Below are 115,343 nucleotides of genomic sequence, written 5' to 3'. Positions count from 1 at the left end.
TTCATCCACATCAATGAGGGCAGTATCCCCTTCACGAATACGGCCAGAGAGCATTTCCTCAGCCAAGGTGTCCTCTAAGAGGCGCATAATGGCCCGCCGCAGGGGTCGCGCACCGTAGCTGGGATTGTAGCCTTCTTCAATGAGTCGCTCCTTGAAGCGATCCGTCACTTCTAGGGTGATTCCTTTCTCGGTCAGGCGTGAGAAGACCTCCTTCAAGAGGATGTCAGCAATTTGCTTGACCTCGTCTTTGGTCAGCTGGCGGAAGACAATAATCTCATCCACGCGGTTGAGGAACTCTGGACGGAAGTACTGCTTCAGTTCCTCATTCACCAAGGAGCGAATGCGATTGTATTGCGATTCAGCAGCATCCTCAGTGCCAAACTCAAAGCCAAGACCGCCAGCGCCTTTCTCAATCACCTTCGAGCCAATGTTCGAGGTCATGATCAAGAGGGTGTTCTTGAAGTCAACGGTACGCCCCTTAGAGTCAGTGAGGCGACCATCCTCAAGGATTTGCAGCAGCAGGTTAAAGACATCGGGATGGGCTTTCTCGATTTCGTCAAAGAGCACCACCGTGTAGGGACGCCGCCGCACGGCTTCGGTCAGTTGACCGCCCTCGTTGTAGCCGACATAGCCGGGGGGCGAACCAATGAGCTTGGAGACGGTATGCCGCTCCATGTACTCGGACATATCCAAGCGGATCATCGCCTCTTCAGAACCAAAGAAGTAGGCGGCCAAGGCTTTCGTTAGCTCGGTTTTACCCACACCGGTTGGCCCAGAGAAGATAAAGCTAGCAATGGGACGGTTGGGATTTTTTAGACCGACACGGGCACGGCGAATGGCACGGGAGATGGCTTTCACCGCTTCATCTTGGCCAATGACCCGCTGGTGCAGGGTCTCCTCCATGTGCAGCAGTTTTTCCGATTCGCTTTCGGTGAGCTTGCTGACAGGCACACCTGTCCAAGAGGCAACAATGTGGGCAATGTCCTCTTCGGTAACGACGGGGGTTTCCTCTTCACCATTGGCGCTTTCGGATTTTTTCTGCTGGGCAATGGCACGGATTTGCGCTTTCAGTTCCATCTCGCGATCGCGCAATTCACCCGCTTTGTCAAAGTTTTGGGCACGCACGGCATCGTCTTTTTCTTTGAGCACTTGCCGCAATTCGCGATCCAGTTCCTTGGCCGCAGGCGGTAGTTGCGAGTTAATCAGGCGCACCCGTGAGCCAGCTTCGTCAATGAGGTCAATGGCTTTGTCGGGCAGGTAGCGATCGCTAATGTAGCGATCAGACAGCTTCGCTGCCGCCTCAAGGGCTTCATCGGAAATTTTCAGCTTGTGGTGCTTCTCGTAGCGTTCCCGCAGGCCGTAGAGGATCTCAATGGTTTCCTCAACGGAGGGTTCACCCACCATCACCGGTTGGAAGCGGCGCTCCAAGGCAGCATCCCGCTCAATGTGTTTGCGGTACTCATCCAACGTGGTGGCACCAATGCACTGCAACTCACCACGAGCTAGGGCGGGTTTGAGGATATTCGCCGCATCAATGGCACCCTCAGCGGCCCCAGCCCCAATCAACGTGTGTACCTCGTCAATCACCAAGATCACGTTACCGGCTTGGCGGATCTCATCCATGATCTTCTTCAGCCGCTCTTCAAACTCACCGCGGTACTTCGTGCCCGCCACCAACAGGCCAATATCGAGGGTGACCACCCGCTTGTCTTCCAGAATATCGGGGACATCTTTATTGGCAATGCGTTGGGCAAGGCCTTCAGCAATAGCGGTTTTACCTACCCCCGGTTCACCGATCAGCACAGGATTATTTTTGGTGCGGCGGCCAAGGATTTGAATCACCCGCTCAATTTCTTTTTGCCGACCCACCACGGGATCTAGCTTGCCATCAATGGCCATCTGGGTGAGGTTGGCACCAAATTCGTCTAGCGTCGGTGTTTTGGTACGCCCTTGGCTGGCACCGGCAGCCACTTCTGCGGTTTCACCCAGCATGCGAATCACTTGGGTGCGCACTTTCGACAGGTCAACGCCGAGATTTTCAAGGACCCGTGCTGCTACCCCTTCCCCTTCGCGAATCAGACCTAAAAGAAGGTGCTCAGTACCAATATAGTTGTGTCCCAGTTGGCGGGCTTCTTCGAGGGAGAGTTCCAACACTCGCTTGGCACGGGGGGTAAAGGGAATCTCCACCGCTACAAAACCAGACCCACGGCCAATAATTTTTTCCACTTCGATGCGGGCATCCTTGAGGTTCACCCCCATGGAACGTAGCACCTTTGCCGCCACACCGGTACCTTCGCCAATTAGTCCGAGGAGAATTTGTTCAGTACCGACAAAGTTGTGGCCGAGGCGGCGAGCCTCTTCCTGTGCCAGCATGATGACTTTAATGGCTTTTTCTGTAAACCGTTCAAACATGACCCTTCCCCTAATGGCTCCTGCGTGCTGGTAACACCCATCTTAACATGTTCACTTTGGCGTGTTTTTGTATGCCAATTTACTATTACTGTAGATGTTGACTCATTTTTGTGCAGGTGCGGTTGCCCGTATTTTAGTTGAAATTTCCTTGGCTGTGCCGTGACCACTTTCGATAGACTGGTCAGCGGTTCCTAAAAAACTTCCTAGCACCCTTTGGGAGAAAAAACGATACACTACACTTGCTGGCTGCTGGCTTTTCTTCAATGGCTGATTTATCCAATTTCTTGGCGGTTGAACCCTCACAACGTGCCCTGATTTTCGATATGGATGGCGTCGTCTGCCATACCATGCCCTACCATCTTGAAGCTTGGCGGGTCTATGTCGATCGCACCCCTGAACTGCGGCAGCAGATCAATTTGGAACAGTTGCGGCAAATGGGGGGTAAACGCAATGCCGAACTCCTGCCAGAACTCCTGGGGCGATCGGTCACTGAAGCAGAAGTCGAACGCTGGGGCGCCGGCAAAGAGGCAGTGTTTCGCGAACTCTTGGCACCCCATTTGGAACTGTTGCCGGGGCTGTTGCCCTTTCTCAAAAGTGCTAAGGAAAAGGGCTATCGCTTGGGCCTAGGCACCTCGGCCTGTGCTGCCAATGTGGAATTGGTGCTCTCCTGTGAGGGGGTGGGCAACTGTTTCGATACGGTGGTGATGGAGCAGGATGTGCAGCGGGGCAAGCCCGATCCAGAATGCTATCTCCTAGTGGCGGAGCGGTTGCAGGTGTTGCCGCAGCATTGTCTTGTCTTTGAGGATGCCGTGGCAGGGGTGATGGCAGCGGTGCGGGCAGGGATGCTCTGCTGGGGAGTCCTGACCACCCAATCGGAAACGGCACTGCAAGCCGCAGGAGCAGAGGTCTGCATTGAGGACTTTACGGATCCACGCCTTCAATGGCTATTGTCCTAGGGCATTTTCGGCGATCATGGGTACTGGCGCGTTAGGAATCCACCACCTTGGGCGTTGATCTGCGCAGTTATGTCTATCTCGACTCGATTCAACCGCAACACGCGGCCTACTTGGGAACCGTGGCTCAAGGGTTTTTGCCTTTGCCGGGGGATTGCTCCCTCTGGGTGGAGATTTCACCGGGGATTGATGTCAATCGCCTTTTGGATATTGCCTTGAAGTCTGCGGTGGTGCGGCCGGGAGTTTTGTTTATCGAGCGACTCTACGGACTATTGGAGGTGCATTCGGGCAATCAGGGGGAAGTACGCGCAGCAGGGCAAGCAATTTTAGATGCCATTGGCGCTCGGGTACAGGATTGCTTGCGGCCACGGGTGATTTCGAGTCAAGTCATTCGCAATATTGATGCCCACCACACCCAACTAATTAACCGTTCGCGGCGGGGCAATATGATTTTGGCGGGGCAAACCCTCTATGTGTTTGAAGTGGAACCTGCCGCCTATGCCGCACTGGCCGCCAATGAAGCGGAAAAGGCAGCACTCATTAATATCTTGCAGATTTCAGCCGTGGGCAGCTTTGGCCGACTCTTTTTGGGGGGCGCGGAGCGGGATATTCTGGCAGCAGAACGGGCCGTCTTGGCAGCCATGGAACGCTTGCCGGGGCGTGATAGCCTTAGCGATCGCCGCGAGTAGCCTTGGCATGTTTCTTTAGCTTCTGCTCTAGGGCAGGTAAGAAAGGACAAGGGTCACTGTCTTGCAGTTGATAAAACCCTCGCCAGTCAAAGGTCTGCCAGTTAAAGGGGGCTTGGTGGGCGGCGGCGAGCCACAGTAAACGCTTAGCACGGGTCATGGCCACGTAAAGCAGGCGGTATTCCTCAGCAACTTTGGCCTCTTTGGCTTTTTGATAGGCGGTTTGCCAGTCAGGAAGGGGTTGCTGATGGCCGTAGGCACGCAGTTGCGATCGCACCACATCCGTAAAATCCACCTCTGGACTGAGGAACTTGGCATTGGCCGCCACCCAGCTCTCACCGGGGAGGGTTCTTGCCTCTAAAAAGGGAACAAAAACGGCATCCCAATCCAGACCCTTGGCGCGATGCATCGTCATAATCGTCACTTGCCCCGATCGCACTAAGCGGCTATGGAGGTCTTCCATCTCAACAGCGTCAAAGCGATCCGCTGCCACCAACTCCTGCCAACGGGGATGGATACGCTCCCACAGTTGCGTTGGTTCCTGCTGTGCCAAGTGGCAGATCAGGCGATCGCTGGTGGCCAATTCAGCGGCATCATAGCCCAATTCCTGAGCGCAGTACGTGATCAAAGGAAATAGAGATAGCTCTAGGCGGGCTTTGAGGAGACGTTGACAGTAGTGCCGTGCCTTGAGTACCGGTTCCTCGGCAGGGGGGTCTAAAGGACCAGGATAGAGAAACACCTCTGGCTGGGCGGCTAAGCGATCCAAATTTTGGACAGAAATGCGTTTGCGCTCCTGAAGAACAGTCAGAGCTGCTTTGACCGCTTCGGGAGAATAGGGACAGTGGAGAAAATAAAGAATGTCCAGCAATTCCTTGGGCACCTGCGATCGCCGTTCAATGCCCGATACATCGAGAATCGGAATCCCCTGAGCGGCAAGGTCGGTATTAATGCTGAAGCTAGCGGGCGATCGCAACAGATCCGCGACAAATTCCCCTTGGCGGTTGGTACGCACCAGTACCGCAATTGAGGCCTCAGGATACTCTGCTAAAACCTCAGAAATACGTGCTGCCAGCTCGCGCACGGTCTCGAAAATAGTAGCTGGTCGAGCAATTTCTACCCCTTCTCCCCAGGGGGGTGGGTTCGCCCCCGGTTGCGGATCCGTCGAGACGGGCTGAATGGCTTGCTCTCGAAAGGGGAGTTCCTGATCCTTTAGCGCACGATTGACCCATCGCACCAAATAGTTAGCAGCTCGAATCACCAACTCAGTGGATCGCCCCGCTTGGGTCATTTTATAGAAGGCCTGCTGCCGGGCACATTCGTCACAGAATTCATTGAAAAAGAGCGGGTCTGCCGCCGTAAATGTGGAGTTAATGGCTTGATTGGGATCCCCCACCCGCACAAAATTCACTTGCCCTGTGGTGTTGTCCTCGGCGAGAAGTCGCAGTAACCGCGATTGCAAGGGGGTCGAGTCCTGCGCCTCATCTTCAAAGACGGCATACACCCGCTGTTGCCATTCTTGGCGGCACTGGCGATCGCCCTCTAGGAGTTGTACCGCTGCCAAAATCATCTCATCATAGTCAATTTGCTCTCGCTGCGCTAAATGGTGCTGGTATAGTTCCAAAAGGTCCGCACCAATTTCTAAAAAGGGGTAGGGTTCTGCTGCGGCTGCACTTTGGGAGCGCAACTGCTGGGACAACTGCCGCAGATCATGGGGCGTCAACGCCATACTGCGGGCACTGCTAATAACGGTTTGTGCCAACTTCACCAAGATGTCAGTCAAAAGCGCACTTCTGCGACCATCGTGTTCAACGTCACTCAGGGGACTGGTATCGCAGCCTTGGATCAGTTGCTCGAGAATATCGGGGTGCGATCGCGCCCATTCCTTAACACAGGTAACACACAGGCGTCGCTGCTCATGCTCACTCATTAAATTCTCGCCACTCCAACGCAGACCCGCTGTGGGGTGACTGGTGGCAATTTTCAAGGCCAAACTGTGGAGCGTCTGCACACTAAAACCATTGCGGGGCAAGCCCATTTCCCGCAGGTACTGGCGAATCCGCACCTTGATATTGGCCGCTGCCGAACGACTATAGGTGACTACGACCAGTTGCCGCTGCTGATGGAGTTTTTCGCGAGCGATGGCGATCGCTGCTCCTACGGCCATGCCATGGGATTTGCCTGCTCCGGGCACTGCCGATACCGCCAAGAGACCCCCTTGCCATTCACTGATTTCCCGTTGACCTGGACGCAACGTCCTTAGAAGGTGACTGGCATTGGCAGGGAGTGACAACACGTTCATAGGAGGACTGTGGGAGGGCTAAAGATTTGTTAAAAAAACCGGCTTCTACCCAATGAAGATCGAAAAATCGTATAATAGAATACAGAAAGTTAGAAGCAAGTTGTTTCCTAACGCAGATCACCTAAAGCTTGATAACGAGTCAATAGTATTCACCTAGAAGCCTTGATTTAATTATGCAAGTAATCTATCGCGGCGTTAAATACGAAACTTCTGAGCAGCACATTCCCCTTGTTGAATCGGGTGCCAAGGGTTTCTACCGGGGGGTGCAATGGGTAGGGCACAAAGCGGCTGAACCGGTTCCTCAACCCAATCATGTCCTCTGCTGGCGGGGGGTGACCTACCAAACGAACGGTACACCAGTTACCACAACCGCTCCGACGACGAGTACTGCCCCTTCAGTACTTCCCCAGCGTAAGCGTGACTCCTTGGCCGAAGCCCATCGCCATGCAATTCTGAAAACTCTTGAGCGGCGGCTGCAAGTGGCTCGGAGTCAGGGCAATGAAGATCTCATCAGTCTGCTGGAAGAAGAGTGGCAGCAATTTGCCTAAGGTTGGATCACCGAAACCCAAACTGCGGTGCCGTTGCTAACAGCGGCACTTTTTTTATTTTCTATTGGTGATTGCCCCTTTCTTGGCGAAAAGCTGTTGCTTGGGCAAAGGCCGCCGCCGCCCGCTCGCGATCGCCCAAGGTTTCATAGGCACGCCCTAGTTGTTCGGCTGCAATCTCCCGCACATAGCCCAAGGGAAAAATCATCTGCTTGCTGTAGCCATTGGTGCGCCCCAGTTCAAGACAATACTCAAAGTAGGCCGTTGCTCCCAAAGGAAATCCTAAAGCCATCAGCCAGCGCCCGGCCAAATCATTGAGGGGAGGATAGGTGGGAAACCACACCAGACTTTGCTGACAGAGGAGTTGCAATGTTTCGTGATCCCCCATAGCCAGCAGACGCCGCCCCAGTTGATTCAGAATTTCGGGCAGGGCGCCAGGGGCATTCTCAGGCAGTTGGCTGATGAGGAGATGGGGCAAGAGCCGCTCAAAAAGTTCTTGGTAGCAGTCATCCGCAGCCGTGGGGTTATTCACAGCGTGGTACATATCCGCCAAGGCAAAGAGGAGATTCAAAGGCAGACCTTCACTAGCGCGGATGCGTTCCAAAATCGGGATGTTGCGATCGCGCATCTTGGCTTGAATTTGTGCGGGTTGATAGCCATAGTGGTCAATGCGCAGCGTTTCCAGAGTACCAATGGTCAGCGGTTCTGCGGCTGTCGAAACCAACTGCTCATGGAAGCGTCCCTGATAGCGCAGCGTCGGCAGGTTGCGAAAGAGTCGCACAATGGCAAAGTCAGAAAATTGCTGCCCCGTGCCGATTTCCCGTCGTAGGAGTTGATAAGCACTGAAAGTGCTGCCCTCAAGTTGTTGGCCGAGGGGCACAGGCGGCTCCTGCACTGCCACAAGCACCTCATCAGCATCAATGACCAAAATCCAATCGCCCGTGGCCTGCTCTAGAGAGTAATTGCGGGCAGCGGCAAAATCATCCTGCCAAGGGAAGGTAAAAATGCGCTCTGTAAACTGGCGGGCGATCGCGATCGTCTCATCCGTTGACCCAGTATCTACCACAACGATCTCATCTACCCAAAGCTGGACACTGCCCAGACAGCGTGCCAAATGGGCTGCCTCATTTTTGACAATTAGACAGGCACAGACCCGCACCATCTACAGCAGCTTTTCAAGTTGTTGGCGCAACTGATTCAGTTCACTTTCGGAGAACTCACTCTCAGCAGCGGGGGGCACGCGATTTTCTAGTTCCCAGTCGGTTTCTTCGACATTGCGTTCAGGGGGTGCCAAGAAAAGACGCTCAGCATCGTTTGTCGGCACAAATCCTTCGGGAACCAAGTGACAGGTGTAGCCTGAGGATTCGCAAAATTCTTCAATTTCCTTGGCATCAATGGGGACAACGCTGGGGGGATGAAAATCCTGTGCCTCTAAAAGCATGGCATAGCGACTGGCATCGTCTTCGCTTTCAAACATCAGAATCAGGTTGCGATCGCCCAGTTGCAGAGAATGAATGCCCTCATTTTCAGTCCCCGGGTTGTAGAGCAACACGTAAACGCGCATGATGCCTCGCTAATGAAATCTCAACAGCGATTATAACGATTTTGGTTCCCCCTACCCGTAGGATTTTCCCCTTCAGAACTGTCAAAGGGGCAAAAATAGCTTGAGTTAGAACAATGTTTTTTCAGGTTCCCCTTTGATCCGCTGCTCTAGCCATGCTTGGCGATAGGTGAGTTCTAATTCATTGCCGGTGCGGCGAAAAATTTGTGCCTGCTGCAAGAGAAACGCTTGAAAGAGCCGCTGAAAGGCAAGGGCAATGATTGCCACCACCAGGCCAGAGGCGGTACTAATCAAGGCCTCACTAATCCCGAGACCCACGCCCATGGTTGCAGGTGTGCCAATATCCCCCAAGCGAATAGAACTGAGGGCACTAATCAGACCTAACACCGTTCCCAACAAACCCAGTAGAGGTGCCATCGTAATCGTTGCTTCCAAGACCTTTTCTCCCCGCCGCATGGCACTCAGCTCCTCATCAGCCGCAGCTTCTAGGGCTAGGCGAAAGATTTCTGGGTTGGTGTCAATCAGTTGTAAAGGGGTATAGAGGAAGCGACCAATCGGTTGGTCACAGGCATTGGCTGCTAATTCAATGGCTTCTTGCCAATCGTGGCGAGCGGCATCCAGAATCTGCTCGGCCAGTTTCGTCTCTCCTCGGAGAACAATGCTCCAAAACCAAAGCCGCTCAAAAATGGTGCCTAAGGTCAAGATCGAGAGAATCAGTAGTGGCCACATGGCCAAGCCACCACGGTTAAAAATTTCGGCGATATTCACGATCAGTTCCCTGTCAGAGCATCCGACGTTTAGTATAGTCCAGCCAGTAGCCGCAATTGTTTACCAAATTCTAGCGAACCGTGGTGCCAAGGGTCTTGAACCGCTCTTTTCGATGCCCCGTCTAAATAGATAATTACGTTAATGGAGTGATACCTCGCATGAGTGTATCTTTACCCCTATCAGCGGCAACGGCATCAACGGCTATCGTGACCCGACCCCAAGTGATCGATCCCGATCGGCGGATTATTGAGCAGTGCCTTTCCGGACATCCAAATGGGTTTCGGGAACTCTATCAACGGCATCAGCAACGGGTGCGATCGCTCCTGTTTCAGTTGTGCGGTGCGGTTGCCCTTGATGATTTAGTGCAGGAGGTTTTCTTGCGGGCATGGAAGGGGCTAAAGGGTCTCAAACATGAGGCAAAGTTTTCAACATGGCTCTATCGGATTGCCTGGAATGTGGCTTGCGACTATCGCCGTCAACTGGCAACGCGCAAATCACGACATCAGCAATACCTGTCTCAAAGTGAGCCGCTCACTCCTGGACTGGATCTACGACAATTGCATTACGAAGATTTAGTTCAGCGCGGTTTAGCCACACTGCCCTTGGAGTACCGCAGTGTTTTGGTCATGCATGATCTGCAGGGCTTGCCCCAAAAAGAAATTGCTGAAATTCTGCGGATTCCCGTGGGTACAGTGAAATCCCGCCTCTTTCGTGCCCGAGGCACATTGCGGACTTACTTTACGGAGGCTGGAATCACTTTATGAAACGTGAACCCCCACCTGTGGAGGATACAAATTTGGTTAAGTTTTTACAAGCCTATGCAGGGACGCCCCCGCCCCCCCACCCCCATTTGGAGCAGCGCATTGTCCAAGCGGCTCTGCATCAACATCAACTGAGTAAGCGACGCTGGCAAATCGTGTCTCTTTTGGGGGCTGGGGTGATCGCCACCGCCACCAGTGTGTGGTTCCTCAAACCCTCAACTCAAGTGGCAAAGCAGACGTCCCCGGATGCAGTGGCTATCTTCATCACCACCAATTGGCAAGCAATGTTTCAGGACGCAGAACCCGCCATCTTCGACTAAATTCTGTCCACCCTACTTTTACTCTTTGTTGAGTTTTGACAAGTTAAGTTTTGACAAAGGAGAACACAGCTATGTTGAAAAAATCTATAGCCACGCTTCTTATATGTGGTAGCCTCAGCCCCCTACTGGCGATCGCTCCCCCGAGCGTCGCTGACCCCGGTTATGGCGGACCTCGCTGGAGAGCCAATCTGGACAACCTAAACCTCACACCTGAACAGCGGCAACGTTTACAAGCCGTGCAGCAACAATACCAAGGCCAAATGGAACAAACTCGCAACCAACTGCGCACCGCCAAGACAGAACTGCGGCAGATGATGAGTGGCAATGCCTCGGAGGATCAAATCCGCAGCAAGCACCAACAGGTGCGCCAACTGGAAAACCAACTCGCCTCTCTCCGCTTTGAAAGCATGCTGGCCATGCGGGGCATTCTCACACCGCAGCAACGGCAAGCCTTGGCCGCCCAAATGCAGCAGCGGCGGCCGGGCAATCGCCCCATGAAACCCCAGCAGTAACCCATTAAACTTGGCAACGCTCTAAAGCTCTAAAGGAGTTCATGACTTCCCTAAGTGCGGGACAGCGGATCCTGCACTTTTTTGTTGCTCAGCAGATCAAGAATCTCGGTGGCAGCGCGATCGACCACGCCGGGAGTCCCCATCGCAGCTCGCATTTTGGCATAGCCTGCCTGCATGGCTAGGCGTTTTTCAGGATGATCCAATAGCGCAAGGGCAGCAGCGGTAATGTTGGCAACAGTGGCTCGTTCCTGAAGGAGTTCGGGGACGATGTCTCTATTCACGAGTAAATTGGGGGGAGAGACAAATTTGAGGTCAAACTTCAGGAAACGCCGATAAAGCCACAAACTGAGGGGATGAACGCGGTAGATCACGACTTGAGGCACATTCAACAGCGCGGTTTCTAAATTCACCGTGCCGGATTTAGCGATCGCCAGATCTGCGGCCGCTAGAACTTGCAGGGAGTCTTCCGCCAATGTGACGCGAATGGGATATTCCTTGAGAACTGCTTCAATGGCTGAGCGATACTGCCGCAGCGAAAGGGGTAACCAAAAGCGGGCGTGGGGATAGGCTTTGGCGATATTTGTGGCAGCCCCCAAAATTAGAGGCAAGAGGGACTTGATTTCCTGTTTGCGGGACAAGGGCAACAGGGCGATCGCCAGCTCATCGGCAGCAATGCCCAAACTTTGGCGTGCCACTTCGCGACTGGGAGCCGCAGCAATGCGATCCAAGAGGGGATGCCCCACCCAGACCACATTGGCACCATGACGGCGGTAATAGGTGGCTTCTTCTGGAAAAATGGCAATCAGGCGATCGCTGAGGGCAACAATTTGCCGAGTGGCCTTGAGACTATGGGACCAGACCCACTCTTGGGGAGCGATGTAGTAAACCATGGGAATAGAAAAATGTTTGCGGATAAACCGCCCCATGGCGACATTGCCACCAATGTAGTCAATTAAAACCACTAAATCAGGGGGATGCTGCCGTAAATAGCGGCGAGCCTTGAGTTGGAGCGCGATCGTTGGCTTGATCAATGGCAGGGCTTCTAGTAGCCCCACGGAGCCAATTCCTCCGGTATTAAAGAGTAGCTTTGCCCCCGCAGCGGCCATGCGATCGCCCCCAAGGGCAGAAATTTCTAAGGGAATCCCCCGCTCTGCTGCGAGGCGATAGAGTGCCTTGACCAACAGGGCCCCCTGCAAATCCCCAGAGACTTCGCCGGTGCTAATGAACAAATGCGCCATGCCTAGCCCCGCACTGCCGCCACTGGTTGACAGAGTTGATCGGCAAATTCCTGTTCGCTAGCGGCCATTTCTTGTACGGCGGTGGCCATAATCTCAGGGATCGATTGCCCCGCTGCATAGTGAGCCAGCCATTGCTGGGCGGTGTTTCCCTGTCGCAGGATTTTCTTAATCGGTGCCAGAAAGCAGCTAAAGCCCTGTGCCTTGGCGATCGGCCAAACCTCTTCGTAGAGTTCGGCTACCCAAGCGGCTGCCGTTAGTTGCCGGCGATCGCGCCAGTGGGTCAGCACGGCCTCTAGGCTGTTTTTTGCAGCAATCTGCTCGTTTTCATCGGCTAGTTGTGCCAACATCTCGCCATCCCCCCACCGCAGGGGGTCAAGATCAGGGGTATCCAGCAATTGCAGGAGCCGCGCCTCTAGAAGAGCGGTCATCGCCAGTAGGGAAATGGCATCCGTAACTAGATCACAAATTCGCAGTTCAAGGCGGTTGAGATCATAGGGTCGGCGATCGCCATTGGGGCGCACAGCACTCCACAAGTGCCGCACATTTTGCATCGTGCCGCGTTGGAGTTGCTGCTCTGTCCACTCAATGAAGTGGGCATGGCTAGTAAATAGGGGCACTTGGGGTGGGGTCTTCGGAAAGATTGCCCAACGGGTGGAGTGATAGCCCGTTACCTTGCCATCAAGAAACGGCGACGCAGCACTGAGCGCCAGAAACAGGGACGCCTCCAGCCGCACTAGCCGACAGGCACGGATCAACTCTTCTGGATCCCGCAGGCCAATGTTGATGTGGACACTGGCGGTGACAACCCTTGTGCCATAGGTTTGCTCGATGTAGGTGTGATAGGGATTCTGGGGGTCAGAGCGATAAAAGCGTTGACTGTCCCCTAGACTCAGGGTGCTACCGGGAACCAGCGTTAAATCCCCTAGGGATTGCAAATAAGCGCGCAGCCGAAAGCGGGGGCGCAGCAAGTCACAGAGGGCTTGGTCATATAGAAAGACCGGCGGGGTTGTAAATTCAACATTGCGGCTATCGGGTTCACGCACAAACCCCGGTAAGTCCCTCACAATGCGATCCGACAGTCCCACAATCTCGCCCGTGGGCTTACCCGTGTAGAGTTCAACCTCAAAGCCCTTTGACAACATGGCATCCCTTTGGCTAACTTGGGTCAGCGAGCCCCCTCGCAGAAAGTGGGAATTTTGAGCTACTTAGCCACAATACCATGCCCGCGTCCCTGCCGCACATATGAACATTCGTAAAACCCTCCCTGTGGCGATCAAAACCTGATCAGTTAACCTGTATTATCAATGACACAAATCACCCCTATAGTGAGAATCTCAAGATGTTTGGTCAGCGGCGAGTCGAAGCAGATGTCCGTGTCAGTCGCGTTTTGGATCGCCTGGGAATCCGCTATCAAGTGGATGAGGATGGTGATTACCGCGTTGTCTTTGAGCTATCCAACGGTCGAACGCAACAGGCCTTTATTGACTCCAAAACCCAGCAGCTGGGAAGCTATGAAATTCGGGATGTCTGGTCTGTGGGCTACAGTTGCGAGGGCTTTCTTGACCAAGAGATAGCCAATTATCTGTTAATTGAAAATGCCAATAAGAAAATTGGCGCTTGGGAGTTGCGTCCCCTTGCTGACAATAGGTATATCGCTGTATTTTGTACGAAGGTTGCTGCTGACTGTGACCCCGAAGCCCTTTACACCAGTATCCGCGTGGTTCTTGAGGTGGCAGACGAACTTGAAAAAGTTCTTGAGGCGGGCGATCGCTTCTAGGTTAGTTTGCAGTGAGTCCCCTTAAAATCAGGGTTTGAGGCCAGTGGGGAGCTTCTGAATGCCCCGCCCCTAGGTAGGGATTGTCATTTTCATCTGAAATACTAGAAAATACTCAAACCCGCTTCCTGAGAAACGCTAAGGGATTCAACGAAAGCATCAGGGTTGGAGGCAACTTGGCAGATCTCTCGGAAGCAAGACCCAAATGTTTCAATTCTTATAGCTAGTAGAAAAAACTGTTAAATATTACAAAAGAATTTTTATTTTGCTTCCACTGCATATCCCAACTCACGACACTGGATAAAACATTAGCTGCGATCGCCCAAGGCGCACGGTCGCCGATTCGCAGTGGAGTCAATTGTTCTAGGAAGGCCATCCATGTACTACGAACGCAAACTCTTTGCCCTCCTCCACGACCCCTACCTCAAGGCGTTGTACGGCAACAAAGCTCTCAAAGGCCCATGGCAACAGGTGTCTTGCCTGAATCAACATGCCCAGGATTTGGAAAATTGGTGGAAGCATCACGGCGGTATTACCGCAGACCATATTGCCTCGGCCAGCGATCGCCTGAGCTTTCAGCGCGGCATGAGCACCCCCCCAACAACCACTGCAAATATCACCCAAGTGGAAATTCGTCACCCGATTACTGGTGCCAAAAGTGATTTGAACTTTGCCTTTGCAGCGAGTCTCAGCGATGAGAATTTAGCTGAAATTGAGGCGCAGTCCATCTGGAGCAAGATTCGCCAAGAAACCGATGCTGAAAAGGTCTTCTGGTGGTTTTGGCGATTTTATGGCGAAGCCATTGCTGGCGATCGCCGCATCAAAGATCAAGCGGTCTATGCCAAAGATGTCTTGCTGTTACCCTCAGACACGCGCATTCCCGACTGCCCCCTCGAAGCCCACACCTCGATTACCGCTGCCCTTGCCGGTACCCTCTTTCCCCGAAACGCCAGCAATGGGGATAAACCGCAGCACCCATGGCTGTTGATGTTTTCCTTTTCCCCCGTGCAGGAATTCATTAAATCCTCACGCAAGCTGCTGGACTTTTGGTCAGGTTCCTATCTACTCCACTACCTAAGTGCCAAGGCCTGCTGGTTCCTTGCTGAACGCTATGGCCCTGATGTTGTGATTACCCCCAATCTCTACAACCAAACGATCATTGATGCCTTTCTGCTGCAAAAATACCCAGACTTTGAACCCTACTTTGCGGAATTTGGTATCCCCAAACCAGTTGAGGCACAAGGGCAGCCGTCCTCCAGCTTGGTGACAGCGGGTTTTCCCAACGTGATTACAGCACTCATTCCTGAACAAGACAAAGACACGATTGGCAAAGAGCTTCAAGACCATTTGCGGGAAACATGGCTCAACCTTGGCAAAAATGTGCGCCAAGCCATCAAAACCAAGGTACGGAGTGGCTATGAAGATTGTCACTGGATTGCTCACATTGAAGCGTGGATTGATACACAGTTTCCTGCAGCAGAACAAGAGGAGTTAAAGAAAGAGTTTCTCAGTTGGCAGCAGGGAGGACGCTGGGAGTGGAATGCCCTTTGGCAAGCCCAACTGGAAAACTTTTGGGAAAGCTACTGGATCGCTTTGCCCCTTGGGGAGCCAACCCAACCTCTAACCTGCCAGCGTGGAGCATCTACCTACCCAACTTGGAAAACCGCCCAAACCACGTTAGCAAAAGCCGAGGATCCCCTGCCCACTCAGGTTGAGGAAAAGGTGTATGCCACGATTAACGTGGGTACATGGTGGCCATTGCTGCAACAACGCCTTGGTTCGGCTCTCTCCGCTGTCAAAAACACTCGCAGCTGGCAGTTTCCCGCTTCGCCGGGTGAGCGCTCCTCGATTTCTGGGGCCTACAGTGCCCTGCACCCCAATCTCCTGTACCGCGATCCCTTTCGCGAGGGGCATGGCCTGCCAGTGAGTTCCCTGCGCCTGTTTTGGTATGTGATGAGCCAAGCCTTTCCGGGGCTATTTAATGGCAGTGAGCGCTTGAATGCGATTGAAGTCACCAAGCGAATGGCATGGAAACATGGCGGTGTCGCTGAGTCTTTGGGAGTTGCGTGCCCTGAGGAGGACTATGAAAACTTGGTGCGCTTTCCCAATGCCAGCAGTATCGCTGCCGCTCGCTTTATGGTGAAGTATCCCGATCAGGTCAAGCGGTATTGGCAAGAATTGAAGCAAGAATTTACTGCCGCTCACGCTCGCTTTAACAGCACCACTTGCCGCCCAACCCAGATTCCCCAAGTAGATGCCGGGCTAGGGAATTACAACGGTGTCATGTTCTCGGCCAAGTGGTTGGCAGAAGCCTTAGGTCTTGACAGTAAACAGGAGCTGGCCGAACTTCGGAGGGCGGTGAATCAGACACAAAAACGAGTGGGTTGGGGCGATCGCTCCCCTGCTGACTGGTGGTGTATCCTCTTGGCCGATGGCGACAGCATGGGCAACTACGTCCGCGGTCGCAACCTGAAGAAGTATCGTGAGTATGTTGCTACGAACATTATTCAAGACATTCAGCAAAGAAAGAGCTACATCAAAAACCCTGATGAGTGGCAAACACTGCTCAACCAGACCCCCAAACGCATGGGACCTGCCACCCATGTGGGACTCAACCGTGCCCTGCTAGATTTCTCGAATCGCCTTGTGCCCTACTTAGTGGAGCAACGTCACTGTGGCCGTGTGGTCTATAGCGGTGGCGATGATGTCATGGCCGTCTTGCCCCTAGAGGATGCCCTCTCGGCGATTCATCTCCTACGTCAAGCATGGTGTGGCGGTACGGATCCAGCCGGCGAATTTGAACCCCACGGCGACTACTGGCAAACGGTTCAGGGCAAGACAGCGGCTAAGGTCTTGGACATGCGTCGCCTGTTTACGATGGGCAAAGGGGCAACAATGAGTATGGGCGTGGTCATTGCCTACAAGAGTGTTCCTCTGCCCACGGTTCTAGAAAACCTCTGGCAAGCCGAAAAGGAACGGGCGAAAAAACTCCCCGGCAAAGATGGCCTCTGTTTCCGGGTGCTCTATGGGTCTGGCAATGTCCTCGAAGCAGTGTTGAAGGGTGAACTGCTAGAGGCCTGGGGCCGACTACTTGAGCAAGCAAATGACGATGTGAGTCCGCTGCTGTACCGACTCGTGACAGAGTTGCCCCAACATTGTTGGTTGAGCAAAGAGCGGGTCATTGAGAAGGCGATCGCTAGCATTGCCAATCGCCGCGAAAAAGACATCCCTTCAGAACTGATTGAGCAGCTTTGTCGGTGTTGCAATCAATGGGAAGACTGGGCGCTCCAGCATGAAGGTCAGCTAGGAACGGATCTGCAAGACCTGCTCAACCTGTTGCGGCTCATGGCCTTCTTCATTGATAAACGGTTTGTACCCCTAGGGAGTAATCAGGATGGCGATCGATGAAAGCAGAGAGTTCTAAAACTCATTTGGGCAAAACTATTCTGCTTCAAGGATAACGAAAGACACATGAGGTTGATTATCATGACTGAATTAAGTTGGTATCGTCTAGATCCCCTAGATGTCCTCCTTTTTCGTGACTCCCGACCCTTTCAACCGGGAGAAGGCTCTTGGGCAAAAAGTCTCTTTCCGCCCCTGCCAATTACGGTCTTTCAAGCCTTACGCTCTCTGTGTGACTCCTACGCGCAAAATCTGGAGTTTCTTGGGCCTTTCCTCATTGATGCCAAAAACCAAGTCTGGGTAGACACGCCCAAGGATTTGGTGTGCATTGGCAACAAAAGCAACGAGGAAGTCGACATCAATGATCGTGCCGACCTCAGTAAAGTCAAGGGCTTTGCCCGCACTCAACCCGCTGCCACCGACGACCCTGCTTGGAAAGATGTCTGCCATCCGTTGCCGGGAAAGTTACGCCCTATTGTGGAACCGACCCTCAGGGAGAATGAGCAAGCCCAAGGCCGACCGGCTCCCCTGATGCGCTTGGATGCTCTTGTCCTCTATCTCCAAGGAAAGCTGGATCAGCTCAACGCCAAAGAGCACTTCCATGATTTGCCGTGGTCAACCCAAGTCCTCCCCCACATCAAAATGCAAACCGAAAGTCGCAATGTGGAGGACGAAGCCGGCTACTTTACGGAAGTGGCCAACCGGATGCATCCGGGCTGGGGCTTTGTGGCCGGCATCAGTGTTGCCAATCTAGAGGGAGTCGTGCGCATTGGGGGTGAGGGGCATCAGGCACAGGTGCATGCCCTAAAGAAACCTCCCTTTGCAGACCTAGAGCGGTTTCAAGGCACCGGTCAAGAAACCCTAGCCTACGTGCTGACTCCCGGCTTGGCGCCCGTGGTGGCTGACGCACCTGTTTATGGACTGTATCCCCATGATTGGCAAGAGCATCTGATTGGTGTGGTGGGCGATCGCCCCCTTTTAGCCGGTGGTCTCAGTACCTTTACCCGTCGCAATGGGCAACCCCAATTGGGCTATTCCGCACAGCGTGCCTATGTCAGGCCGGGAACTATCTATCGCTTTGCTCAGCCTCCCTCTCCCCAGCCCCAACAACTCCTCGGCGGTGTAGCCCCCAAAGCTCGCACCACCTTTGAAAAACTTCACTACGGCCAATTGCTCTGGGGCACTGCATAACCACCCGAATACGAATGGATAAATAGGTGAGCACCGATACACGTTGACCTCAAAGAGACTGGATGATCAACAATGTTTAACCTTGCCTACCTCTACCTTCTCTCCCCCCTCCACACGGGTGGCACCACCCAAGAGGGCAACCTTCTCGGCATTGCGCGGGAGTCCCACACAGAGTTGCCCTACATTCCCTCCAGCACGATTCGGGGTCGCTTGCGTGCCAGTACCCCCGACAAAGACCGCAACCGCCTTTGGGGCAACACCATTGAAGATGTCATGGGCGGCGAAAACACCAACCTTACCCAAGGGCAAGTGTGGGTCGGCGATGGTTCACTCCTGTGGGTACCGGTTCCCTCCCTCAGCCATGGCGTGATCTGGATTAGCTGCCCCATGCTGCTGCATCGTTGGCAACGCCTCACTGGTCAGTCCTTAGAAACAGTCGCTGCCTACAGCACCAGTTTAGACACCAGCAAACCTGTTTATCTCAAGGACGCGATCCTCAAAGGCGATCAGCTCAAGCCTTGGGAGAAATGGCAAGAGTGGATTCCGATCCGCGAGCAAACCCAAATTCAACAGGTCTTGGTTCTACCCGATCAGCACTGCAAAACCCTCATTGAAACCAGCCTGTGGCGACAGGTCAAGGTGAAACTCGATCAGCATAAAACCGTTGAAGGCGGTTTTCGCTACGAGGAAGCCATTCCCCCCGATACATTGATGTACTTCCCGTGGGGGACGGTTGCCCAACTCAATGGCGCCGCAGAAAAAGTGGAAAGCGATCTGCGGGATGTTTTCGATAGCCACCCAATTCTCCAAATTGGTGGTCAAGAAAGCCTTGGTCGCGGCTTTGTCCAACTTGTAACCCTTGGGAGTTAGCTATGGCCTTTGATCCACGCACAATGGCACAGCCAGTCTATGAAGCCTTGAGTAAACTGCGGAATGATACAAAAGACGACACTCGGCTGCGGGAGCAAAAAAGCCAAGCCGTTGAACTCTACACCTATTTGGCCACTTGGGGACTGATGCGCCTAAAAGCGGAGGAAGCCGCTCTCAGTCAAGAGGGGAAGAAGGAGGTTGTCAAAGCTTTTTTCCGTGCCCTTGAAGAAACAGCACATGTTCAGAATTTGGCGGATGACAAAGGCTTGGAGACCCTCAAGAACCTTGACACAGAATCCTACCTTGGCTTAACCGGCTTAGGGTTACAAATTGCCCGTGAATTTAGCTTCTGGACAACCGCCCTTTACGTTGACATCGGCAATGCAGACTAGGAGGAGGACAACATGACAAATAACCCTGCATTACAGCGACCTCAAACTCATAAAGCAACACAGCGTCCCAATTCAAGAAACGCTGGCAATAGCGGTAGTGGCAAAGGTGGCAGAGGCAATAGTGGTGGTTCCCAAAAGGGCGGGAACAGTGGGAACACTCCACCCCCCCCATGGCTCGAACATCCCCTTGATCCAAATCCCACCCCCCATCGAAGTGCAGGGTTTGTCGAGTATCTGCGCTGGATGCGATCGCCCGCTAGCCCCGCCAAAGATGGTACGAAAGTGGAACTAATGACAATGGCAGAGCAGGGTGACTATCGCCAACGTTTGCAGGTCTTAACAGAGCGCACTCGCCAAATTGCCGGCAAAAACAATTGTTTTGAAGTCACCTGCCCATGGCGCATCCGTGTTGGTGGCCACCGTGGTCCTGAAAGTATCCTTCTGCCTGCCTTTGATAACCTAGGCATTCCCTATATTCCCTCCAGTACCTTACGAGGTGTTGCTCGTGCCCAAGCCATTCGGGAGGTGATGCAAAACGAAGGTGTACCTTGGGCTGAAGCAGACAAACTCGTCGGCCAGCGTTACTTTGGTTATCTCGACAGCAGGGACTCTAGCGAAAAAGCTGGCAAAATTATTTTCCTCGACGCCTACCCCTTGCCTGAACAAAAGAACGGGGGACTAGCAGTGGACATGGCCAACAACCTTTGGTCATGGAATAATGGCAACCTCAAGTATGCTGCCAACCCAAACGTGTTCTTTTCCCTGCGAGAAGCTTCATTTCTTATTGGTATTAAACCTACCAATCATTGCTCTCCTCAAATGCTTAAACAGGTCAAGAACTGGTTGATTCGCGGCCTGACCCAAGGAATTGGTTCGCAAGTGAATGCAGGCTACGGCATTTTAGTCGAATCCCTAAAACAGGTGGGGCGTGGCTTCTTTAGTGTGGATTTTACCGTTCAAGGCCAACTCATCCACGGTTGCCAAAAGTGTACGTCTACGTCATGGCAATGGAACGTTAGAAATCAAGCGTGGCAGATGCGCGGGCAACCAGAGGCCGAGGTGCGAGCTACAGCCTTTAAGTCCCTGCTGCGATACTGGTTTCGTGCCTTTGCGCGGGGGGTGTTGCCCCCAGCAGAAGTCCAAAGCCTTGAAGGAATGATTTTTGGCGCAATTCAGCCGCAACCCAAACATGGCTACCTGCGGGTACGGGTGATTAATGGGAGGGTGACCCAACCTGAGGCACGCCCTAATCAGCAAGGTAAAAACGATCCCTGTGGAGAAGAAGAGGGGACACTGGTATTAGACTATTCTTCTGAAGTTCCTGATGCCCACAAAGAAACGCTAAAAGAGCTGGCAAGCAACTTGATGTGGCTCATGTTTCACTTGGGTGGCATTGGTCAAGGGGCACGTCGCCCTTGCTACTCTCGTAAAACCCGTAACCAAGCACCCTGGTGGCGTGGTTCTAATCTGATTCCTAAAAACAATAATCCCTTTTGGAAACTCCCCAGCAGTGCCAAGGAATTCAAAGAAATTTTTCAACAGCGACTGCAAAGGTTTTATGAAGCTTTAGGGCAGCTTAGTAATCACCCAATCAACCCGACTCAACCATTATCCATTGGCACTGTTACTACCAACCAATGGGCAGAAGCAATTGATGCAAACTGCCGTATCGTCGTTTGCAGTGGTGATTCCAAAGGAGAAAAGCCCTACGGCCTTGCCCTTCTTCATGACCCTAACCTTAAGGTGAATGGTAACTACGACAAAAACCTCTGTGGTTCCACTGGCAAACCCTCGCCAGTTTGGGTGGCTGACTTAGGGAACTATCAAGTTATTACGATTTTTGGGGTCACCAAAAATCCACGACTCAAGTTTACGTCTGAAGTTATTACGATTTTTGGGGTCACCAAAAATCCACGACTCAAGTTTACGTCTGGAAGATGTTTGCAACTATTTCCTTTCTAATCTTCTTGACCTTTTGAGCTTGAATAAATACCTAAGGAGCCATGACCGACTACTACGACATTCTTGGCTTGCAGCCGGGTGCTTCCAAAGAGCAGATCAAAGCAGCCTATCGCCGCCTCTGCCAAGAGTGCCACCCTGATAAACTGCCTCCTGAGACCCCCAAAAAGGCGCGGCAAATCGTCGAGGAGCACTTCAAGCAAATCAACGAAGCCTATGCCTACCTCATGGAGCAGGGCGATCGCCCGCCCCCACCTACCCAACCAGCAACAGATGTTAGAACTGCCCGCTCCATTTTCGATCCCGCTCGTATGGAAGCCGTAGCTCGGAAACTGGAGACAGAGCGGCAGGCCATTCAACGGCAGTATCAGCAATCAATCAATGCTATTGACCAACAACAGCGGCAAAAGCTAGCTTGCCACGGCCTCAAGATTGACGACTTGGATACAGTCGATCCAGCAACCAAATGGGGCAACGTTATTCAGGGGGGGATTCTCTTGTTGGTTGGCCTATTGGTAGGGAGTGTAGGCGGTCTTTTGGGCTTTCTGGGATACCTGTGGGCTTTCTTCTGCTTTTGGGGAACCTTGGGGGCAATGCTGACAAAAACAGTGAGTCCCCGAAAATATAAAATTATTTGTGAGATTAAAAAGGAAACTGAAGCAGCAAAGGCCGCTGCTGCGCAGAAAAAAGAACGACGATTACAGGAGCAATCTAGTTACATTCGTCGTCAGATTGACTATTTCAAAACTCTACCCTTGGAAATGCTTTCAGAATCCTTTGTTCAAAATTTAAGTGATGAAGATCAGTTTTTCCTGCTCTTGGCCATCAAAGAAAAAGAGGATGATGAGCAGTGGGCGCGCACAGTTGCAGCCGGTGTAGAGATTGCTGCAGCAGCGGGTGTGGTTCTACTGCTGTCGCAACTCTTTCTGGGTGAGCCATTCTAATCTGAGCGCAACCAAGAAAAACAGGAAGGGAGGAACGATCGCCCCCCTATTAGGAAGAGTTTTGCTGAAACGCATTCTACCCCTACCCTTAGCGAAATAAAATGTGATAGCATAACTGTTCTGGCATTATACCTAGTGTTTACCTATGCCCAAAGTTCTGGTTTCCGATCCCATTGAACAGGTGGGGCTTGATTTACTTGCCCAAGTGGCACAAGTCGATGTCAAACTTGGCCTCTCAGAGGCAGAACTGATCAAAATCATTCCCGAGTACGATGCCCTGATGATTCGATCGGGAACCAAGGTCACAAAGGAGGTCATTGAGGCCGCCAACCAACTGAAGATTATTGGTCGGGCAGGGGTTGGTGTAGATAACATCGATGTGCCTGCGGCCACCCGTAAAGGGATCATGGTGGTCAACTCCCCAGAGGGCAACACCATTGCTGCTGCGGAGCACACCTTGGCGATGATGCTCTCCCTTGCCCGTCATATTCCCGATGCGAATGCTGCGGTGAAAGCAGGTCAATGGGATCGCAAACGCTTTACGGGCGTAGAGATTTATAAGAAAACCTTGGGCATTATTGGCCTAGGAAAAATCGGCTCCCACGTGGCCACCGTTGCCCGTGCTATGGGCATGAAGCTTCTTGCTTACGATCCCTATCTATCTACGGAACGCGCCGAACAACTGGGCTGCCGCCTCGTGGAGTTGGATGTTCTCTTTGCGGAATCCGACTTTATTACGCTGCACTTGCCGAAGACCCCAGAAACGCAGCATCTGATTAACGCCAAAACCATTGCCAAGATGAAGCCCACAGCCCGCATCATTAACTGTGCGCGGGGGGGCATTATTGATGAGGCAGCGCTTGTGGAGGCGCTCAAGACGGGTAAGCTGGCGGGGGCTGCCCTCGATGTCTTTGAAACTGAACCCCTTGAGGCGGAGTCTCCGCTGCGTGCCTTGGGGATGGAAGCCATCTTGACTCCCCACCTGGGGGCTTCCACGGAAGAAGCACAGGTGAATGTGGCCATTGATGTTGCCGAGCAGATTCGCGATGTGCTCCTAGGGTTGCCGGCGCGATCGGCGGTAAATATTCCGGGTCTGCGTCCGGAGGTTCTTGAGAAACTGGCGCCCTACATGCAGTTGGCGGAAACTCTTGGTAATCTTGTGGGGCAATTGGCGGGTGGTCGGGTCGAGTCTCTGGAAGTCCGTTTGCAAGGGGAATTGGCCACCAATGACAGTCAACCGATTGTGATTGCCGCTTTGAAGGGGCTACTCTCACCAGCGCTGCGGGAACGGGTGAACTACGTGAATGCTGGGTTAGAAGCTAAAGAACGGGGAATTCGCGTGGTCGAAACCCGCGATGAATCACAGCGTGACTATGCGGGATCCCTAGCGTTGATTGCTAAAAGCCCCTCGGAAACCCGCTCGGTGTCTGGTGCCTTGCTGGCTCACAGTGAATTGCGCATCACCAGTATTGATGACTTTCCCATTAGTGTGGCGCCAACCCGTTATATGTTGCTGACGCTACACCGCGATATGCCAGGCATTATTGGTAAAATTGGCACCCAGTTAGGGAGCTTTAATGTCAACATTGCCAGTATGCAAGTGGGACGCAAGATGGTACGCGGTAACGCGGTGATGGTGATTAGCTTGGACGATCCCCTACCCGAAGGCCTCTTGGAGGAAATCTTGAAAGTCCCCGGTATTCGTGATGCCTATATCGTGAATCTGTAGGCACGGTTGTGGTACAGCGTTGGTGGGAAATTACCGTCACTTGTCAAGCTGAGGCGGAAGAGCTGGTCTATTGGCGCCTTCAATCCTTTGGCTGTCAAGGTACGGCAACCCAGCAACAGCAGGGGCGGGTGTTGATCCAAGGCTATGTGCCGCAGCAGCAGGTGACCCTACTGGACATTGCTGCCCTAGGGGTTTGGATTGAGCAAGATGTGGTGGCGCAGGGCTACCTCTCGCCAAAACTCCACTGGCAGTTGGTGAATGAACAGGATTGGGCCCATAGTTGGCAAGCCTATTGGCATCCAATACCGGTGGGCGATCGCCTGCTGATTTGTCCGGCTTGGGAAACCCCACCCCTTGACAACACCCGCTTGGTGATCAAACTGGATCCTGGCATGGCCTTTGGCACCGGCACCCATGAAACCACGCAGCTTTGCCTTGAGGCTCTAGAGATGCAATTGGATCAAACCTTTGAGCCGCTGCCACCCACGGTGATGGCTGATATTGGCTGTGGTAGCGGCATTCTGGCGATCGCCAGCCTCTTGCTAGGGGCAAACAAAGCCTATGCCGTGGACACCTCGGATCTGGCGGTGACTGCGACTCAACGCAATGCTGAACTCAATGGCATCAGAGCCGACCAGTTGATTGTCAAGCAAGGGAGTTGGGAACAAGTCCTCGAACTGGTGGATGGCCTTGTCTGCAACATTTTGGCACCCGTGATTATCGAGATTCTGCCCCACTTGCCAGCAATTGTGAAACCCAAGGGCTGGGGCATCTTTAGTGGCATTCTTTTGGATCAAGCGGATCGCGTAGCGGCGCAACTGGAACAACAGGGCTGGAGCTTGGGCAGTGTCTGGCGACGGCACGAATGGTGTTGTCTCAATGCTCGCTTTGAGCGTTTGCCAGACTAGAGGGAGCTAGCTTTTCACCTTGGCCGCCGGGCGCGCCAAAGAATACGAAGCCATTAGTTCTTGGTAGCAGGCCTCTAGGCGATCCAAGTTGTGACTGAGGCTATAGTGCTCCAGCACCCGTTTGCGGGCTTTGTCCCCTAGGAGGCGAATCATTTCCGGGTGTTGATAAAAAATGGGCAGCAGCGTTTGCAACTGGGTTTTCACATACTGGGGATTCAAGACAATGCCTGCCCCAGTGAGCACTTCACCATCGGCACCCACATCGGTAGCCAAGCAGGCCAAGCCACAGGCCATTGCCTCTAGGAGCGACAGGGATAACCCCTCAATTTGCGAGGGCAAAATGAACACATCACAGCCGCGTAAAATTTGTAGCCGCTCTTGATCATTAACGATCGAGCCAAGCCAGAGAATATTTTGATCTGGACCATAATTGGCCATCAAGGAGGGCATCAGGGCACCGCCACCCACCATTAGCAACTTACAATCCGCCGGCATTTCCGCTGCACACCAAGAGCGCAGCAGCGCTTCAACATTCTTCTCAATAGCCATCCGGCCTTGATAGATATAGAGGTAGCGTGCCTTAAAGTCCTCTTTGGTCGTAGAAGGTCCCGGTGTATATTTTCGCGTATCGACGCCATTGGGAATCACCCGCAGCGTCTCAGCACCAACCCCAAGACGAATCAGTAGTTCCTTTTGCGATTGGGAAAAGACAATCACGCGGTCATAGCGAGCCAAAAAGGGGGCATACAGTTGGTAAGTCATCAAGGCGGTGCCCGTCGTTAGGGTACGATACTTTTCGCTGTAGGCAGGATGAAACGTGGCAACCAAGGGAATGTTTAACTCTTCACAAATGTCGGGCAGAAAGAAATCGAGGGGGGAGAGGGTCAATGAGGCGTGGACAATATCGGGTTTGAGTTTTTTAAGGGACTCAACCAGAACTTTGTTGGCTCGCAGGGAGGGCAGGGTATAGACTTGCGATTTATACAGGCAAGGGAGCGTCACATCTGGCATCTCCCCTTCGTTCTCAGCTTCCTGTTCATCCTCTTGGGCAAAATGCAGAAAGCTCACTTGGTACCCGCGATCCAATAGCCCATTGGTAATTTCACGACTATAGGTGACATTGCCGCAGGGGGGAGATTTTTTGCCAAGCCATGCGATGTGTAAAGCCACGATTATTGATTCCTTGATTTATTACGTTATTTATAGAGCAGCGGTACCCACTTGATCAATGATCCGAATGGGGCCATTGACATCGCCGCTGAGAAACTGCCGCAGGTAGGGATTATCGGTCGTGCGGGCTTCGGCATGGGTGCCCTGCCAGCAAATGCGCCCTTGATAGAGGAGAATCAGGCGATCGCCCGTGCGCTCAATGGTACTGTTTTGGTGGGTAACGACAACGTAGGCATGCCCCGTCTTCTCCCGTAATTCGCGAATCAAATCCTCAATCACTGTTGAGGCAATGGGATCTAGCCCTGCCGTTGGCTCATCGTAAAGCAGCAGGTAGGGGTTGTCATTGGGATCTTCGGGATTATCCACAATGGCGCGGGCAAAGCTGACTCGCTTGCGCATCCCCCCAGACAACTGCGCTGGGTAGAGGTCTTCCATGCCAGCGAGGCCGACCATCGCTAGTTTTTCACTGACAATTTCGCGAATGCGTGCCTCCGGCAAACGCGTATGCTGGTACAGGTAAAAGCCGACATTCTCAGCAACCGTGAGGGAGTCAAAAAGGGCAGATTGCTGAAAGACCATGCTCATCCGCATCCGACAGAGACCTTCTTGCCGTAATCCTTGACGGCGCTCTCCTGCAACATACACTTCGCCTTTATCGGGAGCGACTAAGCCAGCAATAATCCGCAAAAGGGTTGACTTACCGGTTCCCGAAGGCCCCAGAATCACTAAGGCATCATCGGGATAGATGGCCAAATCCACATCATTCAGCACCTGCTGATGGCCAAAGGCTTTGCAGACACCGCGTAATTCCACCAATGGTTCGGCCATCGTGTCAGCCTCTCCTAGCTAAAGGCTTCTACTTGAAGGTCTGCGATCGCTTGCAGGCCGCGGGCATCTCCTAACTTAAAAAGAGCCGCCTTGGCATCTTCTTGAACCCCCATATCACTGTCTTGGAGAGCGGCAATGAGTTGATCAATCGCTTGGGTGTAAAGAGGCCCAAGGGGAATTTTGCGGCAGGCATGACCTAAGGCCCAAGCACAGTTACTGCGCACAGCGGCAATTGCATCCTGAGCCAAGGCAAGGGCAAGGGCAGGAATGGCAACCGTCGCCGCCTCTTCACTAGCTTCTGCCACCTGACCCAAGGAACTCGCCGCCCAGAGACGCACGGCAGAAATATCCGTTTGCAGGGCACGAATCAAGGGATCAAGGGTGCGCCGATAAATTTCTGGCAGGGGAAAGCGGACGCCACAGTTACCCAGCGCCCAAACAATGCCTTTGCGGACATAGCCATTCCAGTCCCGCTCCAATTGCTGAATGAGGGCATCCACCGCTGCCAAACTGGGGTTACGGCCAAGGGCATAGGCGGCACTGACACGGACAAGGGGACAGGGTTCTTGCAGGAGATTGATGAGATAGGGTGTGGCGCGTTCATCCTGCAATTCGCAAAAGGCGCGAGCCGCCAACATCCGCTCCGTCACATCGGCGGAGGTCAGCAGGGGCAACATGGCTTCGGGATCGGGGCGATCGCTCTCCTCACTCGGCAGCGCCGCTAGTGCATCTTCTGAAGTGTCGAGAAGGGGGAAATCATTGTCATCCATACTGTTTAATCTACAGGATGCTTGGAATCCCGACTAGAGCGCACCGTTGACTTCGCCGCGAAAGCCATAGATTTGGCGACTGCCACCAAAGGCCACCAGTTGCACCACCCGCTCATCCCCTGGCTCAAAACGAATGGCGGTGCCAGCGGCAATATCTAAGCGCATTCCTCGTGCCTGTTCACGATCAAATTGGAGGGCTGGATTGACTTCGTAAAAGTGGTAGTGAGATCCCCCCTGAATTGGGCGATCGCCCGTATTGGCCACCGTTAACGTCACCGTTGGCCGGCCAGCATTGAGTTCAATGGTTCCCTCTGCGGGGATAAGTTCACCGGCAATCATGGGCATCTCAGCCAATCTCTAAAGATATCCCTATCCTAGGGGTAGAGGCGCACCCGCTGCCAGTGGTCTCCTTGGCGCCGATAGCACAGGCGATCGTGGAGGCGATTGGGTCGCCCTTGCCAAAATTCAATCAGGGTCGGTAGAACACGATAGCCCCCCCAATGCTCTGGCCGAGGGACATTTTCGCCATAGCGGGCTTCCACTTCCGCAAGGCGGGCTTCCAAATCGGCGTAGGATTCTAAAACCTCACTCTGCTGGGATGCCCATGCCCCCCAACGGCTACCCAAAGGACGACTCTGGAAGTAGGCATCGGACTCCGCTGCACTAATTTGCTCAACAGTGCCTTCAATGCGCACCTGCCGTTCTAGCTCTGCCCACCAAAAGACAAGGGCAGCCTTGGGATGGGCGGCTAATTCTAGACCTTTGCGACTGCGATAGTTCGTAAAAAAGACAAACCCGCGATCGTCCACATCCTTGAGCAAGACCAGTCGTGCTGCGGGCATCCCATCTAAGCCAACGGTGGCCAGCGTCATCGCATTGGGTTCCGGTAATTCAGCGTTGACCGCATCCGTAAACCAGAGGCGAAACTGTTCGATCGCATCCTCAGCCGCCTCACTTTCGAGGAGACGTTGACGACGGTAATCACGGCGCAGATCAGCAATGCGGGTCATGGGGTTTCTTCGGACTCATTTGTTGGGGTTTCTTCACTGATCCTAGAGGATTCCACGGGCGATCGCCGCCACAGGGCGCGGAAAAAATAGCTCAGCAGCAAAAAAATCAAACCAAACCCCATAAACAGGAGTACTCGCCACACCGGCGCAAGATGGATGAGATCAACAAAGAAAAGCCGCACCAAAGTAATGATCAGCGTGATTAAAGCCACCGTGCGCACCGCTGAGGTGTCCCGTCGCAACCCATAGATCAGCAGTCCGACGCCAAAGAGTCCCCAGACAAGGGTGGCTGCCCCCGTACCAAAGGGCGCCAGTTCGTGCTGCATCCAGATCATCGTCACCCCATAGCCCAATATCCAGTAGAGGGGGCGGGTGGGTGGGGGCAAAAAACGGATACTGACTGCTGCGGCGCCAAGCACCACCAAATGGGAGAAAAAAGCCAGATTCAACAGCGGGGGGCGATCGGCGGCAGTAAACAGCAGTTGCCCAACAAAACCAAGGCTGAGCAGTCCCCACCAAAGATGGGCAATAACCCGCAGGGTGCGCGAGGCATAGTGTTGGCTCAAATAATGCAAAATCAGCCCCTCGATCGCCAGCGGTGCGAGGATAAAGCGATTGCTGTAGTAACGAACAACAATGCCAAGGGCAATGAGCACGAGTCCCGTCAAGCTATAGACCCAGCGCCAAGGTTGGGGAATGCGTTGCCACAGTACACTAGTCACTAGGTAAAGGCCGCCAAATAGGATCAAGACCCGACCCGTTAGCGTTGCCGACCAATCCCAGAGGAAGGCACTTAAGCCCAAAGCAATCAGCGGATTAAAGAGGGCGATCGTCTGACCATAGGGCGGTGGGGAGGTCTCCTGAGGGCGATACAGCTCCCCTGCCCTGTCGCGATCGCGTCCCTGATACCAAGGGGGTAATACCGTAAAGCCCAGCCAAGTCAACGCCAGAATGATCTGTAATGCCACGACCCGATCAAGCCGTTGAGCAGTAATAGACACCGTTAACATCAGCCATCCCAACCAAAAAGCTGACAGCAGGAGCGATCGCCAGCCCTTCACTGCGTAAATTGCCCAACTGCCCAAGAGAATTAAAAAGGTATAACTGGCCAAGGCCAAGGGACGACTCATCTCTGTGTTGTAGAGCAGCAAAGGGGTTGCTAAGCCGCCAACCACGCCAATCACCGCAAAAATGGCTCGATTTTGGCGCAACGAGATGAAAAATGCTCCTAGGGTCACTAACACCATCAACGGGAAGGCCACACCCCAAGGCATGACGGTCAAAAACTGATAGGCCGCAAAGATCGTCAGGTAATAGGTCGCCAGACCGCCCCCCTGCAAAAACTGGCTAAAGATGGCTCGCTGCTGCAACCGCCAGCCCAACCCCATCAGCACTGTACCGATGATAAAGCCCATGGCCACAAGAACTGCATCGGTAATCCAGCCCAATTCAACGGCGTACCGAAAGAGGAAGCCAATCCCCAACAGCAGCAGGCCGATGCCGAGACGGTTGAGCCACAGTTCCCAATTTTGTAGCCAGTCAGCTTGGGAAGGCCTCACTGGGCGTAACGGTGGCACCGCTGGAGATTCAGGCGCTGGGGGTTGTAATTCAGTCGCAGGGGCAGGAGCGATCGCCGTCGGTTCCTCAGGTGGCGTTGATGGTGTTGCAGGTTCTGGAACTCCAGAAGAGGAGAGGTCTTCACGGAGAATGGCTCTTTGCAGAATCTCGAGCGATCGCTGCAGGGCAGCCACAGCGGCTTCTAAGTTTTCAAGACGACGCCGCAAGTCATCCCTATCTTCCATGGTTCGGCTCCCTACGGACTATATCCCCGTTTTATGCGCTAGAGGAGAGAGCCATTCCTTGGGCAATGCACTTTATGAAGTGGCTAGAGGCGCATCCCAAAAGGGGTAAAACGGGAAACAAAATTGGGTGAGAAATCGTCCTATGGCACACAGAAAAGGTCGCAAAAAGCAAATTTTCTCTTTTAGATAAATTTTTATTTTTGGTGATCTGAGTCACAGAAATCTTCAGAAATTAAAAACGATTTGTTAAAAGTTTATAAAATTTTCTTATTTTCTTTCGTCAACTGTAAATTCCGTTAATATGCCAGTCTGCGTAGGTTTCACCGCCTTCAGCGCTTTTTTATTCTTTTTCAAAATGTTTACCATGAACAAAATGCCCCTGATGCTTGATTCTAGGCCTTCGTGGTAGGTTGAAACAGTTCCGCGATGAGAGCGAACACGGCACCAGTAGGGGTAACCCCTGTGTGATGTTGGTGCCCTACTGTCCAGCCGTATGGATGCCCTTTTTAACGGACGCCTATGAAAAAAACGCTTTATGTGGGTCTGACAACAAGCACGTTGGCTGTGTTGGGAATCCTTTCCAGTAGCCGTGCAACCACAACCACACCAGCCATAGAGTCAGGTTCAGCCCCCTCTTCCGCTGTCGTTGCCACCAAAGTGGGGGAACGTCAATCCACGACCCCAACAGCAACGCGGGCGATCGCCAGTCTGCATCGTCACCAACAGCAAGGCCGCGAAGCCGTAACCGTCTATTTGCGGGGGATTCCCGTACTCACCTTCTTGGGTCAACGGGTAGCAGCTACAGAGGGCGTCAAAGTCGCTGCCGCCAACAGCGCCGGGATACCAGAGCAAACCACCCTCTCAGAAGCAGCCCAACAGGCAACCATTCTCACCGCTCGCCTCAATCAGCTCCACGAACAGGGCTTTGATGCCAACCTTGTGCGCGTGGGTTGGGATGCCCAACAACAGCAATACCGCATCTACGCCGACAAAGAACCTCTCCTGACTCTGAACCATCAAGTCACGCTTCCCAATAGTTCACAACGCAATGATGAAAACGCCCTGCGCATTGCTAACCTGATCCGCCGCCAACTGGGGAATGCCCCTGCCCTAACCAGCGTAGAGGGTAGCCCAAATACCGTTGTGGCCATGGGACCAATTCGGATGCAGTTGACGGGTATTGCCTCGTGGTATGGCCCCGGCTTCCATGGTGCCCGCACTGCCAATGGCGAGCGATTTGATCAGGACGCCCTGACGGCGGCTCATCGCACACTGCCCTTTGGGACACGGGTACGGGTGACAAATCTCCAGAATGGCCGCTCAGTAGTGGTGCGCATTAACGATCGCGGGCCTTTTACGGGGGGACGGGAAATTGACCTCTCGCGGGGGGCTGCGGCTGCCATTGGCCTCATTGGTGCCGGTGTCGGGCCTGTACGCATTGACGTTTTAGACTGATCCCCACCCCCCCAAGGGCAAAGTGGTAGAATGAACGACATGCTAGGGGTGTCTGCGGTCAGAGCAGGCTGAGAGCAAACCCTTAGAACCTGAACCAGATCATGCTGGCGCAGGGAAGCTGTCTAGAGAGGATTCTATCAATGGTGCGTAGCGAATGGATTGCTGCCCGTAAGGGGCACGACAATGTCACCCAAATGCATTATGCCCGCCAAGGGATTATCACCGAAGAAATGCACTATGTGGCACGGCGGGAAAACCTACCTGCGGAATTGATTCGCGATGAGGTCGCCCGTGGACGGATGATTATTCCCGCCAATATCAATCACCCCAACCTCGAGCCGATGGCGATCGGGATTGCTGCCAAGTGCAAAGTCAATGCCAACATTGGTGCCTCTCCTAACTCCTCAAACCTCGAGGAAGAATTGGCCAAACTGCGTCTCGCAGTGAAGTATGGTGCCGATACGGTGATGGATCTCTCCACCGGGGGGGGTGACCTTGATGCCATTCGCACCGCCATTATTAATGCCTCACCCGTGCCCATTGGAACGGTGCCCGTCTATCAAGCCCTTGAAAGCGTCCACGGTAGCGTTGAGCGGCTTACCCCCGATGACTTTCTCCATGTCATTGAAAAGCACGCCCAGCAGGGGGTGGACTACATGACGATCCATGCGGGGATTCTCATTGAATATCTGCCTTTGGTGAAAAACCGCATCACTGGGATTGTGTCGCGCGGCGGCGGCATTCTCGCCAAGTGGATGCTGTATCACCACAAGCAAAATCCCCTCTACACCCACTTCCGCGACATTATTGAGATCTTCAAAAAATACGATGTTTCCTTCTCCCTTGGGGACTCGCTGCGGCCAGGGTGTCTCCATGATGCCTCTGATGAGGCTCAATTGGCAGAATTGAAAACCCTCGGTCAACTCACCCGCAAGGCTTGGGAACACGATGTCCAAGTGATGGTGGAAGGCCCTGGCCACGTGCCCATGGATCAAATTGAATTCAATGTGCGCAAGCAGATGGAAGAATGCTCTGAGGCTCCTTTCTATGTCCTTGGGCCCTTGGTCACGGATATTGCCCCCGGCTATGACCACATTACCAGTGCCATTGGCGCGGCGATGGCGGGTTGGTACGGCACGGCCATGCTTTGCTATGTGACCCCCAAAGAGCACCTTGGCTTACCCAATGCTGAAGATGTGCGCAATGGCTTGATTGCCTACAAAATTGCGGCTCACGCAGCGGATATTGCCCGTCATCGTCCGGGGGCGCGCGATCGCGATGATGAACTGTCGCGGGCACGGTATAACTTTGACTGGAACCGCCAATTTGAACTGGCTCTCGATCCGGATCGGGCACGGGAATACCACGACGAAACCCTACCGGCAGATATCTATAAAACGGCTGAGTTTTGCTCCATGTGCGGGCCGAAGTTCTGCCCCATGCAAACGAAGGTAGATGCCGATGCCCTTGCCGAACTGGAGAAATTCCTCGCCAAGGACAAAGATCAAGTGAGTGCCTCTGCCTAGGGCATGGCCATTGATTTCAAGGGGGGGTTGATTGCGATCGCCCTCCTTTTTGATGTCACCAATGGCTTCCATGATGCCGCCAATGCCATTGCAACGGTGGTGGCCACCCGTGCCCTTTCCCTGAGATCGGCGCTCATCCTTGCTGCTGCGGCTAATTTTGGTGGTGCCTTCTTGAGTACGCGGGTGGCGCTAACAATTGAAGCCGGCATTCTCAACAGCAGTGCCTTGGGTGCCCATTGGTTTGGCGTGATTAGTGCCGCACTCCTCGGCGCGATGGGCTGGAATTTGCTCACTTGGTATTGGGGTTTACCCAGTAGTTCTTCCCATGCCCTCATTGGTGGCTTGGTGGGGGCAGCCCTCTTTCAAGTGTCACCACAAATCATCTATTGGCAGGGGATTGTTGAGGCGGTGGTGATTCCCATGGTCGTGTCCCCCTTGGTGGCGATCGCCATCGGCCTTGGTTTGATGACCCTAGTCGAAAAGTGGTTGCAATGGCAAGGAGAACTCCCCCCAGAGCACTGGCAACGGTTGCAGATTCTCTCCGGAACATTGATGGCCGTTGCCCACGGTGCCAACGATGCCCAGAAAACAATGGGGGTGATCACCCTTGCCCTTGTGAGTTGGGGACAACTGTCACCGGAGGCGGGTGTGCCCTTCTGGGTGATGGCTGCCTGTGCCTTGGCGATCGCGATCGGTACCTATGGCGGCGGCGAACGCATTATCCGCACTACGGGGGAGAAAATTACACCCCTTGACCCTGTGAGTGGCTGCTTAGCGAATCTCAGTGCCGCCTTGACTGTGGGAGCCGCAAGTCTGGTGGGCTTTCCCGTCAGTACGACACAAGTCGTGGTGGGTGCGATTACGGGTGCTGGCTATCGCCATCAAGGGGAAGTGAACTGGCAAGTGTGGGCGCAAATTTTCATGGCATGGGTACTCACGTTTCCCGGTGCAGCCCTGCTGGCGATCGCGATCTCTTTTGGTCTATCCCAACTTTGAGTCAACCTCAGGAAACCTGTGTGGGCTGCATTTGTTGGGCATATTCACGAAAGCGTTCGAGATCTGCTTGCAATGTACTTTCAACTACGCGGCCAAGGAAAAGGCGATCCATCATTTGTCCCAAAATTCCCGGAATGGCATAGGACACCGACAGCTTCACAATGGTGCTGCCATGGCGATCGTAAAAGCGAATTGCACCCCGATTGGGCAGCCCATCCACGGACTCCCACTGAATCATTTGGTGCTTCACTTGGCGGCAAATGCGCGATCGCCAGCTAAAGTGCCAGTTGCCCGTGGTCAATGTCCAGCGCGATAGGGTAGGGTCTTCTTCAGTGATGACCACAGATTCAATCCACTTCATCCACAGGGGCATTTTCTCCAGATCCGACCACAGTGCCCAGACGCGATCGACATCGGCTGCCACTTCAATCTGAACCGTATGCTCTAACCAACTCATCCATGACCTCCTGCCAAAATCGCTTGGGCGGCTTGTCGTCCGGACATTGTCGCGCCCTCCATGCTGTCAATGTAGTCCTGCTGCGTATAGCTGCCCGCCAAGTAAAAGTTAGGAACGGGTGTTTTTTGGGGCGGACGATAGGGATCCATGCCGGGGGCTTCGCGATAGAGGGACTGCGCTAATTTGACGACACTGTACCATGTCATGTTCAGATGGCGCGACGAGGGGAAAAGTTCATGGACTTGGCGCAGCACATGTTGGGCAATTTCTTCATTGCTGGCTTTGATGAAGGGATCACCGGGAGTAAGCACCACTTGCAGTAAGGAGCCTTGACCTTCGCGATAGTAGTCCGCTGGACTAGTGAGGGCCAGATCCGCAAAGCAGGAAAAGTCAGCATCGGCAGTGTAGAGCAGGTTATCAATACCCGTTGCCGCCACCTGTTTTTGCTTACTGGGGTCTTGCAGTTCCGTAACCCAGCCATCAAATCGCAGTTGTACCGTGGCCACAGGCACGGCCTCGAGCTTAAAGATGTTGTCAAAGGTTGGGTGCGATCGCCACGCCGCCGGAATCAGGCGCTGAATCCCCGGCACATCACAGGCACATAGATAGGCATCCGCTGTAACTGTTTCTAGTTTTTCGCCTAGGGGAATCACCAACCCTTCCACCTGCCAAGTGCTCGGATCATCGCCGCGAAAGCGAATTTCCTTCACCCGTCGCCGCAGATGAATCTTAGCCCCCCGCGCTTCAAGGTAGTTCACCAAGGGTTTGAGCAGGTACTCTGCCGGTGACCCCTTGAGCATATTGAGCCGTGAGGCAGTGGTTTTGGCGGCAAACATCATAAAGATCGTCAGCATACAGCGAGCAGACATGTGCTCGGTATCAATGAAGCCAAGGGCATAGGAAATGGGATTCCAAAGGCGCTTGAGACTGTTTTCTGAGCCCCCATGGCGGCGAAACCACTCCGCAAAACTGACCCGATCTAAGGCGCGAATTTGGCGCATTGCCCCTTCATAATCCACCAGACCCCGCACCACAGGACTGGTGCCAAGGGCAATGGCATTAAAGAATTTATCGGCAGCAGAGAGTTGATTGGTGGTAAAGAAGGCCTTGAGACCGTTGAAGGGGGCACCCAAGGGAAAGCGAAAATCCAGTTCTCCCACCTGACCACCGCGATTAATAAAGGTGTGGGTATGTTCCTTAGGTAGTAGGTTGGCGATCGCCCCCACCTTGGTCATCAGTTCGAAGAGATTGGCGTAGTTGTAAAAGAAGACATGCAGCCCCATCTCAATGTGGTTTCCATCGGCATCTTGCCAACTGCTGACTTTGCCCCCCACAAAGGGACGGGATTCATAGATTTCAACACTGTGACCGGCATCCACCAAATCCACTGCGGCGGCTAAGCCGGCTAATCCTGCACCAACAATGACAACCCGCATCGGTGATCCCAGAAAACTTTACAGATTTTAACATTTTCCGCCCCTCGGACGGTTTCTCGCGCGTTAAGAAACTTGGCAGAGACCCTTGCCCCCCAGAACCCTCGTCTATGATCAAGGTAAGTTGAAGTTTTTGAATCGCTCACGCTCACGGTGTGCTTATGGCTACGCGTCGTGTCCTCGCCTTTCCCCTCTGGCAGTATTTGAACCAACGGCTATTTAGTCCGGGCTTTACCCTCAATCCCAAACGGTTCTGGCGGCAGTATTACGATGCTTACCTCGAACGCTGCTGGCAAAAGGACTGTGCCTCCAAGGAAGAACCCTCCTGTTAATCGTTCCACAGGTTCGCTAAAATGAGATAGCTCACTTTCCCGATCAAGATTAGGGACTTTTGGCTGTCGTCATTTTAGTTACTTTCACCTGCTGGAAAAAAGAACACTATGGTTGCTTCGCCCCCCTCTGCTGATGCTGCCCTGAAACGCTCAAAAATTGAGGCTCTCAAGGAACAAAGCCAACATCTGCGGGAACCCCTAGCCACAGAACTGCTAGAACCAACGAATCGTTTTAGCGAAGAGGGGGTGCAGATCCTCAAGTTCCACGGCTCCTATCAGCAGGACAACCGCGATAACCGCGTCAAGGGTCAGGAGAAAGACTACCAGTTCATGCTGCGTACCCGCAGTCCAGGAGGGTATATTCCGCCGCAGCTCTATTTAACCTTGGATCGCTTGGCGGATGAGTATGGCAACCACACCCTGCGGGCAACAACGCGGCAAGGATTCCAGTTGCACGGCATTCTCAAGAAGAATCTGAAAGCAGCGATCGCAGCCATTATTCGCAGCATGGGATCCACATTGGGCGCCTGCGGTGATTTGAACCGCAATGTCATGGCGCCACCCGCCCCCTTTCGCGATCGCCCGGAATATGCCCTTGCCTATGAGTATGCCCACCGCATTGCCGATCTGCTGACCCCACAAACCGGTGCCTACTACGAGATTTGGCTCGATGGTGAAAAGGTGATCTCCGCCGAAGAGCACCCCGATGTAAAGGCGGCACGGCAGCGCAATGGCAATGGCACGATCTTTCCCAATAACGAAGAGCCGATCTACGGCGATCACTATATGCCCCGCAAATTTAAGTGCTGTGTCACGGTGCCGGGGGATAACTCCGTAGATCTCTTCTCCCAAGATTTGACACTGGTGGTGATTACAGATGCCCAAGGCCATCTTGAGGGCTTCAATATCTATGCTGGTGGTGGTTTGGGGCGCACCCACAACAAAGAAGAAACCTTTGCCCGCATGGCTGATGAAATTGGCTTTGTCCGAGCGGCAGATGTCTATGAGGCGGTGAAGGCGATCGTGGCCACCCAGCGGGACTATGGCGATCGCTATAATCGGCGCCACGCCCGTTTGAAATACCTGATCCACGATTGGGGAGTCGAAAAATTCAAGGCCAAGGTGGAAGAATACTTTGGCAAACCCCTCGAACCCTTTCGCCCGCTGCCGCCGTGGCGCTATCAGGACTTTTTGGGCTGGCACCCCCAAGGAGATGGCAAATTCTTCTATGGCCTCTCCATTGCCAATGGCCGCATCCTTGATCAGGGGAACTTCAAACTCAAGTCGGCCCTCAAGAAAATCGTCAAAGACTTTCAGCTCCCCCTGCGGGTCACGCCTCACCAAAATCTGCTCCTGTGTGATGTCTCTCCCGATCAACAGGATGTAATTCAGCACATCCTTGAGCAGCACGGGGTGCGTGATGTCAATGCCATTGATCCCCTCGAACGCTATAGCATGGCCTGCCCGGCGTTGCCTACCTGTGGCTTGGCCATTACTGAGTCGGAACGGGCAATTCCGGGGGTACTGGAGCGGATTCGTCGCCTCATGGATCGGCTGGGACTCCAAGAAGAGCACTTTGTGATTCGGATGACGGGGTGCCCCAATGGCTGTGCCCGCCCCTACTTGGCGGAATTGGGCTTTGTTGGCATTGTCCCCGGCGCCTATCAGACTTGGTTGGGGGGGAGTCCCGATCAAACCCGCTTAGCAGAGGTCTATATTGAGCGGTTACCGATTGCCGAACTGGAAACAGCCCTAGAGCCATTGCTAGTTTTTTATCGCGATCGCCGGCACAAGGGCGAATCCTTTGGGGACTTTTGCCACCGCGTCGGCTTGGCTGCCTTGCGGGAATTTGCCGCTACCTATATTCCAGCTACCGCGACAAAGCGCTACCGCGTGGATGTGCGTGCCGATCAATACCAGCAGCTTAAGGAATTAGCAGCGGCCAAGGGCATGTCTCTGGCGGCAGTGACCCGTGAAGCCATCCAGCGTTACCTTGAGCAATCTGGTCAGTAAGCTAAAACAATCAAGGATGGGAAGAGCGCTATCGGCTATAATGAGAAATCGCCAAATAGGGCGGCATAGCCAAGTGGTAAGGCAGAGGTCTGCAAAACCTTTATCCCCCGGTTCGAATCCGGGTGCCGCCTTTGGTCATTTAGCTTCTGGTGTAACTCTGCTGTGCTAGCCAATCCAAGAGCCGATGAATCCCCCAGCAGTAGTCGGGATCGCCCCAGAGGTGTTGACACTTGCGATCGCTGGTAAAGCCCACGTGACCCCCTTGCTCTGTCATCAGCAGGGTGAGGGCAGGGTTCGCCTTGGCAATGGCTAGGAGTTCTGGCACCAGATTGGGATCAAATAGGGGATCATCGGCGGCATAGAGAATCCATAGGGGTATTGTCAGTTGCGGCAGCAGCGGCAAGGGACTGCTGGCAGCGTAATACTCGGCCACACTGCCAAAGCCAAGGCGGTCAATGACGAGGGCGGCATCAAAACCGGCAATGGTGTCAATCTGGGCAACGGTGTTGAGATCAAAGATTTGAGGATGAAGGCGATGCAGGTGGCGAGCTAAGTGTTGGAGTTGACGGCTGATGGCGCGTTCAAATTGCCGTCCCCAAAAAGTCGTGCCGAGGTGGGCAAGGGAGCGGTTGGAGTCAAGGTTGGGGCAAATCACAGCCGCCCCCCCAATCTCTTTTGTCCCTTGCTGTTGGGCATACCACGCCCCCCAAAGGGCTAACTGCCCCCCCAAGGAATAGCCAACAAACCAGTAGGGCGGCCTATAGCCCAGTTCTTGGCACTGTTGGGCGATCGCGACAAAGTCTTGGCCTTCGTAAAGCCCATCACTGGTCAACGCCGGAGAAAGTTCAGCACTGCGGCCATGGGCACGCCAGTCGAAGAGCACCACATCAAAGCGGCGGGCGATCGCCCAATGGGCAAGGGTATGCAAGTACCATTGATTCTTGAGATCACCCGTAATGCCGTAGGTGGCAATGATGGTTCCGCGTGCTTGGCCAAGCCGATACCCCTCACCGTACAGGGGCACGCCCGCCGCCCCATGGAAAACATGGCTGGTTTGCGGTTGCCAAGGGTAGAGGCACCCCCAGCGTTGGACATAGGCAGTAAAGACCGTGTGGATCACGCCAGAGTGCAGCGGCAGTGGTGGCCAATAGGAGAGGGATTGCATAGAATTTAGTCATCCATCGTAAAAGAAATAGGCAAGGTTGGGCGTTTTTGGTGATTATTGTGAGGCATGGGTGATGACACGGAGCGATGATCCGCAGAGGACAGACCCCTATACCATGGAAACCTGTCTGACAGATGTCCAAGCCAACCGCTTGCTGGATGAAGTCTTTGCCGCTGTGGAGGCCGACCTCAATGAGCCAGAATCCCTAGCAGCGGTTTTAGAACCGGAACCTTCCCTCCTCGTCCCCTTTGAAGCGACAACTCCTCCTCCGCCCCCACCACCGGCGGAACCTTCTCGCTGGCTGCACCGATCGGAACCAGAGCAGACCTTTTCTTGGGGCGATCGCTTTTTGATGGGGGTTGGCATTGCCTCCTTTGTCCTAGGAGTTGGCCTTTGGATCAGTCTGAATCGCCAACCAGTTGCAGTTGCCCCTGACGCTACGGTGACCACAACCACCAGCCCTGCGGACATTGCCTTCGCTGAGTATCTGCAAACCTCCCTTCAGCTGCTCAGCCAACGGGCCGCCCCCCCAACCCCTGCATCGCCAGCGATCGCCAGCAATTCGGTTCCCACCCCCTCAACCCCCACCCCGACGGTTGAACGCATTTACGTTCCCGTCTACCAAGCCCCCAGCGCGCCAACGGTGACCCTGCCCAATTTACCAACGGTGACAGCTCCTACGCCGGCAGCCACACCGGTACCCCCTGCCCCTACACCGGCGCCCCCCCAACATACCTTAGTTGGCATCCTCGAACTGGGCGATCGCTCAGTGGCTCTTTTTCAAAGCAATGGCCAAACACTGCGCTTGAGTGTGGGCGATACAATTGGCAACGACGGCTGGCAACTGGTACAGATTCAAAATCAGCGGGCGGTGCTACGGCGTCAAGGGGAAGTGCGCTCCCTCACTGTTGGCCAAAGTTTTTAAAAAAAGGGGCACTCATGAGCTTTTTCCGCGACTTGAATGCATTCCTAGAGCAAAAACTCGAGGACTTTATTCGTGCCAATCCGCAGCTTGAACTCAATCTACTGCTCCTTGAGCTAGAGGATCAAGAACGGGAAACCCAAGAGCGGCTACTGCGGCTGCAACAGGAAGTCAATACCTGCGAACAGCAAATTTTAGGCCTTGTTTCCGAGATTCGCCGCTGGCGCGATCGTACCCACACCGCTATGGCCGCTCAGCGTCCTGATCTGGCCGAATTGGCACGACAACGGGAGGCCGAATTGCGCCAACGGGGGGAACAATTGTGGACGCAACGCCTCGACGCCCTCAATCAAATCCCCGTTACCCAGCAGCTGCTGCAAAAGATTCGCGATCGCCGGCGAGAAATCATGAACCGTGTGCCTACCGCCAGTGCGCCCCCACCACCGCCCCCACCGCCACCACGCATGACCAGTGACCTGAATGACCCAATTGAAGCTGAGTTTCGCCGCTTGGAACTGCAAACTGCCCTTGAGGAACTGAAGCGCTCAATGGGGCTATAGCGCAACAGACGTGGGACAATCGAGAACGCGGTTTTATCCAAATATCCCATGGCGGTTATTCAGATTACATCCGACGACACTTGGCAAATTCAGGCCGATGGCCATCCCCTGCAGGGCACCCTCCAAGTACCGGGAGATAAATCCATTTCCCACCGTGCCCTGATGTTGGGAGCAATGGCAGAGGGCACTACCCATATTGAAGGCCTGCTCGTGGGTGAAGATACCTGTAGTACCGCCGCCTGTTTTCGTGCCCTTGGTGCCGAGATTTCAGATCTCAATGCCACAGCAGTCACAGTTCAAGGCTTGGGAATTGGCCATCTCCAAGAACCCGTGGATGTCCTGAATGCCGGCAACTCTGGTACAACGATGCGGTTGTTGTTGGGGGTATTGGCAGCGCAAACAGGTCGCTTTTTTACGATGACTGGGGATGCCTCATTGCGATCGCGCCCCATGGCACGGGTCGTCACACCCTTGATGCAGATGGGTGCCCAGATTTGGGGGCGTCAACACCACAGCCGTGCCCCCTTGGCCGTTTTGGGGCAGCCCTTAGAGCCAATCACCTACTACAGTCCCATTGCCTCCGCTCAGGTGAAATCAGCGCTATTGCTCGCCGCCCTCCACACCGAAGGCACCACCATTATTCGCGAACCCCACCGCTCACGGGATCACAGTGAACGTATGCTTCAGGCCTTTGGTGCCTGTTTGAGCGTGGATGAGGCCACCTGTACGGTGAGTCTTGAAGGACCTGCGGTCTTAAAGGGTCAGAAGGTGATTGTGCCCGGCGACATCAGTTCAGCCGCCTTTTGGTTGGTGGCAGCCTCCATTACCCCTGATTCAGAACTAGTACTGACCAATGTGGGAGTTAACCCCACCCGCACCGGCATTCTCGACGTGCTTTGGGCAATGGGGGCCGAGATTACCCTTGAAAATGAGCGGCTCGTCACAGGCGAACCAGTGGCAGATCTGCGGGTGCGATCGGCAGCCCTCAAGGGAACCCGTATTGGCGGTGAATTGATTCCCCGCTTGATTGATGAGATTCCGATTTTGGCTGTAGCTGCTGCCTTTGCCGAGGGGATCACCGAAATTCGGGATGCAGCAGAACTGCGGGTGAAGGAGAGCGATCGCCTCAAGGCCGTAGCCACAGAATTGCAAAAAATGGGCGCTAAGGTCACTGAACTCAGTGATGGCCTCGATATTCAGGGGGGCGTACCCTTGCAAGGCACCCATGTGGAAACCTACGGCGATCATCGCATGGCCATGAGTCTGGCGATCGCTGCCCTCAATGCCACAGGAACCAGCCACATTCACAACGCCAGTGCGGCAGCCGTCTCCTATCCTGAATTTGTAACAACTCTGCAACAAATTGCTTGACAACACAAAAATCCCAGTAATTTTTGGGACAACTTCACTCAACACCAAACGCTGTATGCTAGCATCAAATAAATTGTTTTGGTGTCACAATGCAGCTTCGCGTTGCGTTGAACTCTCTGTAGCGTTGTAATATTCAGGTGTTTACTTTCCTTGATAATTGTAAGACTAAATTAGACCCAAAATGATACAGAACCAAAAAAATACGATAATATAGTTTCACTCCTGCTCTAGGGGCGCCCTTGCGCTCTATCTGGGACAGGAAAACCCCTCTCTAACTGACTTCTTTGTTTTTTCGTTCAAAAAAGGCTGTGTTTGTTCATCATGGCAACAATTCAAGATTTCATCCACGTTCAGGATCAATGGTCATTAGATGAGTTGGTGGAAATCGCCAACGAACTCTTACCCCAGCACCTCCCCCAGGAGGATTCCAAAAACCGTGTTTTGGAAGAGGTCAACCCGCGTCTGGTGCGCCATTACACCTCCTGCAAATTGATTGACCGTCCCGCTCGCATTGGCCGCGAAGGGCGCTACGGCTATCGCCACCTAGTGCAATTGCTGGTGGTGCGGCGGCTGTTGATGGAGGGCTATACCGCAGGTGCCATTTACAAGCTGGTGTATCGCATGAGCACCCCAGAACTGCGGGCACTCCTTGAGCAAGGGGTTCATCTGCAATTGAATCCACCCCCGATCAACCCAGCTTTGGCCTTTTTGCAACAGGTACAAGACCGCTCTGAGCATCGCTATGGGGAACCCATGCGCGTCAGTCCCAGTGTCAGCCGCCGCGAGGTACCGCCCCCGAGCCATTCACCGCAACCAGAATCTTGGAAGCGCATTGAGGTGGTGCCGGGCTTTGAGGTTCATATTCGCGATGACTTTAACTTTCCCCAGATCAATCGCGATCAGGAAGCCCTTGTGAAGCAACTGGTGCAATTGCTCTCTAGCTATACCCAGCGCTAACTGAGACTGAACTATCCGGTGTCGCGGTCAGCCCGCTGGCGATCGCTATAATAGCGCCATGGAAGGATGCCTCAACGATACGGATATTTACACGCTGTGCCAAACCCTTGCCCTTGGCCAGCGCACCGGGGAACTCTACCTCGAAGATGATGCCGGTCATACGTGGCTTCTCTTTTTGAGTCATGGCCACCTAGTGTATATTGCCGATCGCCACAGCCACAGTTTAGAGCGGTTGCAGGATCTGCTCTATGGGCAGGGCATTCCTTGGCCGAGTCCCGATAGCTTCATCGAAAGCAAAGCCGGTGCCAGTTGGGTGGAATACGAATGCCTGTGGTGGCTCCTCGATCACTGCAAGCTCAATCAAATCCATAGCGTGTGGCGGGCGCTGCTGCGGGAGAGTCTCTTTGACGTTGTTAGCCTCAATCGCGCTTGGTTCAAGTTTTATAGTGCGAGTCCCCTCACCCCCCAATGGCACAATCTCTCCCTGACAATGCTGCTCAATGACAGCCTGAGTCATCTGCGGGAATGGAAAAAACTGCATCCAGAGTTGCGTTCCCTTGATCAATCCCTCGAACTGACGGATATTAAACCCACAGGCAACGATCCAGCGGATCAGTGGTTTCGCCAACTGGAACCCTTCGTGCGCGAGCGGATCACCTTGCGCCGTCTGAGTCGGCAACTGGGACGAGATGGCGTGACGGTGGGCAAACTCCTGCTGCCCTATCTCCATCAAGGGTACTTACAAGTCAGTTCTTGGGGAACCAATGGCCACACCCGTACATTTCCCCCCCTCTCTTGGCGGCGATCGCCCCGGGTCGTGTGTGTGGATGATGCCGCCACTGTCCGTCAAGTGGTTGAATCCACCCTGCAAGCCGCAGGTTATGAAGCCACGGCGATCGCCCACCCCTTAACGGCCTTGAGTCTCATTTTCCAACTCAACCCCGACCTGATTTTCCTCGATATTGCCATGCCCGAATTGGATGGCTACGAATTTTGCACCCTTCTACGGCACACCCCTCGCTTCCGTTATACGCCGATTATTATGCTGACTAGCCTCGTTGGTTGGAGCGATCGCCTGCGCGCCAAAGTGGCCGGTGCCACTGATTACCTCAGCAAGCCCTTTTCAACTCAAGAATTGTTAACAATTACGCACCATTACATTGGTGCAGCGCCACCTGTGACCTCCTTAACAGACGAGTCCTTTGGCGACGTGCTAGAACCAAAATCAGGCCTTGAGACGCCCCGTTAGCAGGTTAGCTATCATCAACCTGTCAACCTCTTAGGCTTTTAGAATATAAAGCAAACCCTGAATTCTACGTGTAACCCCCTATGAGTAAAGTCTTAGTTGTCGAAGATAGTCCACCCCAGCGGGAAATGATCAGCGAATTGCTGGCGAAAACAGGCTTTGAAGTAACCGTTGCCACCGATGGTGTCGAGGCAATGGAGCAATTGCAGCAGAGCACGCCCGATGTGGTTGTCCTCGACATTGTCATGCCCCGCATGAATGGGTATGAAGTCTGTCGCCAAATTAAGTCCGACCCCCGCACCCAATCCATTCCCGTGGTGATCTGTAGCTCCAAAGGTGAGGAGTTTGATCGCTATTGGGGCATGAAACAGGGGGCTGATGCGTATATTACGAAGCCCTTTGACCCCAAAGAATTGGTTGGCACCATCAAGCAACTCTTGCGAGGCTAAAAAAATGTTTAGTAGCTCAGACTTACTCGCAACCAATGCCCCCATCGAAAGTGGCAATATCGATGACCTCAGAACCCCAGAGGGGGATTTACATATCCTCTTTACCATCCCTAGCGGTGATACCCTAGCCCTACCGGCTATTGGGGTACGCGAAGTTGTGGCCGTGACTCCCGATCGCATTACGCCAGTGCCCAATACCTCCAATCTGCTACTGGGGATTTTGAACTTGCGGGGGCAGGTGATTTGGGTCGCGGATACCGGTAAGTTTCTTGGCGATGACACCCCCTTGAATACCGATCGCTCTGAGCTATCGATTATTGCCATTGAAGATGATGAGTTAATGGTAGGGCTAGCAGTTCATCAAGTCCGAGGCATGGAGTGGCTCAACAATGACACCATTAAGCCCGCGACCCATGTCAGCGATCAGATGGCTCCCTTTGTCCGTGGCGAATGGGTTTTTGATGCCGAGCAACAGGACATTGTTAAGCTCTTGGATCCCCTCGCCATTTTACGCAGTGCTCGTTGGGGACTCTAAACTAGAAAAAGTAGAATCTCAATGACACTCGCCCGCAAGTGTCACGATGGAACCCATCAACACCAGTCACTTTAGGAAAATTAACACCCCCGTGCTATCTTTCCCAAGGATTGGCGCATACTTTAGTAATTAAAGCTTCCTTGATGTAGTCCCTAAGAATTCTCTGCCCCTCGTCATCGTCCATTCTGGGAGTAAGCCCATGGCATCCAGCAGCACCCAACACACCCAAGAATATCAAAAAGCGGTTGCCGCTTATGTGCAAGGCAACTATGAAGAAGCAGCCAAAATCACTGACCAGTTGGTGGGCACCCGACCGGGCGATCCAAACCTGCGGCTGCTGCGGGGGCACATTTACTGCTGTCAACAACGCTACAGCGAGGCTCAAGAGCAGTACCATGCGGTTCTCAATGCCACAACGGATCCAGAATTGATCAACTTGGCCAACGAGAGCCTTGCCAAGATTAAGGATTTGATTCCCGCTGCTGAACCTGCCAAAAACGGCGGCGAACACCACCCCCCCCTGCAAGGAGATCACACCCAACTGCAGGGGGACAATACCTTTTTGCAAACCACGCCACCCATTGTGGAACCCCAAGCCGCAAACCCTTCAGAGGAATTGAGTCTTGATCACTTTGATGACTTTGGTAGCGATTTAGGGACAAGTAACCCCTTTGACGATCTTGAGGTGGGCGGCATTGAGGAAGAATTTGGCGCCAGTTTAGAACAGGGTGCCTTTAATCCCTTCGACGAAGATGCGGCGGTTCAGGATCCCTTTGCCTTTTCGGCCAATTCTTTGGAGGAGCCAGTCGCGGACATTCCAGAAATTCCCATCGGCGAATCCGTGCAGCCCCTAGGTACAGAGTCCATCAGTGATGATGATGTCACAATGCTCATGGGAAGTTCTCCTTTGACCCCGTCCGAACCGGCCAGACCTATTTTTGATGGTGAGACATCAGAAAGTACTGCGGCTCCGTTTCAAGAAATGACACCCCCCGCCCTCGAAACATTTGATGATGCCTTTGCTGCTGAAGTAGCTGTATCTGAAGAGAGTCTCTTTGGGGGGCTTACAGAATCGGGAGAAGCCAACGCTTCTGAAGAGAGCCTTTTTCCCGGTCTTGAGGAATCCCCAGCGGCAAATATGTCGGCAGAAAGTCTCTTTGGCGATATTGAGGAAGCCCCAGCAGCCAGCATTTCTGAAGAGAGCCTCTTGCCAAATCTGACGGAATCCGTTGAGACCAATGTTCCTGAAGTCTCTACCTCTGCCGCTGGTATCAGTGATTTGTTGACCAATGAGGCGGCAGATGCCATTGAATTGTTGCCGCAGCCGGAATTAAGTTCCTCTGATGCAGCCGAGGAGGAAGACGATCTCTTTGGCGACTTTTCAGCTTCCCTTGAGGCTTTTGAAGCCCCAGATATTGTGGCAGAACCCCTGTCTCCTGAGGCCTTTGACCCCGCTACCTTTGAGGATGAGCAAACGATCGCCATGTCTGAGTTTCCCGCAGGTGAAACCGTTAGGGAGCCAGAGGCACCAGCGATCGCGCAAGGGGAAGCGAGCTCTGGTGGTGCTGAACCCTTTGAATCCATTGCCGACTTTAACCTAGAGGATCTCTCCTTTGGCAATGCAGATCTCTCCGGTGCGGGATTTGATGATGAAATGACCATTGCCAATCCTCAAGTGCATGGTATGGGGGCTGTTGGCTCAGATGCCACCGTGATGGCCGATGCCGGCACCGAGACCTTTGCAGTTTTACCGGATGAATTTGATCTCAGCCAGCAAAGTCTTGAGGACTTGGCCGATTTTAGCCTCGACCTGAGTCAAAGCACTGCTAGCCGCGCTGAAACCCCACCCCCTGCAGCAAGTCAGGATCTGTCAGCCTTTACCGAGCAAGTACCCGTTGCAGCACCAGCAGCTACTGCGCCAACACCTTCCCGTAGTCCTAGTCCTGTGGCTAGAACAGTCCCAGCAACCTCAACGGCCACGAGTTCCTTTGGCCAGCAAAACATTACCTCAGCCGTAACCAGTGGTGTCCTTTCCGCCTTGGCTGCGGGTGCCGTTAGTTTAGGCTTTAGTGCCTCCGGCCCTGCGCCTTTAGTGAGTGGTACTGCTGCTGGTCTCACCGCCGGGGTGGCCGTCTATGCCATGGGGCAGCGCAGTGTCAGCCGCATCAAGCGCTTCTGTACGGATTTGCAGGCACAGTGTAATGCCGTGATTGCCGGTGATATGACGGCGCGGGTGCCGGTCACCAGTAACGATGAACTGGGACTCTTGGCACAAAGCTTTAACCAAATGACGGATACCATCCAGCAAATTACTGCTGATGCCCAGAAAAAAGCAGAGGAAAACGAACGGCAGCGGGATGATTTACAGCGCCAAGTGATCCGACTCCTCGATGATGTGGAGGGGGCTGCCCGCGGTGACCTGACCGTACAAGCGGAAGTGACAGCGGACGTGCTCGGCGCAGTGGCCGACTCCTTTAACCTGACAATTCACAACCTGCGGACGATTGTGCAACAGGTGAAAATTGCCGCCCAGCAGGTGAGTCGCGGTGCGGCAGAAAACGAAACTTTTGCCCGTAGTCTCTCAGCAGATGCTCTGCGGCAAGCGGAGGAGCTAGCCGTCACCCTGAACTCGGTGCAGATGATGACCAATGCGATTCAGCGGGTGGCCGAAAGTGCCCAAGAAGCTAATGAGGTGGCACGCAATGCTTCAGAAACAGCCCTCCGTGGTGGTGAGGCGGTGGAACGCACAGTGGCGGGTATTTTGCAAATTCGGGAAACGGTGGCCGAGACCACCCGCAAGGTGAAGCGCCTAGCGGAATCTTCCCAAGAGATTGCCAAGATTGTCGGTGTGATCTCGTCGATCGCCAACCGCACGAACCTGTTGGCCTTGAACGCCAGTATTGAGGCCGCACGAGCTGGGGAAGCAGGTCGGGGGTTTGCGGTGGTCGCCGATGAGGTACGCCAACTGGCAGACCGCGCAGCCAAAGCCTCGAAAGAAATTGAGCAGATCGTGTTGCAAATTCAAAGCGAGACCGGTGCGGTGATGACCGCCATGGAAGAAGGGACACAGCAGGTGATTGAGGGGACGAAGCGGGCTGAACAGGCCAAGCACTCCCTTGAGGACATCATCCAAGTGTCGTCGCAAATTGATACCCTTGTGCGCTCGATTACCAACGCTACGGTCGAGCAAACAGAATCGGCGCGAGCCATGGCTCAGGTGATGCAATCCATTGAGTTGACAGCGCAGGCCACCTCTCAGGAGGCACAGCGGGTGTCTGACTCGTTGCAAGGTCTAGTGAGTGTGGCGCGCAACTTGCAGGCATCGGTGGAACGGTTCCGCGTTGAAAATACTGAAGATCAAGCCTAAGCAATCCGGGAGGGGGCTATGCAAAGCGATCAACAAAAGCGCATTCTTGGCTACTTCATTGAGGAGGCGCAGGAACACCTGACCACCATTGAAGACAGTTTGATGAATCTCCAGCAGGTGGTCAATGACCCCGAGGCGATGAGTGAAATGTTTCGGGCAGCCCACTCCGTCAAAGGGGGAGCGGCTATGCTCGGACTCCATAGCATTCAGCACACCGCCCACAAGCTGGAGGACTACTTCAAAATTCTGCGGGAACACCCCGTAACGGTGGATGAAACCCTAGAGCAACTCTTTTTGCAAGCCTTTGATGCGCTGCGGGAACTCCTCGATGAATTGCAAGGCCCCTTTGGTTTGACGGAGGAGACAGCAACGGCAACGCTGAATCGGGTGGAGCCAGTCTTCAATCAACTGCAAGCCCACTTGAGCCACCTGACCCAAGGAGCAGAGGTGGCGCCCCCTGTAGCTGCGCCTTCTCCCCCTGTGGCCGAACCCGTTAAGCCGCCGGTGCAACCCGTTGCTGACTCCAGCTACCGCTTAGTCTTTCAAACGGAGGTGCCCGATCGCTTGCGGGCAATGTTGCAACTCTTTAAGCAACCCGATTCGCCCCAAGTGCGGCAAGAATTGGCGGAGGCCTGTTCTAATTTGGGTCAATTGGGGGAAACCTTTGCGCTGCCCCAGTGGGTTGAACTGCTGGCGATCGCCCAACAGGCGGTGAGTAACACAGCTCAGCCCCTCACGGCCTTGGCACCCGTGGTGATTAAAGAGATTATGGCGGCTCGCGACTTGGTGCTCAATGGTCAAGGCAGTGCGATTCGTCCCAGTGACAGTTTAGTGGCGCTTCAGCCCCCTGTGATTGAGGAAGCGCCGGCTGTTGTTCCAGAAGCGCCAGAGCCTGTGGTCTTAGAATCAGCTCCCGTCACCCTTGAGGAACCACTGCAACCCCTTGAAATGGCCTCTGAGGTTGCTCCGCTAGAGGTGAGGGTGCCTGAAGAAGAGATTTCCGAGCCAATGGAGCCAATGAGCAGCGGTGGCGATGGTGTCACTGTTTTTGGTGAGAAGAGTGGGACTGATTTCCAAGAATTGAGTGACATTTTTAGTGATGCCACAGCGCTGCCGACGGCCTGGCTGGAGGACACCCTTGAGGAGGATTTGGCCAGTTTAGAGCTGGGGGATGAAGCGGCCTTTGATGAGGAGATTTCCGACTTTTTGAACATAACCGCTGCTGAGGAGTTGCCTGAGGCAGAACCCCGCCTTGATGCCATTCTCGATGAAATTGAAGAACTCTCGGGTGAGCTGGTCTCTGCGGAGGTGGAGGAAGCCTCCCTCGATGACCTCACACCGCCAGCGATCGCCGAAAGTATGGCTGAGGCCCTTGAGGCGCCCTTGACACTTGACCGTCCTCTTGAGGAGAGTGCAGCCGCAGAACCCGCCGAACTTGGTCTGGATGCATTTCTTGAACAATTCGCCGAGGAAGCCCCCTCAGAGATGGCCGCTCTTGATGAGGCAGTTGCTTCCCTAGAAGACTTTTTGGGTGAGGTGGAAACCACTGAGGCTCCCGATCTGCTTCCCTTAGAAGAGGACTTTGAGATCCCTGCTCTCAGTGATGTTGCTGAGGATGTGGCTGAGTTCCTCGAAGAGGTGCCGGGTCTCAACGATGTCCTAGAAAACTTGGTTGTGGATAATGCGGCGGAAGAAGCCCTCGCGGAATTTATTGCTCCGCCAAGCCCTGATGATCCTTGGGCAGAAACGCTATCCGAGGCACCGGCGATCGCTGAGCCAAGTATGCCTGAAGTCACAGCGGCAAATATTGCTGAACCCGAACCCCTAGTGGAGGAGATTGTACCCGCTCCTGAGACTGCTAGTAGCATTACCGAGCGAGAATCCCTCATGGAAGCCTCCTTCACCTCTCCTGAAGCTGCAGGCATGACGGAACCCGAAGCGGTGGTGGAGGAATCCATTCCCTCCCCTGAAGCTGCCAGCATGGCTGAACTGGAGGCACTGATGAATGATGCCACTGTGCCTGCCACCCCCGAAAGCGTCCTAGAGGAATTGGAGGGGTTGATTGAGCAAAGTGCAACGAGTACAACCCCAGCTGAGGCTGCCACGTTCAACGAATTGGATCAGCTTTTAGAGACGGTGGCGCCACCGGCCTTTGAGGATCTCGAGCAACTCTTGGGTCAAGCCACCCCTACGGCACCCACCCCACCGCCGGCCACAACAGCCCCCTCGACTGCGGATGATAGTTTTGCCGATTTAGAGAAATTAATTCCCCAACCCGCAGGGAGTAGTGCGAAGGCGGCCACTCCTCGCCGAGCCGGGGCAGGGCCAAAAGGTAGCGCCTTGGTGGAGCAAACCATGCGGGTACCCGTACGCCACCTCGATACCTTGAGTAACCTCGTTGGGGAGTTGGTGGTCAACCGCAATAGCCTCGAAGACACCCAAGAACGCCTGCGGCAGTTTCTTGATAACTTGCTCTACCAAGTCCAACAACTTGGGGATGTCAGCCAACAAATGCAAGACCTCTACGAGCGATCGCTCCTTGAGAGTTCACTGTTGGGCGTAACGACAGCACGGGCAGCCAATGGCCAAGGGGAACGGGGAACCCACGCCACGGGGGTCGAGTTTGATGCCTTGGAAATGGATCGCTTTACCGGTTTCCACACCCTCTCTCAGGAGGTGATTGAGCGGATCGTGCGGGTGCGGGAGGCAGCGGATGACATCCAGTACGTGATTGATGAAGTGGAGCAGGTGGCACGGCAGTTTCGTCAAGTCACTACCCAAGTTCAAGAGGGGTTGAGCCGCTCACGAATGGTGCCCTTCCGTGAAATGTCTGTCCGCTTGCCGGGTGCCGTGCGCCGCGTTGCCAGTACCATTGGCAAACAGGTGGAACTGAAGATTGAAGGGGAAGATACCCTCATTGACAAGGGCATTCTCGAAAAGCTCTTTGACCCGATGACCCACCTGATCAATAACGCCGTCTATCACGGTATTGAACCCCCCGAAGAGCGGCGGCGATTGGGCAAACCTGAAAAAGGCCTGATTCGCGTGCGAGCCTTCTATCAAGGCAGTCAAGCGATTATCTCCGTCAGTGACGATGGGGCGGGGATTGACCCAGAACGGGTAAAACGCAAGGCAATCGAGAAGGGTCTCCTGAAGGAGGCGGATGCCCCCAACCTGTCGCGCCAAGAGGTCTATGCCTTCCTCTTCCAGTCGGGATTTAGCACCAAAGATCAAGCCGATGCCCTTGCCGGTCGCGGTGTGGGGATGGATGTGGTGCGCAAAAATCTTGAGGACATTCGCGGCACGATTAACATTGACTCTACGGTGGGCAAAGGCACCACCTTTACGATCCGCTTGCCGCTGACGCTGAGCATTACCAAAGCCCTCTGCTGCATTGATAACCACTGCCGCATTGCTTTCCCCATTGACGGTGTGGAGGATATGCTGGATATTCCCCAAGAGCGCATCCAAACCCTAGAAGATGGTCAACGTGTCCTCTCGTGGCACGATCGCCTGCTGCCAGTGCGTAAACTGGGGGACTTGCTCAAGTACAGCCGCAATATTAGCCGCAGCAATGTCTATGGCGGCAGCAGCCAAGACGATGGCATGGTCTCAATTGTTGTGCTGCGCAGCGGCGATGATCTCGTGGCCATGGAGGTGGATCAGGTCATCGGCGAACAGGAAATCGTGATTAAGCAGTTGTCTGGACCGGTGCCGAAGCCGGTGGGGGTAGCGGGAGTCACAGTTCAAGGGGATGGTCGCGCGATGGCGATCGCCGACGTGCTGGAAATTATTGACCTGTCCCTAGGACGCATGGATCGCGACTGGCGTGGCTTTGGTCACACCATGGATGTTGCGGAACCCGAGGAAGCCTCCGAACCCTTGGTGCTGATTATCGACGACTCGATTACAGTGCGGGAGTTGCTCTCAATGACCTTTACGCGGGCAGGCTACCGCGTTGAGCAGGCACGGGATGGTCAAGATGCGTGGGAAAAACTGCGCTCTGGCTTGCCCTGTGACTTAGTCTTTTGTGACATTGAGATGCCACGCATGGATGGCTTGGAGTTGCTCTCGCGGATTCAAAAAGATCCCAAACTCAACCATCTGCCGATCGCCATGCTGACCTCACGGGGCGCCGATCGCCACCGCAAGATGGCCGCACAACTGGGGGCACGGGGCTACTTTACCAAGCCCTATCTCGAGGAGCAATTACTGGATGCGGCGGCACGGCTCCTCAGGGGTGAAGTTCTGGTGCAGCAGGAGCCGACACCTACCCCATGAGTGAGCGATTGCCGGCCCTAGCAGACTTCCTTGCCCAACTCCCCTTTGAACTGGATGCCTTTCAAGAAGCGGCGATCGCTGCCCTTGATGCCGGTCGCTCTGTGGTGGTCTGTGCTCCTACGGGGTCAGGTAAAACCCTCATTGGTGAGTATGCGATTCACCGTGCCCTGACGCGGCAGCAGCGGGTTTTTTACACCACCCCCCTCAAGGCACTCTCCAACCAGAAGTGGCGTGACTTTCAGCAGCAGTTTGGTGCAGAGCAGGTCGGCCTCTTGACCGGGGATGTCTCGATTAACCGCGATGCCCCGATTCTGGTGATGACGACGGAAATTTTCCGCAATATGCTCTACGGCACTCCCATTGGCGAAGTGGGTACCTCCCTTGCGGGGGTTGAAGTGGTGGTGCTCGATGAATGCCACTACATGAACGATCGCCAGCGGGGCACCGTTTGGGAAGAATCGATCATCTACTGCCCCAAGGAAATTCAACTAGTCGCCCTCTCCGCCACGATCGCCAACGGCGAACAACTCACCGACTGGATTCAATCCGTCCATGGGGATGCTGAACTGATCTACTCCGACTGGCGACCGATACCGCTGCACTTTTACTTTTGCAACGGCAAGGGACTCTTCCCCCTCTTGGACGGCCAACGCAAACGCCTCAACCCGAAGCTCCACGGCCAGCCCGAACTGCGGCGACGCGGCGGCAAGCGGGACTTTTTGAGCATCCGCTACGTGGTCAGCCAACTGCAACAGCGGGAGATGCTGCCGGCCATTTACTTTATCTTTAGTCGGCGCGGCTGTGACCAAGCGGTTCAAGAGGTCCTGGGCATGAATCTCCTCACCAAGGCAGAACAGCAAGCACTAGCGGAGCGGGTCGAGGCCTTTTTGGCACAACATCAGGACATTGTTGCCCCGCAAATGATTGCCCCCCTCTACCAAGGGATTGCCGCTCACCATGCCGGGGTGCTACCCGTGGTGAAAACCCTTGTGGAAACCCTCTTTCAAGAAGGCCTGATCAAACTCGTCTTTGCCACGGAAACGCTGGCCGCAGGGATCAATATGCCCGCGCGCACCACCGTCATTTCCACCCTTTCGAAGCGCACCGACAGTGGTCATCGCCTCCTGACGGCCTCTGAATTTTTGCAAATGGCAGGGCGAGCCGGCCGCCGCGGTATGGATACCGTGGGTCATGTGGTGACGCTGCAAACCCCCTTTGAGGGCGCCCATGAAGCGGCATTTTTGGCCACCGCCGCCCCGGATCCCCTCATTAGCCAATTTACCCCCAGCTATGGCATGGTCTTGAACCTGCTCCAACGCCACACCCTTGAAGAAGCGCGGGAATTGGTGGAGCGCAGTTTTGGGCAGTATTTGGCCACATTGCAACTCACGCCCCAACGGCAGGCGATCGCCCAACTGGAAACGGAATTGCAAACCGTGCAACAACGCCTCACAGGCATTGATCGGCAGCAACTAGCGCAGTATCAAAAGCTGCGGGAACGGCTACGACAGGATCAACGCCTCCTGAAAATCCTCGAACAGCAGGCGGAGCAGGAACGTGCCCAAGAACTCCTCCCCTTTATGATGGCGGTGCCGCCGGGGACATGGCTCCATATCAAATCCCCCCTGCGAGACCATCCCCCCTTAGCCGCCGTCCTCTGTCAACCCGTTGCTGGTTCCGGGCAGTTGCCCCACTGGCTGTGCCTTGCGGCTGATGGTCGCTTTCGGGTCGTTGGCATTGATGACATTTTGGCTGTCTATCCCGATCGCCCCCCCTGTAGCAATCTCCCCCCGCCCCCAGAGGCAATGAAACTGCGCCTAGGGGAAAGTTATCCCTGCAATGAGGCGAATCACTACCTCGGTACCCTCCCGGATCTGCCACCTGTCTTAGCCGCGCCGGAAGTGGCGGCTCAAGCCGCTAAAATCGCTGACCTTGAGGCCAAACTCACGCAACTCCAAGCCAGTCTGCCGCAAAATGTCCATTCGCTGCTACGCTTAGTTCGTCGCGAAGAACGGCTACAAACGGAACTGCGCGATCGCCAGCACAAGCTCCAGCAACAGTCCCAACGCCACTGGGAGCAATTTCTTGCCCTCATTGCTGCCCTGCAGGACTTTGGTGGCCTCAACGACCTAACCCCCACCCCCCTTGGGGAAATGGCCGCTGCTCTGCGCGGCGAAAATGAACTGTGGTTGGCTCTGGCCTTGGCCTCTGGTGAACTCGATGACTTGCCCCCCCACCTCTTGGCGGCAGCGATCGCAGCTCTAGTGACTGAAACGCCCCGTTCCGACAGTTGGTGCAACTACCCCATTCCCAGTGAAGTGGAAGAACGCCTTGCCGCCCTTAGTCCGATTCGCCGCCGACTGTTTCAGGTGCAGCGTCGCCATCACATCATCTTTCCCCTCTGGTACGAGTGGGATCTCATTGGCTTGGTAGAGCAGTGGGCCTTGGGCACGCCGTGGCATGAATTGTGCACTGAAACCAATCTCGATGCCGGCGATATTGTGCGGTTGCTGCGGCGCACCCTCGATTTTCTTTCCCAGATTCCCCATGCGCCCCACACCAGTCCCCAACTCCGCCAAAGCGCCCAGCAGGCACGCTACCTCCTCGATCGCTTCCCCGTGAATGACTTGCTAGAAGGAGTCGAGCTAGAGGCAGCAACCGTATAGTTTGAATCGTCATAAGAAGTGGCTCAGGCGGGATTTGAACCTGCGACCTTGGGCTTATGAGTCCCCTGCTCTAACCACTGAGCTACTGAGCCGAAATTTTTGCGCAATTCTCATTATAACGCGAATGTCCCAAAACTCAAGGCTCGGCCCGCAGATTCCAGTCGAGTTCGCCGTACAATAATAGAGTGGATCCATTAGAGGAAAGATAGGCGTTGAGCAAAGCAGAACGCACGGCGCTTGACAACAAGCTATCGCAGCGATTTATTCATCTCGATCCGGCAGGGTATTTCATTATCTACATTGACCCTGCGCAAGAACTGATCTGGATGAAACACTATCCCAATGACATCAATGAGAAGGGCTTAGCGGTGGATCCCGATACGGGAGAACCCATTCCCACCAAAGGGAAAGTAACGCGGGAACCCGATCTAGTACTTAGCGGTCGAACAGCCAAGGAGTTGTGCATTGAACTCTTTGAAAAGGATCGCCAACTGGTGACGATGTTTGACCATGCGGCCTATCTCGGCCGAGAACTGATGCGGGCACAGTTTTGTTTGGATGAAGGGCTTGAGTATATCCAAGATTAGACAACACTGGCGCTGGGGGGTAGGGGCAGTTCTTTTGATGCTCTGTGCCCTAGTGGGTACAGCCTTAGCAGCGATCGCCACCCCCGACTGGAGCGGTACCGTCGATGTTTTGCCCTTGAATGCCCAGTTGGGAGCGCAAATCTATCTGCGGCGCTGTGGCAGTTGTCACCTCGCAGTCCCCCCGGAAACATTGCCCACTCCGGCATGGCAGGTACTGATTCAAGATACCAATCACTACGGCGCAACCCTCGAACCCATTCCCCGCCCAGAGCTGGTTCCCCTGTGGAACTATTTGCGCACCTATTCGCGACCCCTGCCCAACGATGCCCAAATTCCCTTTCGCGTCGGGCGATCGCCCTTCTTTCGTATCCTCCATCCCCGTGTTGCGGTGCCGCAGCCCGTCACCCTCGATGGTTGTGCCCAATGTCATCCCAAGGCCACCCTCTTTAACTTTCGTGAGCTAAGCCCGCAGTGGCAGGATTCCCCCTAGAATGTTTAGGGATGGCGAATTTTCCACCGCCCGATGTTTTCTAGCTCCTCCAATCACTATTCTCCGCGTGTCCAACGCATGATGATGCGCCGTCGCTGGCTACAGCAAGAGTGGTGGACGGTTGGGGCACTTCTCCTCTGGGGAATGTTGTTTCTTCGATATTGGTGGCAGGGGCGACTGGGGTTACTAATTCACCCCAACTATTTTGCGCTGGCGATCGCCGCTGGGTTTCTTTTAGTTGCTGTGAGTGGTTGGCAAGGGTGGCGGTTATGGCGGGGGCGAGTGACACCTGTGCAGCATGTTGCCCTCTTACCGGCTCGTTGGACGCTCAGTATTCTGATTTTCGCGGCAGTCGTGGGTTTGGTGATGACGCCCCGTCCTTTCAATAGTGCCACGGCCATTCATCGCGGTCTCGAGGATGGCTTGACAGTGACCCGCAATAGTCCAGTGGCCTTTCGCCTCAATCAACGGCCTGAGGAGCGGACGCTCATTGACTGGATTCGCACCCTTGATGTCTATCCCGAACCCGATGCCTATAGGGGGTTGCCCGCTCGCATTGAGGGATTTGCGGTTCATAGTCCCCAACTGCCAGAGACTTATCTCACGCTCACCCGTTTTGTCATTACCTGTTGTGCAGCGGATGCCTATCCTGTGGGACTGCCCGTGAAATTGGGGCGATCGCGCCAAGCCTATCCCCAAGATCAGTGGTTTCGCGTTGAAGGTCGGATGACCACAGAAACCCTCAACGACCGCCGCCAATTGGTATTGGTTGCTGAGACGATAACGCCGATTCCTGAGCCTGAAAATCCCTTTATGTACTAAGGCAATGCTATTTCACTTGATTCACACTCCCTACTGGATTGTCTTGGGCATGGGGGTCTTGCTCTTTTTGACGGTGATCTTTGGCGATGTGGGCGCTGAAGAGGTCGAGCTAGAGGGAGATGCCGATCCCTTGGAAGTGGAGGTCGATCTAGAGGAGGGCATCTCATTTCTGACAATTTTGCATTGGTTGGGGGTGGGGAGAGCGCCCCTCATTCTCTTGCTCGCCTTAGACTTTAGCCTTTTGGGCGTGCTGGGCTGGTTTTTTAATGTTCTCTTTTACACCCTGAGTGGCAGTTGGCCGGGGGTGGTGTGGTCTGGGGTGATTGCGATCGCGGCACTGCTGTTGGCGCTAACAATTGGGGGGCTGTGTTCACGGCCTTTGGGGCAAATTTTTGCGCAGTTTAGTGAAGATACCAGTCGCGATCGCCTGCTGGGGTGCAGTGGCCACGTCAGTTCTGCCCATATTCCCCACAGTGGTACTGGTATTGGCCAAGTGAGTGTTTTGGATGCCAATCGCAATCGGCTGATTCTGCCGGCAGTGCTCCCCCCTTGGGCAACGGTCACCCCCCAGCATGGTCAGGAGATTTTAATTATTGATCACCAAGAGAATGAGTACATCGTCGTGGCCAAAGACAGCTTGGATGAAGCCACATGGTTACGCCAGCAGCGGCAATCTCAGATCAAAGATAGCGAAGATTCCTGAGGCATTGATTTTAGGATGGGCGGTGAGGGACTCGAACCCCCGACAGCCTCGGTGTAAACGAGATACTCTACCAACTGAGTTAACCGCCCAAGTTCCAGAATATCTATCATAGCAAAGGTATAGCCTGTTTCTAAAAAACGGTACACAAAGCGGATAGGAGCTTGTTCTATGACTCTGTGAACGGGGAATCTCCTGCTATACGCCTAGCGTTAGCGGGATGAGTGTCAAAGAAGTTTGAACCTTTCAAAGCCGTTCAATCCCTGTGAAAAGCGCTGTGTTACGTCAACATGGGGCAACTCTTGGGAAGAAAATCCGCTAGGATCAACGTGTTAAGACGTGCAAGGAATGCCCTATGGGAGCAGCAACGGCAGCCAGTGGTCAACGGTTACGGAATTTTGTGATTGCTGTTGTCGCCATTCTCATTAGTCTTGCCCTATTGGCGGGTCTGCGCAGTAGCAATCAACCCCTCACCCTCGCCGAGCAAGCCCGCCAAGCCACCCCTTGGGAGGAGGCTCAAGTCAATGGCAAGCCGACACTTTTGGAGTTTTACGCCAACTGGTGTAGCACCTGTCGCGCCATGGCCAAGGATTTGGCGGAATTAAAGGCGCAATATCGCGATCGCCTGAACTTCGTCATGCTGAATGTGGACAACACCAAGTGGCTACCGGAAATTGAGCGCTTTAATGTGGATGGCATTCCCCATTTTGTCTTTCTGAATCGGCACTTGGAACCCCAAGCAGTGGCGATCGGCCTGCAACCCAAGGAAGTGATGGCCAAAAATCTTGAAGCCCTCAGCAATAACCTCCCCTTGCCCTACGGTCAACTGACGGGTGAAATGTCCCAACTCACGAGTCCCCTCGCCCGCCAACGCAGTGATGATCCCCGCAGTCATGGGGGCTAGGTTGTGGAACCCCAAGATGAGGTGCGTCAGGTTTATGAAGAGACGCAAACACGGATGGCAGAGCTTTACCGTGAGTACGAGCAGATCAAAGCCACCCAAGCACGGTTAAAAGGACGTAATCAGGCTGCCCTAGATCAAGAGCGCGATCGCCTCGTCCAAGAGCTGCGGCAACTAGAGGCGGAGTTTGGCCTGACCCTCCTGTTCCATTTAGGGGAAGCAGCGCGGGAATGCTGGCAGGACATTCTGGCTCAAGAAAACTTTTGGCACTTTGTCCGCTTTGCTGGTTTGGGATTTGTCCTTGGCCTCCTCGTTAAGAGCCTGACGGGTTAGTCAACTGCCCAAGGTTTAAGGCCGTTTGCCAGAGTCCGGGCCGCGAATTGGGAATCGGCATGGCACCAACGGTCTTTGCATAAAAGTCCTCTGAGGAAACCCAGCCAATCACGGCATAGGCATAGCCCGCTGCCTGCATCTGAGCCAAGGTTAACTGCAACAGCAGGCGACCAATCCCCCGCCCGCGATAGGGTTCGGCCACAGCCATTGGCCCAAACAGTCCCAGGGCGGCTGCATCGTAGCAGGCAAAGCCTAGAAGTTCGCCATTTTCAACGGCAATCAGTCCCCGTGGCGGACGCTGACTCAAGGCAAGAGCCACTTCACTGCGCCAACCGGCACTAAAGCGATCGCCCACCCACTGGACAATCCAGTCTACTTCTGACCCCAAAGGCTGGCGGTAGTGAATCCCCTGCTGCTGATGCGCCATGACGGCGGGCCAATCCACCGCTAGCTCGTAGAGCTTGACCAGCATATCGGTCATCTCGGCAGCCTATCGACTGAGACTCACAAGGGGACGTTGCAAGGCCTGCATCAACTCATCAAACTGATCCGGCGTGAGGGATTGGGCACCATCGGAGAGGGCTTTTGCTGGGTTGGGGTGCACTTCAATCATCAGGGCATCGGCGCCTGCGGCCACGGCGGCTTTGGCCATGGCAGGTACAAATTCTGCCCAGCCGGTGCCATGACTGGGGTCAATCATAATCGGCAGATGGGTGAGCTTGCGCAGCACCGGAATCGCTGCTAAATCCAAGGTATTGCGGGTATATTCACGGTCAAAGGTGCGAATGCCCCGTTCACAGAGAATCACATTGGGGTTCCCTGCCGCCAAAATGTACTCAGCAGCCATCAGCCATTCCTCGATGGTGGCAGACATCCCCCGTTTCAAAAGCACGGGTTTGGGTTGGGCACCCACCCGCTTGAGAAGCGAAAAGTTTTGCATGTTACGGGCACCAATTTGCAGCACATCGGCCACTTCAGCAATTTTGTCTAGATCCGCTGCGTCCATGACTTCGGTAATGATGCCCAAGCCCGTTTTTTCTTTTGCTGCTGCCAACAGATCAAGGGCACTTTCACCATGGCCTTGGAAGGCATAGGGGGAGGTACGGGGTTTATAGGCGCCACCGCGGAGAAACTTGGCACCCGCCGCTTTCACCCGCTGCGCCGTTTCAAGGATCATCGCTTCATTTTCAACGGAGCAAGGCCCTGCCACCACCACCACATCATGACCTTCGCCGAAAATAACTTCGCCGTTGGGCGTTGGCACCACCACTTCACTGGGTTCACCGTGGCGATACTCGCGACTGGCTCGCTTGAAGGGCTGCTCAACTCGCAGAACGTGTTCAATCCAAGGGCTAATTTCCTGAATTCGCAGGGGATCGAGTTCCGCAGTTTCGCCGACAAGACCAATAACGACTTTGTGCTTGCCCACAATTTTTTCGGGGGTGAGTCCCCAAGTGCGCATCTCAGCGCTAACCCGCTCAATCTCTTCACCGGGGGTGCCACTTTTTAGAACAATAATCATCCGCTTGCTGATCCCAAATTTTTGGCTTAGGGTTTGATTGTATTGTGCCAAATTGGTTCCGTTCTGCCTATGCTGCGTCGTTTCCGAGGCCTGCGGTTGATGATTTCGCTGGCGATCGCTACCGTGGTTGTGCTGTCCCTGTGGAGTGTGATGATTGGCTCTATCCCCAGTGGCGATCGCCCCCTTGATTTGAGTCAAGCGGTCTCCATTGATGATCCCCAATTTGATCCGCCAACGGACTCATCGCCCTCACCCCCGCTGCCAGAGAATACCCTGCTGCCTCTACAACGCAGTGATGGCGCCCCCTATGAACGCCTTTTTGCTCAAGTCCGCCAAGTTCATCAACAGTGTTTATTTACGCCCCCTTGGTACAGTGTCCCCATCGACCGCACCAATTTTGGCGATCGCTACCGTACCGATGTCCGGGGTCAAGTGGTGGACAATGCACCGCTGATTGTTTTGCATGAAACTGTGGCCTCTGCCCAATCTACGCTGGATTTTTTCCAAACACCGCATCCCCGCGATGAAGATCAAGCCAGCTACCATGAACTGATTACCCTCAGGGGTTGGCTGCTGCACTTAGTGCCTTGGTCCAAGCGTGCCTATGGTGCGGGCAACTCTGTCTTTGGCAGGGAAACGGTGCAGACCAACCTCCGCCTTGCCCCTTCGGTGAACAATTTTGCCCTCCACTTTTCCCTAGAAACCCCTCCTGAAGGTCGCCATAATGGTTCTACCCATGCGGGCTATACCGATGCTCAGTACCGTACCTTGGCATGGCTGGTGGCGCAAACGGGCATTGATCTCCAACGGGTAACCACCCATGCGGCGGTGGATCGCTCTGGCGAGCGCATGGATCCGCGTAGTTTTGACTGGGTCACGTTTAATCGCTATTGGCAGGCCTATCGCGATCGCCCCTGTGGGGATATTCGCGGCTAGAAGTAGCGATCCAAGAATGTCTCTAAAGACTCAAAGGAGAGCTGAAAATAGGTTTGGGCACGTTCAATTTCACTGGCAGGGCAGAGACTTTCATAGGCCAATAGGGTTCGCAGCGTTCCTAGGCTGGCCTCAAGATCCCGATTCATCACTCCCAAAAACTGACGAGCGCCGTCAATCACGGCTAGGGGAACCGTCATGACAAAGGGGCGTTTATTGAAAAAGCGACCAAGGCGATCGGCAATCTCTTGGCGGGTTAAGACCTCTGGATGTGCCAAGCTAAAAATGGCCGGTTGGCTGGCTTGACTAGCCACGAGAATACAGCGGGCTAAATCCTCGGGACTGAGCAGTTGCAGGCGGTGCTGGGGATCTCCAAGGACAATGTAAACCCCCGTCTGCTGAAAGCGCTCCGCAAGGGGCAGCAAACTAGACATAAGGGTGGGGCAGCGGAAAATGGCATAGTTGAGGCCACTGCTGATGAGCACCTGCTCGACTTCGTACTTGGCCTTGAGAAAGGGGGACTGCTGGCGATCGCCCGTCACCGCCAAAGGAGAAATCAAGGTTACATGGCGTACCCCCTGTTCCTGAGCCGCCTGAATCACATCCAACGTAGCACGGTAATCAATCGCCTGAATGGCACGGCTGAGTAACTGACTACCATGGCAGCAAATCACCGCCTCCACGCCCGCCATGGCAGCCTGAATATCGCGGGGCTGTTGCAGATCGCCAATGAAAATCTCAGCACCCCATTCCTTGAGGAGATCGTATTGGCTCGTCAGGCGCACAAAGGCTCGTACCGGCAGCCCCAACGTGATACAGCGGCGCACCACCCGCAAACCCAATTGTCCTGTGGCACCCGTGACCAAGTACATGCAGCGGAACTATTAAGCGATTCTTGTCTCAGCGTGCCCTAGGCAGAGCCACAATGCAAGACGCTTGAAGGATATGCAGGGGGGGAATGCGCTAATCTAAGGAATACCTTTGAGAATCTTCACAAAAACTCTGCGCCGCATGACCCTTGACTTTTCTGCTGCTCAGCACCTGAGCCATGAGCTGTTTGCTGCCCTGAAACCGGCAGAGGCGCTTTTCGTTGAAATTGCCAGTGAATCCAGCCAGTTTATTCGCTTCAATCGGGCGCGGGTGCGGCAAATTGGCACCGTAGAAGATACGGTGGTAACCCTGCGGTTGCAATCGCAGCAACGGACGGCAAGCACCTCGTTTCCCTATACGGGAACGGCGGATCTAGCGGCTGCCCTAGAGCACTTGGCCGCATTGCGTTCAGAAACGGTGCAACTCCCTGTGGATCCTTACCTTGTACCGCCAACGGATACCGGTTCGATTCAAGACACTTACCTTGGCCGCTTACCTGATCCTGACTCAGTGGTAGAGACAATTCTGACACCCGTTCAAGGCTTTGATTTTGTGGGCATTTACAGTGGGGGGACGATCGCTCGTGGGAGCTTTAACTCCGCTGGGCAGGAGCACTGGTTTGCTACGGAAACGTTTTGCTTGGATTATTCTCTCTTTACAGCGGCGGGCAAGGCGGTGAAAAATAGCTATGCCAGTACCCATTGGGACACTGCCATCTATCAAGCTCAAATTGAGGGCGATCGCCAGCAGTTAGCACAATTGGAACAGCCTCCCCGTCAGTTAGCAGCGGGACGCTATCGCACCTACTTTGCCCCGGCAGCGGTGGCTGAACTGGTGGGCATGCTCTCTTGGGGAGCTGTGAGTGAAGCGGCCTATCGTCAAGGCGGCAGTGCCCTCGCCAAATTACGGGAAGGGGCAACCCTCTCTCCCCTCTTTAGTTTGCAGGAGGACTTTACCACCGGAACGGTGCCCCGCTTTAATGCCGATGGCGATATTGCGCCCCCTTGCTTGTCATTGATTGATCGCGGCAAATTGCAAACGTTACTCATTAGTCGGCGCACCGCTCAGGAATACCACCTTGTGGCCAATGGTGCCAACCGCCAAGAAACCCTGCGATCGCCCCTCCTCTTGCCGGGCACGCTACCAGAGCAGGAGGTGCTGGCTGCCCTCGATACGGGTCTCTATGTGGGCAATTTACACTACCTCAACTGGAGCGATCGCCCCAATGGACGAATGACCGGCATGACCCGCTACGCCTGCTTTTGGGTAGAGCAGGGCAAAATTGTTGCACCCATTACAGACCTGCGCTTTGATGACAGTCTCTATGAGTTTTGGGGAGACAACCTCGAAGCCTTGACAGACACCCCGCTTTGGTTTGCCCACACCGACACCTATGAACGTCGTTCCCTTGGGGGTATTACGGTGCCGGGGATGCTCGTCAAGGCCTTTCAGTTTACCCTCTAGGCTACTCAGCAGTCGCCAATTCGGTGCTGCCGCGCTGTTTACGACGAGTCAGCGTATTAAAGAGCAACTGGCCAATGGCTCTGATGAGGTTGCCCTCCAGTTCTTGGAAGATCTTCATATTCATACCAAAGGCGGCATTGGCCTCATCCACAATCCGCTCCGCTGTTGCTTCATCTACGGCCAATTCATCCAAGCGTTGGCGATAGAGTTGCTTAAAGGCCTTTTCGTCACTAATGGCCTCAAAGCGATAAAACGCCGTACCTTCGCCATTTTGTAGGTTCATCGCCCGCTCAGCAATCCCCTTGAGGATTTGGCCGCCCGAAAGATCGCCAAGGTAACGGGTGTAGGAGTGCGCCACCAACAGTTCGGGTGCGGTATTGGCCACTTCATGAATGCGGGCTACATAGGCCTGTGTGGCTGGCGAGGGCGTAATTTCTTCCCGCCAATTGGAACCAAAGTAGTAGGTCAGATCTCGCTCAAGGCTATTTTTGCGGTTCAGCTCCGGAAAGTAAATTTTGCCAACAATGGGATGGTCTTTGAGCTGTTCCATTTCCTGCTCCATGGCACTGTAAACGTGATAGAGGCTGGCAACGAGTTTGCGGTAGGAGCTTTTTTCCACGGTGCCTTTGAGGAAGCAGCGCACAAAGCCAACGTTCTCGGCCATGGTGTGGGCTTTTTTGGTGCCTTCACGCAATTTCGTCGCTAGAGACGTCGTCATCACGAGATCCTTCTTAAAAATTTGCAACGTTTTGTTTCTAAAAGCGACCGTCAGTACAGTCTATTTTTCAGGCTAAGGGTAAATGACACCATTTTTCATTAAAAATCATTAAGGCGATCGCGAGCCGCTGCGAGGGCTTGGCGCACCTGATCAAACCCTGTGCCCCCGTAGCTATTGCGGGCAGCCACCACCTGTCGCGGTGCAATGCGTTCGTAAATATCCGCTGCAAAGGCGGGGTGCAGGGCTTGCCATTCTTCAAGGGTGAGGTCTTTGAGGAATTTCCCTTCAGCAAGACAGGTTTTCACCACCTGCCCCACCAAGTTATAAGCCTCACGGAAGGGCACCCCCTTACTGGCCAAGTAATCCGCCACATCGGTGGCATTGGCAAAATCGCTCTCCACAGCCGCCGCCAAGCGTTGCGGTTGAAACACCACCCCCTCGGCCATCAAGATCGTCATTGCCTCTAGGCAGGCACGGACGGTATCCACAGCATCAAAAAGCGCCTCTTTATCCTCTTGCAAGTCTTTGTTGTAGGCCAAGGGCAGCCCCTTCATAATCACCAAGAGAGCTTGCAAATGGCCAAACACCCGTCCTGTTTTGCCCCGCACCAACTCCGGCACATCGGGATTTTTCTTTTGGGGCATGATGCTAGAACCCGTGGCACAGGTGTCGGTGAGCTTGACAAAGGCAAATTCCTCAGAGGCCCACAGAATAATCTCCTCCGAGAGCCGCGATAGATGCACCATGATCAAGCTAGCGGCACAGAGAAATTCAATGGCAAAATCGCGATCGCTGACGGCATCGAGGCTATTGCGATAGGGTTCACGAAAACCCAACAACTCTGCTGTGTAGTGGCGATCGATGGGAAACGTTGTGCCCGCCAGTGCCCCGGCTCCCAAGGGAGAGACATTCACCCGCTCACGAATTTGCTGTAGTCGCTCGCTGTCCCGCTCGGCCATTTCCACGTAGGCCAGCAGATGGTGAGCCAAGCTCAGGGGTTGTGCCCGTTGCAGGTGAGTGTAGCCGGGAATCAAGGTTTCAATGTGGGACTCTGCAAGATCCAGAAGTGTGCGCTGCCACTGTCGCAGTTGTCGAAGAATATGGTCAATTTCTGAGCGCAGGTAAAGGCGAATATCGGTGCCCACCTGATCGTTGCGCGATCGCGCTGTGTGGAGTTTCTTGCCCACATCGCCAACCAGTTCTGTGAGGCGGCGTTCGACGGCAAAGTGCACATCCTCGGCTTCAATACCGGGGGTAAACTGGCCATCTCGGTATTCTTGGCGAATTTGCTCTAGGCCTTGAATCAGCGTTTCGGCTTCCTCAGGGGAAATAATCCCCGTTTTTGCCAGCATGCGGGCATGGGCTTGGGAGCCGCTGAGGTCGTATTCAATGAGGCGAATGTCAAAGCCAATACTGGCATTAAAGCGGGCGATCGCCGGATGGAGGGCTTGTTCAAAGCGCTGGCTCCAAGGCTGAGGTTGGGCAGTCACGGGCGATTCTCAGGGCTAAAAATTCAGGAGCTTGCCAAAGATCCAGCCAATGGCCAGACCAATAATCAGTGCCCACAGTTGGCCAGAATCGACAAAGTTTGCCCACGCCTTAGAAACGTCTTCCCCCAAGGTATCTTTGAATTTCTGCGCCACAATAATTTGCGGCTCAATCGTCATTTGGCTGGCAATAAAGTAGTTCGGTGCAGTATTCATAGCCATTGGCGGAAACGCAACTCAAGTTTATCCTAGCGGAGGCGGGGGCGATCGCCAACCAGTATCACAAGCCCCAAGATTATGAAGACCCATTGTGTGACCACTCCAGCAGAACACAGCGATCGCGCCCCTGTTGCTTGGCCTGATAAAGGGCGGCATCAGCAATGGCAAAAATCTCCGTTAAGGTGCCCTCACTTGCCTTGGCAGGAACAAAGCATAACCCAGCACTGACTGTTATGTAGGGATGGTGCGCCCTCTCCCCTTGGGGGATTTTCATCTCTCGGACATGATGGAGCATTCGTTCAACAATGTGTAGAGCCGTATCAGCAGAAACATGGGAGAGCACAAGGGCAAACTCCTCACCGCCGTAGCGAGCAATGATATCGTTGGAGCGCAGATGGGCCCTAAGGGTTTGAGCCACCTGTTGCAGGGCGCGATCGCCCGCTAAGTGACCACAGCAGTCGTTATAGGCCTTGAAGTCATCAATATCAATGATAGCCAGCGTCAAAGTATGGCCTTGGTCTTGAGCCTGCTGCCAGAGCTGATTCAATGCTATGTCAAAAAAGCGACGATTGCCTAACCCCGTTAAGGGATCCCGTTCCGCAAGGATCTGGAGGTGCTGTTTTTCCTGCTCTAGGGCTTGTTGGCATTGTTGCAATTCCGTCACAAGGGCAATTTGCCGAGCCAGTTCGGCCTGTAGTTGTTGCAACTGGGCAGCGAGTAACTGCTGATTGTGGCAAAAGCTAGGAACAATCCGCGTCAAAATCGCAGGTTCATCATCCAGATTGACGCCAATGCCTTCAATAACCCACTGATCCGTCTCAGGGTTGGGAATCGGAAAATGGGCAGCCAACATCTGGGCATTGCTTTGACAGAGCTTTAACCATGCCTGTACCTGCTCCGGCGATTGTTGCAGCAGCGCTGCGAGGGATTTACCAATTAAGGCTTCTGTATCCTGTTGCCAAAAGAGCGAGGCACCATCGTTGATTGCTAGAATTTCACCGCTACTGTTCACGATCGCGATCGGCTCAGGGAAAAGGCAAATATATTCAGCAAGTGTCCCCCTCATTTGTTTCGTTTGAGCCTATCAAAGGAATGGTTATACTAATAAGAAATATTTCAGGAACACACCAAAAAATTAAAGGTTAGTTGTCAAAGTAAAATTTTTCTAATTGTTAGGCTATACTAAAAAATAGATAATTAGAGCGAAAAGTTAATCCGAGGGGGATTGACAACTATAGTAATCGGGGAAAACAACGTAAAGGGGCTTTTCAAGAATCGTTGCTATTTCTTTCTCAATCATTGCCGAGCGGGAGCGGCCACGAATCACTGCCGATACACAATGACGCGAAACCCCTAGCTTTTGGCCAATTTTAGCGCCATTCCAGCCCCGTTTCCGCAATTCTGCCTTAATGTCCTCAGGATGCATAGTGCTGTTATAAATCTGTGCCCAACAGTTCAATGCTAATTGCGGGCAATAAGGTTGTCAAGCGACAACTTTTGACAAGGTAGTGGCGGTATTCATTGATGAGCTTGACATGTAAAGTTATTGAAAGACGCAGTGCCCTTTCCAAGGGTCTATTTAGGTTCCGCATGGTTAGTCCACTCTCTCGAAAACAACTCTCTAGGCTGCTACGCCAAAAACGGGGGATACGCAGTCAACGTGCCTTTGCCGCCGAGCTGGGAATCTCCTATACCTGCTTGCAAAAATGGGAAAATATGGCTTCATTTCCAAATACTGAAAATCTATTAAAGTTATGTCGTGTTTTTGGCTTTGAGGATTTAGAAAGTTTTATCGCCTACCTCAATCAAACGGATGTCACCAACCGCGAAGAAGAACAACTGGTGACTGAGATTCTTGGCAAATTGTGTCACTTACCTCCAGCAACAGCAGTTCGGGTGCTAGAAACAGCGTTAGGGTTGTTAAAGGCTGCTGCTAACAATGAAGGGGACGTTTGAGTATTTTTTAGGTTCCGAAAAAATTATAGCAAATCTCTTGGGGGGCGATCGCCTGCCGCAGCTTGCCGCTTCTATGGCATCCTGAAAGGGAGAAGTTGCGCAATTTGGCCACTTACATCCTATGCAAACGCTGCCGAGTCCTGTTCAAGCTACTCCGACAGAAACCGCCATTGTCCGTCGCAAAACCCGTCCTGTGCCCGTTGGCTCTGTCATCATTGGGGGCGGTCATCCTGTGGCGGTGCAATCGATGATCAATGAAGACACGCTAGATATTGAAGGCTCAGTAGCCGCCATTCGTCGTCTCCATGAAATTGGCTGTGAAATTGTGCGGGTGACAGTGCCTAGCCTTGCCCATGCTAAAGCCATGGAAGAGATTCGCGATCGCCTCTACCAAACCTACAAACCTGTGCCCTTGGTTGCCGATGTTCACCACAACGGCATGAAAATTGCCCTCGAAGTTGCCAAGTATGTGGACAATGTACGCATCAATCCGGGGCTATACGTCTTTGAGAAACCCAAGCCCGATCGCACTGAATACACCCAAGCCGAGTTTGAGGAAATTGGTGCCAAAATTCGCGAAACCCTTGAGCCACTGGTGATCTCGCTGCGGGATCAGGGCAAATCCATGCGCATTGGCGTCAATCACGGTTCTCTTGCTGAGCGGATGCTCTTTACGTATGGGGACACCCCAGAAGGCATGGTGGAATCGGCTCTAGAATTTATCCGCATCTGCGAGTCTTTGAATTTCTACAACCTTGAAATTTCCCTCAAGGCCTCACGGGTACCCGTGATGATTGCCGCCAACCGCCTTATGGTCAAGCGCATGGATGAACTGGGCATGGACTACCCCCTCCACTTGGGAGTCACTGAAGCCGGCGATGGCGAGTATGGCCGCATCAAATCCACTGCTGGCATTGCCACCCTCCTTGCCGAAGGTATTGGCGATACGATTCGTGTCTCCCTCACCGAAGCCCCCGAAAAAGAAATTCCCGTCTGCTACGGCATTTTGCAAGCCTTGGGTCTGCGGCGCACCATGGTGGAGTATGTGGCCTGTCCCTCCTGTGGCCGTACCCTCTTTAACCTTGAGGAAGTCCTGCACAAAGTCCGCGAAGCCACCAAACACCTCACGGGTCTGAATATTGCTGTCATGGGCTGCATTGTCAATGGGCCAGGGGAAATGGCCGACGCCGACTATGGCTATGTGGGCAAACAACCTGGCTACATCTCGCTCTATCGCGGTCGTGAGGAAGTGAAAAAGGTGCCGGAATCTGAAGGGGTGGCTGCCCTTGTGGAATTAATCAAAGCCGATGGCCGCTGGGTGGATCCCTAAACCATTAGACCTCTGTGAGGAGTGAAACCATGACCACGGAAACCATTTTTAGCCGCATCATTCGCCGCGAGATCCCAGCGGATATTGTCCATGAGGATGAGCTGTGTCTGGCCTTTCGTGATATCAACCCCCAAGCCCCCGTGCATATTCTGGTCATCCCCAAAAAGCCGATTCCCCAACTGAGCTTGGCAGAACCGGAAGATCACCGTGTGCTGGGGCACCTGCTGCTGACGGCCAAACGCATTGCTGAGGCAGAGGGTTTAAACAATGGCTATCGGATTGTCATTAACAATGGCCCCGATGGCGGTCAAACCGTCTATCATCTGCACCTGCACCTGTTGGGCGGGCGAGCCATGCAATGGCCACCGGGTTGAGAGATTATTTTTGCGGTCGATCTTCTTCGTATTCGTAGAGCCTAGGCTGTTCCACGAGCATCAGTCGCCGCGGCTGAGCCAATTGCCGCAGTACCGGTTGCAAACTGGCCAAGGTGTGGTTGAGGCGATCAAGCAGCAGTTGCAAATTGCCAGTATCCGCTAGTGCTTGCAGGGCTTGGTTGAGGGTTTCTAACAGTTGTAACCGCTGTTGCAGGGTGCGATCGCTCTCGGCCAAGAGTTGAGCAATGTACTGACTTTGTTGCCGCAGTTCTTGGGCAATGGCGGTCTGTTCCTGATTGACGTGCGCCAGTAGTTCCCCTTGGCTGTGCTGAATCTGGGTCACGAGGCGCTCAAACTGCTCAATGGACTGTTGCTGGCGCTCCTCCAGTGTGGCCACAAATTGCTGCCGATCCCTGACCACGGCACGGGCCAGTTGATTTAAGTTGTCCAAGAGTTGTTGCAGCCGTTCCTCCGTGGGCAGCTCCGTGCGAATCGTTTCCTGAATCACGTCTTGGAGAGTGTCGCGATCCACCCCTGCGGACGTATTCGTAACGGGGAGGCGGGGCAGCAGTTGATCGTTAATGTAGGTGTCAATTTGCAGCAGCAGCTTATTCTCCCAGCGTTCAACGATCACCATCGGAATCATCACCAGCACACTCAGCACCAAGGCCACGAGGGTCGTATCAAAGGCCACTGCTAGCCCCGTCGTTACACCGCCAATCCCCTCCTTGATTTGGTTCACGTCCTGAGCCGTCTCCAAAAAGCTGGAAAAGCCACTGACCGCTTGGCTAATCCCAACCACGGTGCCAATAAAGCCCAGCAGGGGAATCGCCCAGACGAGAACACGGGGAATCGTATAGGAGGCATCAGTGGCGGCTGCGGCACTGCCACTCTCTTCTGCGGCGGCTTCAACGGCAATCTCTCGCTGGCCACTACTGAGAAACGCGCCTAAAACACGGGCACAGCGATTGGGCAGCAGTGTCCGCCGTTGGGCAAGGGTTTGCTGTAATTGCAAAATATCCCGCATTGAGGTGAAGGGGTAGTTGGCGGGAATCCAGATTTGCCGCAGGCTGGGTGCTTGTTGAAAGAGGGCGATCGCCTTCAAAATCGTAAACACCAAAACTGTCCACGCAAAAAAGACAGCCACGGGTTGCGTCCAGCCACGATTGAGGAGCAGTTGGCCAAGGTAGGTGCCCTGAAGGGGCAAAAAGAAAATGTAAAGGATCACCGTAGCAACGGCAGCGATCGCCAGCGCTAACCACAGCGGCACAGTCAGATCTTGGCGGGGTACCGCCACCGGTGTTAGGGAAGGGGCAGTTGTTGTCGAAACCGGAGAAGAAGCTGTCATGACGATACTCAGGGCGCAAACATCTTTCAATCTATCGTGAAGGCGCCTCAAATTTTGGCAACTGCGGCTGCTCCCTGCTGCCGATCAGGGAATGAACCAGCCCCGAAATCCACAGGGTACTGCCGTGAGAGGATTCGTACCAGTTCCCAGTCAATGAGTCTCCTACTACCACGGTTCTCTGCTCTCCTGAGGGATGGTATTCATGGACAGGCCACTCCAGACTTGGTAGACATCCTTGCTAGGATGGGGATGACTGGTCACGGAGACGGGAATCATGCCTGCACAGGTGGAGGAAAAGTCCATTGTTCCGACAGTAATTGTTGGCGTGGGAGGTACAGGCATTGAGGTGCTATCGCGGGTGCGGCGACTGGTGGAAGAAACCTACGGCAGTCTGAAACAGTTTCCCGTGATTAGCTTCCTTGCCATTGACACCGATCGCGACTACAAAGTGACCAATCCCCTCGCCGCTGGCTCTCCCCTCAAGGACAACGAAAAGCACTGGGCCAGTGTCAGTGGCAAAAACGTGCAGCAAATCATTCAAAACCTCGACAACTACCCGTGGATTGCCTCTTGGTTTCCCAAGGAACTGGAGCGCAACATTACCGCCCTAGAGGCCGGGGCGGGTCAAATCCGTGCCTGTGGTCGGTTTGCCTTCTTTTGCAACTACCATGCGATTCAACAAAAGTTCCAAGCGGCCAGCGATCGCGTTAAAGGCCACGAAAGTTATATGCAAAGCCGCTATGGGGTCAAGGTCAACAACAGCAGCTTAAATGTCTTTATTACGGGCTCCCTCTCTGGGGGCACCGGTAGCGGTATGCTCATTGACTTGGGCTATTGTGTGCGCCATTGGCTCAAGGGGCAGTCGAGTCCTCTGATCACGGGAATTGTGCCCATGCCCAATGCCTTTGCAGCCATTAGTGTCGGCGATCGCGTGCTGGCCAATGGCTATGCCGCCCTCATGGAACTCAGTTACTTTGCCGACTACCGCACCGAGTACGTGGCGCAATTTAGCAGCAGCCTCAGCGACGAAGTGCGCTACAACTGTCCTCCCTTTGACTTTACCTACCTCGTGGGCACCAAAAATGGCGAGAATGAATTCAAGCTCGATGAGATCCGCGAGATGATTGCCCAAAATATCTTTTTGGATCTCACTTCTGACTTTGCCCCCCACAAACGCTCGATTCGCGACAACATTAAGGCAGCTTGGGCCTCTCAGGATGCCGGGGGGCGGGGCTATCCCAAGAGCTTTATGGCCTTTGGCCTCTCCAGTGTCGAAATTCCCATTGCCCAAATTCGTGCCTCCTTGACCTATCGCCTTTGCCAAGACTTTATTCACTGGTGGCTGAACGAATCGGTGCAATTGCCACCCCAGCTTTTAGAGGTGACCCAGAGTCTCCTGAAACCCATGAACTTGCTGGATGTGGATTTGGTACTGGCCTTAGCAGCAGCGGGCGATCGCCCCTACATGCAGGAAATTTCCCGCTGGGTTAACGATCTACGCAATCAAATTAGCCGTGAAAACCGCCTTGAATGTACCCAACAGGGGGTAGGGGGCATGATTGGTGCCGAAAGAGGCAAAATTTTACAATTTGTGCCTTGGCTGAGTGAACAGGTGGACAATTACCGTGCTGCCCACTTGCGCGAACTTAGCCCCGATGAGCGTCTCCACGGTGACTTTTTGCAGCGCATGTACGACAACCGCAATCAAATTATTCAGCAGGCTCGCCAAAGTCTTGAGGAGGAGTTCTACCGCATTGTTGAAGATCGCAATCGCGGACCCAAGTTTGCCAACGCCTTTCTGCTGCAAATTCGCCAAATTTTTATGAGCCAAGCAGAAAAGTACGACCGCGAAATTCAGCATACTTGGCAACCCAATATCACCAACCGTCAGCGACAATACGAAAATGCCCTGCAGGACATCCAGCACTTTAGCACTCTCTTTGGCATCTCCAAGCAAGCCAAAATGGAGGAATTTTGCCAGCAGGCTCTAGAGGGGATTGAGGGCAGTTTCAATGCCATCATTCAAGCCAAAGCCCGCATTCTGGCCAAGGAGGTGATGGGCAAACTGGAGGAATGGCTGCAAGGGATGGAGGCACGTCTTGCCAAGCTCAACCAGCGGCTCCTCAATTTACGGGATGGTTTCAAGGCGATGGCCGATAGTCAAGCGGATAGTGCCGATGCCCTGCGAATCAATGGGGTGAAGCTCTACGATCGCCAAGAACTCAATGGCCTCTATCAAGACTTGGTGGAACGCTATGCGGGTGCCAATACCGGGGTGCAGTCCACATTTGCCATTGGTCTGAACCAACTCTGTACCACAACGGCAGCAACGGTGTTGCAGGAGGCCAGTCCCCTCTGGAAGGAAACCCGCGCCGCCAATGAGGTGATGCGTCTCTTGGATTTGGCACAACTAGCGGATGTCCAAGAAAGTGATCTGCGGGAGATTATCCAAGAAACCGTACGGCGCACCGTGCAAAATGCCCCAGAAGAGAGCCGCCTTGTGCGGGATCTCACTGCCTGCGATCGCCTGTTGCAGGTTTATCGCAACGATGAAGGGGAAATCCTCAGTGTCCTGCGCATGGCCTATCAGAAATCAAAGCCACTGCTATTGCTCTCCCAAGCGGTCATGAGTGGTCGTGATGCTGGCTTTACTCCTTCAGTGAATACCAATATCGCCATTGTCGGCGGTGAAAATACTACCGATTTGGCTGCCAAAAAACTGATTCCCCTGCTCAAGAACCTCGTCAAACCGAATGGCCAGAGCATTACCAGTGATGACATTAAGCCCTTGGGCGATCGCGAACGCCACCGCATTGTCTTTGTCCAAGAGATGGGGGGCTTTTCCCTACGCTGTATTGAGGGCATGCCCGAACTGCGGCAGTCCTACCAAGATTGGCGAGGCCAAATGATTACCGCCAAACGCGCCCGCCTACGGGGAGAAAACCGCGATTTGCCCATCCCCGTACATCTGCAAAAGGATCCCCCCTTCTGGGATGTCTTTCCAGAAAACCCCCAAATTCTAAAACTGGTGGTGATTGCTCGCGCCCTTGATGTCCTTAAACAAGCAGAAAACCGCGCCACCCGCGAAGCCACCATCCGCTACACCCGCCATACCGCCGTTGGTCTTGAAGATGTGGATATTGCCGCCAACTGGGAGGAAGTGACCCAAGTCCTAGAGGTGTTGGCCTGCCGTCCCGACTTAGAGGAAATTCAGCGCCAAGTGACCGTTATTCTCAAAGCAGCCGAAACCCCAGAACAAAAGCAAGTCCTCTATGAGCATCTACTGAACTACTTGAAGCGACGCGAGGAAGAACTCCACAAAGCTGGAGGACGCGACAGCCTTGAATATAAGCGAGAAGCCGCCATTCTCCAAGAGGTGATCCAAACCTATCAATTGGCTCAAGGCACACCAGCCCCTAGCCCCACACCAATGTCCCCTGCTCCTGAACCACCTCCATCCCAACCCGAACCAACACCTGAAACCAGTGCTTCGGCGAGTTTCTCTGGCTTAGAGCAACTGCAACAACTCATGGCCATGTACCAGCAGGGGCTACTCTCAGAAGCGGAGTTCCAAGCGGCCAAGAAAAAACTACTGGGGCTATAGGGGAGCTGCCTGTAATTTTACGGAGATCTGTGGGAACACTTGAGAGTGAAGACGAGTCTAACCTGAGAGCCGCCCTATGTCTCCTTATCGTCTTAATTTGCCTTGGTTCTACCGATCGCTCATCCTCTCGAAAGGCTTTACCCTGATTGAACTGCTCGTCGTCGTCATCATTATTGCGATTTTGGCCGCGATCGCCCTCCCCTCCATGTTAAATCAAGCCACCAAAGCCCGCGAATCCCAAGCCAAAACAAACGTTGGTGCAGTCAACCGTGCGCAACAGGCCTACCGTTTGGCCAATCCCACATTCACCACTGACATCGCAAGTTTACAAATCGGCTTTAGTGATACGCCCGACTATGATTACGCAATCACCGCTGCGAATAGTAACTATGCTGAATTCCGAGCCACCCCTGAGCGTTCAGAATTGAAAGCGTTTACGGGCTGCACCTATGCTACGTTTACAACACTAACCACAACCCAAATTTTAGAAGCTGCCCCCGCTGGTTCAGGAATTGCCTCACCCTCATCTTGCCCCGTTCCCACTCCCTGAAGTGTCTGATGCGTCTTCATCTAAGTGTTCTGCGACCGCCTCATAAAGAGCGAGGACATGGTGATCTAGCAATTGATAAAAGATATGCCGCCCTTGGCGACGAAACTTGACCAGTCGCATGGCCTTAAGCATCCGCAATTGGTGGGAGACGGCAGACTCGCTCATTTCCAGTGCCACGGCAATATCGCCAACACAAAACTCCCCTTGGGCGAGCAAGGCTACAATCCGCAGTCGGTTGGCATCGGCTAGCAGGCCAAAAAATTGCGCCATCCGTTGGGCTTTTTCTGTAGAGAGCAGGCGATCGCTCGCCCGTGCCAAAGCCTCTGGATGATGAGGATGAGAAGGAGCAAAAATTCTAGTATTCATACTTCCATCATAGGCGTTGATCAGGTGCTAACTAATTGACGTTTGAACAACTGTTCAGATATATTAAAGGAGAGGTGAAGCATACCTCCCTTGTGTCACCCATTTGGAGAAAAAAGCCATGACAACCGTTACCCAAATGAAATGCGCCTGCCCCCACTGTCTCTGCATTGTCTCCCTCAGCGAGGCCATCATGGTTGAAGGCAAACCCTACTGCTCCGAAGCCTGTGCCAACGGCACCTGCAAAGAAAGCGGTGGCTGTGGCCATACAGGCTGTGGCTGTAGCTAAGGCTCGCAATTTTTAGCTGAATGGGCGGGGAACTCCGCCCTTTGCCAGTCGCAAACCTTAGCAGGAAAGTTGAATCAAACGCACACCCTGATCCAAAAGCCGCGAACAATTTCAGCCCCAGAATCAGTTGACCCATCATCAACCACAAGAACCTCAGCTGCTGGGCTGGTTTGCTGTAAAACGCTCTTCAGCGTATGAGCAATATGCCTAGCTTTGTTATACAAAGGAATTACAACAGAAAGTTTAATCTCTGTTGTTGAATGCGGGGCCAATATCTGATAATCCGACAAAAGAGTAGCAAAGTTTGGACAAGGAAGGAGTGTCCTAAACGAACTTGAATCCGATACATCTCAACAATCGATCCCAAAAGATCGCTACCACTGGTTCCATGGGGATGGAAACGCCCAGCAATAAAATCTCTCCTAGCAACCCTTGCACCCGCACGGATTGCTTGCATAACAAAAAGCTGATCCGCTAGGAGAGGAAAATGGCGGGAGTATTGACCAACCCTTTGATGTAATGTGCGTCGAATTGCCAAGCCAACGGCATGACCAGTTACGTGAGCCTGCATTCCCTTCCACCATTCCCATGCTGGCTGCCAAACAGGCGCTATGTCACGCTCTCCTATGTAATAGTTAGCAGTAACAAAATCCGCCTCTGTTTCCTCGCAAGCGATCTTGTATTGGGCAACTGCCTCAGGAAAGAGCTCGTCATCTGCACCCATCACCAGATAATAGTCTCCTGAGGCTAGGCGAATAGCACGGTTGAGGGCATCATAGATCCCAAAGTCAGGTCGCGAGTCGACAACGACTGCCTTGAGTTTAGCTGTTGCTGCTTCTATTAGCTCTAAAGTGCGATCTGTAGAACCACCATCGGCAACGACCCACTCAAAGTCTGGATCGGTTTGAGCAATCAGCGACGCAATCAACCGTGGCAGGTGTTCCTCAGCATTATAGGTCGCAGTAATAATACTTAGAGTTGGTTGAGTGGGTTTCATGGGTTCAAGGTCGCTGCAATCGCACCATCTCGGCCTGAATACGCTGACTCAAGGCGCTGTCCTGCTGTGCTCGCAGTGTAATCGCATTGAATTGCTCTAAAGACATATTATATTTCCTCAGCACCTGCATTGCCTCACGCACATAGTTAGCACAGATGGTCTCCAAGCCACTGGGGATATTTTGGGGATTCATGCCAAAGCAAGAGTTGCGGGGCACTTGACCTTGGAAAGCCACCTGAGCTTGACGATAGTATTTTTGACGAATGGGTTCAATTTCCAGAACCACGCGGGCATAGTTCATGATCTCCCACGGAGCGATCGCATCTGTGCGCGGGGAAGTTTGAGCCAAGGAATGAGGTGAAGGCACAGGCACCAGCAGTAGGCCTGCACTACACACAGCAAGGGGCAACCACTTCCAAGACATTGACCACCACACACAACGCATCCGACTACACTGTACTTGGAATCCCTAGAACCCTTTCAAGTTCCGCAACCTAGGCAAGCGCCACGGATTAAATGACTAAGATTGACCCCACAGTAGGTAAATTTACCAGACTTTACAAAAAAGTTACATTCTTTGAAGTTTGCTCATCCACCCCACCCAGCAATCAACCACTGCGGTATCCTAAATCTCGGTATTTATCTCCAGACTGCCCTTATTGTCGTAGCTTAGGGGCTTCCTGAGTTGGCGGCAGGGCATCCACCTGTCATCCTGATCGTTTTAGGAGCGGTTACCACATGGCTCACACTGTCAAAATCTACGATACCTGCATTGGCTGCACCCAGTGTGTGCGGGCCTGCCCCACCGATGTGCTGGAAATGGTGCCTTGGGATGGTTGCAAAGCGGGTCAAATTGCCTCTTCCCCCCGCACAGAAGATTGCGTTGGCTGCAAACGCTGCGAAACGGCCTGTCCGACGGACTTTTTGAGCATTCGTGTCTATTTGGGTGCCGAAACCACCCGCAGCATGGGTCTAGCCTACTAGTCCCCTATTTTCGTGAAACCTTCGGTAAATCCTTGATTGGGCTTGAGGCAATATCCCTACGTCTCAAGTCTTTTATTTGTTTTAGCGGCCGTACTCTACCTACCGCTCAAGGCTGATCCTCGTTGCTGAGGCGGTTTTGCAGGTCATCCACCGCTTCATTAATTTGGGCAATTTTGGCCTCTAGCTCTAGGCGCATCGACTCCATTAAGTTGTCATCACTGCCGTTGAGAGGAGTGGCTTTATCCCCCCGCAGTCGCCTAGATTCACCCGTAGCTGCTTGCCGCAGTCTGTCCTTGACTAAAAGCGTGACAAGGGAACCCGCAATGCCCCCAAAAAGGGCACCTGCAAGAAATCCCCAGCCAAAGCTATTGCCACGGTTATTCATAAAGAGACTGATCAGGCTTGATAACTATAGACTAGCCTACTGCACATGAGGCGAAGATACCACGCGAGCCAGCTACCGCAAATTTAGCAGATTGGGAATGACGCCTACCGAGGGCACTCCAGTAGTAGCGGGGAAAAAATCGGAAACTTTTTAGCAGGGGTGTTAATTTTGCTGCAGGGGGTGGGTATGTTATGCCTAGAGGCGAATATGTCTTGACTTAAGGAGTCTCAAAAATATGAAAACCGAACTGAAAGCAAAATTCCTCCAGCACCTGCTGGCCAAGAAAAAAGCCAACGAAGGCTTCACCCTGATTGAACTGCTGGTGGTGGTGATCATCATCGGTATCTTGGCCGCCATTGCCCTGCCCTCCATGCTCAACCAGGCGGCTAAAGCTCGTCTCTCTAGCGCCAAGAACACGATCGGTGCCATCAACCGTGCCCAACAGGCCTATCGTTTGGAAAACACAAATTTTGCACCTAATGTCACAACCCTGAAGTTGGGTGTCTCCGTCCCTGATGGATACCAGGAGCCTGGAATTACGACTAGTGCTGGGGCACATGCTATCGCCAAAACAACCTCTATTGACGACCAAGGGACAGGGGTCACAGGTTGTGTGACGGTGGGCAACGGTATCACGACCTCTACAATTGTGACAGGCACCAATAATAATGCTCCTAACTGCTCTTAGGTCAATGCAGTAGGACTGCCTAAGTTTTTTTGCAGAGTTTTACTGATAAAACCTGAAGTGCCAAGAATTCTGTATTCTTGGCCTTTTATTTATATCTAGATTTTATTTTGAATGTGATTGAGCATGACTTTAGTGCGCTGAAGCAAGCGCGGATGTATGCGGGGTCAAACTGTTCTATGGATGAGATGATTCGCAAGTATTGTGCTGGATAATGTCTCATTCTTGATTGGAATAGCTATATTAGTCTTAAGTTAAGTTTTAAGTCAAAGTTGGCTTTACTCAGTCAAACCAAATTAGAGCTAAAACGAGGTATTCTTGGCTTTTTTCACCAAAAACTATTACCTTAAGAGAAAATTAGTCTGGTCAGTTACCCTCTGCTCCTATGCGCATTCTCTTTATTGATCGGATTGGTTGGCAGTACACACTCAACACACCCTATGAAGCTCCCTTAGGGGGGTCACAGTCGGCGTTGTGTTATCTGGCGGAGCAATTGCAACAGCGAGGGCACGAGGTCTGGCTCTTCAATAACACGCGGCATATTGAATGTATTCGGCAGGTTCCCCATCTGCCCCTAGCTTGGCTGACGCTGCCATTCCTTGAGCAACTGCAACCTGATGTGGCCATTATTTTGAATAGTACCGCTGCGGCTGACCAGCTTCGTTTAGTGTTGCCACCCCAGACTCCCCTATTACTATGGACACAACACGCTGCCGATCAACCTGCCGTTGAATCTTTGCAATCCCCTGAACATCAAGAGGTCTATCAACGGATTATCTTAATTAGTCAATGGCAGCAAGAGCAATATATTGAAGTATTCAAGATTCCTGTTGAGAAAACCGCTGTCCTGCGTAATGCCATTGCCCCTTGTTTTGAAAACCTTTTTGATCCTACAGAATCTATCCTTAAGGCAAAGGCGCAACCCTTGACGCTGGCCTATACGAGTACCCCCTTTCGCGGTTTGCATCTACTTCTTGATCTCATGCCTTCGCTGCAGGCGAGCCATCCCGCAGTACGTCTCAATGTTTATTCCAGCATGAAGGTTTATCAAGCCAGCGAGGCTGAGGATCAACAGCGGTATGGGAACCTTTACCAACGCTGCCATGACTTGGCCAATGTCAATTATATTGGCTCACTCCCCCAACCAGAACTAGCTCAAGCCCTTAAATCCACTGCCATTTGGGCTTATACGAATGCCTTTGCTGAAACCTCCTGCATTGCCGCAATGGAGGCCATGGCCAGTGGTTGCTACGTCATTACTAGTGAACTGGGGGCACTCCCTGAAACAACAGCGGGCTTTGCTGACCTCATCCCTCTTCCCCACGAGGACTATCTGGTTGCCTATGGCTGCGTGCTTGATCAGGTGATTCAACGGTTTAAAGACCCTCAAGCCCATGCCGCCCTCGATGCCCATCTCCGTGCTCAAGTGGACTACATCAATCGCCACTGCACATGGTCAGTTCGTGCCCGCGAATGGGAAGCATTTCTAGAACAGGTGTTGACAGAGTCTGTGGTAATGTTGGGCAACTGGCAGCAGCGACTTCGCTATTATCTTGAACAGGGACGATATGAGGATGTACTAGCTGCCTGCGAGACATTGAGCGAGCAGTTTCCTGCAGAGCACTACTGGGTTGCCTATCAAGGCGCCACGTACATTTTTCAGGGCAAGGAGACAGAGGCACAGCTGCTGTGGTCAGCGTATCTCAGTGACTTTACTGAAGAAGAGCAAGTAGAAATTACCGCAACATGGGCACCCATCTTATTGGAGCTTGCAAATTTACCCTGCAACACCTTAGAATTGCAATTTGCTCTCACAAGCTACGCCTACGAATTTACCCCTAACCTCAAGATAGGGTTGAAATTAATTAACCTCTCACTTCAATTACGATTCGGCACAGAAGAAATTACTCACTTGTTACATCAACTCACTGCTTTATTGCCACCAAATGAAGGCTTAGAGGAAATTAACCCTGATGATGTTGTTAATACAGTGCAGCACTTAGTGGGTGACAACAGTGAGCTAGAGGGGTTGCCTGAGTTTATCAAAGCGCTAGGCCAATATCCATCACTGCAACCTGCGCTTGAGAAGGCAGTGTTTGAAATGCTCAATAATCATCCTGCTAACCTAGCTCCTTCCCTAGCTGAGGTTTATCTAAAAATTGCTGAGGAAAAATGGGGATTGTACGAGTTTCTTTCTCGTATTTGTGCTAAGAGCAAGTTACATGAGTTGGCACTTTACTGTGCAAATAAGCTCTTTGATTATCCACTGACACTTTTGGGGGAGGATGTCAGCCCCACTTCTAAACTGCACGTGCTACAAACGTTTAAGTATGATCTCAATTATTCTGAAGAAGTTGCAAATCTGTGGAAGAGATGGCTTGAGAACGCTGATCGCTGTAATCAATTTCTTGCAGAGAATATCAGCAGTCAACAAATTGACTTTGGCAGCATCTTTTATGCTATCTCTTCTTACTTTCATCTGACACATCAATTTGATGAACCTTCTAAGATTAAACCAATCTATAACAGGCGTAATAAAGTCTTTTATGAAAATGCTCAGTACTTTCTACCCGTCAATAATTACTATGCTAATCATCAACGATCTTTACATTCTTCTATAGAGAGTTCATCTACTGAGAAAATTAAGGTTGGATTTATTGGCACTTGTTTTCACGAGCATCCTGCGGGTCATCAGGTTCGTGCCTTTATTCGGTTGTACGATCGCCAGCAGTTTGAATTTTATGGTTATAATCCATGGTTTCGTACCAGTAAGGAAGACCAACTTTCTCGCTGGTTTCAAGCTAGTTTCGATTACTTTCGCAGTTGTGACACAAAAGTCAATGAGATTGCTCAGCAGATTTATGACGATAAAATTGATCTTCTCATTGACTTAGATAGCTGCACCAGTGACCTTACCTATCAAGTTCTCACCCTCAAGCCAGCACCTGTACAAGCGACATGGGTGGGCTTTGATGCCATTGGCTTGCCAACAGTAGATTACTTTATTGTTGACCCGTATATTCTTCCCGAGGGAGCGCAGGCATGGTACACAGAAACCCTGTGGCGCCTGCCGGATTGTTATCTCTCCCTTGATGGCTATGAGGTGGCCAACAAAACTGGGATTCGCGATCAATTGGGGCTGAGTGCCGATACGGTGATCTTTCTGTGTGCCCAGCGAGCCAGTAAAATTCAACCCGAAATGCTCAAGCTGCTATTTGCCATTGTTGAAGCGGTGCCAAATGCTGTACTCATTGTCAAGTACCACGCTAGTAGCTCGATTTTTGAGGAGTGGTGCCGCAGTGTGGCGGAAGCTGCCGGATTTGATTTAAGCAAACTCTATTTCTTGACATCAAATCTGCCAGAGATCCACCGTGCCAATCTCTATGATGTGGATGTGGTGCTGGATACCTATCCCTATGCTGGGGGAGCAATGAGTCTTGAAGCCCTCTGGTTGGAGGTGCCAATTGTTACAAAGGTAGGCCAGCAGTTTGTGGCACGGCACACCTATACTTTCCTGAAAAATGTCGGCGTTGAGGAGGGGATTGCCTTCAATGATGAGGAGTATGTGAATTGGGGAATTCGTTTCGGGACGGAGCCAGCGCTGCGGCAGCAGGTCAGCTGGAAACTGCGCCAAGCTAAACGCTATGCCCCCCTGTGGAATCCCCAACGCTTTAGCCGTGAGATGGAGCAAGCCCTAACGGCCATGGTGAATCGGTATCGGACAGGGGAGTTGGTTGTGCCCCCGCGCCATCGAGTCGGAGAATAGAGCCAGTCATCGAGTTTGCTTAATTTTCTCCATAGGGTTCAATGTCTATAAGTATTTCAGATACCTTGGGAGCCTCAAATTACGAAAACGATACAAAGAGGGACTTGAATCCAACCATCAAGGTTAGGGTTTTCCCCTAGTATCTAAATTGGAGCGTGATGGCTCCCTGCCTTTTCCATACATGAGAGGACAAGATTCATGGCAACCTACAAAGTAACGCTAGTGCGTCCTGATGGAAGCGAAACAACAATTGACGTGCCCGAAGATGAGTACATTCTGGATGTGGCTGAAGAGCAAGGCTTAGACCTGCCCTTCTCCTGCCGTGCTGGTGCTTGCTCGACCTGTGCCGGCAAGCTGCTGGAAGGGGAAGTGGATCAGTCGGATCAATCCTTCTTGGATGATGACCAAATCGAGAAGGGCTTTGTGCTCACCTGTGTCGCCTATCCCCGTTCTGACTGCAAAATCCTCACCAACCAAGAGGAAGAACTTTACTAAGGCGATTTTGCACAATTTATGTTGCTGGGGCGGTTGTCGTTGGGCATCGCCCCTTTATTTTGGGACTGGAGTCCTTAAGATGGAAGTAGTGATTGGTGCCGGCTGATGGTTTCCGACTTGCCCTCCACTGGTGATTTGATTATCCGTCCCTTGGCCTATCGGGATGTGGAGGTGGTGGAACAGCGGCTGTGCCATGAAGGGGTACATGATCAACCCTTTGGTCTGCCGTCCTTGGCGGGTGGCCTGATGACCTCACCGCTGCATCTATTGCAGTGGCTAACGGGGATGAGCAAGCTGCGGATTTATGTTGCGGAGCGGGACAACCAAGTGTTGGGCGTTGTGCAGGTGGCTCCCTTTAATGAAAGTCGCACCACATGGCAGGTGCAGCAATTGGCCGCCCAAGAGTTTACGGAGGTGGGGACACAACTCCTGCGCCACTGTTTTAGTACCCTTGTGGAAGCCCGTACTTGGATGGTTGAAATCAATATTGACCACCGTGAAGCACTAGACCTCTACCGCCAAAATGGCTTTCAACCCTTGGCGCATCTCACCTACTGGCAAATTTCAGCGGATCAGTTGGCAGAACTGGCACAGGGCACACCTTGCTTGCCTAATTTGCTGAAGGTCACGAATGCTGATGCACGGTTGCTGCATGAGTTGGATACGATGTCGATGCCGGCACTGGTGCGCCAAGTCTTTAATCGCCACTATCGGGACTTTCAAACGAGTCTTTTGGATTGGCTACACCACGGTTTGGCCAGTTGGTCGCAACAGGTACAAGTGCATCGTGCTTATGTGTTTGAACCACAGCGGAAGGTGGCGATCGCCTCCTATACACTCCATACCAGCCAAGATGGACACACGCCCCACTGGCTAGACTTAACAGTACATCCTGCCTATACAAATCTGTATCCAGGGGTACTGACCCACATTGCTCGCTTGGTGCAGGCCTATCCGCCCGTACCTCTACTGCTGTCTTCGACGGATTACCAAGGGGAGCGAGAAGCCTACCTTGAAAGCTGGGCGGAACCGGTTCGCCGCAGTTTAATGATGTCGCGCTCGGTGTGGCACAAGGTGCGGGAAGTGCGATCGCCCCTGCCGGAAGGCTTGACCTTATCAGAAGTGCTGCAAGGCCTGCAAACCCATCGCCGTCCTCAACCCGGTCAGATTCATACCAAAGAGGGAGCACAGGCCTACTACCGCGAGCACTCACCCGAAAACACATCGCCCCCAGAAGCCCAATCTTAATCTTGGGAGAGGGAAATTTCCGAGGTTTCAGTGTAGCCTTGGAGGGCTTGTAAAAGGCGTTGGATTGCGGTTTCATTGTCGAGGGGCAACCCTTCAGGTTCAGCAACAGCCGTGCGCTGGGTGAGTTGCGGTAGAGTTTCGAGGGGTTGACCGTAGGTATTGCCCTTGGTGGCCAGCGGTGTGCTTCGGGGCAGCGGGTTGAGGAAGCTAATTTGCTCAGGCAAGTAGAAGATGGGTTGCAGGTGCTCTAGGGGAAAGGTGCCATAGCCTTGGGCATCCGCTGGATGGTGTTGCCAGTAGTCAAGAAGGGTCTGGCGATCGCAAAAACCCAGCATCTGTGCCTGACGGCGATCGCGATCCAAACCAACAGCAACTGCCAAATCGGCGTTGATCACCCCCAAAAATGTCGGGCAATGGATCCGCAGAGACTCTCCCGCCTCGACAGGATAGATAGATAACTGCACCCCTTCCAAGTTGAGATCCGCAATGTCCACAAGGTCAAGAACCTCTGGCCGCTCACACCAAGTGGTACTCAAGGTCAGATCATCGGGCAGATCGTCCAGATCATCCTGCTTACTGGGAACACCCTCATTTTCCCACCAGTCAATGAAGGCGTAGAGGGCAACCAAATAGGGCAGAACCTGCCGTTGCCGACTGGGACGACATCCCTGAAGCACCGCATGGGCGGCATCCAATATCAGGGAACGAATGGGAACAGTCGGTGCCAAAAAGGAAGTCATAGCCGTCGTCATCCAAACCAAGTACGAAAAAGCGAGGCTGCCTAGGGAAGGTAGTAAATATCGTTATGCTCACACCACTGCGCAAGTTTGGCCTCTATTTGCTCATCAATTTGTTTTGCTGTGCACAGACCACGGGCATAGTCAGGATGAATTTCGCGGCGGGTTTGCCGTCGTTGGTGGGGGCTGGGGATTGATTGGGTTTCATACCATCGCCTCATCCATTGCGGAATCTGGGGATCTTGAAAGAATTTACGGTAGAGCCACAGGCGGTATTCACGACCGAGGCAGCGAGAAATCGTGGGTTGGCTGACAAAGAGTTCGCGGGCAATTTCGGCTTGGGTACGGCGACGCTCACACCAATCCCTGACCCATGTCGGCGTCTGCGGATCATTGAGAAACTCCACTATGCACTCCACCCCTTGGCCATTGCTGGTTGGCAGTGTGCGGGTATCGGGATAGTTGTCAATCCATTCTTGGTTGCTGTCGGTGGAGCAAATGTTCAGAGAGCGAGTGGACTGCACATAACGTCCAAGAATACGCCGCACCTGTTGATGAATGTCGCGGGTGTACTCGATCGTCCAGCCCAAGAGTTGGGCAATGTGCTGGCGCAAGCGAGCCGTCGAAGCACGGATACGGGGATCGGTAATTTCCGTTTGGACAATCGTAATCAACTGAGCGCAGGCTTTGGGATCAATCTCCCGTTGTACCTCAGGGGGCGCTGCTTGATAACGATCTTGAAAGACTTGCAGGGCACGGTTGTCATAAAAGAGTAGTTCATCGGCCTCGCGCTTGAGGAGTTTGCGTTTTTCATCCGCCAGTTTATTGTTGATGACCGTGCGCACCCATGCTTCAAAGGTGGGACGACCATGACCAGTGGCACCAAAAGGCTTGAGGGGGTCAAAGGACTTCATTGCTTCCCAGAGCCAGCCCGTGAGGTTACTTTGGCATTGCTCGGGATCAGAACTCCCCAGACACACCGTGCGCAGGAGATCGCGGTACTCTTGGCGAAACTGGGGGGATAGGAGAACCGTTGCGCCGAGTTCTTGACGTAGGCACTGGATAAAGAAGGCAAGGAAACACTCGGCCTCTGTCAATTCGGGAGAGGGATTACGGTTGGCTAGGGCTGGGCGACTAAAGGCAAGCACCAGTTGCTTTAGGGGTTGATTGTACTGGCCACGATTGAGGCGATCGTACTCATCCTGAATGATGGTGGCAGGAATTTGCACTATGCGCAGCACAGTTTTGTGAACAGCCTGCTGCTGCAGTTGTTCGCGACTGAGATGTTCTAAGCAGCGGGGAAAAAGGCGAAAATAGGCTTCCACTAAGCGTTGGAGATACCCCCCTCGTTGGCTGAGATGGCTATCAATGTTGCGCTCTAGAACCGCTTGCAGGACTTGAGAGAGGGGCTTGATGACGGCGGGCGATCGCTCCCCGGCCAAATAACGAGACCGAGCTGCCTGCAATAACTGCGGCAGTTGTTCCACCTCAAGATCGGGACTGCGGGTCGAGAGACTCATCCGAAATCGGTAACATAAAATAGTTACTGAACATAGTAGCGGTTTTTGCTAAGACCCTTGGGGGAATCCTAAGAATACCTTAAGGCAGCTCTTCCTCATGGGATAAGGGTGTTTTCATTGCTTCAGGCATCATGGTGCCAAGTTGCGACGGTAAGCGGGCGATCGCCTGCTGCACAAAGGAGCGAATAAATTCATCGCGGCGATTGAGTTCAAATTGCTGTTGAACTACTTCACTGATGCCACCATCGCCCCAGTCTTGGTTGTGGCGAAAATATTCCATAAAACTTTTGCCCGCAATCCGAGTGAGATAGGCAGCTGTAATTCCTTGGACGGCTTTGCCCACCACCAGCCCCCCCATGCTCAATTGCAAGGCCGTACCGACGAGATTCATGGCTCCCTTAACAATGCCCAAGCTGGCCAGGGTTTTGCCTAGGGAAAGAGCTAGCTCGCGGGCGCGATCGCGATTCAGGTCACAGCCATAGACCTTGCCAATTTCCATCACCATTTGCGCATTCACGGCGGCGGCAGCCAGTAGATCTACGCCGGGAATCGGCGTGACACAGACCACACCCGCACTGATCCACTGGTAGCGCTCCACTACCTTATCGGCTTGGCGGCGCCGTTGCTGATCAATGATTTTGCGAGCCTGCTCCCCTAGGCGTTGCGACTGCAAGAGGATATTATCTGCCACGAGGTCATCCCCTTCCTCGCGGAGAATAGCACTCAGCCGCCGAATCAATGGCCAAATATGGGGTTCGGGTTCTAACCACTCTCCTGTGTCGAGGCGAATCGGTTGGGGACGGGCGGCAATACCCACCACATCTTGGGGTGGAATCAACCCCTTAACCCGCTGCCGTAGATGGCGCAAAAGAGCCAGTTGATCGGCCTCGGAGCGCAAGTCAATTTTATTGAGCACCAAGAGCGATCGCTTGCCCATTTCCACCAAGTTGACCAAGGGGGTATATTCCGACTGGCGCAGGTCATCATCGAGCACAAAAAGGAGTAAGTCTGCTTCGGCGGCCAGTTGTCGCGCTAATTGTTCCCGGTAGGTTCCAGCCACACCCGCCTCCAAAATGCCGGGGGTATCGGTAATCAGAATTTCCCGCTCTGTATTAGGTAGCCAAAAACGATAGGTTTGCCCCACCGCCGTCGTGCCCATTGTTGGTGCCACTTCCCCCACCATCTCCCCCATGAGGGCATTGACAAGAGAGGTTTTACCCGCCGAACCGGTGCCAAAGACCACAATGCGCAATTCTTGGCGGTAAAAATCCTCCGCCAGCTCCCGTGCCCGTGCCAACAGTGCTTGCCGTGCCACCTCATCTTCAATTTGACTCAGTTGCTGCCGTAGGGCTTTGAGGTTTTCAGCGGCGGCCTCCGTTTTATCGAGGGGGGCTTGGGGCGTAGCGGTGGCGGGCTTGCCCTTGCGCTCAAGTAAGTACAGGTAACGAAAGAAGGTATAGAGCAACCCCCCCAATAGACCAATGAAAATCAGCACCAAGAGATTGGCCAAAAAGGGGGCAGTAAAGGCCACCTGTACATAGAGCCACGTGAGTGCCGATATCAACCAGAGGATGAGCACCAGAATGGCGCTGAATCCCAATAGGGGCCAAAACCAACGCCTAGGGGTCATGGCAGGTATTTCATCAGACGTTGTAGGAAGGGCAATTGCAGCGATCGCCCCCGCCACAACTGTACCATCAGCCCCAAGTTCACCAGAAAATAGGCGGATCCCCAGAGACTATTGAGAAAGAGTAATAGGCCATGATGCAGAGACTGGGCTTCACTCACACTGACCGCCCCATTCAGCAGGCCATAGCCCAACAGCCAAATGAGACCAATGAGAACAGCGAGGCGGCTCACTTGTCGGGTCTGGCGATCGCTCCCCCGGCGACTCAACTGCCACAGTGCTGGAATCATGCCAAAAATGGGCAGCAAATAGACAAAGAACAACAATCGCTGCAATGTCGGGTTGGTAAAGGCTTCCCGATCCACGGGGTCGAGCGGTTCCATCGAATACTCCCCAAGGGCATGAGCACCGTCGTCAGGGCTTCTTGATTCCTAATATATCGCTGATTGATTCAGAGACAGCCCTGTGCCAAAGCGCTGCATCTGGAGCAATAAATGATCAGCCACATTGCTAAACTTAAGATTGGCCTGTTTGCGGCCATGCCCGCGATCGCCAGTGTTGCATTGTCACTAGGGAATCTGCATTTATGTCAGTGATTCAGGAGCTCCACCGTCAACTCGTTCGCAAAGAACGCTCCGCCACTGAAATTACCCAAGCTTACTTAGATCGCATTGCCCAAGTGGAGCCAACGCTCCATAGCTTCTTAACCGTGACGGGCGATCGCGCCCTTGCCCAAGCGGCCGCTGTAGATGAGCGCATTGCTGCCGGTGAAGAGATTGGTGTGCTCACAGGGATTCCCTTGGCCATCAAGGATAACCTTTGCACCTACGGTGTGCGCACCACCTGTGCCTCTAAGATGCTGGAGCACTTTGTCCCCCCCTACGAATCCACCGTGACCCAAAAATTGCAGGCCGCTGGCGCGATTATGGTGGGCAAAACCAATCTCGATGAATTTGCCATGGGCAGCTCCACCGAAAATTCTGCCTTTGGTTTCACCGCCAATCCTTGGCATCCAGAGCGGGTCTCTGGGGGGTCTTCTGGGGGATCTGCTGCCGCCGTTGCCGCCGGGGAATGTGCGGCTGCCCTTGGTTCCGATACCGGCGGTTCCATTCGTCAACCCGCCGCCTTTTGTGGGGTGGTCGGCCTCAAACCGACCTATGGTTTGGTGTCGCGCTATGGCCTTGTTGCCTATGCGTCGTCATTGGATCAAATTGGGCCTTTGGCACCGACAGTTACTGATGCTGCGATTCTTTTGGGGGCGATCGCGGGGCATGATCCCAAGGATGCCACCAGTCTCAGCGTGTCGATTCCCGACTACACCCAAGCCCTCAAACCCGATCTCAAGGGAATGCGCATTGGCGTTATTCAAGAAACAGTGAGTGAAGGCATCCAACCAGAAGTGAAATCTGCCCTTGAGGCCGCCCTAAAAACCCTAGAGGAATTGGGGGCCGCGATTGTTGAACTCTCCTGTCCCCGCTTTGCCTACGGCCTGCCCACCTACTACATTATTGCCCCTTCGGAAGCCTCGGCAAACCTAGCCCGCTATGATGGCGTGAACTTTGGTTTTCGCGCTGAAGGAGCCAGCGATCTCCTTGAAATGTACATGAAAACCCGCGCCCAAGGCTTTGGGGCTGAGGTGAAGCGACGGATCATAATTGGCACCTACGCCCTTTCCGCTGGCTACTATGATGCTTACTACCTACGGGCACAAAAGGTACGCACCCTGATCAAAGAAGACTTTGCCCAAGCCTTTGCACAGGTGGATGTTTTGGTCTGCCCCACAGCTCCCACCACTGCCTTCAAAGCTGGGGAGAAAACCGCCGACCCCCTGAGTATGTACCTGTCAGATCTGATGACCATTCCCGTGAACCTTGCTGGCTTACCCGCATTGAGCCTCCCCTGTGGCTTTGACAGCAACGGGCTGCCCATTGGTCTGCAATTGATTGGCAACGTCCTACGGGAAGAGACCCTATTTCACGTTGCCTATGCCTATGAACAGGCGACCCCTTGGCACCAGCAGCAACCGCCGCTTTAGACCTTAGCCGAAACGGCCACTGACATAATCCATCGTGGCTTGCTCTTTGGGGTTATTGAAGACAATGCTAGTATAGTCATACTCAACGAGGTAGCCTACCCGGTTGCCCCGTTCTGTAGCCTCGGCATTAAAGAAGGCAGTGCGATCGCTCACCCGAGTCGCCTGTTGCATATTGTGGGTCACGATCACAATCGTGTAGTTCTGCTTCAATTCATGGATCAGTTCTTCCACCTTGAGGGTAGAAATGGGGTCAAGGGCAGAACAGGGTTCATCCATGAGGATGACCTCGGGCTTGGTGGCGATCGCCCGCGCAATACATAGCCGTTGCTGTTGTCCGCCAGAGAGCGACAGACCATTTTCTTTGAGCTTGTCCTTCACCTCATCCCAAAGAGCCGCCTGCCGTAGGGCAGTTTCCACTAGCTCACCCAAATCCCCCTTATACTTATTGACCCGCGCTCCAAAGGCCACATTGTCATAAATTGACTTGGGAAAGGGATTAGGCTTTTGGAACACCATGCCAATACGCCGCCGCACCTCCACGGGATCCACCTCCTTGGCGTACAGATCCTTGCCGTGGTAGGTAATCTTGCCCTCTACCCGAGCACCCGGCACCAGATCATTCATGCGGTTAAAACAGCGCAGCAGCGTGCTCTTGCCACAACCCGATGGGCCAATGAGAGCCGTTACTTCATTGGCATAGATGTCCATCGTCACATCCCGTACTGCCCGAAATGAGCCATAAAAAATCGAGGCGTTCTGCACTTGGAAAACCACTTTAGGAGTAGGTTTAGGGTAAGTTGTCATAGAACAGTTACCTTTTAAGTCTTTAGTAGCGTTTCTTACGAGTGAGTAAGCGGGAGCCAATACTGACGATCAAAATGATGCTCAGCAACACCAACGCGCCTGCCCATGCCAGTTCCTGCTGGGGTTTGTAGGGAATGATGGCAAAGAAATAAACCTGTACCGAAAGCGTGGAAATGGGGCGAAACAAATCCGTTGACCAGAAATTATTATTCAGAGCCGTAAAGAGGAGAGGTGCCGCTTCACCCCCTGCCCGCGCCACCGCTAGAGTTACCGCAGTAGCAATAGAGGGCAACGCCGCAGGGAGAACAACTCGCGTTACCGTCTCAAAACGAGTGGCACCCAATCCCAATGCTGCCAGACGAACCTCCTCAGGTACCAGCACCAAGCCTTCCTCTGTGGTTCGCATCACAATGGGCAGCATGACCACTGCCAGAGCCACCCCACCGGCAAAGGCACTAAAGGTGCCCATCGTCATGACCACAATCGTATAGGAAAACAAACCCGCAATGATAGCGGGCACCCCACTGAGAACGTTTGCCGAAAACCGCACCCAATAGGCGATTTTGCTCCCCCGCCCAAATTCGGACAGCCACACAGCGCCCAAAACGCCAATGGGAACACTAATCGCCATGGCAACAGCGAGCACGATTAACGTACCAACGATCGCATTTCCCAAGCCCCCCCCACTCAAACCCGGCGGCGGTGGCAGTTTTGTAAACAGATCTAAGTTAATCCGAGGCAGTCCTTGGGACGCCACATTGATGACAATGGCTGCCAAGGGAATCACCGCAATGACAGCAAACAGTCCCGTCACACCTGTCATCAACAGACCAAAGAGGTTTCGTGCCGAAGTCCAGACCTTGCCTAGTTGAATCTCTGCGGTAGAAAGGCGGTTACTGATCTCTGTCATGGTGCAACCTATCGCTCAACGTTTTGAAACTTCTTAATAATGATTTCTGCCAAGATATTGACCAGCAGTGTCAGGATCATGAGCACTAAACCGGCATACAGCAGTGCAGCCACTTGCTCTCGCCCTGCTTCCCCAAACTGGGAGGCAATCAATGACGCGATCGTCGAACCCGGCTCAAGGATTGAGAGGCTGATGCGGTTGGTATTGCCCACGAGCATAGCTGCGGCCATCGTTTCCCCCATCGCCCGACCGAGAGCCAACATAATCGAACCCACAATTCCAGAGAAGCCAGCAGGAATGAGCACCCGCAAAATCGTCTCCCAGCGGGTGGCGCCTAGAGCCATTGCTCCTTGGCGTAAGTAAGGAGGCAAAGAAACCAGCGTTTCCCGTGAAATGGAGGTGATCAGGGGCAAAATCATGAACGCCAGCACTAGACCTAAGGTGAGGATGCTGTTACCGCGAGGACTGGTACCAAAGAGAGGAATCCAGCCGAGGTACTCGTGCAGGAAATTGTAAAATGGCCGCAAAAAGGGAATCAGCACAAAGATGCCCCACAGGCCAATGACCACACTAGGAATGGCAGCTAATAGCTCAATCGCAAATGCAATTGGGGTACGAATGTACGTAGGTAGAAAGTCCTCACTGAGAAAGACGGCAATACCCAGTCCTAGGGGAACTGCCACCAGTAGGGCAATGAGGGCACTAACAAGGGTACCGTAGATTTGGGGTAGGATGCCGTAGATATTTTGCACCGGATCCCATGTGGTGCTAGCCAGAAAGCGCAGACCAAATCGTGTAATTGCAGGTATAGCCGCAAGGCCAATTTGAATCACAATCCAGAGCAGGGCAACAGCCACCGCCAAGGCAAAGACCATTGTCAGATAGTAGAAGGATTGATCGAGGTAGTAGCGGAGGTTTTTCCGTGCCTCAATCGCAGCCAAATCCGGTGATTCAGGGGGAGTGCTGGTAACAGCCATAGGGTTTCACGGGTAATATTGATCAGTTGCCTCAATTGCCATAACTGGCTCTTTTTCATCCTAGGGGATTGCGAGGGGGAAACACTCCCCCTGCGGTTGCATGATTTAGCCTGTGACTTTCACCTTATCGAGGGTTGCCTTGACTCGCGCGACGATGTCGTCAGGCATGGGAACATAGTCCAGTTGTTCGGCAATGCTTTTGCCCTCATTGCCCAGTGCCCAAAGCAGCACATTTTCAAGGGCTTGCCATTTTCTGCCATCTTGGTACTCAGGGTACACCAAGATCCATGTCAAGCCAGCGATGGGAAAGGCTTCGGGATTTTCGGGATCCGGCACTAGCAATGCAAAATCTTCGGGAACGTCAGCGCCCTCAAAGGCTTTGGAGGCAGCTTCCGGGGAAGGATAGACGAAGTTACCTGCCTTGTTTTCCAGTAGGGCGCGGGGCAAGTTGTTGAGTTTGGCATAGGCATACTCGACGTAGCCAATGGTGCCTTCGTTTTGCTGAATTTGGGCAGCCACGCCTTCATTGCCTTGGCCACCAACACCCACAGGCCAATTGACGGAGGTGCCAACCCCTGCCGGCCAGCCAGGACACACGGTGTTGATGTGGTTTGTGAAAATAAATGTGGTGCCACTGCCGTCAGAGCGGTGGGCAAAGGTAATTGGTTTATCGGGAAGCGTTTTACCCTCATTTGCAGCAACCAGCTTGGGATCATTCCAGCGGGTAATTTTGCCCATGACGATGTCGCAATAGACCGCCCGCGGTAATTTCAGTTCATCCACACCGGGCAGGTTATAGGCAAAGACAACGGCACCACCGACCATGGGAACTTGGATGGGGTCAGCCTTGTATCTTTCCTGAAAGGACTTCAGGCGATCGCCGGCTATCGGTGCATCGGAACCAGCAAAATCCACTGTGCCGTTAATATACTGCTCCAAACCAGCACCACTGCCAACGGATTGATAACTGATTTGGACGTTGGGATCAACCTGCTGGGCGTAGGTTTTGAACCAGTTTTGGTAAAGGGGGGCAGGAAAACTGGCGCCGGCACCATTAATATTTATCGGCTCGCCCGCTTGATTTGGGCCACCCCCTCCTTGAGGACCGCAAGCAACAACGATGCCAGCGGTAATAATAGCGGAGAGGATCATGAGAATTCGAGATTTTCTGAGTTTGAAGATCATAAGCGCGATCGCAAGTAAGGACAATGAACGAATGCATTGATGCATCAGTAGTTACAGCCCCTCTCGTGAGGATTGAGACTGCTCCAAACAGTTAGAACGATTGTGCGCTGACAGCAGGCACGAGGCTCTCATCCCCGTTCATGTGCTCCATAGTTTTTAGAACAAGGGCTGTATGACAGCTTGCTCGATAGCAACGACAAATCTATCGCGACTCAAAGACAAGCTAGGGCGATAATACGGGAACGATGTAAAGGTTAGGTTAAGAACGACTCCATCTGTTAATTAAGTTTTTTTATTATTGTGCAGTCTCTGTCGATCTGAACCAAAGCTTGGGTAGGGCAGTCTAAACTTAGTTTTCCGCTGGGTGTAGTGAGGAATACTTTCAAGGAAGCAATTTATAAAAATTTTCTTAATCTCTAGGTTCCTGAGACCAAAGGCAGCCTAAGATTATCGCTAGGGTGTTCTCAACAATACTTTCTCTAGGGAGAAGGGCTAACGAAATACCTTAAGATAAGACTTTTTAAGTCTCAATTCTTTGAATTCAAGTTACTAACTTTAGAAGGATTTATATTAATAACTCATCTTTGAAGTTTTATTTATAAATAGTTTTGGCAAGTTATTCATCGTTTTTAGTGATTTTGTTTTAGTGGGGAAATAGTTGAATTCACCAATTTTCTAATTGATGCAATATCCGTCATTTTTAGAGTGAGGCTTGAGTGATGCAGTTTCAGCAATTGAGGCGCGGCGTTTTACCCCTTTTGGCCATCATCTTTGTGGGCTGCACAATGGAGGCGGCATCTAATGACCCAATGCTCAAGGTGATTCGGGTGGATGGATCGAGCACGGTTTATCCCATTTCCAGGGCGATCGCCGAAGGGTTTAAGACCACGCCCAATGGTCAAGAGGCCGATATTGCCGTTGCTTTTTCAGGGACATCTGCTGGCTTTCGCGCCTTTTGTAGCGGCAAAACGGATATTAGTGACGCCTCTCGCCCGATCCTCATTACTGAAATGAACGAGTGCATTGCCAATGGTGTCCCCTTTATTGAATTGCCCATTGCCTTTGACGCGCTGACGATCGCTGTCCATCCCCAAAATACTTGGCTCAAGGAAATTTCTGTGGCTGAGCTGAAAAAACTCTGGGAAAAAGCGGCGGAGCAAAAGCTCACTCGCTGGAACCAATTACGTCCCGACTTTCCCAATGCACCCATTGTGCTCTGGGGACCAGGTCAAGATTCAGGCACCTTTGATTATTTCAACGAGGCGATTCTTGGCAATCAGCGCGGCTCTCGCACCGACTACAAAGCCAGCGAAGACGATAACGAAATCGTAGCGGGTATTGCCGGGGATGTGAATGCCCTTGGTTACCTTCCCTATGCTTACTACATGGCCAACCAGAATCGGCTACGAGCTGTGCCCGTCAATGATGGCCGAGGGGCAATTCCGCCTTCAGTGGAAACGGTGCAAAACAGTACATACCAGCCCCTCTCGCGCCCCCTCTTCCTCTATGTCAATGCCAAATATGCCCAAGACAAGCCCCTGCTGCGACAGTTTGTTGAGTATTACATCCAGCAGGCACCGACGGTCGTTCCCAAGGTCGGGTATGTTCCCCTTACGCCCGAAGGCTATCGCTTGGCAGGCATTCAGTTTATTCGCCTAGAGGTGGGGACTGCCTTCAAGGGGGTGCCTGAACCTGATGTGACGATTGAAGAGGTGCTGCGACGTCAGGTGATCTTCCAAGAGGCCCATGCCAATAATCCGACCCCCTAGAATAGGGGCATGGAAATTATCGAGAAGTCTCAGCAGCGGCTGATTTTGCGCAGTCGCCCTTGGGGGGTGTGGCTGGCAGGTCTGATATTCTGTGTTGGTGCTGCTGTACCGATTTGGTTTGCAGCCCGCTATGAGCTGGTGTGCCGCCATGAGGTTCGCGTTATTGATAGTCGCTGTCGCTGGGTGCGCTCTGGGGCAACGGGGGTACAGATCACCCAAATTCCCCTGAATCGGCTCCAAGGGGTGGGCATTATCGAGCAGTGGCGCTCTAGTCGCGGACGACGCTACCGTGTCTATCAGGTGCACCTACAAACCGCCGCGGGTTCTATTGCCTTTGGTGAATTTACCCGCGATCGCCAGAATCGGGAAGCCGTTGCCGAACGCATCCGTCGCTTTTTGCAGCAGCCGCAACATCCCCCTTTAACATTAGTGGAAGACAACCACTGGTGGGGATTTTTGATCTTAGCTATTGGCTGGGGTCTAGGCTTACCCCTAATCTTTATCGAAGCCAAGGTGCTGGTGCTGGTTTTTGATAAAAGTGCAGGCGTGGTATCGCTGCAATATAGCAGTCTTCTCAGGACAGAAAAGAAAACCTTCCCTTGGCATGACCTCAAGGATGTCGTCGTACAGCTCTCCCGTGGTAAGAAGGGCAGAGTATCAGCTCGTTTGGCCTTGGAGTTACAGAATGGGCAGGTAATTCCCCTGCGGTTTTATTACAGCAGTGATGTCAGGGGCACTCAGGCACTGCAAGCCACGATTCGGGCGTTTCGTGATCGTTCGTGATCAAACGTAACGGGTACGGCGGAACGGTGATAAATTAGCTAGGCTAGAAGCAAGAAATTTCCCTCAGCAGGGATAGAAATTTTATCTGAGAATAGCAAATTAGAATTTGTTAGCGGTTGTTGACGCGAGCGATCGCTAGCCCTGAATTCCCGAAAAATTTATCCCTTTGCTGTGGGCGATTTCTGTTAGAAAGGCTACAATCAATGAGGTTTTAGTTAAAATTAGTCAAAAGATTCCTGCACAGTCTCAACCGCTCGCTACTGCCTGCTCCCTGACCCCGTGGGTCACACAGGAAATTTTTCAAGATGATCCAGCGGCAGAGATCCTGAGGATGTGGAATCTAGAGCCTATGCCCCCGTCCAACCGCTTTCCTTAGCTACATTCCATGATTGAAATGTGGCTGACGATTCTAGCGTCACCAAAGGCAACGGTTGCCGACAACACACTGACAATACACATTTAGGGAGATTTTACGAGGACAACGGCATGACCCAAGCGAATGTACTTGACGTTTACGACCCCGCAACAGCCCCCCTTGAGGATGAGGTGGCTCTACTCAGTGACTATGGCCTTGATGCTGTAGAAGCCGAAGAAGAGGAGGAGAGCGAAGACTTTGAGGAGGTCAGCGACGATCTTGACGACAAGCCCACAAAAGGTCGTGCCAGCCGACGGCGGACACAGGTCAAGAAGAAACACTACACCGAGGACTCGATACGCCTCTATTTGCAAGAAATTGGCCGCATTCGTCTGTTGCGTGCCGACGAGGAAATTGAATTGGCGCGCAAAATTGCCGATCTCCTAGAAATGGAGCGAGTGCGCGATCGCCTGTGCGAACAACTGGGCTGTACCCCTGAAGAACTAGAGCGCAATCCCGAACCCTGGGCGAAGGAACTGGGGATGACGGTGCAGGCATTTCGGCATCGTCTCTTTGTCGGTCGCAAAGCCAAGGAAAAAATGGTGCAGTCGAACCTGCGACTGGTGGTGTCGATCGCCAAAAAATACATGAACCGGGGGCTATCCTTTCAGGACTTGATTCAAGAGGGCAGCCTAGGGCTCATCCGCGCTGCCGAGAAATTTGACCACGAAAAGGGCTATAAATTTTCCACCTACGCCACCTGGTGGATTCGCCAAGCCATTACCCGTGCCATTGCCGATCAATCCCGCACCATTCGTCTGCCTGTGCACCTGTACGAAACCATTTCGCGGATTAAGAAAACCACTAAACTCCTCTCACAGGAAATGGGGCGCAAACCCACTGAGGAAGAAATTGCCGATCGCATGGAAATGACCATTGAAAAACTGCGCTTCATTGCCAAATCGGCACAACTGCCCATCTCCCTAGAAACCCCTATCGGTAAAGAAGAGGATTCCCGTCTGGGGGACTTCATTGAATCTGAGGGTGAAACCCCTGAAGATCAAGTGTCCAAGCACCTGCTGCGCGAAGATTTAGAAACAGTATTGTGCACCCTTAGCCCCCGCGAGCGAGATGTGTTAAAACTGCGGTATGGCTTGGACGATGGTCGCATGAAAACGTTGGAGGAAATTGGTCAACTCTTTAACGTCACCCGTGAGCGCATTCGCCAAATTGAGGCCAAGGCCCTGCGGAAACTGCGCCATCCCAACCGCAACAGTGTCCTCAAAGAATACATTCGTTAAGGAGTCGTTTATGTTGCGTCCCCTCATTGCCCTGACCGTTGGCCTGTCTGCCACTTTGGTGGCAATGCCGCAACCCAGTTCTGCCCAAGCCTGTGCCTATGCCAAAGGGCTAAGTCATCAAAGTCTGAGTAATTCCTCATTCTTCGATAGCAGCAAGCTGCCGATCGCCCTTGGACTGGGTGCAGGTGCAATTACAGCAGCGGCAGTGGGGGTGACCCTCTGGCAACGGCGGCAGCAAACGGATGCCCCGACCCCTGCTTCTGATGCTGCCTCTTTGGAACTGCCGGTGGTCTTGCCAGAGTCTGAAGGTGCAGAGCGTTCTGAAGATGTGACACCCATTGCCTAGTTATCGATTTGTCAAATTACTCCCCCTCATGGGGGCGATCGGGGTATTCCTAGGCTGTAGTCCCATTGCGCAGTCGGATACCCCGTTACCCTTATCAACCGCTGAACCCCTGTTAGAATCGCAGCCACCACCAACACTGGCGGTACGCATTGAAACCGTTGTTGAAGAGTTAGAGCATCCTTGGGCAGTAACTTGGCTGCCGGATGGCAGTGCGTTGATTACTGAGCGCCGCGGACGGTTGCGGCGATTTCACCAAGGGCGTTTGGGTTCACCTATTCGTGGCGTGCCGCCGGTCTTTGGCCAAGGCCAAGGGGGCTTATTGGATGTCGCCCTTCACCCCCGCTTTGCTGAAAACAATTGGGTTTATCTTACCTATGCCCATGGCACAGCATCCGCGAATCGTACTCGCCTAGCACGGGGGCGTCTGGTGGGCGATCGCCTTGAAGAGGTGACAGTTCTCTTTGAAGTCTCGCAAGCGAAAACTGGGGCACAGCATTTTGGCTCCCGCTTGGCTTGGCTCCCCGACGGCACATTGCTCATGGCCATTGGCGATGGCGGCAATCCCCCAATTGAACTGGAAGGCAAATTAATTCGCGAGCAAGCCCAAAACCGCCGCAGTCATTTGGGCAAAATTATTCGCCTGCGGGACGATGGCACTGTGCCGGAGGACAATCCTTTTGTGGGCGATGCCACGGCCACCCCCGAACTCTGGAGCTACGGCCACCGCAATATCCAAGGACTGGTGGTTGATCCAGTCACAGAAACGGTGTGGTCAACGGAGCACGGCTCCCTTGGTGGTGATGAACTCAATCGCATTGAGCGTGGTGCCAACTATGGTTGGCCAGTGGTCACCTATAGCCGTGAGTATTGGGGGGCAGAAATTACCCCAGAGCGGCGCCGGCCGGGAATGGTGGATCCTTTGGTGGTGTGGACACCGGCCATTGCGCCTTCAGGGCTAGCAGTTTATCGGGGCGATCGCGCTCCCCAGTGGCAAGGTGCCCTTTTTGCCGGCGGTCTCGTCTCCCAAGATGTGCGCAAAATTCGAGTCAATACTAACAATGCTGTTGCAAGCCAAGGATGCATTCCGATAGGTCAGCGGGTACGGGATGTGCGCCAAGGCCCCGATGGTTACCTGTACGTTCTCACCGACGATGCCCAAAATGGCCGATTGTTGCGTTTAATTCCTTAACGTTCAGCTAAACAAATCTTTATCGCCACTTAAATACAAGCCAATATCTTGAGTCGAGGAACAAAAAGCAGTCGCAGGTGAGGTGTGACTGCCGAATTGTGTGTTGAGGAGTGTATATGCGTTCTTGGGGGAAGCTTCTAGGAAGCTGCCTAGTTGGCTTGGGCATCATTTTGGGATTGAACAATGCAGCCGTTGGCCAGTCATCAGCAGAGGAAATGTTAGGGCCTCGAATCCAGCCCCGTGGAACGATTCGCTTCAATAGTGAAGGCGCTGGTTTTGATCACTACCTCAGTGCAGAAACATTTATTCCGTTCTTTCAACAGCAGGGTGCTAGCGTCGGCTTCTTTGAAGGCAAACTCCTCATGGCCACGCCCAATACAGCCTTGGGGTACAATTTGACCCTTGGCTACCGTGCCCTGACAGGCAATCAGAAATTTGCCCTTGGTGGCTACCTATCCTACGATTTTCGCAACACGGGAGATGCAGGTTTTAACCAGCTTGGGCTTGGTCTGGAACTCTTGGGAGATGTTGATGTCCGTATAAACGGCTATATCCCCCTAGGGACTCGGCAAGTCCTTCTCAATCAAGCAGTGGGTTCAATCGGCACCATTCAAAACAACCAGATTCTTCTTGATCGCGATCGCCTTTTCCAAGAAGCGCTGACGGGTTTTGACTTTGAAGTAGGAACCCGATTGGTTCCATTAGGTAAAGACTATCTGCGGGGTTACGCAGGTTTATACTACTACAGCGGTGAGAGTATTGCTGATTTTGTTGGCGTCCGTGCCCGTTTAGCTACCCGCCCTATTGAGTACCTCAGCCTCAGTGCAACAGTGCAAAATGATGATCGCTTTGGCACGAAAGCTTGGTTTGGAATTGGGGTTTCTTTTCCCGGTGTCGCAGGTAGTCGCCGCCGTGCTCCAGAACAGGGTCAAAATGTAGCAGCCCGTCTAGGTGAATCTCCAGAGCGTCTCAGCTTTATTACCGTTGATAACGAACTGGTTCAGGATCAAATTGCAGCAATTAATCCTGCCATAGGTCAACCCTATCGAGTTTTTACAGTTGATACTGGAGCAGGTAGCGCTGCCCGTATTAATGATTTACCCCTTGCTCAAAATGACATTGTCTTGGTTGGTGTTGCCGATACGGATGGCAATACCGCAGGTCAAGGCATTATTAATCTCCAAGATGGAGTTCAACTGCTTTCAGCAACTGTGAATCGACAACTTCCTAGTACACTTGGAACGATTACTATTCCTGCGCTCACACCGATTAACCAACAGCCTATTATAGCTGCCACTATTGTTTTAGCTAAGAATAATACAATTGATGGCTTCAATATTACACCGCCTGCCGGCCAACCTGCGATTATTGGTAATAACGTCAATCCACCGCGTATTCTCAACAATCAAATTACAACCATCAATGCCAACGGCATCAGTATAACGAATAGTACTGGTGTACAAATTACCAATAACCAAATTACGAGTACCAATGGCAGTGGCATCATTTTAGTCAATGCTGAATCCCCTGTGGTTCGCAATAATACCGTTACAATTACGAGCACAACTGCCCCTGCCTTTAACCGCCGTGGCATCAGCATTACTGAAAGCACCAACGCAACGATTGAAAATAACACTGTTAATGGTGGTATTGGTGAGGGAATTGGCCTAGATAATGCCCTTGGAAATGTAACTATTCGCGGCAACACTGTCCGTAATGTTGGCCAAACAGCAACAGATACTAACCTCGAAGCTAGCATCTTCATTCGCAACAATCGTGGCAACGCCAACATTACCATCGAAGATAACGTGACTGAAAACAACTTGACGCCAGGTAATCGTGTGGATGGAATTGAATTTAACCTCTGCCGTGGCGATAGCTTTGCTGTGGCTGACCGTTTCAGTGACAATCAGTTTGCGAACTGTGCGGCTCCCGCGAGTGCAACTGTTATCGTTCGGAACAATCAGATTCGCAACATTGGTACAGGTACCGACGGCAGTGATGGCATTGACTTCAATATTGGCGATGGTGCCAACCTCACAGCCGTTCTAGAAAATAACGTGGTTAACAATATTTCTGATGCGGGGATGACGTTTGATATTGTCAGCAGTGCGGCTCCAATTGCACCTCCCAGCGCAAACATCATAATTCGCAACAATGAGATACGCAACATCCTCAATGATGATGCCATCACGCTAGAGTCCAACAGTGCAGGACAAGTGGTACTAAACATTGAAAATAATGTAATCCAAAATATTGGCAATAGTAATGACGGCATTGACATTGAGTTCACAACAACGGCTGCAAGTCCAACCCCTGCACAAGTCAGAATTGTGGGGAATCAACTGAATAACATTAGCGATCGCGGGATTGAAGTGGACACCACTAATAATGCTCGCTTAGCAATTGAAATCAGCAACAACACCTTAACCAATACAGGCGAAGCAATTCGCTTACGTGGTCAAAATAACTCTGTATTGACGCCTACGGTTAACAACAATACCATCACCGTTACAAATGCCGCAGGTATTATCTTGCAAAATGTACAATCCCCTGTGGTTCGCAATAATACCGTTACAATTACGAGCACAACTGCCCCTGCCTTTAACCGCCGTGGCATCAGTATTACTGAAAGCACCAACGCAACGATTGAAAATAACACTGTTAATGGTGGTATTGGTGAGGGAATTGGCCTAGATAATGCCCTTGGAAATGTAACTATTCGTGGCAACACTGTCCGTAATGTTGGCCAAACAGCAACAGATACTAACCTCGAAGCTAGCATCTTCATTCGCAACAATCGTGGCAACGCCAACATTACCATCGAAGATAACGTGACTGAAAACAACTTGACGCCAGGTAATCGTGTGGATGGAATTGAATTTAACCTCTGCCGTGGCGATAGCTTTGCTGTGGCTGACCGTTTCAGTGACAATCAGTTTGCGAACTGTGCGGCTCCCGCGAGTGCAACTGTTATCGTTCGGAACAATCAGATTCGCAACATTGGTACAGGTACCGACGGCAGTGATGGCATTGACTTCAATATTGGCGATGGTGCCAACCTCACAGCCGTTCTAGAAAATAACGTGGTTAACAATATTTCTGATGCGGGGATGACGTTTGATATTGTCAGCAGTGCGGCTCCAATTGCACCTCCTAGCGCAAACATTACAATTCGCAACAATGAGATACGCAACATCCTCAATGATGATGCCATCACCCTAGAGTCGAATAGTGCGGGACAGGTGGTACTAAACATTGAAAATAATGTGATCCAAAATATTGGCAATGGTAATGACGGCATTGACATTGAGTTCACAACAACGGCTGCAAGTCCAACCCCTGCACAAGTCAGAATTGTGGGGAATCAGCTTTCTGGTGTCAGCGATCGCGGGATAGAAATCGATACCACTAACAATGCTAGCTTGCAACTTGAGGTTAGCAATAACAGTATCCAAGCAACAGCTGGTGGTGAAGCAGTGCGACTGCGTGCTCAGAATACTTCTCGCCTCAATGCCACAGTCAACAATAACACCCTCACTCAAGGGAATTCTACCACGAAAAGTTTACAGCTGCGGGCTGTTAATAGTGCAACCCTGTGTGCAAACGTATTTAGTAATGTCCAAACAAGTGGTGCAGGTTTCGAGTTACTACGTAGTGGTAGTAGCAGCCTCCGTATTGTTGATTCTCTTAATCTCAGCCTGAACAATGGTAATGTGGCCATCAACATAACTGGAACAGTTACCAATATCACGCCTGCCATATTCAGTGCTGCACCACCTGCGGGTTGTACATTCCCCTAGGACTCAGCAGGATTGTGATACTCACTCAAGGTGGTCAAAGAGTACTGCCAACAGTTTTCGAGCCAGTCTATCAAGGTCTCGCGAGGGGCAGAGACTTGGCGCACCACTGACCACACCTGTAAGGCAGCTAAGGGGGAGTTGACCTCGACCCTCAGGGGTTGATAGGGAGCATAGTCACAGGGCACCTCTAGATCAATCAACCGTTGGTAGATTGGCCAGCGTAATTGCCACTGAACTGCAATAAGGTGGGGGTTTATAGACATTCAATAAGCACTCCACTATTGAAAATGTACAGAAAGGTAGTTTAGGATCGGGCTGTCAGAGCTAAGTTGGTTAGCTCACTAGTGTCCGCAAAGGAGCATCGTGCTATGACGACCAGTGCATTGCCGCGCCAAGCCTTTGGCGAGATGAAAGATACCGTTGTACTGCTGGAGAAAGCCACCACTACGCCCATCTGTGAGGGGATGAATCGCCTCTTGGCCAGTTTTCAAGCCCTGTATTTGCAGTACCAAAAGCATCATTTTGTGGTTGAGGGGGCAGAATTTTATCCACTGCATCAGTTTTTCCAAGACTGCTATGAACAGGTGCAAGGTCACGTCCATGACTTGGGTGAACGTCTGAATGGTCTGGGGGGCGTGCCTGTGGCCGGTTTTCAACAGTTGGCCACGCTCTGCTGCTTTACCCCTGAACCGGAGGGGGCTTTTAATTGCCGCCAAATGCTCACTAATGATTTGCAGGCCGAACAGGCAATCATTGGTGTTCTGCGGCAACAGGCTACCCAAGCAGAGAGTTTGGGCGATCGCGCCACTGCCTACCTCTATGACCAAATCCTGCTGAAAACGGAGGAGCGTGCCTACCACATTGGTCATTTCTTGGCCAACGACAGCCTGAAGGCGTAGTCTTTCGCAATTTAGGTTAACGAACCTTAATGCAAGATCACGGTTGTCCATAAAACGCCCCCACCCAAGGGGGTTTTTTAATGCAGATTTTTCCTATTGCTTAGCCTAGCTTAGTTGCGATTAAATTGCAATAAATTTATCCGAGGAGGTTTGTTGCAGGACGCTGGCGGGGATACTGTTGCATCAGGGCACGCACCTGCTCGGCGTGGTAGGAACTACGGGTGAGGGGAGAGGAGACCACCTGCAAAAAGCCCATGGATTCGCCAAGCTGCCGCCATGCTTCAAATTGCTCTGGTGGAATAAAAGCCTGCACGGGTAAGTGTTTCGGACTCGGCTGCAGATACTGGCCAATCGTGAGAATGTCGCAGCCCACTTGACGCAGATCCGCCATCACTGCCGCCACTTCCTCAGGGGTTTCTCCCAAACCCACCATCATGCCTGACTTTGAGTAGATCCAAGGGGCGCGATCGCGCACCCGTTGCAGCAGTTCCAGACTGCGCTGATAGTTGCCTTGGGGACGCACCCGCCGATAGAGACGGGGCACGGTTTCGGTGTTGTGGTTCAGCACTTCGGGACTGGCGGCGAGAATTTGATCTAAGGCCTGCCAATTGCCACAGAGATCGGGAATGAGCACTTCAATGGTTGTTTGGGGCGATCGCGCCCGCACAGCCTGAATCGTGGCCACAAACTGAGAGGCACCACCATCAGCCAAGTCATCCCGATTTACCGAGGTAATGACAACATGATTGAGCCGCATTCGCACCACTGCTTCCGCCAGTCGCTGGGGTTCAGTGGCATCCAAGGGCAGTGGCTTTTTCGCAAAATCAATATCGCAGTAAGGACAAGCGCGGGTGCAAGCTGGCCCCATCATTAAAAATGTCGCCGTTCCCTCATGGAAACATTCACCAATATTGGGGCAAGAGGCCTCTTCGCAAACGGTATTGAGGTTTAAGTCCCGCAACAGTTCCTTGACGGAACCGACCCGCTGCCACTGGGGTGCTTTGACCCGTAACCACTCTGGCTTAACAACCACGGCTAACTCCACTGCAAATTCAAAAACAAACAAAGGGAAAACGTCAATTGTGCCACCAACAGAAAGAGGTAAATTAGAGCACGGGGGCGAAAAATCGTCAGCAGTAATCCCAGCCCCTTGAGATCTACCATCGGTCCGAGGACAAGAAAAGCGAGAATTGACCCCGGCGTAAACGTGGCAGCAAAGGCAAGGGCAAAAAAGGCATCAACCGTCGAGCAAATGGAAATCACTGTGCCCAAGATCATCATTGCCACAATCGAGATCACCGGCCCTTGGCCAAGGCTGAGAATGAGTTCGCGGGGAGCCGCCACCTGAATAAGAGTCGCCACTAGGCTACCGAGGACTAAAATTCCCCCCAATTCGCGAAATTCCTGCACCACATTCTCCAGGACTTGGGGCAGACGCTGCTGCCAAGGCATCGTTGCAGTCGGTGGCGCAAGCGTGAGAGTTTCCATGGCAAGGGGTTGGCCGGGGGTTCCCAACAGGTAGGTGCCTGACTGGAGCAAGGCCGGTATAGTGGCTGCTTGAGGCTGGGGACGACGCATGAGACTGGTGACGGTGGGCTGCAAAAAGGGGGTTAGATCCTTTTGGAAACTAAAAACCCAGCCAATAAGGGTGGCGATCGCTAGCGAAAAGAGGACGCGAAAGACGACAATTTCCGGTTGATCACGAAAGGCCGTCCACGTTGCCCAAATCACAATCGGGTTGATTGTCGGTGCTGCCAACAAAAAACCAATGGCCACGGATGTAGGCAGTCCTTGCACCAATAATCGCCGCGCCACCGGCACATTGCCACACTCACACACTGGAAAAAGAAAGCCAATGCAACTGCCGACCAAGGCCCCCAGCAGGGGCGATCGCGGCAAGCGACGAATGAGCGCCTGCTCATCTACAAATAGCAGCAGCGCGCTAGAGAGCAAAATGCCCAGCAGCAGAAACGGCACTGCCTCCACCAGTAGGCTCAGAAAAAGGGTAAAACCGCTTTGCAACTGATTCGCAAATGTTATGGGCATAGAGCCAGTTCTAAGACACAATCTCCTTCAACTCGAGGGGACTCGGCTGAATATCCGTTTGCCGTGAATCGGTAATTAGCCAATCGAGGGCAGCAGCCTTGAGATCAATCGTCGTACCTGTTTTGTCAACACAGTAGCGGCCAAAGACCAGCTTATCCACAAGACGCACATCCGAACCAAGGCGGGAATACTCAAAAATCACACAGTTATCGACGACAGCACCGCTACAAATGTGGCAATTGGGGCCAATCATCGTCGGCCCAATAATCGTTGCCCCATCTTCAATCTTGGTCATGCCGCCAATGTATACAGGGCCTTGAATTGTGACTTTATCCCAGTTGACCGCCACATTCAGCCCGGTATAAATGCCGGGGAACTGCTCATGGCCGGGAATCGAGACATTTTTAATTGTGCCCTCAAGAACGCCGCGCACCGCTTGCCAGTAATCGGGGACTTTACCAATATCAATCCATTCAAAGTCCATTGCTAGGCCATAGAAGGGGGCACCCATTTCCACCAATTTAGGGAACAGCTGGCTGCCAATGTCGTATTCCTGGTTGGAGGGAATGTAGTCGAGAATTTCTGGCTCAAAAATATAAATTCCCGTGTTGATATTGTTGCTCAGGGCTTCTTCAACGCTAGGTTTTTCTTGAAAAGCGATAATGCGATCGCTCTTATCGGTGACGACGACGCCATAGCTAGAGACATCCTCTTTGGGGACTGTTTTCATAATCACGGTAGCGATCGCCCCCTTTTGGCGATGCCAAGCCACCGCTGCCGTCAAATCCAAGTCAATGAGGGCATCCCCACACAGCACCACAAAGGTGTCATCAAAAAAGGGGTGAAAATCTTGAATTCGCTTGATCCCCCCCGCAGAGCCTAGGGCTTTGCCCACGAGTTCGCCATCCTTGATATAGCCCTCAAAGGAGTAGGCAATCTCCACACCAAAGCGTTGGCCATCCTGAAAATAGCTTTCAATTTCGTGGGCTAGGTGACTAACGTTCACCATAATTTCAGTAAACCCATGCTGCCGCAAAAGTTCTACCAAAAACTCCATCACCGGTTTTTGCAAAATTGGGATCATTGGCTTCGGAATGGTGTATGTAATCGGGCGTACCCGCGTGCCTTTTCCAGCCGCCAAGATCATTGCTTTCATATCGGTTTTACCTAATCTACCAACACTGAAAGGGAGACACCCCCACTCGTGATAACAGCCCTTTTCACAAGGTACGCAAGACTCTGGAAAGAGCCAAAGCTATGGTTGATCACTACTCCTTGAGGAACCCCACGTTTTAGAAAAGGGCTGTCCCCCCCTAGCTTACCTCAATCCAGGGCATACACTCGTCCATGGTAGAGCAAGCGGGTAATCCCTTTGGACTGAAGATAGCTGCGCACTTTCCGCAGCATTTCGCCGTCGGGCACCTTAATAACGGTCTTGCGCCACTGGACATCACTGGCCTTATAGAGGCGTTGATTTTGCTGGGAATAGCGTAGAGCCACGGGGCGGCTATCGAAAATGGGTAGGGTACTTTGTTGCGCTTCCTCACTAGAGAGGGCACCTAAACCGCGAAAGGCTTCTAGGGGACGGGTGAGCAGTTCCGCCCGCCGATCCACAACAACATAACAAGGACGGGGCAGCACTGCTTCTGCAAGGGGAATGACCTCCACCGACTGCACCACTTCTACATCGGCGAGATCCGGTAAGGGAATATCCCCCTCAAGTTCCTCGTCATCGTCATCTTCGAGATCGTCATCCTCTGCATCACTGTAGTCATCCTCATCGAGGACAACGGCCTCTGCCGTCTCTACATCTTCTAGATCCTCTTCCTCTGACATGTCATCCGTTGCAGCCACCGCCAATAGGGGAGCTTCAGGGGCAGCCGCTTCTTCTTCCATTTGTTTGATCACACGCCGAATGGTGTTTTCACTCACACCAAATTCCGCTGCTAGAGCTTTGATCGTTTGTCCGGCGGTGTACTGTTGAAAGACACGCTGGCGTTCGCTGTCACTGAGTCGCTTGTAGGTCATGGATTCAGATTAAGAAGCAGGTGGCCAGATCTATTATCTGGGGTGGCGGTGCCAGAATATTGATTTCAGCCAAAACCCTGTTCAGGGGGCGATCGCTAGCGCAGGCGCACAAATCCTGCCTTTTCAATGGCGGCTTGCCCTTGATCCGTGAGCAAGAGTGCAGCGTAGGCACGTCCTGCTTGGGCATCGAGGCTATTGTCCTCCTTGGTAATGACAAATAGGCGGCGGGTGATGGGATACGTCCCCTCTTGAAATGCACGCTGATTCAGTTGGTTGCGCTCTTGGGGACACTGCTCAGGGGGAACATAGGGATCTTGATAGGGAGGCACGTACTCATTGGCTTGGCGGCCGAGGGGAAGCGGGTGGATGCTGCACTGACCCACGACCTCCGGCGCAGAGGCATAATAAATACCCCCCAGTGTCGCGGCGACGCGCCGTAGGCCATCGGTGGTATCGCGAACCATGACCACATTGCGACCAAAAGGCTGCTTCCCTAGCACTTCCTGAATAAAGTATTCAACAGTACCACCATCTTCCGGACGGCGAGAGAAGGGGGTAATCTTTTGGTTGGGGCCGCCCACCTGTTGCCAATTGGTTACTTTGCCGGTGTAAATATCCACCACTTGTTGCACCGTCAGTCCGGGAATTTCTAGCCTCGGATTGACAGCGATCGCCAGCCCATCAATGGCAACAGGAATGGCAGTTAATTTAATACCCTGAGCCGCTGCCTTGGCTAGCTCTTCGTCCTTGAGGGGACGGGAAGATTGCGAGAAAGACAGTTGATGATTCAATAACATGCGGATCCCACTGCCCGACCCCGGCGTTCCAGTGGGCGGATCCACATAGCGCAGTTGAAAATTGGGCCAAGCCGCCTGCAGCAGCGGATCCACATCGCGGCGAATGGGTGCCCAAGTGGTGCTACCGCCATAATTAAAAAGACCACTGGGGACATTCTTGACTTGGGTAAACGTGGATTGACCCTTGGTTCCGAGATTGAGACCACCATTGCCAATGATTTCGCCGTTATTGATGAGGCGAAGCACCAGCCCTGCACCAATGCCCAAAAGGCCGAGGGTGGCCAGCAAGGAAAGGAGTAGAGGCAGGAGAGAATTGCTTTTCCCTTGGAACATACAAAATAATTGCTGTCATTTTTTTCCAGCCTAGCCCAAACCAAGGGATGTTGTGGATACTCTCTTCAGTGCCGCTGCCTCAGCCCCTCATGCCCCCGTTAGCGCAGGATCGGGAATTTCGCGACAATGATGAAGAAACGTTTATTGAGTTGACTATGCGCTACCGTCGCTTTGGTCGCACCCAATTACCAATGCCTGTCTTTTCCTGTGGCGGCATGCGCTATCAGTTTTCATGGCAGGATGTCAGCCCGAGTACGATTCCAGAAGAAAATCAACGCAATTTAGAGGCGACGATTTGCCGAGCCGTCGAGCTAGGCATTAATCATATTGAAACCGCCCGCGGCTATGGCACCTCAGAAGTGCAGTTGGGCAAAATTCTGCCGCGGCTGCCTCGCGAAAAGCTGATCGTGCAAACCAAAGTGGGGCCGCGACCCACCGCCAAGGAATTTCGGGCAACCTTGGAAACCTCGCTGCGTAATCTGCGGCTGGACTACATCGATTTGCTGGCGATTCATGGCCTTAATTTGCCAGAGCATCTGGAACAGGTGCTGCGACCGGGGGGATGCCTAGAGGTGGCACGGGACTGGCAAGCGGCAGGAAAGATCCGCTTCATTGGCTTTTCTACCCACGGCAGTCTGGAGGTGATCCGCCGGGCGATCGCCAGCGATGCCTTTGACTACGTCAATCTGCACTGGTACTACATCAATCAGCAGAATTGGCCCGCCATCCTCGATGCCCAAGCGCGGGATATGGGCGTCTTTATCATTAGCCCTGCGGATAAGGGGGGGATGCTCTACAAGCCACCCCAACGCCTAGTGGAACTGTGTGCCCCCTTAAGCCCAATGGTCTTTAACGATTTGTTTTGCCTCTCCCATCCCCAAGTGCATACCCTGAGTGTCGGTGCTGCTCGCCCCAGTGATTTTGATGAGCATCTCAAGGTGCTCGATCTGTTGGATCGGGCCGATGAAATTTTGCCGCCGATCTTGGCGCGACTGGAGCAAGCCGCCATTGAGCGGTTGGGGGAAGACTGGTACCACACTTGGCATCAGGGATTGCCCGACTATCGCCACACCCCCGGTGAGGTGAATATCCCCACCATTCTCTGGCTGTGGAATCTGGTGCAGGCCTACGATTTGCTGGACTATGCGCGGATGCGCTATAACTTGCTTGGCAACGGCGGCCACTGGTTTCCTGGAGCCAATGCAGCCCAAGTCAAGCACTTGGATTTAGACCCCTGTTTGCAAAAGAGTCCCCATCGGCAGAAGATTCCAAGGATTTTGCAGGCAGCCCATGATCTGCTCAGTGGCACGCCGCAGCAGCGATTATCTCAATCTTGAGGATAGGGGGGGTTCCCCCAGCAAATCGCGGACAATTCCCCTAGGCGATCGCTCTAGGTGCCACCGACAATAAAAGTATCAAGGGTAAGAGGTCAACACCATGGATTTCATCTATCACCTCAGCAATGCCAGCCTTACCCTGCGGGTTGTGCAATTCTTGCATGAATACGCCAAGCTACCAATACAGTTTGTTACAGTCATTCATCAAGTGGATGGGTGGGTGATTCGCATTAAAATGCATTCGCCCCTCTCCAACGAACAAGCAGGGAATTTCCGCGCCTTCTTGAACGAATTGGGATTCCCCTACACACCGGGGATTTCGCTGAAAATGGCACTGTGGGCACTGGAAACCGGACAGTCAATGGTGGATGTGATGCGCCGTTATCAAGTGGCGATCGTTTCCCACGGCTACCCCAACTACGATGACATCGAAGCGTTTCGCAAGCAGTTCATTCAAGGCTTGGGCTACTGTCCCGAAACCTTGGCCTAGGGCATCGTGTCCCCTTGGCCTTGCTCCCGGCGATGCTGCAAGATTCGTTCTGCAAGGGGGAGATCGCTGGGAGTGGTGATCTTGAGATTGGTTTCTTCGCCCAAGACAATATGTACGGCATAGCCTAGGCGTTCAAAGAGGGCAGCATCATCTGTAACTTCCCAGCCTTTGACCACCGCCATTTCATGGGCAATACGCAACGGCTCGACGCGAAAGCCTTGGGGAGTTTGAGCGGCCCACAGGGAGTCCCGCTCTGGGGTTTGGACAACAACCCCTTCATGGTTGACAATTTTAATCGTATCTTTGACCGGCACGGCGGCAATGAGTCCGGCATAGGTCTCTAGGGCTTGGGCACAGCGGTTGATCAGATCGGGGGTGGCAAGGCAGCGGGCACCATCGTGGATCAGCACCTGCTCAGCCCTTTCGGGAAGTGCCTGTAACCCATTAAAAACGGAGGCTTGACGGGTCTCACCCCCTTCGATGAGCTGGACGGGCTGCCGTAGGTTCAAGTCCCCAAGGAGTGCTTCCCAAGTGGGAAAATCCTCTGGCTGGCCAATAACGCCAATCCATTCAATCGCTTCCGCAGCAGCCACCGCTGCCAATGTCCATGCCAACAGGGGTTTACCCAAGAGTTGCAAGCGCAGTTTATTGTGGCCTGCCCCCATGCGTTTACCCATGCCGGCGGCGGGAATGAGGATGTGCATTCATACCCCTTTCAAGACTGTTTTTATCTTGGCATAGAAAGGCTCTGCGCACTATGGCTCTGTGGGACGGCTGGCCAAGTTAATGCGATCGCTGAGTTGTCGCAGCAGGCTGCCCATTTCTGGATCGGTACGTTGCAGTTCGGCCACCTTGTCACAGCTATACATGACGGTGGTGTGATCCTTGCCGCCAAACTCTTCACCAATTTTCGGCAGACTCAAGCCCGTGTATTGGCGCATCAGATACATACCCACTTGACGCGCCATGCTAATTTCGCGACGGCGGGAGTTGCCCTTGAGATCACTAATAGACACATTCAGGGCTTCAGAGACCACATTCAGGATCACCTCTGGGGAGGTCTCAATTTTGCGGATGGCTGGACTCAGAACGGGGGCAATATTTTCCACCGTCATCGGCAACCCAGAAATGGAAATGTAGGCCACCGCTCGAATCAGTGCCCCCTCTAGTTCCCGAATATTGGAAGTGTAGCTGGCGGCAATATACTCAATCACATCGCGGGGCAGGCGGATATTTTCGTACTCCGCTTTTTTCTGGAGAATGGCCATGCGGGTTTCCAAGTCCGGGGGTTGAATATCGGCGATCAGCCCCATGGAAAAGCGGGAGCAGAGGCGCTCTTGCAGGCGGGGAATTTGACTGGGGGGACGATCGCTGGCCAAAACCACCTGCTTACCGGCCTCGTGCAGTGTATTGAAGGTGTGAAAAAACTCCTCTTGGGTGTATTCCTTGCCCTCAATAAATTGAATATCATCCACGAGCATGACATCCACCGCCCGATAGTGCTCGCGAAAGCTCTGCATACTGTCTTTGCGGATGGCGGCAATCAAATCATTCGTAAACTGCTCGGTCGAGACATAGAAAATCTTGGCATTGGGGTCAATTTCCAAGCGATAGTGACCGATCGCCTGCATGAGATGGGTCTTGCCCAAGCCAACGCCGCCACAGAGAAAGAGAGGATTAAACTCCCGCCCCGGTGATTCCGCCACTGCCAAGCAGGCCGCATGGGCCATGCGATTATTGGGGCCAACGACATAGCGGGAAAAGACATACTTGGGATTCAGTTCACTGCCGCGATGACGAGCGGGCGGGGTGGTAGCCTCTACTTCAGCACGACTGGTGGGGCGAATGCTGGTGTCATGCTCTGCCCCTTGGGCGATCGCCAGCTCAATCTCCACCGCCTCACCGACAATTTCCCGTGCCACATCGGCAATGGTTTTCAAATAGTACTTTTGCAGCCAATTGCGGGCAAAGGGATTGGGGGTGCAAATCGTCAGGGTCTGGCCATCAAAGGACTGCACCGTTGCTGTTTTAATCCAAGTTTCAAACGTCGGGCGACTGAGCAACAGTTGCAACCGCTCCAAAATTTGGTGCCAGAGATCTTCGGCAGAGCTAATCAC

The 115,343-nt window shown here is 53.1% G+C and carries 105 protein-coding genes, 3 tRNA genes, 1 pseudogene and 1 riboswitch (1 of these 110 running past the window's edge); of the genes and pseudogenes, 61 read left to right on the top strand and 48 right to left on the bottom strand.

Annotated elements, in window-relative coordinates:
* On the bottom strand, nt 1-2,412 hold the 5' portion of the coding sequence (locus RHJ02_RS00540) for an ATP-dependent Clp protease ATP-binding subunit (RefSeq protein WP_149817189.1). Its footprint begins 63 nt before the window's first position; the window shows 2,412 of its 2,475 coding nt (coding positions 1-2,412); it begins with the start codon at nt 2,410-2,412; its stop codon lies off the left edge, out of view.
* A 263-nt stretch (nt 2,413-2,675) separates the two neighbouring features.
* Here RHJ02_RS00540 and RHJ02_RS00535 point away from each other — a divergent pair, with 263 nt between their 5' ends.
* Both RHJ02_RS00535 and RHJ02_RS00530 read left to right on the top strand, forming a co-directional pair.
* Nucleotides 2,676-3,368: an HAD family phosphatase gene (locus RHJ02_RS00535; RefSeq protein WP_206200612.1), complete on the top strand. Its 693-nt coding sequence runs from the start codon at nt 2,676-2,678 to the stop codon at nt 3,366-3,368.
* Between the two features lie 47 nt (nt 3,369-3,415).
* A complete protein-coding gene (locus tag RHJ02_RS00530; protein ID WP_149817184.1) occupies nt 3,416-4,054 on the top strand; it encodes a hypothetical protein in 639 nt (212 codons plus the stop codon).
* Here the strand turns inward: RHJ02_RS00530 and RHJ02_RS00525 are convergent.
* The gene (locus RHJ02_RS00525; RefSeq protein ID WP_310800325.1) at nt 4,035-6,350 is read right to left on the bottom strand and encodes an ATP-dependent helicase; all 2,316 of its coding nucleotides are present in this window, start codon (nt 6,348-6,350) and stop codon (nt 4,035-4,037) included. The two genes, RHJ02_RS00530 and RHJ02_RS00525, sit on opposite strands and share 20 nt — an antisense overlap.
* Nucleotides 6,351-6,523: 173 nt before the next feature.
* Here RHJ02_RS00525 and RHJ02_RS00520 point away from each other — a divergent pair, with 173 nt between their 5' ends.
* A complete protein-coding gene (locus RHJ02_RS00520) occupies nt 6,524-6,898 on the top strand; it encodes a DUF4278 domain-containing protein (RefSeq protein ID WP_206200610.1) in 375 nt (124 codons plus the stop codon).
* Nucleotides 6,899-6,959: 61 nt separating this feature from the next.
* Here the strand turns inward: RHJ02_RS00520 and RHJ02_RS00515 are convergent, their stop codons facing one another.
* From RHJ02_RS00515 to RHJ02_RS00505, 3 genes are all read right to left on the bottom strand, one after another.
* On the bottom strand, nt 6,960-8,057 hold the full coding sequence (locus RHJ02_RS00515) for a glycosyltransferase family 2 protein (protein WP_310744676.1): 1,098 nt from the start codon (nt 8,055-8,057) through the stop codon (nt 6,960-6,962).
* Nucleotides 8,058-8,459 (bottom strand): DUF3110 domain-containing protein, encoded by a 402-nt coding sequence (locus RHJ02_RS00510; protein ID WP_206200608.1) that lies wholly within the window; start codon nt 8,457-8,459, stop codon nt 8,058-8,060.
* Nucleotides 8,460-8,564: 105 nt separating this feature from the next.
* On the bottom strand, nt 8,565-9,224 hold the full coding sequence (locus RHJ02_RS00505; RefSeq protein WP_206200607.1) for a MotA/TolQ/ExbB proton channel family protein: 660 nt from the start codon (nt 9,222-9,224) through the stop codon (nt 8,565-8,567).
* Between the two features lie 158 nt (nt 9,225-9,382).
* On the opposite strand from RHJ02_RS00505, the gene RHJ02_RS00500 reads away from it, so the two are divergent.
* The 3 genes from RHJ02_RS00500 to RHJ02_RS00490 all read left to right on the top strand — a co-directional run bounded on the left by RHJ02_RS00500 (nt 9,383) and on the right by RHJ02_RS00490 (nt 10,817).
* Entirely contained in the window at nt 9,383-9,988 is a 606-nt protein-coding gene (locus tag RHJ02_RS00500; RefSeq protein WP_302676966.1) for a sigma-70 family RNA polymerase sigma factor, read from the top strand.
* The gene (locus RHJ02_RS00495; protein WP_310800324.1) at nt 9,985-10,305 is read left to right on the top strand and encodes a hypothetical protein; all 321 of its coding nucleotides are present in this window, start codon (nt 9,985-9,987) and stop codon (nt 10,303-10,305) included. The genes RHJ02_RS00500 and RHJ02_RS00495 overlap by 4 nt, the downstream gene beginning before the upstream one ends.
* A gap of 71 nt (nt 10,306-10,376) precedes the next feature.
* Entirely contained in the window at nt 10,377-10,817 is a 441-nt protein-coding gene (locus RHJ02_RS00490) for a Spy/CpxP family protein refolding chaperone (RefSeq protein WP_310800323.1), read from the top strand.
* A 50-nt stretch (nt 10,818-10,867) separates the two neighbouring features.
* Here RHJ02_RS00490 and lpxB read toward each other — a convergent pair whose 3' ends face one another.
* Nucleotides 10,868-12,055, bottom strand: a complete 1,188-nt coding sequence (lpxB, locus tag RHJ02_RS00485; protein ID WP_302678561.1) for a lipid-A-disaccharide synthase — start codon at nt 12,053-12,055, stop codon at nt 10,868-10,870.
* A gap of 2 nt (nt 12,056-12,057) precedes the next feature.
* Nucleotides 12,058-13,197 (bottom strand): glutamate--cysteine ligase, encoded by a 1,140-nt coding sequence (gene gshA, locus RHJ02_RS00480; protein WP_310437811.1) that lies wholly within the window; start codon nt 13,195-13,197, stop codon nt 12,058-12,060.
* Between the two features lie 197 nt (nt 13,198-13,394).
* Between gshA and RHJ02_RS00475 the strand changes: the two genes are divergently transcribed.
* From RHJ02_RS00475 to prmA, 9 genes are all read left to right on the top strand, one after another.
* Complete coding sequence (locus RHJ02_RS00475; protein ID WP_206200602.1) at nt 13,395-13,832, top strand: hypothetical protein; 438 nt, start codon at nt 13,395-13,397, stop codon at nt 13,830-13,832.
* Nucleotides 13,833-14,207: 375 nt separating this feature from the next.
* The gene (cas10, locus tag RHJ02_RS00470) at nt 14,208-17,237 is read left to right on the top strand and encodes a type III-B CRISPR-associated protein Cas10/Cmr2 (protein WP_310800322.1); all 3,030 of its coding nucleotides are present in this window, start codon (nt 14,208-14,210) and stop codon (nt 17,235-17,237) included.
* A 78-nt stretch (nt 17,238-17,315) separates the two neighbouring features.
* Nucleotides 17,316-18,422, top strand: coding sequence for a type III-B CRISPR module-associated Cmr3 family protein (locus RHJ02_RS00465; protein ID WP_310743193.1), 1,107 nt, complete (start codon nt 17,316-17,318; stop codon nt 18,420-18,422).
* Nucleotides 18,423-18,494: 72 nt separating this feature from the next.
* Nucleotides 18,495-19,292, top strand: coding sequence for a type III-B CRISPR module RAMP protein Cmr4 (cmr4, locus tag RHJ02_RS00460; RefSeq protein ID WP_310800321.1), 798 nt, complete (start codon nt 18,495-18,497; stop codon nt 19,290-19,292).
* Between the two features lie 2 nt (nt 19,293-19,294).
* Complete coding sequence (locus RHJ02_RS00455) at nt 19,295-19,684, top strand: hypothetical protein (protein ID WP_206200598.1); 390 nt, start codon at nt 19,295-19,297, stop codon at nt 19,682-19,684.
* 12 nt (nt 19,685-19,696) lie between these two features.
* Nucleotides 19,697-21,646 (top strand): RAMP superfamily CRISPR-associated protein, encoded by a 1,950-nt coding sequence (locus RHJ02_RS00450; RefSeq protein ID WP_310800320.1) that lies wholly within the window; start codon nt 19,697-19,699, stop codon nt 21,644-21,646.
* A 41-nt stretch (nt 21,647-21,687) separates the two neighbouring features.
* Entirely contained in the window at nt 21,688-22,587 is a 900-nt protein-coding gene (locus tag RHJ02_RS00445) for a J domain-containing protein (protein WP_206200596.1), read from the top strand.
* Between the two features lie 145 nt (nt 22,588-22,732).
* Nucleotides 22,733-24,316, top strand: coding sequence for a phosphoglycerate dehydrogenase (gene serA / locus RHJ02_RS00440; RefSeq protein ID WP_206200595.1), 1,584 nt, complete (start codon nt 22,733-22,735; stop codon nt 24,314-24,316).
* A gap of 8 nt (nt 24,317-24,324) precedes the next feature.
* Nucleotides 24,325-25,224, top strand: a complete 900-nt coding sequence (gene prmA / locus RHJ02_RS00435) for a 50S ribosomal protein L11 methyltransferase (protein WP_206200594.1) — start codon at nt 24,325-24,327, stop codon at nt 25,222-25,224.
* A gap of 6 nt (nt 25,225-25,230) precedes the next feature.
* Here the strand turns inward: prmA and RHJ02_RS00430 are convergent, their stop codons facing one another.
* Genes RHJ02_RS00430 through RHJ02_RS00405 form a run of 6 tightly spaced genes read right to left on the bottom strand, consistent with a single transcriptional unit; the run spans nt 25,231 to nt 30,804 of the window.
* Nucleotides 25,231-26,394: a glycosyltransferase family 4 protein gene (locus RHJ02_RS00430; RefSeq protein WP_302678555.1), complete on the bottom strand. Its 1,164-nt coding sequence runs from the start codon at nt 26,392-26,394 to the stop codon at nt 25,231-25,233.
* Nucleotides 26,395-26,424: 30 nt separating this feature from the next.
* Nucleotides 26,425-27,222 carry an ABC transporter ATP-binding protein gene (locus RHJ02_RS00425; RefSeq protein WP_206200592.1) on the bottom strand — a complete coding sequence of 266 codons (798 nt, stop codon included), beginning with the start codon at nt 27,220-27,222 and terminating at the stop codon, nt 26,425-26,427.
* A gap of 14 nt (nt 27,223-27,236) precedes the next feature.
* Nucleotides 27,237-27,992: a HEAT repeat domain-containing protein gene (locus tag RHJ02_RS00420; RefSeq protein ID WP_206200591.1), complete on the bottom strand. Its 756-nt coding sequence runs from the start codon at nt 27,990-27,992 to the stop codon at nt 27,237-27,239.
* A gap of 33 nt (nt 27,993-28,025) precedes the next feature.
* Nucleotides 28,026-28,331: an urease subunit beta gene (locus RHJ02_RS00415; RefSeq protein ID WP_206201553.1), complete on the bottom strand. Its 306-nt coding sequence runs from the start codon at nt 28,329-28,331 to the stop codon at nt 28,026-28,028.
* A gap of 35 nt (nt 28,332-28,366) precedes the next feature.
* Nucleotides 28,367-29,002, bottom strand: a complete 636-nt coding sequence (gene pdxH, locus RHJ02_RS00410) for a pyridoxamine 5'-phosphate oxidase (RefSeq protein ID WP_206200590.1) — start codon at nt 29,000-29,002, stop codon at nt 28,367-28,369.
* Complete coding sequence (locus RHJ02_RS00405; RefSeq protein WP_310800319.1) at nt 28,999-30,804, bottom strand: DUF2339 domain-containing protein; 1,806 nt, start codon at nt 30,802-30,804, stop codon at nt 28,999-29,001. Before RHJ02_RS00405 ends, pdxH begins: the two co-directional genes overlap by 4 nt.
* 519 nt (nt 30,805-31,323) lie before the next feature.
* Between RHJ02_RS00405 and RHJ02_RS00400 the strand changes: the two genes are divergently transcribed.
* The 3 genes from RHJ02_RS00400 to RHJ02_RS00390 all read left to right on the top strand — a co-directional run bounded on the left by RHJ02_RS00400 (nt 31,324) and on the right by RHJ02_RS00390 (nt 34,781).
* Entirely contained in the window at nt 31,324-32,259 is a 936-nt protein-coding gene (locus tag RHJ02_RS00400; RefSeq protein ID WP_310800318.1) for a septal ring lytic transglycosylase RlpA family protein, read from the top strand.
* Nucleotides 32,260-32,293: 34 nt separating this feature from the next.
* Nucleotides 32,294-32,392, top strand: a riboswitch (TPP riboswitch).
* Between the two features lie 10 nt (nt 32,393-32,402).
* Nucleotides 32,403-33,785, top strand: coding sequence for a phosphomethylpyrimidine synthase (gene thiC, locus RHJ02_RS00395; RefSeq protein ID WP_190278284.1), 1,383 nt, complete (start codon nt 32,403-32,405; stop codon nt 33,783-33,785).
* A gap of 3 nt (nt 33,786-33,788) precedes the next feature.
* Nucleotides 33,789-34,781 carry an inorganic phosphate transporter gene (locus RHJ02_RS00390; protein ID WP_302676949.1) on the top strand — a complete coding sequence of 331 codons (993 nt, stop codon included), beginning with the start codon at nt 33,789-33,791 and terminating at the stop codon, nt 34,779-34,781.
* Between the two features lie 7 nt (nt 34,782-34,788).
* Here RHJ02_RS00390 and RHJ02_RS00385 read toward each other — a convergent pair whose 3' ends face one another.
* Both RHJ02_RS00385 and zds read right to left on the bottom strand, forming a co-directional pair.
* Entirely contained in the window at nt 34,789-35,238 is a 450-nt protein-coding gene (locus RHJ02_RS00385; RefSeq protein ID WP_206200587.1) for an SRPBCC family protein, read from the bottom strand.
* Nucleotides 35,235-36,674, bottom strand: coding sequence for a 9,9'-di-cis-zeta-carotene desaturase (zds, locus tag RHJ02_RS00380; RefSeq protein WP_310743188.1), 1,440 nt, complete (start codon nt 36,672-36,674; stop codon nt 35,235-35,237). Before zds ends, RHJ02_RS00385 begins: the two co-directional genes overlap by 4 nt.
* A 158-nt stretch (nt 36,675-36,832) precedes the next feature.
* Here zds and RHJ02_RS00375 point away from each other — a divergent pair, with 158 nt between their 5' ends.
* From RHJ02_RS00375 to RHJ02_RS00365, 3 genes are all read left to right on the top strand, one after another.
* Nucleotides 36,833-37,003, top strand: coding sequence for a hypothetical protein (locus RHJ02_RS00375; RefSeq protein ID WP_190278128.1), 171 nt, complete (start codon nt 36,833-36,835; stop codon nt 37,001-37,003).
* A 108-nt stretch (nt 37,004-37,111) separates the two neighbouring features.
* Complete coding sequence (gene sir / locus RHJ02_RS00370; protein WP_310800317.1) at nt 37,112-39,016, top strand: sulfite reductase, ferredoxin dependent; 1,905 nt, start codon at nt 37,112-37,114, stop codon at nt 39,014-39,016.
* Nucleotides 39,017-39,075: 59 nt separating this feature from the next.
* Nucleotides 39,076-39,147: transfer RNA gene (locus RHJ02_RS00365), tRNA-Cys, on the top strand.
* Nucleotides 39,148-39,155: 8 nt separating this feature from the next.
* On the opposite strand, the gene RHJ02_RS00360 is transcribed toward RHJ02_RS00365, so the two are convergent.
* Complete coding sequence (locus RHJ02_RS00360) at nt 39,156-40,181, bottom strand: alpha/beta fold hydrolase (protein ID WP_310800316.1); 1,026 nt, start codon at nt 40,179-40,181, stop codon at nt 39,156-39,158.
* 73 nt (nt 40,182-40,254) lie between these two features.
* Between RHJ02_RS00360 and RHJ02_RS00355 the strand changes: the two genes are divergently transcribed.
* The 10 genes from RHJ02_RS00355 (at nt 40,255) to RHJ02_RS00310 (ending at nt 56,535) form a co-directional block, all read left to right on the top strand.
* Complete coding sequence (locus RHJ02_RS00355; RefSeq protein ID WP_310800315.1) at nt 40,255-41,106, top strand: hypothetical protein; 852 nt, start codon at nt 40,255-40,257, stop codon at nt 41,104-41,106.
* Nucleotides 41,107-41,120: 14 nt separating this feature from the next.
* Entirely contained in the window at nt 41,121-41,663 is a 543-nt protein-coding gene (locus RHJ02_RS00350; protein ID WP_310437800.1) for a hypothetical protein, read from the top strand.
* A gap of 48 nt (nt 41,664-41,711) precedes the next feature.
* A complete protein-coding gene (gene aroA, locus RHJ02_RS00345; protein ID WP_206200581.1) occupies nt 41,712-43,034 on the top strand; it encodes a 3-phosphoshikimate 1-carboxyvinyltransferase in 1,323 nt (440 codons plus the stop codon).
* A gap of 321 nt (nt 43,035-43,355) precedes the next feature.
* Entirely contained in the window at nt 43,356-43,991 is a 636-nt protein-coding gene (locus RHJ02_RS00340; RefSeq protein ID WP_149817113.1) for a MerR family transcriptional regulator, read from the top strand.
* 58 nt (nt 43,992-44,049) lie between these two features.
* The gene (locus RHJ02_RS00335) at nt 44,050-45,240 is read left to right on the top strand and encodes a response regulator (protein WP_302676941.1); all 1,191 of its coding nucleotides are present in this window, start codon (nt 44,050-44,052) and stop codon (nt 45,238-45,240) included.
* 80 nt (nt 45,241-45,320) lie between these two features.
* A complete protein-coding gene (locus tag RHJ02_RS00330; RefSeq protein WP_149817109.1) occupies nt 45,321-45,686 on the top strand; it encodes a response regulator transcription factor in 366 nt (121 codons plus the stop codon).
* A gap of 4 nt (nt 45,687-45,690) precedes the next feature.
* Complete coding sequence (locus tag RHJ02_RS00325; protein ID WP_149817107.1) at nt 45,691-46,221, top strand: chemotaxis protein CheW; 531 nt, start codon at nt 45,691-45,693, stop codon at nt 46,219-46,221.
* Nucleotides 46,222-46,420: 199 nt separating this feature from the next.
* A complete protein-coding gene (locus RHJ02_RS00320; RefSeq protein ID WP_310742750.1) occupies nt 46,421-49,588 on the top strand; it encodes a methyl-accepting chemotaxis protein in 3,168 nt (1,055 codons plus the stop codon).
* Between the two features lie 18 nt (nt 49,589-49,606).
* Complete coding sequence (locus RHJ02_RS00315) at nt 49,607-53,869, top strand: response regulator (RefSeq protein ID WP_310800314.1); 4,263 nt, start codon at nt 49,607-49,609, stop codon at nt 53,867-53,869.
* Complete coding sequence (locus RHJ02_RS00310) at nt 53,866-56,535, top strand: DEAD/DEAH box helicase (RefSeq protein ID WP_310800313.1); 2,670 nt, start codon at nt 53,866-53,868, stop codon at nt 56,533-56,535. Before RHJ02_RS00315 ends, RHJ02_RS00310 begins: the two co-directional genes overlap by 4 nt.
* A gap of 19 nt (nt 56,536-56,554) precedes the next feature.
* Here the strand turns inward: RHJ02_RS00310 and RHJ02_RS00305 are convergent.
* A tRNA-Met gene (locus RHJ02_RS00305) sits at nt 56,555-56,627 on the bottom strand.
* Between the two features lie 120 nt (nt 56,628-56,747).
* Between RHJ02_RS00305 and RHJ02_RS00300 the strand changes: the two genes are divergently transcribed.
* The 4 genes from RHJ02_RS00300 to RHJ02_RS00285 are packed head-to-tail and all read left to right on the top strand — an operon-like array spanning nt 56,748 to nt 59,137.
* Complete coding sequence (locus tag RHJ02_RS00300) at nt 56,748-57,122, top strand: DUF4346 domain-containing protein (RefSeq protein WP_149817099.1); 375 nt, start codon at nt 56,748-56,750, stop codon at nt 57,120-57,122.
* 37 nt (nt 57,123-57,159) lie between these two features.
* Nucleotides 57,160-57,612: a diheme cytochrome c gene (locus RHJ02_RS00295; RefSeq protein WP_225901605.1), complete on the top strand. Its 453-nt coding sequence runs from the start codon at nt 57,160-57,162 to the stop codon at nt 57,610-57,612.
* A 33-nt stretch (nt 57,613-57,645) separates the two neighbouring features.
* The gene (locus RHJ02_RS00290; protein WP_206200576.1) at nt 57,646-58,434 is read left to right on the top strand and encodes a TIGR03943 family putative permease subunit; all 789 of its coding nucleotides are present in this window, start codon (nt 57,646-57,648) and stop codon (nt 58,432-58,434) included.
* Between the two features lie 4 nt (nt 58,435-58,438).
* Nucleotides 58,439-59,137: an OB-fold-containig protein gene (locus RHJ02_RS00285; protein ID WP_206200575.1), complete on the top strand. Its 699-nt coding sequence runs from the start codon at nt 58,439-58,441 to the stop codon at nt 59,135-59,137.
* A gap of 16 nt (nt 59,138-59,153) precedes the next feature.
* Here RHJ02_RS00285 and RHJ02_RS00280 read toward each other — a convergent pair.
* A tRNA-Val gene (locus RHJ02_RS00280) sits at nt 59,154-59,226 on the bottom strand.
* Between the two features lie 263 nt (nt 59,227-59,489).
* Between RHJ02_RS00280 and RHJ02_RS00275 the strand changes: the two genes are divergently transcribed.
* Both RHJ02_RS00275 and RHJ02_RS00270 read left to right on the top strand, forming a co-directional pair.
* A complete protein-coding gene (locus RHJ02_RS00275) occupies nt 59,490-60,038 on the top strand; it encodes a thioredoxin family protein (RefSeq protein ID WP_206200574.1) in 549 nt (182 codons plus the stop codon).
* Between the two features lie 3 nt (nt 60,039-60,041).
* Nucleotides 60,042-60,368, top strand: a complete 327-nt coding sequence (locus RHJ02_RS00270) for a hypothetical protein (RefSeq protein WP_206200573.1) — start codon at nt 60,042-60,044, stop codon at nt 60,366-60,368.
* On the opposite strand, the gene RHJ02_RS00265 is transcribed toward RHJ02_RS00270, so the two are convergent.
* The gene (locus tag RHJ02_RS00265; RefSeq protein ID WP_206200572.1) at nt 60,349-60,849 is read right to left on the bottom strand and encodes a GNAT family N-acetyltransferase; all 501 of its coding nucleotides are present in this window, start codon (nt 60,847-60,849) and stop codon (nt 60,349-60,351) included. The genes RHJ02_RS00270 and RHJ02_RS00265 overlap by 20 nt on opposite strands.
* A 9-nt stretch (nt 60,850-60,858) precedes the next feature.
* On the bottom strand, nt 60,859-61,890 hold the full coding sequence (gene aroF / locus RHJ02_RS00260) for a 3-deoxy-7-phosphoheptulonate synthase (RefSeq protein WP_310800312.1): 1,032 nt from the start codon (nt 61,888-61,890) through the stop codon (nt 60,859-60,861).
* 69 nt (nt 61,891-61,959) lie between these two features.
* Between aroF and RHJ02_RS00255 the strand changes: the two genes are divergently transcribed.
* A complete protein-coding gene (locus RHJ02_RS00255; RefSeq protein WP_310800311.1) occupies nt 61,960-62,826 on the top strand; it encodes a peptidoglycan recognition family protein in 867 nt (288 codons plus the stop codon).
* Here the strand turns inward: RHJ02_RS00255 and RHJ02_RS00250 are convergent.
* Nucleotides 62,823-63,695, bottom strand: coding sequence for an SDR family oxidoreductase (locus RHJ02_RS00250; protein ID WP_206200570.1), 873 nt, complete (start codon nt 63,693-63,695; stop codon nt 62,823-62,825). The genes RHJ02_RS00255 and RHJ02_RS00250 overlap by 4 nt on opposite strands.
* Before the next feature lie 139 nt (nt 63,696-63,834).
* Here RHJ02_RS00250 and RHJ02_RS00245 point away from each other — a divergent pair, with 139 nt between their 5' ends.
* Entirely contained in the window at nt 63,835-65,157 is a 1,323-nt protein-coding gene (locus RHJ02_RS00245; RefSeq protein ID WP_399379854.1) for a TldD/PmbA family protein, read from the top strand.
* A gap of 1 nt (nt 65,158) precedes the next feature.
* On the opposite strand, the gene RHJ02_RS00240 is transcribed toward RHJ02_RS00245, so the two are convergent.
* The 5 genes from RHJ02_RS00240 to RHJ02_RS13110 all read right to left on the bottom strand — a co-directional run bounded on the left by RHJ02_RS00240 (nt 65,159) and on the right by RHJ02_RS13110 (nt 69,007).
* A complete protein-coding gene (locus RHJ02_RS00240) occupies nt 65,159-65,875 on the bottom strand; it encodes a heme oxygenase (biliverdin-producing) (protein WP_310743905.1) in 717 nt (238 codons plus the stop codon).
* Nucleotides 65,876-65,973: 98 nt separating this feature from the next.
* Nucleotides 65,974-67,365, bottom strand: a complete 1,392-nt coding sequence (gene argH, locus RHJ02_RS00235; RefSeq protein WP_206200568.1) for an argininosuccinate lyase — start codon at nt 67,363-67,365, stop codon at nt 65,974-65,976.
* Between the two features lie 15 nt (nt 67,366-67,380).
* Nucleotides 67,381-67,578, bottom strand: a complete 198-nt coding sequence (locus tag RHJ02_RS00230) for a hypothetical protein (RefSeq protein WP_225901602.1) — start codon at nt 67,576-67,578, stop codon at nt 67,381-67,383.
* A gap of 79 nt (nt 67,579-67,657) precedes the next feature.
* The gene (locus RHJ02_RS00225) at nt 67,658-68,647 is read right to left on the bottom strand and encodes a GGDEF domain-containing protein (protein ID WP_310743181.1); all 990 of its coding nucleotides are present in this window, start codon (nt 68,645-68,647) and stop codon (nt 67,658-67,660) included.
* A gap of 144 nt (nt 68,648-68,791) precedes the next feature.
* Nucleotides 68,792-69,007, bottom strand: a complete 216-nt coding sequence (locus tag RHJ02_RS13110; protein WP_149817070.1) for a helix-turn-helix domain-containing protein — start codon at nt 69,005-69,007, stop codon at nt 68,792-68,794.
* Nucleotides 69,008-69,105: 98 nt separating this feature from the next.
* Between RHJ02_RS13110 and RHJ02_RS00220 the strand changes: the two genes are divergently transcribed.
* The 3 genes from RHJ02_RS00220 (at nt 69,106) to RHJ02_RS00210 (ending at nt 71,241) form a co-directional block, all read left to right on the top strand.
* On the top strand, nt 69,106-69,537 hold the full coding sequence (locus tag RHJ02_RS00220; RefSeq protein ID WP_225901725.1) for a helix-turn-helix domain-containing protein: 432 nt from the start codon (nt 69,106-69,108) through the stop codon (nt 69,535-69,537).
* A gap of 121 nt (nt 69,538-69,658) precedes the next feature.
* Nucleotides 69,659-70,867 (top strand): (E)-4-hydroxy-3-methylbut-2-enyl-diphosphate synthase, encoded by a 1,209-nt coding sequence (ispG, locus tag RHJ02_RS00215; RefSeq protein WP_206200565.1) that lies wholly within the window; start codon nt 69,659-69,661, stop codon nt 70,865-70,867.
* A gap of 29 nt (nt 70,868-70,896) precedes the next feature.
* On the top strand, nt 70,897-71,241 hold the full coding sequence (locus RHJ02_RS00210) for a histidine triad nucleotide-binding protein (RefSeq protein ID WP_310800309.1): 345 nt from the start codon (nt 70,897-70,899) through the stop codon (nt 71,239-71,241).
* 4 nt (nt 71,242-71,245) lie between these two features.
* Here the strand turns inward: RHJ02_RS00210 and RHJ02_RS00205 are convergent, their stop codons facing one another.
* Nucleotides 71,246-72,589, bottom strand: a complete 1,344-nt coding sequence (locus RHJ02_RS00205; RefSeq protein ID WP_225901601.1) for a MotA/TolQ/ExbB proton channel family protein — start codon at nt 72,587-72,589, stop codon at nt 71,246-71,248.
* A 274-nt stretch (nt 72,590-72,863) separates the two neighbouring features.
* On the opposite strand from RHJ02_RS00205, the gene RHJ02_RS00200 reads away from it, so the two are divergent.
* Both RHJ02_RS00200 and RHJ02_RS00195 read left to right on the top strand, forming a co-directional pair.
* A complete protein-coding gene (locus RHJ02_RS00200) occupies nt 72,864-76,193 on the top strand; it encodes a tubulin-like doman-containing protein (RefSeq protein WP_310800308.1) in 3,330 nt (1,109 codons plus the stop codon).
* A gap of 76 nt (nt 76,194-76,269) precedes the next feature.
* Nucleotides 76,270-76,743, top strand: coding sequence for a type IV pilin-like G/H family protein (locus RHJ02_RS00195; protein ID WP_149817058.1), 474 nt, complete (start codon nt 76,270-76,272; stop codon nt 76,741-76,743).
* On the opposite strand, the gene RHJ02_RS00190 is transcribed toward RHJ02_RS00195, so the two are convergent.
* Nucleotides 76,717-77,109 carry a metalloregulator ArsR/SmtB family transcription factor gene (locus RHJ02_RS00190; protein WP_310453062.1) on the bottom strand — a complete coding sequence of 131 codons (393 nt, stop codon included), beginning with the start codon at nt 77,107-77,109 and terminating at the stop codon, nt 76,717-76,719. The genes RHJ02_RS00195 and RHJ02_RS00190 overlap by 27 nt on opposite strands.
* A gap of 118 nt (nt 77,110-77,227) precedes the next feature.
* Between RHJ02_RS00190 and RHJ02_RS00185 the strand changes: the two genes are divergently transcribed.
* A complete protein-coding gene (locus RHJ02_RS00185; protein ID WP_206200560.1) occupies nt 77,228-77,395 on the top strand; it encodes a metallothionein in 168 nt (55 codons plus the stop codon).
* A gap of 74 nt (nt 77,396-77,469) precedes the next feature.
* Here the strand turns inward: RHJ02_RS00185 and RHJ02_RS00180 are convergent, their stop codons facing one another.
* From RHJ02_RS00180 to RHJ02_RS00170, 3 genes are read right to left on the bottom strand one after another with little or no spacing between them, the layout of a single operon-like run.
* On the bottom strand, nt 77,470-77,619 hold the full coding sequence (locus RHJ02_RS00180) for a glycosyltransferase family A protein (RefSeq protein ID WP_310743177.1): 150 nt from the start codon (nt 77,617-77,619) through the stop codon (nt 77,470-77,472).
* A gap of 5 nt (nt 77,620-77,624) precedes the next feature.
* Nucleotides 77,625-78,392 carry a glycosyltransferase gene (locus tag RHJ02_RS00175; protein ID WP_310744661.1) on the bottom strand — a complete coding sequence of 256 codons (768 nt, stop codon included), beginning with the start codon at nt 78,390-78,392 and terminating at the stop codon, nt 77,625-77,627.
* A gap of 4 nt (nt 78,393-78,396) precedes the next feature.
* A complete protein-coding gene (locus RHJ02_RS00170) occupies nt 78,397-78,816 on the bottom strand; it encodes a DUF4168 domain-containing protein (protein ID WP_206200556.1) in 420 nt (139 codons plus the stop codon).
* Between the two features lie 314 nt (nt 78,817-79,130).
* On the opposite strand from RHJ02_RS00170, the gene psaC reads away from it, so the two are divergent.
* Nucleotides 79,131-79,376: a photosystem I iron-sulfur center protein PsaC gene (psaC, locus tag RHJ02_RS00165; protein ID WP_011056855.1), complete on the top strand. Its 246-nt coding sequence runs from the start codon at nt 79,131-79,133 to the stop codon at nt 79,374-79,376.
* Nucleotides 79,377-79,482: 106 nt separating this feature from the next.
* On the opposite strand, the gene RHJ02_RS00160 is transcribed toward psaC, so the two are convergent.
* Nucleotides 79,483-79,761, bottom strand: a complete 279-nt coding sequence (locus RHJ02_RS00160) for a hypothetical protein (protein ID WP_206200555.1) — start codon at nt 79,759-79,761, stop codon at nt 79,483-79,485.
* A gap of 235 nt (nt 79,762-79,996) precedes the next feature.
* Between RHJ02_RS00160 and RHJ02_RS00155 the strand changes: the two genes are divergently transcribed.
* From RHJ02_RS00155 to RHJ02_RS00135, 5 genes and pseudogenes are all read left to right on the top strand, one after another.
* Nucleotides 79,997-80,449, top strand: coding sequence for a type IV pilin-like G/H family protein (locus RHJ02_RS00155; RefSeq protein ID WP_310744660.1), 453 nt, complete (start codon nt 79,997-79,999; stop codon nt 80,447-80,449).
* Between the two features lie 107 nt (nt 80,450-80,556).
* A pseudogene (locus RHJ02_RS00150) lies at nt 80,557-80,661 on the top strand (IS630 family transposase); the annotation flags it as partial.
* Nucleotides 80,662-80,831: 170 nt separating this feature from the next.
* Nucleotides 80,832-84,212, top strand: a complete 3,381-nt coding sequence (locus tag RHJ02_RS00145) for a glycosyltransferase (RefSeq protein ID WP_310744659.1) — start codon at nt 80,832-80,834, stop codon at nt 84,210-84,212.
* A 198-nt stretch (nt 84,213-84,410) separates the two neighbouring features.
* Nucleotides 84,411-84,707 (top strand): ferredoxin PetF1, encoded by a 297-nt coding sequence (gene petF1 / locus RHJ02_RS00140; RefSeq protein ID WP_011056851.1) that lies wholly within the window; start codon nt 84,411-84,413, stop codon nt 84,705-84,707.
* A 105-nt stretch (nt 84,708-84,812) separates the two neighbouring features.
* Nucleotides 84,813-85,955 (top strand): GNAT family N-acetyltransferase, encoded by a 1,143-nt coding sequence (locus tag RHJ02_RS00135; RefSeq protein WP_206200552.1) that lies wholly within the window; start codon nt 84,813-84,815, stop codon nt 85,953-85,955.
* On the opposite strand, the gene RHJ02_RS00130 is transcribed toward RHJ02_RS00135, so the two are convergent.
* The 4 genes from RHJ02_RS00130 to RHJ02_RS00115 form a co-directional block, all read right to left on the bottom strand.
* The gene (locus tag RHJ02_RS00130) at nt 85,952-86,695 is read right to left on the bottom strand and encodes a hypothetical protein (protein ID WP_310743172.1); all 744 of its coding nucleotides are present in this window, start codon (nt 86,693-86,695) and stop codon (nt 85,952-85,954) included. The genes RHJ02_RS00135 and RHJ02_RS00130 overlap by 4 nt on opposite strands.
* Nucleotides 86,696-86,736: 41 nt before the next feature.
* The gene (locus RHJ02_RS00125) at nt 86,737-88,212 is read right to left on the bottom strand and encodes a hypothetical protein (RefSeq protein ID WP_206200550.1); all 1,476 of its coding nucleotides are present in this window, start codon (nt 88,210-88,212) and stop codon (nt 86,737-86,739) included.
* Nucleotides 88,213-88,291: 79 nt separating this feature from the next.
* Nucleotides 88,292-89,842, bottom strand: a complete 1,551-nt coding sequence (locus tag RHJ02_RS00120; RefSeq protein WP_206200549.1) for a DUF697 domain-containing protein — start codon at nt 89,840-89,842, stop codon at nt 88,292-88,294.
* On the bottom strand, nt 89,839-90,222 hold the full coding sequence (locus RHJ02_RS00115; protein WP_206200548.1) for a hypothetical protein: 384 nt from the start codon (nt 90,220-90,222) through the stop codon (nt 89,839-89,841). The genes RHJ02_RS00120 and RHJ02_RS00115 overlap by 4 nt, the downstream gene beginning before the upstream one ends.
* A 203-nt stretch (nt 90,223-90,425) precedes the next feature.
* Here RHJ02_RS00115 and gatA point away from each other — a divergent pair, with 203 nt between their 5' ends.
* On the top strand, nt 90,426-91,874 hold the full coding sequence (gene gatA / locus RHJ02_RS00110; RefSeq protein WP_310743171.1) for an Asp-tRNA(Asn)/Glu-tRNA(Gln) amidotransferase subunit GatA: 1,449 nt from the start codon (nt 90,426-90,428) through the stop codon (nt 91,872-91,874).
* Between the two features lie 3 nt (nt 91,875-91,877).
* Here gatA and pstB read toward each other — a convergent pair whose 3' ends face one another.
* The 4 genes from pstB to pstS all read right to left on the bottom strand — a co-directional run bounded on the left by pstB (nt 91,878) and on the right by pstS (nt 95,717).
* The gene (gene pstB / locus RHJ02_RS00105; RefSeq protein ID WP_206200546.1) at nt 91,878-92,678 is read right to left on the bottom strand and encodes a phosphate ABC transporter ATP-binding protein PstB; all 801 of its coding nucleotides are present in this window, start codon (nt 92,676-92,678) and stop codon (nt 91,878-91,880) included.
* Between the two features lie 22 nt (nt 92,679-92,700).
* Nucleotides 92,701-93,588, bottom strand: a complete 888-nt coding sequence (gene pstA, locus RHJ02_RS00100) for a phosphate ABC transporter permease PstA (protein WP_302678519.1) — start codon at nt 93,586-93,588, stop codon at nt 92,701-92,703.
* 8 nt (nt 93,589-93,596) lie between these two features.
* Nucleotides 93,597-94,565 (bottom strand): phosphate ABC transporter permease subunit PstC, encoded by a 969-nt coding sequence (gene pstC / locus RHJ02_RS00095; RefSeq protein ID WP_206200544.1) that lies wholly within the window; start codon nt 94,563-94,565, stop codon nt 93,597-93,599.
* A 105-nt stretch (nt 94,566-94,670) separates the two neighbouring features.
* A complete protein-coding gene (gene pstS / locus RHJ02_RS00090; protein WP_225901600.1) occupies nt 94,671-95,717 on the bottom strand; it encodes a phosphate ABC transporter substrate-binding protein PstS in 1,047 nt (348 codons plus the stop codon).
* A gap of 749 nt (nt 95,718-96,466) precedes the next feature.
* Here pstS and RHJ02_RS00085 point away from each other — a divergent pair.
* The 6 genes from RHJ02_RS00085 (at nt 96,467) to RHJ02_RS00060 (ending at nt 105,296) form a co-directional block, all read left to right on the top strand.
* Complete coding sequence (locus tag RHJ02_RS00085; RefSeq protein WP_399373003.1) at nt 96,467-97,519, top strand: PstS family phosphate ABC transporter substrate-binding protein; 1,053 nt, start codon at nt 96,467-96,469, stop codon at nt 97,517-97,519.
* 9 nt (nt 97,520-97,528) lie between these two features.
* On the top strand, nt 97,529-98,302 hold the full coding sequence (locus tag RHJ02_RS00080) for a PH domain-containing protein (protein ID WP_310437773.1): 774 nt from the start codon (nt 97,529-97,531) through the stop codon (nt 98,300-98,302).
* A gap of 486 nt (nt 98,303-98,788) precedes the next feature.
* On the top strand, nt 98,789-99,958 hold the full coding sequence (rpoD, locus tag RHJ02_RS00075) for an RNA polymerase sigma factor RpoD (protein WP_310744656.1): 1,170 nt from the start codon (nt 98,789-98,791) through the stop codon (nt 99,956-99,958).
* Between the two features lie 10 nt (nt 99,959-99,968).
* A complete protein-coding gene (locus RHJ02_RS00070) occupies nt 99,969-100,304 on the top strand; it encodes a hypothetical protein (RefSeq protein ID WP_206200539.1) in 336 nt (111 codons plus the stop codon).
* Nucleotides 100,305-100,332: 28 nt separating this feature from the next.
* On the top strand, nt 100,333-101,493 hold the full coding sequence (locus tag RHJ02_RS00065; RefSeq protein ID WP_399379853.1) for a PQQ-dependent sugar dehydrogenase: 1,161 nt from the start codon (nt 100,333-100,335) through the stop codon (nt 101,491-101,493).
* Nucleotides 101,494-101,651: 158 nt separating this feature from the next.
* Nucleotides 101,652-105,296, top strand: a complete 3,645-nt coding sequence (locus tag RHJ02_RS00060; protein WP_310800306.1) for a right-handed parallel beta-helix repeat-containing protein — start codon at nt 101,652-101,654, stop codon at nt 105,294-105,296.
* On the opposite strand, the gene RHJ02_RS00055 is transcribed toward RHJ02_RS00060, so the two are convergent.
* Complete coding sequence (locus RHJ02_RS00055; RefSeq protein ID WP_302678513.1) at nt 105,293-105,559, bottom strand: Asr1405/Asl0597 family protein; 267 nt, start codon at nt 105,557-105,559, stop codon at nt 105,293-105,295. The two genes, RHJ02_RS00060 and RHJ02_RS00055, sit on opposite strands and share 4 nt — an antisense overlap.
* 105 nt (nt 105,560-105,664) lie before the next feature.
* On the opposite strand from RHJ02_RS00055, the gene RHJ02_RS00050 reads away from it, so the two are divergent.
* Nucleotides 105,665-106,195, top strand: a complete 531-nt coding sequence (locus RHJ02_RS00050; RefSeq protein ID WP_302676899.1) for a Dps family protein — start codon at nt 105,665-105,667, stop codon at nt 106,193-106,195.
* Nucleotides 106,196-106,331: 136 nt separating this feature from the next.
* Here RHJ02_RS00050 and lipA read toward each other — a convergent pair whose 3' ends face one another.
* The 5 genes from lipA to RHJ02_RS00025 form a co-directional block, all read right to left on the bottom strand.
* The gene (gene lipA, locus RHJ02_RS00045) at nt 106,332-107,228 is read right to left on the bottom strand and encodes a lipoyl synthase (protein WP_206201546.1); all 897 of its coding nucleotides are present in this window, start codon (nt 107,226-107,228) and stop codon (nt 106,332-106,334) included.
* Between the two features lie 2 nt (nt 107,229-107,230).
* On the bottom strand, nt 107,231-108,241 hold the full coding sequence (locus tag RHJ02_RS00040; protein ID WP_302676898.1) for a permease: 1,011 nt from the start codon (nt 108,239-108,241) through the stop codon (nt 107,231-107,233).
* A 10-nt stretch (nt 108,242-108,251) separates the two neighbouring features.
* Complete coding sequence (locus RHJ02_RS00035; protein ID WP_206200534.1) at nt 108,252-109,397, bottom strand: sugar phosphate nucleotidyltransferase; 1,146 nt, start codon at nt 109,395-109,397, stop codon at nt 108,252-108,254.
* Between the two features lie 167 nt (nt 109,398-109,564).
* Complete coding sequence (locus RHJ02_RS00030) at nt 109,565-110,269, bottom strand: helix-turn-helix domain-containing protein (protein ID WP_310800305.1); 705 nt, start codon at nt 110,267-110,269, stop codon at nt 109,565-109,567.
* A gap of 95 nt (nt 110,270-110,364) precedes the next feature.
* Entirely contained in the window at nt 110,365-111,399 is a 1,035-nt protein-coding gene (locus tag RHJ02_RS00025; protein WP_206200532.1) for a PstS family phosphate ABC transporter substrate-binding protein, read from the bottom strand.
* Between the two features lie 155 nt (nt 111,400-111,554).
* Between RHJ02_RS00025 and RHJ02_RS00020 the strand changes: the two genes are divergently transcribed.
* Nucleotides 111,555-112,736, top strand: coding sequence for an aldo/keto reductase (locus RHJ02_RS00020; protein ID WP_206201545.1), 1,182 nt, complete (start codon nt 111,555-111,557; stop codon nt 112,734-112,736).
* A gap of 100 nt (nt 112,737-112,836) precedes the next feature.
* On the top strand, nt 112,837-113,226 hold the full coding sequence (locus tag RHJ02_RS00015; protein ID WP_206200531.1) for a hypothetical protein: 390 nt from the start codon (nt 112,837-112,839) through the stop codon (nt 113,224-113,226).
* Here RHJ02_RS00015 and ispD read toward each other — a convergent pair.
* Together ispD and dnaA are read right to left on the bottom strand one after the other, a co-directional pair.
* Entirely contained in the window at nt 113,223-113,930 is a 708-nt protein-coding gene (ispD, locus tag RHJ02_RS00010) for a 2-C-methyl-D-erythritol 4-phosphate cytidylyltransferase (RefSeq protein ID WP_302678509.1), read from the bottom strand. The genes RHJ02_RS00015 and ispD overlap by 4 nt on opposite strands.
* Nucleotides 113,931-113,981: 51 nt before the next feature.
* The gene (gene dnaA, locus RHJ02_RS00005) at nt 113,982-115,343 is read right to left on the bottom strand and encodes a chromosomal replication initiator protein DnaA (protein WP_206200529.1); all 1,362 of its coding nucleotides are present in this window, start codon (nt 115,341-115,343) and stop codon (nt 113,982-113,984) included.

The sequence above is a fragment of the Thermosynechococcus sp. TG215 genome (assembly GCF_031583455.1).
Taxonomy (GTDB): Bacteria; Cyanobacteriota; Cyanobacteriia; order Thermosynechococcales; family Thermosynechococcaceae; genus Thermosynechococcus.
The sequence above is the reverse complement of the archived record's forward strand: the minus strand, read 5'-3'. Positions and strand labels throughout refer to the sequence as shown.

Coding starts and splice junctions, on each gene's coding strand:
- RHJ02_RS00080 (WP_310437773.1), top strand. CDS start 97,529: ATGGAAATTATCGAGAAGTCTCAGCAGCGGCTGATTTTGCGCAGTCGC.
- pdxH (WP_206200590.1), bottom strand. CDS start 29,002: ATGACCCGCATTGCTGATCTGCGCCGTGATTACCGTCGTCAACGTCTC.
- gshA (WP_310437811.1), bottom strand. CDS start 13,197: ATGTTGTCAAAGGGCTTTGAGGTTGAACTCTACACGGGTAAGCCCACG.
- RHJ02_RS00525 (WP_310800325.1), bottom strand. CDS start 6,350: ATGAACGTGTTGTCACTCCCTGCCAATGCCAGTCACCTTCTAAGGACG.
- RHJ02_RS00445 (WP_206200596.1), top strand. CDS start 21,688: ATGACCGACTACTACGACATTCTTGGCTTGCAGCCGGGTGCTTCCAAA.
- RHJ02_RS00015 (WP_206200531.1), top strand. CDS start 112,837: ATGGATTTCATCTATCACCTCAGCAATGCCAGCCTTACCCTGCGGGTT.
- RHJ02_RS00240 (WP_310743905.1), bottom strand. CDS start 65,875: ATGACGACGTCTCTAGCGACGAAATTGCGTGAAGGCACCAAAAAAGCC.
- RHJ02_RS00230 (WP_225901602.1), bottom strand. CDS start 67,578: ATGAATACTGCACCGAACTACTTTATTGCCAGCCAAATGACGATTGAG.
- pstS (WP_225901600.1), bottom strand. CDS start 95,717: ATGATCCTCTCCGCTATTATTACCGCTGGCATCGTTGTTGCTTGCGGT.
- RHJ02_RS00500 (WP_302676966.1), top strand. CDS start 9,383: ATGAGTGTATCTTTACCCCTATCAGCGGCAACGGCATCAACGGCTATC.
- RHJ02_RS00495 (WP_310800324.1), top strand. CDS start 9,985: ATGAAACGTGAACCCCCACCTGTGGAGGATACAAATTTGGTTAAGTTT.
- RHJ02_RS00055 (WP_302678513.1), bottom strand. CDS start 105,559: ATGTCTATAAACCCCCACCTTATTGCAGTTCAGTGGCAATTACGCTGG.
- RHJ02_RS00020 (WP_206201545.1), top strand. CDS start 111,555: ATGCGCTACCGTCGCTTTGGTCGCACCCAATTACCAATGCCTGTCTTT.
- RHJ02_RS00135 (WP_206200552.1), top strand. CDS start 84,813: ATGGTTTCCGACTTGCCCTCCACTGGTGATTTGATTATCCGTCCCTTG.
- RHJ02_RS00360 (WP_310800316.1), bottom strand. CDS start 40,181: ATGCAATCCCTCTCCTATTGGCCACCACTGCCGCTGCACTCTGGCGTG.
- RHJ02_RS00265 (WP_206200572.1), bottom strand. CDS start 60,849: ATGACCGATATGCTGGTCAAGCTCTACGAGCTAGCGGTGGATTGGCCC.
- RHJ02_RS00420 (WP_206200591.1), bottom strand. CDS start 27,992: ATGGATGACAATGATTTCCCCCTTCTCGACACTTCAGAAGATGCACTA.
- RHJ02_RS00340 (WP_149817113.1), top strand. CDS start 43,356: ATGGCAACAATTCAAGATTTCATCCACGTTCAGGATCAATGGTCATTA.
- RHJ02_RS00200 (WP_310800308.1), top strand. CDS start 72,864: ATGCCTGCACAGGTGGAGGAAAAGTCCATTGTTCCGACAGTAATTGTT.
- RHJ02_RS00535 (WP_206200612.1), top strand. CDS start 2,676: ATGGCTGATTTATCCAATTTCTTGGCGGTTGAACCCTCACAACGTGCC.
- RHJ02_RS00225 (WP_310743181.1), bottom strand. CDS start 68,647: ATGAGGGGGACACTTGCTGAATATATTTGCCTTTTCCCTGAGCCGATC.
- RHJ02_RS00515 (WP_310744676.1), bottom strand. CDS start 8,057: ATGGTGCGGGTCTGTGCCTGTCTAATTGTCAAAAATGAGGCAGCCCAT.
- RHJ02_RS00205 (WP_225901601.1), bottom strand. CDS start 72,589: ATGACAGCTTCTTCTCCGGTTTCGACAACAACTGCCCCTTCCCTAACA.
- RHJ02_RS00415 (WP_206201553.1), bottom strand. CDS start 28,331: ATGATTGCCGGTGAACTTATCCCCGCAGAGGGAACCATTGAACTCAAT.
- gatA (WP_310743171.1), top strand. CDS start 90,426: ATGTCAGTGATTCAGGAGCTCCACCGTCAACTCGTTCGCAAAGAACGC.
- RHJ02_RS00035 (WP_206200534.1), bottom strand. CDS start 109,397: ATGAAAGCAATGATCTTGGCGGCTGGAAAAGGCACGCGGGTACGCCCG.
- RHJ02_RS00050 (WP_302676899.1), top strand. CDS start 105,665: ATGACGACCAGTGCATTGCCGCGCCAAGCCTTTGGCGAGATGAAAGAT.
- RHJ02_RS00455 (WP_206200598.1), top strand. CDS start 19,295: ATGGCCTTTGATCCACGCACAATGGCACAGCCAGTCTATGAAGCCTTG.
- RHJ02_RS00070 (WP_206200539.1), top strand. CDS start 99,969: ATGTTGCGTCCCCTCATTGCCCTGACCGTTGGCCTGTCTGCCACTTTG.
- RHJ02_RS00130 (WP_310743172.1), bottom strand. CDS start 86,695: ATGACTTCCTTTTTGGCACCGACTGTTCCCATTCGTTCCCTGATATTG.
- RHJ02_RS00145 (WP_310744659.1), top strand. CDS start 80,832: ATGCGCATTCTCTTTATTGATCGGATTGGTTGGCAGTACACACTCAAC.
- RHJ02_RS00335 (WP_302676941.1), top strand. CDS start 44,050: ATGGAAGGATGCCTCAACGATACGGATATTTACACGCTGTGCCAAACC.
- RHJ02_RS00510 (WP_206200608.1), bottom strand. CDS start 8,459: ATGCGCGTTTACGTGTTGCTCTACAACCCGGGGACTGAAAATGAGGGC.
- serA (WP_206200595.1), top strand. CDS start 22,733: ATGCCCAAAGTTCTGGTTTCCGATCCCATTGAACAGGTGGGGCTTGAT.
- pstC (WP_206200544.1), bottom strand. CDS start 94,565: ATGGCTGTTACCAGCACTCCCCCTGAATCACCGGATTTGGCTGCGATT.
- RHJ02_RS00330 (WP_149817109.1), top strand. CDS start 45,321: ATGAGTAAAGTCTTAGTTGTCGAAGATAGTCCACCCCAGCGGGAAATG.
- RHJ02_RS00025 (WP_206200532.1), bottom strand. CDS start 111,399: ATGTTCCAAGGGAAAAGCAATTCTCTCCTGCCTCTACTCCTTTCCTTG.
- RHJ02_RS00065 (WP_399379853.1), top strand. CDS start 100,333: ATGGGGGCGATCGGGGTATTCCTAGGCTGTAGTCCCATTGCGCAGTCG.
- RHJ02_RS00125 (WP_206200550.1), bottom strand. CDS start 88,212: ATGAGTCTCTCGACCCGCAGTCCCGATCTTGAGGTGGAACAACTGCCG.
- petF1 (WP_011056851.1), top strand. CDS start 84,411: ATGGCAACCTACAAAGTAACGCTAGTGCGTCCTGATGGAAGCGAAACA.
- RHJ02_RS00155 (WP_310744660.1), top strand. CDS start 79,997: ATGAAAACCGAACTGAAAGCAAAATTCCTCCAGCACCTGCTGGCCAAG.
- RHJ02_RS00425 (WP_206200592.1), bottom strand. CDS start 27,222: ATGGCCGAACCATTGGTGGAATTACGCGGTGTCTGCAAAGCCTTTGGC.
- zds (WP_310743188.1), bottom strand. CDS start 36,674: ATGCGGGTTGTCATTGTTGGTGCAGGATTAGCCGGCTTAGCCGCCGCA.
- RHJ02_RS00320 (WP_310742750.1), top strand. CDS start 46,421: ATGGCATCCAGCAGCACCCAACACACCCAAGAATATCAAAAAGCGGTT.
- ispD (WP_302678509.1), bottom strand. CDS start 113,930: ATGCACATCCTCATTCCCGCCGCCGGCATGGGTAAACGCATGGGGGCA.
- RHJ02_RS00295 (WP_225901605.1), top strand. CDS start 57,160: ATGCTCTGTGCCCTAGTGGGTACAGCCTTAGCAGCGATCGCCACCCCC.
- sir (WP_310800317.1), top strand. CDS start 37,112: ATGGTTGCTTCGCCCCCCTCTGCTGATGCTGCCCTGAAACGCTCAAAA.
- RHJ02_RS00290 (WP_206200576.1), top strand. CDS start 57,646: ATGTTTTCTAGCTCCTCCAATCACTATTCTCCGCGTGTCCAACGCATG.
- RHJ02_RS00245 (WP_399379854.1), top strand. CDS start 63,835: ATGACCCTTGACTTTTCTGCTGCTCAGCACCTGAGCCATGAGCTGTTT.
- RHJ02_RS00390 (WP_302676949.1), top strand. CDS start 33,789: ATGGCCATTGATTTCAAGGGGGGGTTGATTGCGATCGCCCTCCTTTTT.
- RHJ02_RS00405 (WP_310800319.1), bottom strand. CDS start 30,804: ATGGAAGATAGGGATGACTTGCGGCGTCGTCTTGAAAACTTAGAAGCC.
- RHJ02_RS00350 (WP_310437800.1), top strand. CDS start 41,121: ATGAGCTTTTTCCGCGACTTGAATGCATTCCTAGAGCAAAAACTCGAG.
- RHJ02_RS00285 (WP_206200575.1), top strand. CDS start 58,439: ATGCTATTTCACTTGATTCACACTCCCTACTGGATTGTCTTGGGCATG.
- RHJ02_RS00175 (WP_310744661.1), bottom strand. CDS start 78,392: ATGAAACCCACTCAACCAACTCTAAGTATTATTACTGCGACCTATAAT.
- RHJ02_RS00255 (WP_310800311.1), top strand. CDS start 61,960: ATGCTGCGTCGTTTCCGAGGCCTGCGGTTGATGATTTCGCTGGCGATC.
- RHJ02_RS00195 (WP_149817058.1), top strand. CDS start 76,270: ATGTCTCCTTATCGTCTTAATTTGCCTTGGTTCTACCGATCGCTCATC.
- RHJ02_RS13110 (WP_149817070.1), bottom strand. CDS start 69,007: ATGCATCCTGAGGACATTAAGGCAGAATTGCGGAAACGGGGCTGGAAT.
- pstA (WP_302678519.1), bottom strand. CDS start 93,588: ATGACAGAGATCAGTAACCGCCTTTCTACCGCAGAGATTCAACTAGGC.
- RHJ02_RS00490 (WP_310800323.1), top strand. CDS start 10,377: ATGTTGAAAAAATCTATAGCCACGCTTCTTATATGTGGTAGCCTCAGC.
- RHJ02_RS00170 (WP_206200556.1), bottom strand. CDS start 78,816: ATGTCTTGGAAGTGGTTGCCCCTTGCTGTGTGTAGTGCAGGCCTACTG.
- RHJ02_RS00250 (WP_206200570.1), bottom strand. CDS start 63,695: ATGTACTTGGTCACGGGTGCCACAGGACAATTGGGTTTGCGGGTGGTG.
- RHJ02_RS00375 (WP_190278128.1), top strand. CDS start 36,833: ATGGCTACGCGTCGTGTCCTCGCCTTTCCCCTCTGGCAGTATTTGAAC.
- RHJ02_RS00465 (WP_310743193.1), top strand. CDS start 17,316: ATGACTGAATTAAGTTGGTATCGTCTAGATCCCCTAGATGTCCTCCTT.
- ispG (WP_206200565.1), top strand. CDS start 69,659: ATGCAAACGCTGCCGAGTCCTGTTCAAGCTACTCCGACAGAAACCGCC.
- RHJ02_RS00400 (WP_310800318.1), top strand. CDS start 31,324: ATGAAAAAAACGCTTTATGTGGGTCTGACAACAAGCACGTTGGCTGTG.
- RHJ02_RS00385 (WP_206200587.1), bottom strand. CDS start 35,238: ATGAGTTGGTTAGAGCATACGGTTCAGATTGAAGTGGCAGCCGATGTC.
- aroA (WP_206200581.1), top strand. CDS start 41,712: ATGGCGGTTATTCAGATTACATCCGACGACACTTGGCAAATTCAGGCC.
- RHJ02_RS00315 (WP_310800314.1), top strand. CDS start 49,607: ATGCAAAGCGATCAACAAAAGCGCATTCTTGGCTACTTCATTGAGGAG.
- RHJ02_RS00160 (WP_206200555.1), bottom strand. CDS start 79,761: ATGAATAACCGTGGCAATAGCTTTGGCTGGGGATTTCTTGCAGGTGCC.
- RHJ02_RS00120 (WP_206200549.1), bottom strand. CDS start 89,842: ATGACCCCTAGGCGTTGGTTTTGGCCCCTATTGGGATTCAGCGCCATT.
- RHJ02_RS00520 (WP_206200610.1), top strand. CDS start 6,524: ATGCAAGTAATCTATCGCGGCGTTAAATACGAAACTTCTGAGCAGCAC.
- psaC (WP_011056855.1), top strand. CDS start 79,131: ATGGCTCACACTGTCAAAATCTACGATACCTGCATTGGCTGCACCCAG.
- RHJ02_RS00355 (WP_310800315.1), top strand. CDS start 40,255: ATGACACGGAGCGATGATCCGCAGAGGACAGACCCCTATACCATGGAA.
- rpoD (WP_310744656.1), top strand. CDS start 98,789: ATGACCCAAGCGAATGTACTTGACGTTTACGACCCCGCAACAGCCCCC.
- cmr4 (WP_310800321.1), top strand. CDS start 18,495: ATGTTTAACCTTGCCTACCTCTACCTTCTCTCCCCCCTCCACACGGGT.
- RHJ02_RS00450 (WP_310800320.1), top strand. CDS start 19,697: ATGACAAATAACCCTGCATTACAGCGACCTCAAACTCATAAAGCAACA.
- aroF (WP_310800312.1), bottom strand. CDS start 61,890: ATGATTATTGTTCTAAAAAGTGGCACCCCCGGTGAAGAGATTGAGCGG.
- RHJ02_RS00220 (WP_225901725.1), top strand. CDS start 69,106: ATGAGCTTGACATGTAAAGTTATTGAAAGACGCAGTGCCCTTTCCAAG.
- RHJ02_RS00475 (WP_206200602.1), top strand. CDS start 13,395: ATGTTTGGTCAGCGGCGAGTCGAAGCAGATGTCCGTGTCAGTCGCGTT.
- pstB (WP_206200546.1), bottom strand. CDS start 92,678: ATGACAACTTACCCTAAACCTACTCCTAAAGTGGTTTTCCAAGTGCAG.
- RHJ02_RS00190 (WP_310453062.1), bottom strand. CDS start 77,109: ATGAATACTAGAATTTTTGCTCCTTCTCATCCTCATCATCCAGAGGCT.
- cas10 (WP_310800322.1), top strand. CDS start 14,208: ATGTACTACGAACGCAAACTCTTTGCCCTCCTCCACGACCCCTACCTC.
- RHJ02_RS00030 (WP_310800305.1), bottom strand. CDS start 110,269: ATGACCTACAAGCGACTCAGTGACAGCGAACGCCAGCGTGTCTTTCAA.
- RHJ02_RS00210 (WP_310800309.1), top strand. CDS start 70,897: ATGACCACGGAAACCATTTTTAGCCGCATCATTCGCCGCGAGATCCCA.
- lpxB (WP_302678561.1), bottom strand. CDS start 12,055: ATGGCGCATTTGTTCATTAGCACCGGCGAAGTCTCTGGGGATTTGCAG.
- RHJ02_RS00310 (WP_310800313.1), top strand. CDS start 53,866: ATGAGTGAGCGATTGCCGGCCCTAGCAGACTTCCTTGCCCAACTCCCC.
- RHJ02_RS00185 (WP_206200560.1), top strand. CDS start 77,228: ATGACAACCGTTACCCAAATGAAATGCGCCTGCCCCCACTGTCTCTGC.
- RHJ02_RS00040 (WP_302676898.1), bottom strand. CDS start 108,241: ATGCCCATAACATTTGCGAATCAGTTGCAAAGCGGTTTTACCCTTTTT.
- RHJ02_RS00325 (WP_149817107.1), top strand. CDS start 45,691: ATGTTTAGTAGCTCAGACTTACTCGCAACCAATGCCCCCATCGAAAGT.
- RHJ02_RS00275 (WP_206200574.1), top strand. CDS start 59,490: ATGGGAGCAGCAACGGCAGCCAGTGGTCAACGGTTACGGAATTTTGTG.
- RHJ02_RS00115 (WP_206200548.1), bottom strand. CDS start 90,222: ATGGAACCGCTCGACCCCGTGGATCGGGAAGCCTTTACCAACCCGACA.